The sequence below is a fragment of the Microcella humidisoli genome, assembly GCF_024362325.1.
GTDB lineage: Bacteria > Actinomycetota > Actinomycetes > Actinomycetales > Microbacteriaceae > Microcella > Microcella humidisoli.
In genome coordinates this window covers 338,564-451,649 of the sequence record NZ_CP101497.1, presented here as the reverse complement: position 1 = coordinate 451,649, position 113,086 = coordinate 338,564, and the positions used below count along the sequence as shown (strand labels likewise).

Annotated in this window: 111 protein-coding genes, 2 tRNA genes and 2 riboswitches (2 of these 115 cut by a window edge); of the genes, 78 read left to right on the top strand and 35 right to left on the bottom strand. The window is 70.7% G+C overall.

Annotated elements, in window-relative coordinates:
• The 4 genes in view from NNL39_RS02150 to NNL39_RS02135 are tightly spaced (at most 53 nt apart) and all read left to right on the top strand, a layout consistent with a single transcriptional unit that may run on beyond the window.
• Positions 1-392 carry the final stretch of a carbohydrate ABC transporter permease gene (locus tag NNL39_RS02150; RefSeq protein ID WP_255160065.1) on the top strand. 532 nt of this gene lie to the left of the window's left edge, so only the last 392 of its 924 coding nucleotides appear in the window; its start codon lies off the left edge, out of view; it ends in the stop codon at positions 390-392.
• Complete coding sequence (locus NNL39_RS02145) at positions 389-1,213, top strand: carbohydrate ABC transporter permease (RefSeq protein WP_255160064.1); 825 nt, start codon at positions 389-391, stop codon at positions 1,211-1,213. Before NNL39_RS02150 ends, NNL39_RS02145 begins: the two co-directional genes overlap by 4 nt.
• A gap of 53 nt (positions 1,214-1,266) precedes the next feature.
• On the top strand, positions 1,267-2,259 hold the full coding sequence (locus NNL39_RS02140) for a glycoside hydrolase family protein (protein ID WP_255160063.1): 993 nt from the start codon (positions 1,267-1,269) through the stop codon (positions 2,257-2,259).
• Complete coding sequence (locus NNL39_RS02135; RefSeq protein ID WP_255160062.1) at positions 2,256-3,437, top strand: serine hydrolase domain-containing protein; 1,182 nt, start codon at positions 2,256-2,258, stop codon at positions 3,435-3,437. The genes NNL39_RS02140 and NNL39_RS02135 overlap by 4 nt, the downstream gene beginning before the upstream one ends.
• Here the strand turns inward: NNL39_RS02135 and NNL39_RS02130 are convergent.
• Positions 3,434-4,150, bottom strand: a complete 717-nt coding sequence (locus tag NNL39_RS02130) for a hypothetical protein (RefSeq protein WP_255160061.1) — start codon at positions 4,148-4,150, stop codon at positions 3,434-3,436. The genes NNL39_RS02135 and NNL39_RS02130 overlap by 4 nt on opposite strands.
• Positions 4,048-5,433: a hypothetical protein gene (locus tag NNL39_RS02125; protein WP_255160060.1), complete on the bottom strand. Its 1,386-nt coding sequence runs from the start codon at positions 5,431-5,433 to the stop codon at positions 4,048-4,050. Before NNL39_RS02125 ends, NNL39_RS02130 begins: the two co-directional genes overlap by 103 nt.
• A gap of 88 nt (positions 5,434-5,521) precedes the next feature.
• Here NNL39_RS02125 and NNL39_RS02120 point away from each other — a divergent pair, with 88 nt between their 5' ends.
• Positions 5,522-6,088 (top strand): LemA family protein, encoded by a 567-nt coding sequence (locus NNL39_RS02120; protein ID WP_255160059.1) that lies wholly within the window; start codon positions 5,522-5,524, stop codon positions 6,086-6,088.
• A 35-nt stretch (positions 6,089-6,123) separates the two neighbouring features.
• Positions 6,124-7,002, top strand: a complete 879-nt coding sequence (locus NNL39_RS02115) for a M48 family metallopeptidase (RefSeq protein WP_255160058.1) — start codon at positions 6,124-6,126, stop codon at positions 7,000-7,002.
• Between the two features lie 109 nt (positions 7,003-7,111).
• Here the strand turns inward: NNL39_RS02115 and NNL39_RS02110 are convergent, their stop codons facing one another.
• Positions 7,112-8,332: a winged helix-turn-helix domain-containing protein gene (locus NNL39_RS02110; protein ID WP_255160057.1), complete on the bottom strand. Its 1,221-nt coding sequence runs from the start codon at positions 8,330-8,332 to the stop codon at positions 7,112-7,114.
• Positions 8,333-8,520: 188 nt separating this feature from the next.
• Between NNL39_RS02110 and NNL39_RS02105 the strand changes: the two genes are divergently transcribed.
• From NNL39_RS02105 to ilvA, 6 genes are read left to right on the top strand one after another with little or no spacing between them, the layout of a single operon-like run.
• Positions 8,521-9,645, top strand: a complete 1,125-nt coding sequence (locus NNL39_RS02105) for an ABC transporter substrate-binding protein (protein WP_255160056.1) — start codon at positions 8,521-8,523, stop codon at positions 9,643-9,645.
• A 10-nt stretch (positions 9,646-9,655) separates the two neighbouring features.
• On the top strand, positions 9,656-10,558 hold the full coding sequence (locus tag NNL39_RS02100) for an ABC transporter permease (RefSeq protein WP_407665137.1): 903 nt from the start codon (positions 9,656-9,658) through the stop codon (positions 10,556-10,558).
• 5 nt (positions 10,559-10,563) lie between these two features.
• Complete coding sequence (locus tag NNL39_RS02095) at positions 10,564-11,379, top strand: ABC transporter permease (protein WP_255160055.1); 816 nt, start codon at positions 10,564-10,566, stop codon at positions 11,377-11,379.
• A complete protein-coding gene (locus NNL39_RS02090) occupies positions 11,376-12,449 on the top strand; it encodes an ABC transporter ATP-binding protein (RefSeq protein WP_255160054.1) in 1,074 nt (357 codons plus the stop codon). The genes NNL39_RS02095 and NNL39_RS02090 overlap by 4 nt, the downstream gene beginning before the upstream one ends.
• Before the next feature lie 35 nt (positions 12,450-12,484).
• A complete protein-coding gene (locus tag NNL39_RS02085; RefSeq protein WP_255160053.1) occupies positions 12,485-13,642 on the top strand; it encodes an AI-2E family transporter in 1,158 nt (385 codons plus the stop codon).
• The gene (ilvA, locus tag NNL39_RS02080) at positions 13,639-14,883 is read left to right on the top strand and encodes a threonine ammonia-lyase (RefSeq protein WP_255160052.1); all 1,245 of its coding nucleotides are present in this window, start codon (positions 13,639-13,641) and stop codon (positions 14,881-14,883) included. Before NNL39_RS02085 ends, ilvA begins: the two co-directional genes overlap by 4 nt.
• Here the strand turns inward: ilvA and greA are convergent.
• Positions 14,880-15,377, bottom strand: a complete 498-nt coding sequence (greA, locus tag NNL39_RS02075) for a transcription elongation factor GreA (RefSeq protein WP_255160051.1) — start codon at positions 15,375-15,377, stop codon at positions 14,880-14,882. The two genes, ilvA and greA, sit on opposite strands and share 4 nt — an antisense overlap.
• 66 nt (positions 15,378-15,443) lie before the next feature.
• On the bottom strand, positions 15,444-15,848 hold the full coding sequence (locus NNL39_RS02070; RefSeq protein ID WP_255160050.1) for a DUF4307 domain-containing protein: 405 nt from the start codon (positions 15,846-15,848) through the stop codon (positions 15,444-15,446).
• An 86-nt stretch (positions 15,849-15,934) separates the two neighbouring features.
• On the opposite strand from NNL39_RS02070, the gene NNL39_RS02065 reads away from it, so the two are divergent.
• Positions 15,935-16,279, top strand: coding sequence for a hypothetical protein (locus NNL39_RS02065; RefSeq protein WP_407665136.1), 345 nt, complete (start codon positions 15,935-15,937; stop codon positions 16,277-16,279).
• A gap of 6 nt (positions 16,280-16,285) precedes the next feature.
• Here NNL39_RS02065 and trhA read toward each other — a convergent pair whose 3' ends face one another.
• Positions 16,286-17,050, bottom strand: coding sequence for a PAQR family membrane homeostasis protein TrhA (gene trhA, locus NNL39_RS02060; RefSeq protein ID WP_255160049.1), 765 nt, complete (start codon positions 17,048-17,050; stop codon positions 16,286-16,288).
• A 136-nt stretch (positions 17,051-17,186) separates the two neighbouring features.
• Between trhA and NNL39_RS02055 the strand changes: the two genes are divergently transcribed.
• From NNL39_RS02055 to NNL39_RS02045, 3 genes are all read left to right on the top strand, one after another.
• Positions 17,187-17,921, top strand: coding sequence for an isoprenyl transferase (locus tag NNL39_RS02055; protein WP_255160866.1), 735 nt, complete (start codon positions 17,187-17,189; stop codon positions 17,919-17,921).
• Positions 17,918-19,042, top strand: a complete 1,125-nt coding sequence (locus tag NNL39_RS02050) for an aminotransferase class V-fold PLP-dependent enzyme (protein ID WP_255160048.1) — start codon at positions 17,918-17,920, stop codon at positions 19,040-19,042. The genes NNL39_RS02055 and NNL39_RS02050 overlap by 4 nt, the downstream gene beginning before the upstream one ends.
• A gap of 227 nt (positions 19,043-19,269) precedes the next feature.
• Positions 19,270-20,586, top strand: coding sequence for a PhoH family protein (locus NNL39_RS02045; RefSeq protein WP_255160865.1), 1,317 nt, complete (start codon positions 19,270-19,272; stop codon positions 20,584-20,586).
• A 49-nt stretch (positions 20,587-20,635) separates the two neighbouring features.
• On the opposite strand, the gene NNL39_RS02040 is transcribed toward NNL39_RS02045, so the two are convergent.
• Positions 20,636-20,953 carry a helix-turn-helix transcriptional regulator gene (locus NNL39_RS02040; RefSeq protein ID WP_255160047.1) on the bottom strand — a complete coding sequence of 106 codons (318 nt, stop codon included), beginning with the start codon at positions 20,951-20,953 and terminating at the stop codon, positions 20,636-20,638.
• A gap of 107 nt (positions 20,954-21,060) precedes the next feature.
• On the opposite strand from NNL39_RS02040, the gene NNL39_RS02035 reads away from it, so the two are divergent.
• Genes NNL39_RS02035 through NNL39_RS02025 form a run of 3 tightly spaced genes read left to right on the top strand, consistent with a single transcriptional unit; the run spans position 21,061 to position 25,120 of the window.
• On the top strand, positions 21,061-22,419 hold the full coding sequence (locus NNL39_RS02035; RefSeq protein WP_255160046.1) for a proton-conducting transporter transmembrane domain-containing protein: 1,359 nt from the start codon (positions 21,061-21,063) through the stop codon (positions 22,417-22,419).
• The gene (locus tag NNL39_RS02030; protein ID WP_255160045.1) at positions 22,416-24,800 is read left to right on the top strand and encodes a putative inorganic carbon transporter subunit DabA; all 2,385 of its coding nucleotides are present in this window, start codon (positions 22,416-22,418) and stop codon (positions 24,798-24,800) included. The genes NNL39_RS02035 and NNL39_RS02030 overlap by 4 nt, the downstream gene beginning before the upstream one ends.
• Before the next feature lie 20 nt (positions 24,801-24,820).
• A complete protein-coding gene (locus NNL39_RS02025) occupies positions 24,821-25,120 on the top strand; it encodes a P-II family nitrogen regulator (protein WP_255160044.1) in 300 nt (99 codons plus the stop codon).
• A gap of 151 nt (positions 25,121-25,271) precedes the next feature.
• Here NNL39_RS02025 and NNL39_RS02020 read toward each other — a convergent pair whose 3' ends face one another.
• The 5 genes from NNL39_RS02020 to xseA form a co-directional block, all read right to left on the bottom strand.
• Positions 25,272-26,669 (bottom strand): class II fumarate hydratase, encoded by a 1,398-nt coding sequence (locus tag NNL39_RS02020; protein WP_255160043.1) that lies wholly within the window; start codon positions 26,667-26,669, stop codon positions 25,272-25,274.
• A gap of 86 nt (positions 26,670-26,755) precedes the next feature.
• Entirely contained in the window at positions 26,756-27,394 is a 639-nt protein-coding gene (locus NNL39_RS02015) for a carbonic anhydrase (protein WP_255160042.1), read from the bottom strand.
• A gap of 59 nt (positions 27,395-27,453) precedes the next feature.
• Positions 27,454-28,074, bottom strand: coding sequence for a DUF4245 family protein (locus NNL39_RS02010; RefSeq protein WP_255160041.1), 621 nt, complete (start codon positions 28,072-28,074; stop codon positions 27,454-27,456).
• 5 nt (positions 28,075-28,079) lie between these two features.
• A complete protein-coding gene (locus NNL39_RS02005) occupies positions 28,080-28,307 on the bottom strand; it encodes an exodeoxyribonuclease VII small subunit (RefSeq protein ID WP_255160040.1) in 228 nt (75 codons plus the stop codon).
• A gap of 1 nt (position 28,308) precedes the next feature.
• A complete protein-coding gene (gene xseA, locus NNL39_RS02000) occupies positions 28,309-29,580 on the bottom strand; it encodes an exodeoxyribonuclease VII large subunit (RefSeq protein ID WP_255160039.1) in 1,272 nt (423 codons plus the stop codon).
• An 85-nt stretch (positions 29,581-29,665) separates the two neighbouring features.
• Between xseA and NNL39_RS01995 the strand changes: the two genes are divergently transcribed.
• The 8 genes from NNL39_RS01995 (at position 29,666) to NNL39_RS01960 (ending at position 38,883) form a co-directional block, all read left to right on the top strand.
• Positions 29,666-30,595 (top strand): ATP-binding cassette domain-containing protein, encoded by a 930-nt coding sequence (locus NNL39_RS01995; RefSeq protein WP_255160038.1) that lies wholly within the window; start codon positions 29,666-29,668, stop codon positions 30,593-30,595.
• Entirely contained in the window at positions 30,592-31,455 is an 864-nt protein-coding gene (locus NNL39_RS01990) for an ABC transporter permease (RefSeq protein ID WP_255160037.1), read from the top strand. The genes NNL39_RS01995 and NNL39_RS01990 overlap by 4 nt, the downstream gene beginning before the upstream one ends.
• 88 nt (positions 31,456-31,543) lie before the next feature.
• Complete coding sequence (locus NNL39_RS01985; protein WP_255160036.1) at positions 31,544-32,344, top strand: hypothetical protein; 801 nt, start codon at positions 31,544-31,546, stop codon at positions 32,342-32,344.
• 679 nt (positions 32,345-33,023) lie between these two features.
• Positions 33,024-34,064 (top strand): 4-hydroxy-3-methylbut-2-enyl diphosphate reductase, encoded by a 1,041-nt coding sequence (locus NNL39_RS01980; protein WP_407665160.1) that lies wholly within the window; start codon positions 33,024-33,026, stop codon positions 34,062-34,064.
• A 13-nt stretch (positions 34,065-34,077) separates the two neighbouring features.
• A complete protein-coding gene (locus tag NNL39_RS01975) occupies positions 34,078-35,304 on the top strand; it encodes a sensor histidine kinase (RefSeq protein ID WP_255160035.1) in 1,227 nt (408 codons plus the stop codon).
• A complete protein-coding gene (locus NNL39_RS01970; protein WP_255160034.1) occupies positions 35,301-36,512 on the top strand; it encodes a hypothetical protein in 1,212 nt (403 codons plus the stop codon). Before NNL39_RS01975 ends, NNL39_RS01970 begins: the two co-directional genes overlap by 4 nt.
• Entirely contained in the window at positions 36,509-37,693 is a 1,185-nt protein-coding gene (locus tag NNL39_RS01965) for a sensor histidine kinase (RefSeq protein ID WP_255160033.1), read from the top strand. The genes NNL39_RS01970 and NNL39_RS01965 overlap by 4 nt, the downstream gene beginning before the upstream one ends.
• Positions 37,690-38,883, top strand: coding sequence for a hypothetical protein (locus NNL39_RS01960; RefSeq protein ID WP_255160032.1), 1,194 nt, complete (start codon positions 37,690-37,692; stop codon positions 38,881-38,883). Before NNL39_RS01965 ends, NNL39_RS01960 begins: the two co-directional genes overlap by 4 nt.
• 49 nt (positions 38,884-38,932) lie before the next feature.
• Here the strand turns inward: NNL39_RS01960 and fbaA are convergent, their stop codons facing one another.
• Positions 38,933-39,961 carry a class II fructose-bisphosphate aldolase gene (fbaA, locus tag NNL39_RS01955; RefSeq protein ID WP_255160031.1) on the bottom strand — a complete coding sequence of 343 codons (1,029 nt, stop codon included), beginning with the start codon at positions 39,959-39,961 and terminating at the stop codon, positions 38,933-38,935.
• A 209-nt stretch (positions 39,962-40,170) separates the two neighbouring features.
• Here fbaA and glpX point away from each other — a divergent pair, with 209 nt between their 5' ends.
• The 3 genes from glpX (at position 40,171) to NNL39_RS01940 (ending at position 44,828) form a co-directional block, all read left to right on the top strand.
• Positions 40,171-41,109 carry a class II fructose-bisphosphatase gene (glpX, locus tag NNL39_RS01950; RefSeq protein WP_255160863.1) on the top strand — a complete coding sequence of 313 codons (939 nt, stop codon included), beginning with the start codon at positions 40,171-40,173 and terminating at the stop codon, positions 41,107-41,109.
• 90 nt (positions 41,110-41,199) lie between these two features.
• Positions 41,200-42,933 carry an ABC transporter ATP-binding protein gene (locus NNL39_RS01945; RefSeq protein ID WP_255160030.1) on the top strand — a complete coding sequence of 578 codons (1,734 nt, stop codon included), beginning with the start codon at positions 41,200-41,202 and terminating at the stop codon, positions 42,931-42,933.
• The gene (locus NNL39_RS01940; RefSeq protein WP_255160029.1) at positions 42,930-44,828 is read left to right on the top strand and encodes an ABC transporter ATP-binding protein; all 1,899 of its coding nucleotides are present in this window, start codon (positions 42,930-42,932) and stop codon (positions 44,826-44,828) included. The genes NNL39_RS01945 and NNL39_RS01940 overlap by 4 nt, the downstream gene beginning before the upstream one ends.
• Before the next feature lie 56 nt (positions 44,829-44,884).
• Here the strand turns inward: NNL39_RS01940 and NNL39_RS01935 are convergent, their stop codons facing one another.
• From NNL39_RS01935 to rmuC, 4 genes are all read right to left on the bottom strand, one after another.
• Complete coding sequence (locus NNL39_RS01935; RefSeq protein WP_255160028.1) at positions 44,885-45,853, bottom strand: bile acid:sodium symporter family protein; 969 nt, start codon at positions 45,851-45,853, stop codon at positions 44,885-44,887.
• A complete protein-coding gene (locus tag NNL39_RS01930; protein WP_255160027.1) occupies positions 45,850-47,592 on the bottom strand; it encodes an AMP-binding protein in 1,743 nt (580 codons plus the stop codon). Before NNL39_RS01930 ends, NNL39_RS01935 begins: the two co-directional genes overlap by 4 nt.
• 123 nt (positions 47,593-47,715) lie before the next feature.
• Positions 47,716-48,105: a VOC family protein gene (locus NNL39_RS01925; protein WP_255160026.1), complete on the bottom strand. Its 390-nt coding sequence runs from the start codon at positions 48,103-48,105 to the stop codon at positions 47,716-47,718.
• A 10-nt stretch (positions 48,106-48,115) separates the two neighbouring features.
• Complete coding sequence (rmuC, locus tag NNL39_RS01920) at positions 48,116-49,459, bottom strand: DNA recombination protein RmuC (RefSeq protein ID WP_255160025.1); 1,344 nt, start codon at positions 49,457-49,459, stop codon at positions 48,116-48,118.
• A gap of 84 nt (positions 49,460-49,543) precedes the next feature.
• On the opposite strand from rmuC, the gene NNL39_RS01915 reads away from it, so the two are divergent.
• From NNL39_RS01915 to NNL39_RS01900, 4 genes are all read left to right on the top strand, one after another.
• Entirely contained in the window at positions 49,544-50,464 is a 921-nt protein-coding gene (locus NNL39_RS01915) for a LysR family transcriptional regulator (protein ID WP_255160024.1), read from the top strand.
• Positions 50,465-50,586: 122 nt separating this feature from the next.
• Positions 50,587-52,074 (top strand): CoA-acylating methylmalonate-semialdehyde dehydrogenase, encoded by a 1,488-nt coding sequence (locus tag NNL39_RS01910; RefSeq protein ID WP_255160023.1) that lies wholly within the window; start codon positions 50,587-50,589, stop codon positions 52,072-52,074.
• Positions 52,075-52,137: 63 nt separating this feature from the next.
• Positions 52,138-53,022 carry a phytanoyl-CoA dioxygenase family protein gene (locus NNL39_RS01905; protein WP_255160022.1) on the top strand — a complete coding sequence of 295 codons (885 nt, stop codon included), beginning with the start codon at positions 52,138-52,140 and terminating at the stop codon, positions 53,020-53,022.
• 112 nt (positions 53,023-53,134) lie between these two features.
• Positions 53,135-53,698 (top strand): OsmC family protein, encoded by a 564-nt coding sequence (locus tag NNL39_RS01900; RefSeq protein WP_255160021.1) that lies wholly within the window; start codon positions 53,135-53,137, stop codon positions 53,696-53,698.
• 6 nt (positions 53,699-53,704) lie between these two features.
• Here NNL39_RS01900 and NNL39_RS01895 read toward each other — a convergent pair whose 3' ends face one another.
• A complete protein-coding gene (locus NNL39_RS01895; protein ID WP_255160020.1) occupies positions 53,705-54,319 on the bottom strand; it encodes an exonuclease domain-containing protein in 615 nt (204 codons plus the stop codon).
• A 39-nt stretch (positions 54,320-54,358) separates the two neighbouring features.
• On the opposite strand from NNL39_RS01895, the gene NNL39_RS01890 reads away from it, so the two are divergent.
• From NNL39_RS01890 to NNL39_RS01880, 3 genes are all read left to right on the top strand, one after another.
• Positions 54,359-54,850 (top strand): hypothetical protein, encoded by a 492-nt coding sequence (locus NNL39_RS01890; protein WP_255160019.1) that lies wholly within the window; start codon positions 54,359-54,361, stop codon positions 54,848-54,850.
• 65 nt (positions 54,851-54,915) lie between these two features.
• Positions 54,916-55,845: a DMT family transporter gene (locus NNL39_RS01885; protein ID WP_255160018.1), complete on the top strand. Its 930-nt coding sequence runs from the start codon at positions 54,916-54,918 to the stop codon at positions 55,843-55,845.
• A 28-nt stretch (positions 55,846-55,873) separates the two neighbouring features.
• On the top strand, positions 55,874-56,911 hold the full coding sequence (locus NNL39_RS01880; protein ID WP_255160017.1) for an LLM class flavin-dependent oxidoreductase: 1,038 nt from the start codon (positions 55,874-55,876) through the stop codon (positions 56,909-56,911).
• Positions 56,912-56,918: 7 nt separating this feature from the next.
• Here NNL39_RS01880 and NNL39_RS01875 read toward each other — a convergent pair whose 3' ends face one another.
• The 3 genes from NNL39_RS01875 to NNL39_RS01865 all read right to left on the bottom strand — a co-directional run bounded on the left by NNL39_RS01875 (position 56,919) and on the right by NNL39_RS01865 (position 61,365).
• Entirely contained in the window at positions 56,919-57,383 is a 465-nt protein-coding gene (locus NNL39_RS01875; protein ID WP_255160016.1) for a hypothetical protein, read from the bottom strand.
• A gap of 203 nt (positions 57,384-57,586) precedes the next feature.
• Positions 57,587-59,413, bottom strand: coding sequence for a glycoside hydrolase family 36 protein (locus NNL39_RS01870; protein WP_255160015.1), 1,827 nt, complete (start codon positions 59,411-59,413; stop codon positions 57,587-57,589).
• A 134-nt stretch (positions 59,414-59,547) separates the two neighbouring features.
• Positions 59,548-61,365, bottom strand: a complete 1,818-nt coding sequence (locus tag NNL39_RS01865) for a gamma-glutamyltransferase family protein (protein WP_255160014.1) — start codon at positions 61,363-61,365, stop codon at positions 59,548-59,550.
• Between the two features lie 90 nt (positions 61,366-61,455).
• Here NNL39_RS01865 and ychF point away from each other — a divergent pair, with 90 nt between their 5' ends.
• The 3 genes from ychF to NNL39_RS01850 all read left to right on the top strand — a co-directional run bounded on the left by ychF (position 61,456) and on the right by NNL39_RS01850 (position 63,485).
• Positions 61,456-62,529 (top strand): redox-regulated ATPase YchF, encoded by a 1,074-nt coding sequence (gene ychF, locus NNL39_RS01860; RefSeq protein WP_255160013.1) that lies wholly within the window; start codon positions 61,456-61,458, stop codon positions 62,527-62,529.
• A 389-nt stretch (positions 62,530-62,918) separates the two neighbouring features.
• A complete protein-coding gene (locus NNL39_RS01855) occupies positions 62,919-63,113 on the top strand; it encodes a type II toxin-antitoxin system VapB family antitoxin (RefSeq protein ID WP_255160012.1) in 195 nt (64 codons plus the stop codon).
• A 6-nt stretch (positions 63,114-63,119) separates the two neighbouring features.
• Complete coding sequence (locus NNL39_RS01850) at positions 63,120-63,485, top strand: type II toxin-antitoxin system VapC family toxin (protein ID WP_255160862.1); 366 nt, start codon at positions 63,120-63,122, stop codon at positions 63,483-63,485.
• Positions 63,486-63,515: 30 nt separating this feature from the next.
• Here NNL39_RS01850 and NNL39_RS01845 read toward each other — a convergent pair whose 3' ends face one another.
• The gene (locus NNL39_RS01845; RefSeq protein ID WP_255160011.1) at positions 63,516-63,734 is read right to left on the bottom strand and encodes an amphi-Trp domain-containing protein; all 219 of its coding nucleotides are present in this window, start codon (positions 63,732-63,734) and stop codon (positions 63,516-63,518) included.
• 144 nt (positions 63,735-63,878) lie between these two features.
• Between NNL39_RS01845 and NNL39_RS01840 the strand changes: the two genes are divergently transcribed.
• Entirely contained in the window at positions 63,879-64,136 is a 258-nt protein-coding gene (locus tag NNL39_RS01840) for a DUF4190 domain-containing protein (RefSeq protein WP_255160010.1), read from the top strand.
• A gap of 43 nt (positions 64,137-64,179) precedes the next feature.
• On the opposite strand, the gene NNL39_RS01835 is transcribed toward NNL39_RS01840, so the two are convergent.
• Together NNL39_RS01835 and NNL39_RS01830 are read right to left on the bottom strand one after the other, a co-directional pair.
• Positions 64,180-64,602, bottom strand: a complete 423-nt coding sequence (locus NNL39_RS01835; RefSeq protein ID WP_255160009.1) for a hypothetical protein — start codon at positions 64,600-64,602, stop codon at positions 64,180-64,182.
• A 13-nt stretch (positions 64,603-64,615) separates the two neighbouring features.
• Positions 64,616-65,191 carry a 1-acyl-sn-glycerol-3-phosphate acyltransferase gene (locus tag NNL39_RS01830; protein ID WP_255160008.1) on the bottom strand — a complete coding sequence of 192 codons (576 nt, stop codon included), beginning with the start codon at positions 65,189-65,191 and terminating at the stop codon, positions 64,616-64,618.
• Positions 65,192-65,267: 76 nt separating this feature from the next.
• On the opposite strand from NNL39_RS01830, the gene NNL39_RS01825 reads away from it, so the two are divergent.
• The gene (locus NNL39_RS01825) at positions 65,268-65,690 is read left to right on the top strand and encodes a DUF1761 domain-containing protein (protein WP_255160007.1); all 423 of its coding nucleotides are present in this window, start codon (positions 65,268-65,270) and stop codon (positions 65,688-65,690) included.
• A 33-nt stretch (positions 65,691-65,723) separates the two neighbouring features.
• On the opposite strand, the gene NNL39_RS01820 is transcribed toward NNL39_RS01825, so the two are convergent.
• The gene (locus NNL39_RS01820; protein ID WP_255160006.1) at positions 65,724-67,040 is read right to left on the bottom strand and encodes a flavin monoamine oxidase family protein; all 1,317 of its coding nucleotides are present in this window, start codon (positions 67,038-67,040) and stop codon (positions 65,724-65,726) included.
• Between the two features lie 15 nt (positions 67,041-67,055).
• On the bottom strand, positions 67,056-69,557 hold the full coding sequence (locus NNL39_RS01815; protein ID WP_255160005.1) for a GcvT family protein: 2,502 nt from the start codon (positions 69,555-69,557) through the stop codon (positions 67,056-67,058).
• A 163-nt stretch (positions 69,558-69,720) separates the two neighbouring features.
• Between NNL39_RS01815 and NNL39_RS01810 the strand changes: the two genes are divergently transcribed.
• Genes NNL39_RS01810 through NNL39_RS01800 form a run of 3 tightly spaced genes read left to right on the top strand, consistent with a single transcriptional unit; the run spans position 69,721 to position 71,473 of the window.
• Complete coding sequence (locus NNL39_RS01810; protein ID WP_255160004.1) at positions 69,721-70,284, top strand: hypothetical protein; 564 nt, start codon at positions 69,721-69,723, stop codon at positions 70,282-70,284.
• Positions 70,281-70,958 carry a DUF2461 domain-containing protein gene (locus NNL39_RS01805; protein ID WP_255160003.1) on the top strand — a complete coding sequence of 226 codons (678 nt, stop codon included), beginning with the start codon at positions 70,281-70,283 and terminating at the stop codon, positions 70,956-70,958. Before NNL39_RS01810 ends, NNL39_RS01805 begins: the two co-directional genes overlap by 4 nt.
• Positions 70,955-71,473, top strand: coding sequence for a nitroreductase/quinone reductase family protein (locus NNL39_RS01800; RefSeq protein WP_255160002.1), 519 nt, complete (start codon positions 70,955-70,957; stop codon positions 71,471-71,473). The genes NNL39_RS01805 and NNL39_RS01800 overlap by 4 nt, the downstream gene beginning before the upstream one ends.
• On the opposite strand, the gene NNL39_RS01795 is transcribed toward NNL39_RS01800, so the two are convergent.
• A complete protein-coding gene (locus NNL39_RS01795; RefSeq protein ID WP_255160001.1) occupies positions 71,436-72,398 on the bottom strand; it encodes a DMT family transporter in 963 nt (320 codons plus the stop codon). The genes NNL39_RS01800 and NNL39_RS01795 overlap by 38 nt on opposite strands.
• Positions 72,399-72,436: 38 nt before the next feature.
• On the opposite strand from NNL39_RS01795, the gene NNL39_RS01790 reads away from it, so the two are divergent.
• Both NNL39_RS01790 and NNL39_RS01785 read left to right on the top strand, forming a co-directional pair.
• Positions 72,437-72,931 carry a MarR family winged helix-turn-helix transcriptional regulator gene (locus tag NNL39_RS01790; RefSeq protein ID WP_255160000.1) on the top strand — a complete coding sequence of 165 codons (495 nt, stop codon included), beginning with the start codon at positions 72,437-72,439 and terminating at the stop codon, positions 72,929-72,931.
• 22 nt (positions 72,932-72,953) lie between these two features.
• Positions 72,954-74,048 (top strand): calcium/sodium antiporter, encoded by a 1,095-nt coding sequence (locus NNL39_RS01785; protein WP_255159999.1) that lies wholly within the window; start codon positions 72,954-72,956, stop codon positions 74,046-74,048.
• On the opposite strand, the gene NNL39_RS01780 is transcribed toward NNL39_RS01785, so the two are convergent.
• On the bottom strand, positions 74,045-74,572 hold the full coding sequence (locus NNL39_RS01780; protein WP_255159998.1) for an SOUL family heme-binding protein: 528 nt from the start codon (positions 74,570-74,572) through the stop codon (positions 74,045-74,047). The genes NNL39_RS01785 and NNL39_RS01780 overlap by 4 nt on opposite strands.
• Before the next feature lie 11 nt (positions 74,573-74,583).
• Positions 74,584-75,411: an SDR family NAD(P)-dependent oxidoreductase gene (locus NNL39_RS01775; RefSeq protein WP_255159997.1), complete on the bottom strand. Its 828-nt coding sequence runs from the start codon at positions 75,409-75,411 to the stop codon at positions 74,584-74,586.
• Between the two features lie 134 nt (positions 75,412-75,545).
• Between NNL39_RS01775 and NNL39_RS01770 the strand changes: the two genes are divergently transcribed.
• From NNL39_RS01770 to gcvP, 5 genes are all read left to right on the top strand, one after another.
• Positions 75,546-76,193, top strand: a complete 648-nt coding sequence (locus tag NNL39_RS01770) for an LON peptidase substrate-binding domain-containing protein (RefSeq protein WP_255159996.1) — start codon at positions 75,546-75,548, stop codon at positions 76,191-76,193.
• Positions 76,194-76,202: 9 nt separating this feature from the next.
• Entirely contained in the window at positions 76,203-76,370 is a 168-nt protein-coding gene (locus NNL39_RS01765) for a hypothetical protein (protein ID WP_255159995.1), read from the top strand.
• 56 nt (positions 76,371-76,426) lie between these two features.
• Positions 76,427-76,522: riboswitch (glycine riboswitch) on the top strand.
• A 1-nt stretch (position 76,523) separates the two neighbouring features.
• A riboswitch (glycine riboswitch) is annotated at positions 76,524-76,653 on the top strand.
• A gap of 32 nt (positions 76,654-76,685) precedes the next feature.
• The gene (gene gcvT, locus NNL39_RS01760) at positions 76,686-77,813 is read left to right on the top strand and encodes a glycine cleavage system aminomethyltransferase GcvT (protein ID WP_255159994.1); all 1,128 of its coding nucleotides are present in this window, start codon (positions 76,686-76,688) and stop codon (positions 77,811-77,813) included.
• Between the two features lie 47 nt (positions 77,814-77,860).
• Positions 77,861-78,235 (top strand): glycine cleavage system protein GcvH, encoded by a 375-nt coding sequence (gene gcvH / locus NNL39_RS01755; protein WP_255159993.1) that lies wholly within the window; start codon positions 77,861-77,863, stop codon positions 78,233-78,235.
• Positions 78,236-78,283: 48 nt separating this feature from the next.
• On the top strand, positions 78,284-81,190 hold the full coding sequence (gene gcvP, locus NNL39_RS01750) for an aminomethyl-transferring glycine dehydrogenase (RefSeq protein WP_255159992.1): 2,907 nt from the start codon (positions 78,284-78,286) through the stop codon (positions 81,188-81,190).
• Here the strand turns inward: gcvP and NNL39_RS01745 are convergent.
• On the bottom strand, positions 81,187-82,017 hold the full coding sequence (locus tag NNL39_RS01745; RefSeq protein WP_407665135.1) for a CPBP family intramembrane glutamic endopeptidase: 831 nt from the start codon (positions 82,015-82,017) through the stop codon (positions 81,187-81,189). The two genes, gcvP and NNL39_RS01745, sit on opposite strands and share 4 nt — an antisense overlap.
• Positions 82,018-82,378: 361 nt before the next feature.
• On the opposite strand from NNL39_RS01745, the gene NNL39_RS01740 reads away from it, so the two are divergent.
• The 3 genes from NNL39_RS01740 to NNL39_RS01730 all read left to right on the top strand — a co-directional run bounded on the left by NNL39_RS01740 (position 82,379) and on the right by NNL39_RS01730 (position 87,009).
• Positions 82,379-84,175 (top strand): ABC transporter family substrate-binding protein, encoded by a 1,797-nt coding sequence (locus tag NNL39_RS01740; RefSeq protein ID WP_255159991.1) that lies wholly within the window; start codon positions 82,379-82,381, stop codon positions 84,173-84,175.
• A gap of 126 nt (positions 84,176-84,301) precedes the next feature.
• Positions 84,302-85,825, top strand: coding sequence for an ABC transporter permease (locus NNL39_RS01735; RefSeq protein ID WP_255159990.1), 1,524 nt, complete (start codon positions 84,302-84,304; stop codon positions 85,823-85,825).
• Positions 85,825-87,009, top strand: coding sequence for an ABC transporter permease (locus tag NNL39_RS01730; RefSeq protein WP_255159989.1), 1,185 nt, complete (start codon positions 85,825-85,827; stop codon positions 87,007-87,009). Before NNL39_RS01735 ends, NNL39_RS01730 begins: the two co-directional genes overlap by 1 nt.
• A 23-nt stretch (positions 87,010-87,032) precedes the next feature.
• On the opposite strand, the gene NNL39_RS01725 is transcribed toward NNL39_RS01730, so the two are convergent.
• Positions 87,033-87,638 (bottom strand): PH domain-containing protein, encoded by a 606-nt coding sequence (locus NNL39_RS01725; RefSeq protein ID WP_255159988.1) that lies wholly within the window; start codon positions 87,636-87,638, stop codon positions 87,033-87,035.
• A 50-nt stretch (positions 87,639-87,688) separates the two neighbouring features.
• Here NNL39_RS01725 and NNL39_RS01720 point away from each other — a divergent pair, with 50 nt between their 5' ends.
• Genes NNL39_RS01720 through gltX form a run of 6 tightly spaced genes read left to right on the top strand, consistent with a single transcriptional unit; the run spans position 87,689 to position 95,486 of the window.
• Entirely contained in the window at positions 87,689-89,362 is a 1,674-nt protein-coding gene (locus NNL39_RS01720; protein ID WP_255159987.1) for a dipeptide ABC transporter ATP-binding protein, read from the top strand.
• Between the two features lie 6 nt (positions 89,363-89,368).
• Positions 89,369-91,276, top strand: coding sequence for a translational GTPase TypA (typA, locus tag NNL39_RS01715; RefSeq protein WP_255159986.1), 1,908 nt, complete (start codon positions 89,369-89,371; stop codon positions 91,274-91,276).
• A 40-nt stretch (positions 91,277-91,316) separates the two neighbouring features.
• Complete coding sequence (locus tag NNL39_RS01710) at positions 91,317-91,823, top strand: hypothetical protein (protein WP_255159985.1); 507 nt, start codon at positions 91,317-91,319, stop codon at positions 91,821-91,823.
• A 58-nt stretch (positions 91,824-91,881) separates the two neighbouring features.
• A complete protein-coding gene (locus NNL39_RS01705) occupies positions 91,882-92,667 on the top strand; it encodes a fumarylacetoacetate hydrolase family protein (protein WP_255159984.1) in 786 nt (261 codons plus the stop codon).
• A gap of 27 nt (positions 92,668-92,694) precedes the next feature.
• Entirely contained in the window at positions 92,695-93,990 is a 1,296-nt protein-coding gene (locus NNL39_RS01700) for an MFS transporter (protein WP_255159983.1), read from the top strand.
• On the top strand, positions 93,987-95,486 hold the full coding sequence (gltX, locus tag NNL39_RS01695) for a glutamate--tRNA ligase (protein ID WP_255159982.1): 1,500 nt from the start codon (positions 93,987-93,989) through the stop codon (positions 95,484-95,486). The genes NNL39_RS01700 and gltX overlap by 4 nt, the downstream gene beginning before the upstream one ends.
• A 78-nt stretch (positions 95,487-95,564) precedes the next feature.
• On the opposite strand, the gene NNL39_RS01690 is transcribed toward gltX, so the two are convergent.
• The gene (locus NNL39_RS01690) at positions 95,565-96,500 is read right to left on the bottom strand and encodes a cytochrome b/b6 domain-containing protein (RefSeq protein ID WP_255159981.1); all 936 of its coding nucleotides are present in this window, start codon (positions 96,498-96,500) and stop codon (positions 95,565-95,567) included.
• 88 nt (positions 96,501-96,588) lie between these two features.
• Here NNL39_RS01690 and NNL39_RS01685 point away from each other — a divergent pair, with 88 nt between their 5' ends.
• Entirely contained in the window at positions 96,589-97,260 is a 672-nt protein-coding gene (locus NNL39_RS01685) for a hypothetical protein (RefSeq protein ID WP_255159980.1), read from the top strand.
• Positions 97,261-97,314: 54 nt separating this feature from the next.
• Positions 97,315-97,386 (top strand) — tRNA-Gln (locus NNL39_RS01680).
• A 4-nt stretch (positions 97,387-97,390) separates the two neighbouring features.
• Here the strand turns inward: NNL39_RS01680 and NNL39_RS01675 are convergent.
• The gene (locus NNL39_RS01675; protein ID WP_255159979.1) at positions 97,391-98,527 is read right to left on the bottom strand and encodes a glycerate kinase; all 1,137 of its coding nucleotides are present in this window, start codon (positions 98,525-98,527) and stop codon (positions 97,391-97,393) included.
• Between the two features lie 70 nt (positions 98,528-98,597).
• On the opposite strand from NNL39_RS01675, the gene NNL39_RS01670 reads away from it, so the two are divergent.
• Both NNL39_RS01670 and NNL39_RS01665 read left to right on the top strand, forming a co-directional pair.
• Positions 98,598-99,278, top strand: coding sequence for a MerR family transcriptional regulator (locus NNL39_RS01670; RefSeq protein WP_255159978.1), 681 nt, complete (start codon positions 98,598-98,600; stop codon positions 99,276-99,278).
• Complete coding sequence (locus NNL39_RS01665) at positions 99,278-100,270, top strand: hypothetical protein (protein WP_255159977.1); 993 nt, start codon at positions 99,278-99,280, stop codon at positions 100,268-100,270. Before NNL39_RS01670 ends, NNL39_RS01665 begins: the two co-directional genes overlap by 1 nt.
• On the opposite strand, the gene NNL39_RS01660 is transcribed toward NNL39_RS01665, so the two are convergent.
• Complete coding sequence (locus tag NNL39_RS01660) at positions 100,267-100,905, bottom strand: MBL fold metallo-hydrolase (protein ID WP_255159976.1); 639 nt, start codon at positions 100,903-100,905, stop codon at positions 100,267-100,269. The genes NNL39_RS01665 and NNL39_RS01660 overlap by 4 nt on opposite strands.
• Positions 100,906-100,975: 70 nt before the next feature.
• Here NNL39_RS01660 and NNL39_RS01655 point away from each other — a divergent pair, with 70 nt between their 5' ends.
• The 13 genes from NNL39_RS01655 (at position 100,976) to NNL39_RS01595 (ending at position 113,021) form a co-directional block, all read left to right on the top strand.
• Complete coding sequence (locus NNL39_RS01655; RefSeq protein ID WP_047566081.1) at positions 100,976-101,257, top strand: metal-sensitive transcriptional regulator; 282 nt, start codon at positions 100,976-100,978, stop codon at positions 101,255-101,257.
• A 40-nt stretch (positions 101,258-101,297) separates the two neighbouring features.
• Entirely contained in the window at positions 101,298-102,200 is a 903-nt protein-coding gene (locus NNL39_RS01650; RefSeq protein ID WP_255159975.1) for a diacylglycerol/lipid kinase family protein, read from the top strand.
• 98 nt (positions 102,201-102,298) lie between these two features.
• Positions 102,299-102,371 (top strand) — tRNA-Glu (locus NNL39_RS01645).
• Positions 102,372-102,456: 85 nt separating this feature from the next.
• On the top strand, positions 102,457-102,843 hold the full coding sequence (locus NNL39_RS01640; RefSeq protein WP_255159974.1) for a hypothetical protein: 387 nt from the start codon (positions 102,457-102,459) through the stop codon (positions 102,841-102,843).
• Positions 102,844-102,909: 66 nt separating this feature from the next.
• Positions 102,910-103,971, top strand: a complete 1,062-nt coding sequence (locus NNL39_RS01635) for a TerC family protein (protein ID WP_255159973.1) — start codon at positions 102,910-102,912, stop codon at positions 103,969-103,971.
• 137 nt (positions 103,972-104,108) lie between these two features.
• Positions 104,109-105,590 carry a 3-isopropylmalate dehydratase large subunit gene (gene leuC, locus NNL39_RS01630; protein ID WP_255159972.1) on the top strand — a complete coding sequence of 494 codons (1,482 nt, stop codon included), beginning with the start codon at positions 104,109-104,111 and terminating at the stop codon, positions 105,588-105,590.
• A 2-nt stretch (positions 105,591-105,592) separates the two neighbouring features.
• Complete coding sequence (gene leuD / locus NNL39_RS01625; protein WP_255159971.1) at positions 105,593-106,189, top strand: 3-isopropylmalate dehydratase small subunit; 597 nt, start codon at positions 105,593-105,595, stop codon at positions 106,187-106,189.
• Between the two features lie 30 nt (positions 106,190-106,219).
• On the top strand, positions 106,220-107,584 hold the full coding sequence (gene murA, locus NNL39_RS01620; protein WP_255159970.1) for a UDP-N-acetylglucosamine 1-carboxyvinyltransferase: 1,365 nt from the start codon (positions 106,220-106,222) through the stop codon (positions 107,582-107,584).
• 37 nt (positions 107,585-107,621) lie between these two features.
• Positions 107,622-108,377 carry a lysophospholipid acyltransferase family protein gene (locus tag NNL39_RS01615; RefSeq protein WP_407665133.1) on the top strand — a complete coding sequence of 252 codons (756 nt, stop codon included), beginning with the start codon at positions 107,622-107,624 and terminating at the stop codon, positions 108,375-108,377.
• 32 nt (positions 108,378-108,409) lie between these two features.
• On the top strand, positions 108,410-109,438 hold the full coding sequence (locus NNL39_RS01610) for an NAD(P)H-dependent glycerol-3-phosphate dehydrogenase (protein ID WP_407665159.1): 1,029 nt from the start codon (positions 108,410-108,412) through the stop codon (positions 109,436-109,438).
• A gap of 22 nt (positions 109,439-109,460) precedes the next feature.
• Complete coding sequence (locus tag NNL39_RS01605; RefSeq protein ID WP_322972922.1) at positions 109,461-110,210, top strand: alpha/beta fold hydrolase; 750 nt, start codon at positions 109,461-109,463, stop codon at positions 110,208-110,210.
• The gene (locus NNL39_RS01600; protein WP_255159969.1) at positions 110,207-111,817 is read left to right on the top strand and encodes a Mur ligase family protein; all 1,611 of its coding nucleotides are present in this window, start codon (positions 110,207-110,209) and stop codon (positions 111,815-111,817) included. The genes NNL39_RS01605 and NNL39_RS01600 overlap by 4 nt, the downstream gene beginning before the upstream one ends.
• 55 nt (positions 111,818-111,872) lie before the next feature.
• Positions 111,873-113,021 (top strand): D-alanine--D-alanine ligase family protein, encoded by a 1,149-nt coding sequence (locus NNL39_RS01595; protein ID WP_255159968.1) that lies wholly within the window; start codon positions 111,873-111,875, stop codon positions 113,019-113,021.
• A 3-nt stretch (positions 113,022-113,024) separates the two neighbouring features.
• On the opposite strand, the gene NNL39_RS01590 is transcribed toward NNL39_RS01595, so the two are convergent.
• Positions 113,025-113,086 carry the 3' portion of a DUF3515 family protein gene (locus NNL39_RS01590; RefSeq protein ID WP_255159967.1) on the bottom strand. 484 nt of this gene lie beyond the right edge of the window, so the window shows 62 of its 546 coding nt (coding positions 485-546); its start codon lies off the right edge, out of view; its stop codon occupies positions 113,025-113,027.

The following is a 113,086-nucleotide window of genomic DNA, read 5'->3' as shown; positions in this document are numbered from 1 at the left end:
TCATCGGCTCGTGGGTACTCACGGGGCTCTGCACCGTGCTGCTGCTCACCGGCATCGGAAAGATCGACACCTCGCTCTACGAGGCGATCCGGCTCGACGGCGCCGGCTGGTTCCGCGAGTTCTTCACGATCACACTGCCCGGCCTGCGGCAAGAGCTCGCGGTGCTCGTGACTCTCACGGTCATCGCCGCGCTGAGCACCTTCGACATCATCTACACGTCCACGCAGGGCGGCCCCGGGCGCGCGACGCTCGTGCCGGGCCTGCTCATCTTCCGCATCGGGTTCACGCAGAGCGACGTCGGCCTCGCGTCGGCGTTCGGCATCGTCATGATGGTGCTGGTGCTCGCCCTCGTGCTCCCCATCCAGCGGCTCTCGAGGATCGGCGACCGATGATCACCTCGCGCACCGAAGTGGTGCTCGGCCGACTGCTGCTGCTCGTCGCGGTCGTGCTCACCCTCATCCCGCTCGTCAACATGCTCTCGGCGGCGTTGCAGCCGGCCGACCGCAACCCGATCGGCCTGTCGTGGCCGACCGACCCGCAGTGGATCAACTTCGTGACGGCGTTCGAGGTCGGCAACGTCTGGCGCCTCATGGGCTCGAGCGCCTTCATCGTGCTGTGCGTCGTGCCCGTCGCCCTCATCATCTCGACGCTCGCGGGCTACGCGCTCGGCGGCCTGCGGGTGCGCGGCGGCCGGGTGATCCTGATCGTCTTCGTGCTGGGGCTGACGATCCCCTTCGAGTCGCTCATCATCCCGCTCTACTACCAGGCGCAGGCGCTCGGCACCCTCAACACCCAGTGGGCCGTCATCTTCCCGCTCATCGGGCTCTTCATGCCGTTCTCGGTGTTCTGGATGCGCGCCCACTTTGTCAACGTGCCCCGCGAGCTCAGCGAGGCCGCGCGCGTGGACGGCGCGACGCTCTGGCAGGAGTTCTTCCGCATCCAACTGCCGCTCGCCCTCCCGTCGCTCAGCGCCCTGACGATCCTGCTGTTCATCTGGACGTGGAACCAGTTCCTGCTGCCGGTCGTGCTCATCGCCGATCCGCTCGATCGCACGGTCGCCGGGGCGCTGACCTTCTTCCAGGGGCAGTACTACCTCAGCATCCCGCTGCTCAATGCGGGGGCGCTCATCATCATCGTGCCCGCCATCACGGTGTTCCTGATCTTCCAGCGCCAGTTCATCCGGGCGCTGCTGCAGGGTGCCGTCAAGGGCTGATGCCCAGCACTCGCGCGACCGACCCTCCTCCACCACTCTCAGATAGGGCCACCATGCCGTTCTCCCTCCGCGACCACTGGGTCTGGGACTTCTGGTTCGCCGACGACGGCGAGCAGTTCCACCTCTTCTACTTGCACGCGCCGCGCTCGCTCGGCGACCCGCACCTGCGGCACCGCAACGCGCGCATCGGCCACGCGGTCTCGACCGACCTGCGCGAGTGGACCGACCTCGGGGTGTGCCTCGAGCCGAGCGGCGGCGATGCGGTCGACGCGCACGCGACGTGGACGGGCAGCGTCGTGCGCGACGCCGAGGGCACCTGGCACATGTTCTACACCGGGTCGCGGTTCCTGCGGCCTGACGCCCACGACAACATCGAGACGGTGGCGGTGGCCACCTCGCGCGACCTGCACACCTGGGTCAAGCATCCCGAGCGATCGCTCTCGGCCGACGCCGCGCTCTACGAGCGGCTCGGCGATTCCGTGTGGCCGGAGGAGGCGTGGCGGGATCCGTGGGTCATGCCCGACCCCGATGGCGGCTGGTGGATGCTCCTCACGGCCCGCGCGCGCACCGGGGCTGACGAGCTCGACCGCGGGGTGGTCGGCGTGGCGACGTCGCCCGATCTGGTCTCGTGGTCGGCCGTCGAGGCCCTCACGGCGCCCGGTGCCGGCTTCCGGCACCTCGAGGTGCCGCAGCTCATCGACATCGACGGCCGGCGCGTGCTGCTGTTCTCGTGCGACACCCCCGCGCTCGCGGGAGCGCGCGAGGCCGACGGTCAGCGCGGCGGCATCTGGGCCGTCGCCGCGGATGACGCTCTCGGTGCGCGCGGAGCCGTGGTGGACGCCGCGGCAGCGCACCTCGTGCACGACGAGTCGCTCTATGCGGCGCGCGCCGTGCAGGACCGTTCGGGCGCCTGGCAGCTGTTCGCCTTCCGCAACCTCGACGAGCATGGCGCGTTCGTGGGCGGCATCGCCGGACCGATGCCGCTCGAGTGGTCGGCCGTTCAGGATGCTCTGCAGATCGCCGTCGAGGCGGTGGCAGGCGCATGACTGCCGTCACGTCGGGAACGGTCGCGGCGGGATTCGAGCCGGTGGGCGAGGCGTTCGAACGCGCCTTCGCGGGTCATGAGCGAATGGGGGCCGCCCTCGCGGTGCGCGTGGGAGGTGTGCCGGTCGTCGATCTGCACGGCGGCGTGCGCGACGTGCGCACGGGCGAGCCGTGGCAGCACGACACGCTCAATGTCGTGTTCTCGTGCACGAAAGGGCTCACCGCCGTGCTCGCCGCCCGCCTCGTGCAGGAGGGGCGCCTCGACTATCACGCGCCCGTCGCCGACTACTGGCCGGAGTTCGCCCAGGCGGGCAAGCAGAAGGTGCTCGTGCGCCACGTGCTCGGGCACCGCTCGGGACTCAACGCTCCCGTGCGCGACTTCTCGACCGACGATCTGCTCGACTGGTCGACCGTGACCACGGCGCTCGCCGAGCAGGCACCGCTCTGGCAGCCCGGCTACGCCTACGCGTATCACGCGATCACGCAGGGCTGGCTCGCAGGAGAGATCATCCGCCGGGTGACCGGCATGAGCCCCGGCGCCTACTTCGCCGAGGCGGTGGCGCGGCCCCTTGGCGTCGAGGCATGGATCGGGCTGCCGGCCGAGCTCGAGCCCCGGGTCTCGCACCTCACGGTGGGGCAGACGCTCCACGCGCTCATCGACACGCAGGCGGCTGCGCGCGTGCCCGGGGTCATCGATTGGCCCGAGCGCGCCATGACGCTCGGCGGCGCGCTGCCCGCTGCGCTCGTGTCGGACGACGGCGGGTTCAACGATCCGCGCCTGCACGCTGCCGAGTTCCCTGCCGCGGGCGGTATCGCCACGGCGCGCGCGCTCGCCACGATCTGGTCGTCGACCGTCGTCTCCGAGGGCGGGGTGCGCCTGCTCGATGACGACACCCTCGACGAGGCGCTGCGCGTGCAGTCCGACGGGCATCCGTTCTTCTCGGCCCCGCCGCCCTGGCCGCGCTGGGGGATGGGCTTCCAGCTCGACTCTGCGGCGCGCCGCTACCTCACGGCGGCGAGCTTCGGGCACGACGGCGCCGGGGGGCAGGTGGCCTTCGCCGACCCCGTGCACGAGGTGGGCTTCGCCTTCGTGACGAACGTCATGGAGGCTGACGACCCTCGCGCGACGAGCATCATCGACGCGCTGCGTCGCTGCGTGCTCGAGCGCGCCGCCGCTTAGCGCCAGGCGGGCGCCACCCACCGCACCCATACGACCGCCGCGGTCAGCACGGCTCCCGTCGCCGCGCCCGCGAGCACGAGCGCCGCGAGCGGGAAGGCGGGACCGGACGCGAGGATCGCTGCGGCCAGGGTCGCCGCGGCGAGTGCCACGACGGCCCACGCGGGCGGCGAGACCGCATACAGTGTGCGGCCCGGCAGCGGGCCGACGGGCAGCAGCAGCATGAGCAGCGAGCCGAGCCCGCCGAGGGCGACCGCGGCCGCCGTCTCGCTCGCGAATGACATCCAGAACCCCGTGCTGGGCGTGAGCACGTCGTGCGCGGCCCAGGCGAGAAGCGCGAGTGCGGCGACGCCGCTCGACTGCGCCACGGCGATGCCCGCCTGCGCGCGGCGGCCTGCGCCGGCGGCAGCGCTCGCCGCGATGAGCACGCCCGCGAGCAGCGGGGGCTGCAGCCCCCCGAATCGCGACAGCAGCGCGGCGGCGAGGGCGACGAGCAGGATTCCGGGCAGCAGCCGCACGACCACCTCGACCCGCGCGACGCGGCCGGCGATGCGCGCGGGCAGCAGCACCGCGACGAGGTTGAGCAGCAGCAGGCCGAGCCCGATCGCGGCCGTCAGGCGCACGTACCGCACCTCGCCGGCCACGCCGCCCGACAGCGCGGCGATGATCGCGGCCCCGCCGAGGGTGCCGATCGCCACGAGGCGCGGCGAGAGCACGGGCGAGACCGGCTCGTCGACGGTGGCGCCCGGTTTCGCCCCGTGAGGGCGAGCCGCGGTCGTCGCAGGCGCGGCCGCACGTGCGTGACGAACGCGCGCAGCGGCAGCGCGACGAGCACGAGGTAGGCGAGGCCCGCGAGCGGTGCCACGAGCCAGCCGCCGCGCTCGAGCACCTCCGACGCCGTCGGCAGCGAGCCGCCGAAGCCTGTCGGGGTTCCCCAGTTGACGCCGAGCGGCGGGGCGGGCGTCGGCGGGCGCGGCTCGTCGGGCTGAATCGGGGTCGGCGTCGGGGTGGCGCTCTGCTCGGGCTCGCGGGGAGCCTCGCTCGCCTGCCCCTCGCGCGGCGGCGCGGCGGGCGGCTCGTAGCGCACCTGCACGCGAGGGCTCGCGGCGCTGAAGTTGCCGGCCCGATCGCGCTGCAGCGCTTGCACGGTGAAGTCGCCCGTCGACGGCCAGCGCACGGGGCACTCCCAGCTGCCCGAACTCGACACGCGCGTCTCGCACGCGAGCGCGCCGTCGATGAAGAGCTGCAGCAGGGCACCCCGCTCTCCTCCGCCGCGCGCCGTCACGGCACCGAGCGGCGTGGTGCCGGGGCGGGGCGAGGTGATGGTCGGTGCGCGCGGCGGCGCCCGGTCGACGACGGCGGCGACGGCGGCCGAGTAGTCCGAGTACTCGGGCCCGATCGGGGGCGACGACTGTCGTGCGCGCACCTGGTACGAGCCGCTCGCGAGGTCGACGGCGCACGACCAGTAGCCCGAGCCGAGCGCGTCGGGGCACGTGTGCATGGTCGTCCCGGCACTGCCGGTCGCCTGCAGCTGGATGCTCGCCCCGGGCTCCGCCGTGCCGCTGAACAGCCCCGTGGTGATGACGGCTGCGCCGCCCCCGTCGATCGCCGGCGCCGCGAGCACGCGCAGGGTCAGCGGCGGCAGCGGGGCGGTGGACGCGTCGGCGAGCATCTCCTCGCCCGTGAACTCGTGCACTCCGTTCGGCACGGCGATGCCCGAGCACTGCCAGGCGAGGGCATCCGGATCGGTGATCGTGCACACGACCTCGCCGTCGCGCCGGATGACGAGCGTGCTGCCGGCGTCTTTCGACCCCGTGAGCGTGACGCTCGAGCCCGCCACGAAGTCGCTCGGCGGAACGTCGAAGGCGGCGGCGGCCGCAGCGGGTGCCGCTGGCGCGAGCGCGAGGGGGAGCGCTGCGGTGGCTGCGATGGCGAGGGCGGCGAGCCCGCGATGGAGGGCCGCGCGGCGGGCGGGGTCGTGCCGCTCGCGCCTGCGCATCCGCTCACCCCCGTCTCGACCTGTCTGCTGGACATTCTCTCAGGAGTCCCCCTGTCGGCGCGGTCAGCCCCGCCCTATGCTGTGCGTCATGGAATTCTTGGTGGTCATCGGCGTTCTCGTCCTGCTCGTCGTCATCGCGGGCATCTACCTCTGGGCGACGTACAACTCGCTCGTCACGCTCAACGTGCGCGTTGACGAGGCGTGGAGCGACATCACGGTGCAGCTCAAGCGGCGCGCCGACCTGCTGCCGAACCTCATCGAGGCGGTCAAGGGTTATGCCGCGCACGAGAAGCAGGTGTTCGAGGCCGTCACGAAGGCCCGCGCTGAGACGCTCGGCGCGCAGGGTCCGGCCGACGCCGCCGTCGCCGAGGGGCACATGCAGCAGGCGCTCAAGAGCATCTTCGCCGTGGCTGAGGCCTACCCGCAGCTGCAGGCGAGCCAGAACTTCTTGCAGCTGCAGGGCGAGCTCGTCGACACGGAGGACAAGATCCAGGCCTCGCGTCGGTTCTACAACGGCGGCGTGCGCGAGCTCAACGTGAAGATCAAGCAGTTCCCGAACACGCTGTTCGTGCGCGGGCTGGGCTTCACTGAGCGCGATTTCTTCGAGGTTGCCGACGCCGCGGCGATCGCCGAGCCGCCGCGCGTGCAGTTCTGATCCACCGCATCCCGACCGCGCGTCTGGAGGTCTAGGTGTATCGCGCCATTGCGGCGAACAAGCGCAACACGGTGTTCATCATCCTGCTGTTCGTCATCATCATCGGGCTGCTCGGGCTCTTCGCCGACTACTACTTCGGCGGTGGCTACTCGATCTTCATCGGCACCCTCATCGGTGCCACGATCTACACGCTCGTGCAGTACTTCGCCGCGGGCTCGCAGGCGCTCGGGCTCGCGGGCGCGCATCCGATCACGAAGGCCGACAACCCGCGGCTGTACCGCATCGTCGAGAACCTCGCCATCACCGAGGGCCTGCCGATGCCGCGCGTCTACGTGATCGACGACCCCGCGCCGAACGCCTTCGCGACGGGCCGCGACCCGAAGCACGCGAGCGTCGCGGCGACGACGGGGCTGCTCGAGCTCATGACCGATCGCGAGCTCGCGGGCGTCATGGCGCACGAGATCGGGCACGTCAAGAACTACGACATCCGCGTCTCGACGATCGTGTTCGGCCTCGTCGTCGCGGTCGGCTTCATCGCCGACATCCTCTTCCGCATGGCGTTCTGGGGCGGCAACCGCAACAACAACGGCAACCCGATCATGCTCGTGCTCGGCCTCGCCGCGATGGTCATCGCGCCGCTCGTCGCCGCAGTCGTGCAGGCCGCCGTCTCGCGGCAGCGCGAGTACCTCGCCGACGCGACGGGCGCCCTCACGACGCGCGACCCCGAGGCGCTCGCGAGCGCGCTGCAGAAGCTCGGCGACTACGCCCGCCCGATGCGCCGCCAGAACTCGACCATGGCCCACCTCTACATCAGCGACCCGATGAAGCCGGGGTTCGTCGACCGCATGTTCCAGACCCACCCGCCGATCGCTGAACGGGTCAAGCGCCTCATCGAGAACTCGACGCGCTTCTAGGCCGACGCTGCCTCGAACTCAGCCGAGCGGTGTAGCCCGAAAGTCTCATTGCAGCGGAAACATTCGGGCGACAATGCGACGTTCGGCCGATAACGGCGAACGCTCGCGGTCACGGCACGCGCGAGAGCGCGTCGCGCACCGCGGCCGCCGCGTCGCCCCAGAGGGGCTCGGTCACGACGACCTCGCCGAGACCCTGCCACGCGGATGCTCGCCGCAGCACCGGCGCCACCCGCGCCGCGAGTTCCGCGGGTGAGCCGCCCGGCTCCACCCACGCCGACTGCACCCGCAGCACGCCGGCCTGCCGGTCGCTCTTGAGGTCGATGCGGCCGAGCAGCCGGTCGTCGACGAGCACGGGCAGCGAGTAGTAGCCGTACTGCCGCTTCGGCGCAGGCGTGTAGATCTCGATGCGGTAGGGGAAGCCGAACATGCGGAGGGCGCGGTCGCGGCTCCACACGACGGGGTCGAAGGGCGAGAGCAGGGCGGTCGCCTCGATGCGGCGGGGGATGCGCGCGCCCGGCATGATGAACGCCGGCAGCGGGCGGCCCGCGCCCGTGGTCCACCCCTCCACCTCGACCTGCTCGATCTCGCCTGCGGCGAGCAGCGCGCGCAGAGCATCCTGGGTCGGTGCGATCTTCAGCCGGTGGTAGTCGGCGATGTCGCCGACGGTGCCGACGCCGAGCGCGCGCACGCTGCGCAGCACGAGTTCGCGCTGCGCCTCGACGCGGGGCACCTCCACCGCGTGCAGCTCGGCGAGGCCGACCTGGTGGGGGAGCGCGTACACCCGCGAGAAGCCGCGGCGCCCGCCGCTGACGACGTCGCCGAAGGCGAAGAGGTATTCGAGCCCCTCCTTGACGTCGCTCCAGCCCCACCACGGGCCGCGCCGTTCGGTGGCGTCGTGCTCGACATCGCTCACGGTCATCGGGCCCTTCGCCGCGAGCTCGAGCAGCAGCCAGTCGAGCATTGCCGTGTTCTCGCGCACCCACGCGCTCTTCAGCGTGAAGCGTTCGCGCAGGGCCTCGCGCTTCCAGTGCCAGAGCGGCCAGTCATCGCGCCGGATGATCGCCGCCTCGTGCGCCCAGTACTCGGTGTACCGGCCGCGGCGGGCGAAGATGAGCGCATCGAGGTCGGCCGGGTCGTAGGCGCCGAGGCGCGCGAAGAGCGGCAGGTAGTGCGAGCGCGCGAAGACGGTCACCGAGTCGAGCTGCAGCACCTGCAGGCGGTCGATCGCCGACGCGAGCTGGCGCGTGCCGACGGCGGCCGGATGCGCGCGGTCGAAACCCTGGGCGGCGAGGGCGAGGCGGCGCGCCTGCGCGGCGGTCAATCGGGGCACCGCACCACGCTAGCGGGGGAGCCCTGCTCGCATGCGCGGCCCCGGTCGCGCATCCGTCGCCGTCACGTTGCCGGCCGTTCACTGGGGGCGACCCGGCGCGTCACCGAGCGTGCTTAGCGTGCGGAGCAGTCGCGGTTCCCCGTGCTCGGAACACAGCCCGAGCCGCCGCGGCCCGACCCGGAGGATCCGTGAACACCACACGCACTCTCGCCGCTGTCGCACTCGCGACGACGGCCGCACTGACGCTCGGCGCCTGCGCCACCACCGAGGCTCCCGCCTCGGAGGTCGACGCGGCCACCGCCACGAGCATCGCCGACTTCGGCACCTTCGCCGACCTCGAGGCCGCCGCGAAGGCCGAGGGCGCGCTCAACGTCATCGCGCTGCCGCGCGACTGGGCCAACTACGGCGAGATCCTCGACCTGTTCATCGAGCGCTACCCCGAGATCACGGTCACCGAGGCGTCGCCCGACGCCTCGAGCGCCGAAGAGATCCAGGCCGCCGAGAACCTTGCCGGCCAGGACACCGCGCCCGACGTCTTCGACCTCGGTCTCGCCGTCGCGCTGCAGAGCACCGACTACTTCGCGCCCTACTTCGTCGAGCGTTGGGACGACATCCCCGCCGAGCTCAAGAACGAGGACGGCCTGTTCTGGGGCGACTACGGCGGGTACATGGCCATCGGCTACGACCCCGACGCGGTGCCGGCCCCCACGAGCCTGCAAGACCTGCTCGGTGAGGACTACCGCGGCAAGGTCGCCATCAACGGCGACCCGACGCAGGCCGGCGCGGCCTTCGCGGCCGTCGGCATGGCGACCGTGCAGAACGGCGGCACCCTCGATGACTTCGATGCCGGCATCGACTTCTTCGAAGAGCTCAACGCGGTCGGCAACTTTGTGAAGATCGACCCGACCCCGGCCACGGTGGCCTCGGGCGAGACCCCCGTCGTCTTCGACTGGGACTACCTGAACAACGGCTACGCCGCTGAGCTCGACGGTCAGCGCAACTGGGAGGTCGTCGTGCTGCCCGGTACCGGATACGCCGGCTACTACAACCAGGCCATCAACAAGGACGCCCCGAACCCGGCGGCCGCGCGCCTCTGGATGGAGTTCCTCTACAGCCCCGAGGTGCAGAACCTCTGGCTGAAGGGTGGCGCCCGCCCCGTGCTCGAGGCCTCGATGGTCGCGAACGGCGAGATCGACGAGGCGCTCTACGCGGCGCTGCCCGAGGCGCCGGCGGACACCGTGGTGCCGACCGCCGCGCAGAGCGAGGCCGCCGCGGCCCTGCTCGGCGAGCGCTGGGCGACCGCTGTCCAGTAGCACGCCCGTCGTGACGACGGTCGACCCCCGGGGCACCGCGCCCCGGGGGTCGACCCGCACGCCCGGCGTTCTCGCCTCCCCGATCTGGGGAGTGGTGCCCTTCGCGCTCTACGTGCTGCTCTTCCTCGGCCTGCCGACCGCCCTCGCGCTCGGCACCGGGTTCGTCGACAGCGAGGGGGCGTTCACGCTCGACAACATCGCAGCGCTCGCCGACCCCTTCGTGGTGAGCGGCGTCATGACCTCGATCGTGCTCTCGGCCGTCACCGCGGTCGTCGGCGCCGTGCTCGGGGCGCTCGTCTGCTACGCCCTCATCGGCACGCGCCCCGAGGGGCCGCTGCGCTCGGGCATCGACGCGGTCAGCGGTGTGCTCGCGCAGTTCGGCGGCGTCATGCTCGCCTTCGCGTTCGTGGCGACCATCGGCATCCAGGGCTTCATCACGGTGCTGCTGCGCGACCGGCTGGGCATCGACATCTTCGCCGACGGGGTGTGGCTCTACGAGGCGCCGGGGCTCGTGCTGCCCTACATCTACTTCCAGGTGCCGCTCATGATCATCATCTTCATGCCCGCCCTCGAGGCGCTCAAGCCGCAGTGGGCCGAGGCGAGCGCAACCCTCGGCGGCACGACGGCCACGTTCTGGTGGCGCATCGGCCTGCCCGTGCTCGCCCCCTCGTTCCTCGGCTCGCTGCTGCTGCTGTTCGCCAACGCGTTCTCGTCGTACGCCACCGCGGCTGCGCTGACGAGCCAAGGCCAGTCGATCGTGCCGCTGCAGATTCGCGCCGCGCTGACGAGCGAGACACTGCTCGGCCGCGAGAACCTCGCGGGGGCGCTCGCGCTCGCCATGATCGTCGTGATGGCGGTCGTCATGGCGCTGTACGCGCTGCTGCAGCGCCGTGCGTCGCGGTGGCAGCGATGAGCGGGATGCGCGCATCCACCAGCACGGGAGTGCCCACGCCCAGCCGCCTCGCCCGCTGGGGCATCCTCGGCACGATCGGCCTGCTGTTCGCCGTGCCGATCGTCGCCATGGTCGAGTTCACGCTGCGGCGCGGGCTCGAGGGCGGCTACAGCCTCGACCGCTGGGTCACCGTGCTCACCTTCGACCTCGGGCCCGAGTACCGCGTGCTCGGGCAGGCGATCGGCAACTCGCTCGTGCTCGCCGCGGCGACCGTCGCGCTCATGCTCGTGCTGCTCGTGCCGACGATGATCGTCGTGCAGCTCAAGCTGCCGCAGCTGCGCCGGGTGCTCGAGTTCGTGTGCCTGCTGCCGATCAGCATCCCGGCGATCGTGCTCGTCGTCGGCCTCGCCCCCGTCTACGGCGTCATCTCGCGGGCTGCCGGCAGCGGCGTGTGGACCCTCGCGCTGGCCTACGGCATCATCGTGCTGCCCTTCGCCTACCGCGCGGTGCAGTCGAACCTCGATGCGATCGATGTCATCACCCTCACCGAGGCGGCGCGCTCGCTCGGGGCGAGCTGGCCGACCGTGATCGCGCGCGTCCTGCTGCCCAACCTGCGCGCCGGCCTGCTCGCCGGAGCGTTCATCTCGGTCGCGGTCGTGCTCGGCGAGTTCACGATCGCCTCGCTGCTCAACCGGCAGAACCTGCAGACGGCGCTCGTGATCGTGCAGAAGGACGATCCGTTCATCGCCGTCATCGTCACCCTGCTCTCACTGCTCGTCGCCGTCGCCCTGCTGCTCGTCATCGGGGCGATCGGGCGCGGCACCACCCGGAGGACCTCATGACCGCACCCACTGCCACCGCCCCTCGCGTGGCCGCCCCCGTCGCCTTCGTCGATGTCGTCAAGCGCTTCCCCGGCGGCACGACCGCGCTCGACGGCATCTCGCTCGCCCTCGAGCCCGGCGAGCTCGTCGCCCTGCTCGGGCCCTCCGGGTGCGGCAAGACCACGGCGCTGCGCGTGCTCGCCGGACTCGAGCGCGCCGACGGCGGCCACATCCTCATCGACGAGGTCGACGTCATCGGCACGCCCACCAATAAGCGCGACATCGGCATGGTGTTCCAGTCGTACTCGTTGTTCCCGCACCTCACCGCGCTGCAGAACGTCGAATTCGGGCTGCGGATGCGCGGCGCCGCGCCGGCCGATCGCCGCCGCCGCGCGGCTGAGGCCCTCGAGCTCGTCGGCCTCGACCACCACGGTGCCCGCTACGCCCACCAGCTCAGCGGCGGGCAGCAGCAGCGTGTCGCGCTCGCGCGCGCCCTCGTCACGCGGCCCCGCGTGCTGCTGCTCGACGAGCCGCTCAGCGCGCTCGACGCCAAGGTGCGCGTGCAGCTGCGCGAGCAGATCCGGGTCATCCAGACCGAGCTCGGCATCACGACCGTGTTCGTGACGCACGACCAGGAGGAGGCGCTCGCCGTCGCCGACCGCGTCGCCGTCATGCGGGCCGGCCGCATCGAGCAGATCGGCACGCCCGAAGAGCTGTACTCCCGCCCGGCGAGCGCCTTCGTCGCCGACTTCGTCGGGCTGAGCAACCGGATGCCCGGCACGGTCGCGCGCGGCACGATCGCCGTGGGCGCCCAGCGGCTGCCGCTCATCGATCCGACCGCGCCGGAGGGTGCGGCGATCGCGCTCGTGCGGCCCGAAGACATCGTGCTCGCCCCGGCCGGTGACCCGGATGCGCGCGCCGCTGTCGTGCTCACGAGCTCGTTCCTCGGCTCGCTGCGCCGCACCCGTGTGCGGCTCGACGACGGCGGGCTCGAGCTGACCGTGCAGCACGAGGTCGGCCAGCATCCCGCGCCGGGAGAGGCCGTGCACGTGCGGCTGATGGGGCGGCCCGTCGCCGTGGCGCCTTCCTGAGCCGCCGCTCGGGCCCAGGCTCGTAGACTGGCGCAATGTTCTGGCGACCGAAGGCCGATCCGCTCCCGCCGGCGGGGGCCGACGCCGTCGCGCCCGCAATGCGCACGGCGGCCGCGTGGTCGTGGCGCATGCTCGTCGTCGCCGGTGCGATCGGCGTGCTGATCTTCCTCATCATCCAGCTGCGGCTCATCGTCATCCCGTTGCTCATCGGGGTGCTGCTCGCGGCCCTGCTCGTGCCGTTCGCCACCTGGCTCAAGCACCGCTTGCGCTTTCCGCACTGGCTCGCGGTGACGACGGCGATGCTCACGCTCGTGAGCGTGGTCACGGCCCTCATCTGGCTCGTCGTCGCGCAGGTGCGCGCCGGGTGGCCCTCGCTGCAAGACCGATCCGTCGACGCGTTCGACGAGTTCCTCGTGTGGCTCAGCACGACCTTCGGCCTGAGCACCGACGAGATCACCGGGTGGATCGACGGCATCGTCTCCGAGCTCGACTTCTCGACGGGGGGCCCGCTCGTCACGGGCGCGCTCTCGGTGAGCGCGACGGCGGTCGAGCTGTTGACCGGAACGGTGCTCGTGCTGTTCTCGCTCCTGTTCTTCCTCATCGACGGGCCCAACATTTGGCGCTTCGTCGTGCGCATCTTCCCGCGCACCGCACGGCCCGCCGTCGATGGCGCCGCCCGCGCGGGCTGGCTCACGCTCACCAACTTCTCGAAGGTGCAGATCTTCGTCGCCTTCGTCGACGGCCTCGGAATCGGGCTCATCGCGTGGGCCCTGGGATTGCCCCTCGCCCTGCCGATCGGCGTGGCCGTCTTCCTCGCGAGCTTCGTGCCGTTCGTCGGCGCGCTCGTGACGGGCGCACTCGCGGTGCTCATCGCGCTCGTCTACAACGGCCCGTTCATCGCCCTGCTCATGCTCGGTGGCGTGCTGCTCGTGCAGCAGATCGAGGGCAACGTGCTGCAGCCCCTCATCATGGGCCCGGCTGTGCGGGTGCACCCTCTGGCCGTCGTGCTCGCGGTGGCGACGGGTGGACTCCTCGCGGGCATCCCGGGCACGCTCTTCGCTGTTCCGATCGCGGCGTTCGTCAACGTCTTCGTGCGCTACATCGCGAGCGGTCGGTGGCGCATCATCCCGCACCCCATGACCCTGAGCGATATCCAGCCACCTCCCGTTGCACCGACCCAGGAGCGCCCATGACCACCGCCCCGCTCACGATCGCTGGCCCGACCCTCGCCGATGTCGAGGCCGCGCGCCTGGTCGTCAGCCGCGTCGCCGAGGTCACGCCCATGGAGACCTCGCGGTACCTCAGCGACGTTCTCGGCGCGCCCGTGCACCTCAAGTGCGAGAACCTGCAGCGCACGGGCTCGTACAAGATCCGCGGTGCGTACAACCGCATGTCGCGGCTCAGCGACGAGGAGAAGGCGCGCGGCGTCGTCGCTGCGAGCGCCGGCAACCACGCCCAGGGGGTCGCCTTCGCGGCGCGCGAGCTCGGCATCGCCGCCACGATCTTCATGCCCATCGGCGTCGCCCTGCCCAAACTGCAGGCGACGCGCCACTACGGCGCCGAGGTCGTGCTGCGCGGCCACACCGTGAGCGAGCCGCTGAAGGCCGCGCAAGAATTCGCCGAGCGCACGGGCGCCGTCTACATCCCGCCCTTCGACCACGCCGACGTCGTGGCCGGGCAGGGCACCTTGGGCCTCGAGCTGCTCGACCAGGTGCCCGAGCTCGAGACCGTCATCGTGCCGATCGGCGGCGGTGGGCTCATCTCGGGTGTCGCGAGCGTGCTCAAGCGGCGCGCGGCCGAGCTCGGGCGCAGCATCCGGGTCATCGGGGTGCAGGCGGCCAATGCGGCCGCGTACCCCGTTTCTCTGGCGGCGGGTGCCGTCACCGAGATCACCATCTCGCCGACGATCGCCGACGGCATCGCCGTGGCCAAGCCCGGCAAGCTCAACTTCGAGATCGTTCGGGATGCGGTGGACGAGGTCGTGACGGTCGACGACGACGACATCGCCCGCGCGATGCTCGTGCTGCTCGAGCGCGCCAAGATGGTGGTCGAGCCGGCCGGCGCGGTCGGAGTCGCCGCGATCATGACGGGCAAGATCACGGCGAGCGGCCCGACCGTCGTCGTGCTCTCGGGCGGCAACATCGATCCGCTCATCATGGAGCGCGTGATCGCCCACGGGCTCGCCGCCTCCGAGCGCTATCTCAAGCTGCGCATCCCGCTGCCCGACCGGCCCGGCCAGCTCGCCCGCACGAGCGAGATCATCGCCGACCAGAACGCCAACGTCGTCGAGGTGCTGCACACGCGGCACGGCTCCGGGCTCGCCATCAGCCAGGTCGAGCTCGAGCTGCACATCGAGACCCGCGGGCCCGAGCACGCCGACCAGGTGATCGGGGCGCTGCGCGACGCGGGTTATGACCCCAGGACGCAGCTCTAGCCGGTGTAGGTGCTCACGTCGACGATCGTGACGGCGATCTCTTTGCCGTTGGGCGCCGTGTAGCTGACCGTGTCGCCGATCTTCGCGCCCAGGATGGCCTGGCCGAGAGGGCTGGCCTCGCTGTACACGTCGATGTCGCTGTCGTCGCCGACGATCTCGCGGTTGCCGAGGAGGAACCGCTCGTCGTCGCCGAGGATCGTCGCCGTCACGACGGTGCCGGGTTCCACCACGCCGTGCGCGGTCGGCGGGACGCCGACGACGGCCGTGCGCAGCAGTTCGGTGAGGGTGCGGATGCGCGCCTCGATCTTGCCCTGCTCGTCTTTGGCGGCGTGGTAGCCGCCGTTCTCCTTGAGGTCGCCCTCGTCACGGGCGGCCTCGATGCGCTTCGCGATCTCGGCGCGCCCCGTCGTCGACAGGTGCTCGAGCTCGGCCGATAGGCGGTCGTGCGCCTCCTGCGTGAGCCACTGCGTGGTGGTGCCCGCGGCGTCGTTCATGACGATTCCCTCCTGACGCAGCAGAACCGGCCCGTGGGCCGGTTCTGACTTGTGGTTCCGGCGATGCTACGGGAGCCAGCACCGGTAGGGCAAACCGGTGACCGGCCGCTCGGCCGTGCGCAGGGTCTCGGTGAGAACCCGCGTTCGCTCGCTCGATGCCGGCAGCTCGACGATGCGCCAGCCCACGATGCCGAAGCTCTCGTTGAGGGCTTGGATGGCGCACGACACCTCGGTTCCCGGTGTCGTCGAGACCTCCCACCGCACGTCGATCGACGTGTCGGTGACGTTCGCATACCCGAGCTCGCGCGTCTCGAGCTCGGCGTTCGTGCCCGAGAGCCCGCCCCAGACGACCCACGCCGTGAAGACGATCGCGAACACGATGCCCGCGATGATCATGCCAGTGCGCGTGCGGCGCTCGGCGCCCGCGGTGCGTCCGTAGCGCTCATCCAGACGCTGCTGCGTGGTGCTCACGGCTGACGGGCCTCCCTCGTGCGGCGCGGCCGTCGTGAGCCGCTCAGGTGCGATCGCTACCCTGGAGGTCAGCGTAGAGCGCGCAGGTGAGGGTTGCCTCAACCGCGGCGCCCGTCGACACCCCCGAGGAGCATCCTGTGATCTGGAACACCCTGGCGGCCCGCGTGATGCCCACGGGCATCGGACCGAACCCGGTGGAGCCGACGACGCCCCCCGGGTTCGACCCGAACACGGTCACGCCGGGCGTCGAGGGCTTCATCGCCATCGCGCTCGTCGCGATCGCGGCCATCTTCCTGCTCATCGACATGACGCGGCGCATCCGACGGGTGCGCTATCGCGGCGAGGTGCGCGAGCGCCTCGAGGCCGAGCAGGAGATGATCGCCGAGGGCGGTCCGGTCGAGCCCGAGCCCGAGCAGCCCGCCGAGCGCTAGCTCCGCTCAGCCGCCGAACGGCGGGTCGAGCGCGACGAGCAGCACGCCCGTCCAGTGGCAGAGGAATGCCACGACCGTGAGGGTGTGGAAGATCTCGTGGAAGCCGAAGACGCCCGGCACGGGGTTGGGCTTCTTCATGCCGTACACGATCGCGCCCGCCGTGTAGGCGAGGCCGCCTACGATGACGAGCACCATCATGGCCGCGTTGGCGGTGAACAGGTCGACGATGTAGAGCACGGCCGCCCAGCCCAGCATCACGTAGAGCGGCACGTAGGCCCAGCGCGGAGCATTGATCCAGAACACGCGGAAGCCGATGCCGAGCAGCGCGCCGCTCCACACCAGCACGAGCAGCAGGTACCCCTTCTCGGGCGGCAGCGCCATGATCGACAGCGGTGTGTAGGTGCCGGCGATGAGCAGGAAGATGTTGGCGTGGTCGAAGCGCTTCAGCAGGATGCGTGTGCGATCGCTCCACGTGAAGCGGTGGTAGGTCGCCGAGATGCCGAAGAGCAGCAGGGACGAGAGCACGAAGACCCCGCTCGACCAGCGCGCCGCCGGGCCGTCCGCCACGATGATGAGCACGATGCCCAGCACGATCGCGAGGGGGAACGTGCCCGCGTGGATCCACCCCCGCCAGGTGGGCTTCTGCTCGAGCGCCGCGTACTCGATCGATTCCTCGAGCAAGGGCACATTCGGGAGGTCGACGCCGGGCTCGTCGGCGCCGGGCTCACGGGCGTCAGCGGTCGGCTTGTCGGCGGGGGCGGGGGAGGTCATGCCGCGATGATACGGGAGCCGCAGTCGCTGAACCCGTCTCTTGGATGCCCGGCACAACGTCGGCCCGGTGGACTACCGTAGGCCTGTGCGATCGTCGAGAACTCCCCGGGGTCGCGGCCTGCTCTACCAGCTCTACATGCGCCGCTTGCGCCGGCAGTTGGCCGACGCGACCCACCCGCGCCACGTCGCCATGATCCTCGACGGCAACCGGCGCTGGGCCCGCCTGCGCGTCGGCGGCACGACCGCGCACGGGCACCGCGCGGGTGCCGAGAAGATCGTCGAGTTCCTGCGCTGGTGCGACGAAGCCGACATCGGCGTCGTCACCCTCTACCTGCTCTCGACCGACAACCTCACAGGGCGCGAGAGCACCGAGCTGCGCGAGCTCATCGGCATCATCGGCGCCCTCGCTGCCGACCTCTCCGAGATCGACGACTGGCGCGTGCAGCACGTCGGCAGCCGGGAGGGTCTGCCCGAGCCGCTGCTCGCCGAGCTCGATGCCGCCGAAGCCCGCGGTGCGGGCAAGGCGGGCCTCCACATCAACCTCGCGGTCGGCTACGGCGGCCGGCGCGAGATCGCCGATGCCGTGCGGGCGATCGTGCACCACCACGCCGAGAGCGGCGGCACGCTCGACGAGCTCGCCGAGCTCGTCACGCCCGAGAAGATCGCCGAGCACCTCTACACGGGTGGCCAGCCCGACCCCGACCTCGTCATCCGCACCTCGGGCGAGCAGCGGCTGAGCGACTTCATGCTGTGGCAGAGCGCGCACAGTGAGTTCTACTTCGTGGAGGCCCTCGGTCCCGACCTGCGCGAGGTCGACTTCCTGCGCGCCTTGCGCGACTTCTCGCGCCGCCAACGGAGGTTCGGGCAGTGAGCGCGAGCATGGACGCCTTCGTCGCCGGGTTCTCCGAAGAGCCCGGCTACCTCAACCACCCGCGCCTGTCACCCATCGGCGAGCACGCCCTCGCCGAAGAGCGAGCGATGGCCGACGTGCTGTCGCACGCGCGCTTCGGCTCGTTCGCCACGCTCGAGGAACAGGACGACCGGGTGCGCACCGCGGTCGCGGCCCTCGTGCGCACGCGCCCCGACCAGGTCGTCTTCCAGCCGAGCACGAGCCAGGCGCTCATGCACGTCATGTTCGGGCTGACGGGCGGCGTCGCGGCGTCGACGGGCGAGTTCCCCGCCGTGGGCTACGCGATGGCCCGAGCCGCGCAGTCGCTCGGCGTGCTCGTGCCGCACGCCATCACCCCCGAGCACGAGCGCGTCACGCCTGGCGTCGTGCGCGACCAGCTCGCCTCCTCGGTCGTCGCCGTCGTCGTCAGTCTCGTCGACTACCGCACGGGCCACCTCGTCGACCTCGAAGGAATCCGCCAGGTCATCGGCGACCGCCTGCTGATCGTCGACGCCATCCAGGGCGCCGGCATCGTGGATGCTCCGTGGGAGCTCGCCGACGTCATCGCCTCGGGCGGCCAGAAGTGGCTGCGCGCCGGTCAGGGCACCGGGTTCCTCGCCCTCAGCGACCGGGCTCGGGAGCAGCTCACGCCCGTGTGGTCGGGGTGGCTCGCCCACGGCGGCCCCGACCTGCTGCACGACGTGGTCGAGCCCGCATCCGACGCCGGCGCCTTTCGCGTGGGCTACGCCGACGCATTCGCACAAGCGCGCCTCGCCGGCGCCGTGGACGCTGTCATGGCCGCGGGAGTGCCGAGCATCCGTGCCGTCGTCGAAGAACGCACCGCCCGCATCATGGAGATCGCCGACGAGGCAGGGATCGAAGTCGCGTCGCCTCGAGAGGATGCCGAGCGCGCGGGCATCGTCGTGCTCGAACCGCATCCTGAGTTCGTGAGCGCGCTCGCCGCGGCCCTGCACAACCACGGCGTCTCAGCCACCGTGCGGGGCGGGCGCGTGCGGCTCGGCGCCCACGTGTCGACCGATGACACGACCCTCGAGATGCTGCGCGCGGCCCTCGGCGAGTTCTCGACGACGACGAGCGCCTGACCGGCCGCGCCGAATGTGACGGCTCGGTGTCCCGCGCGTGTCGCTCCCGGCCAGCGGAGCGGTCGGGCATAGCGTGACGCTCATCGGGCATCGCGCCCGATCGGGGCGGCCGGAACGATCGTCCTGAGACTCCCGGCCGAACCGCACACAACTGGTCCGGGGTCGCCCGCGTCCCCGGGGATGGAGCACCGGTGGCCGCTGCGAAGACCTCCCGTCAGAACCCGTCGATCACGCGCGACGAGAGCGAGGTGGCGCAGCGCACGTACGTTCTCGATACGTCGGTGCTGCTGAGCGATCCGAAAGCCCTCTTCCGCTTCGCCGAACATGCGGTGGTGCTGCCGGTCGTCGTCATCGCCGAGCTCGAGGCCAAGCGCAACGATCCCGAGATCGGCTACTTCGCGCGTCAGGCCCTGCGCAACCTCGACGAGCTGCGCGTGCAGCACGAGCGCCTCGACTTCCCGATCGCCGTGGGGGAGTCGGGCGGGTCGCTGCGCGTCGAGCTCAACCACTCGAACCAGTCGGTGCTGCCGAGCGGACTCCAGCTCGGCGACAACGACTCGCGCATCCTCGCCGTGGCCATGAATCTCTCGAACGACGGGCTCGACGTCGTCGTCGTGTCGAAAGACCTGCCGCTGCGCGTCAAGGCCTCGTCGATCGGCCTTGCTGCCGAGGAGTACCGCGCCGAGCTCGCCGTCGACAGCGGCTGGACGGGCATGGCCGACGTCACGCTCTCGAGCGAGCAGATGGCCCAGCTCTACGACCGCGAGGTGCTGCGCACGCCCGTCGTGCGCGAGCTGCCGGTCAACACCTCGCTCGTGATCCACAGCGACCGCGGCTCGGCGCTCGGCCGGGTCGTCGGCGACGACGAGATCGCCCTCGTGCGCGGCGACCGCGACATCTTCGGCCTGCACGGCCGCTCGGCCGAGCAGCGCCTGGCGATCGATCTGCTCATGGATCCGCAGGTCGGCATCGTCTCGCTCGGCGGCCGCGCCGGAACCGGCAAGTCGGCGCTCGCGCTGTGCGCGGGCCTCGAGGCCGTGCTCGAGCGGCAGCAGCAGCGCAAGATCATGGTCTTCCGGCCCCTCTACGCGGTCGGCGGCCAAGAGCTCGGCTACCTGCCGGGCGATGCGGGCGAGAAGATGAACCCCTGGGCGCAGGCCGTGTTCGACACGCTCGGATCGGTCGTCTCGCAGAACGTGCTCGATGAGGTCATCGATCGCGGGCTGCTCGAGGTGCTGCCGCTCACGCATATTCGCGGGCGCTCGCTGCACGACGCCTTCGTGATCGTCGATGAGGCGCAGTCGCTCGAGCGCAACGTGCTGCTCACGGTGCTCAGCCGCATCGGCCAGAACTCGAAGGTCGTGCTGACGCATGACATCGCGCAGCGCGACAACCTGCGCGTCGGCCGCCACGACGGTGTGGCGAGCGTCATCGAGACGCTCAAGGGCCACGGGCTGTTCGGGCACATCACCCTCACGCGGTCCGAGCGCAGCGCGATCGCCGCGCTCGTGACCGAACTGCTCGAAGGCAACGAGCTGGCCTAGCGATCGAATCGCGGGTGCGGCCCGGCCGGCGGCGACGCTGGTCGGGCCGTTACTCTGTGCGCTCCGCGGGGCTGGTGCCGTCGGCGCGTCCGTCGCGCTCGGCGACGGCGCTCAACAGGTCGCCGATCGAGTGCGAGCGTTCGAGCGGGTGCCGCAGCGGCCGGTCGGTGACGACGCGGTAGCGGTTGCGGCGGCCGTCGCGCTCTTTCTCGAGGTAGCCGCTCGCCGTCAGCTCGGCGACGATGCGCTGGGTGGCGCGCTCGGTGATGCCGACCCGCTCGGCGATGTCGCGGATGCGCAATTCGGGGTCGTCGGCGAGGCACACGAGCACGTGCGAGTGATTGGTCAGGAAGGTCCACTCGGCCACGCGCCCACTGTACGCCGCGCATCCGTGCCCAGCCCGACACGAATCGGCGGAATCGCTTTACACGACACAAAAGACGTGTATTGTGATGCGGGTAAGGAGGTTCACCTATGAGCCCGCTCGATCTCACCTGGCGCCTCGACCCCACGGCGATCCTGCTGCTGGTGCTCGTGGTCGGTGTCGCCGTTGCTGTGCTTCCCTTCGCGCACCGCTCACTGCGTGGTGACCGGCACGGTGCGGGTGTCACGCTCAGCATCGTCGCGATGCTGTCGGCCACCGCGCTGCTCGTGGTCGCGGGCGAACTGTGGATGCTCGCGCTCGCGTGGAGCCTCGCCACCGCCGCGACGCTCGCCGCGCTCGGGCTCGGCGGGGGGCGGCCCGCCCTGCGGCGAGCCGGCCCGTGGCTCATCGTCGGCGACGTCGTGCTGTGGCTCGCCGTCGTGCTCGCCGCCGCGGGCACCGCCGGTGAGGCCCCCGCCGTGCTGCTCGTGATCGCCGCCGCGGTGCGCTGCGCGTTGCCGCCCGCGCACCCCTGGCTCGTCGACTCGCTCTACGCGCCGACTCCGGTGAGCGCTGCGCTGCACGGCGGCATCGTCAATGGCGGCGGAATTCTGGTGATCACCCAGTTCTCGCTCATCGCCTCGAGCCCCGCCGCCATCACCCTGCTCGCCGCGCTGGGCACCGTGGCGATCGTGGCGGGGGTGCTTGCCGCTCTCGTGCGCACCGACATCAAGGGGCGCCTCGTCGCGTCGACGGTTGCGCAGATGGGCTTCATGATGCTCGTCGCGTCGCTCGGCCTGCTCGCCGCCGCCCTGCTGCACCTCGTCGCTCACGGCTTCTACAAGAGCGCCCTGTTCCTCTCCTCCAGCGATGGCATCGATCGGCGCGCCGCAGAGCGCCGTGCCCCGCGGCCGTTCCTGACCTCCGCGACCGAGCGCCGGGTCAGGACGGTCGCGGGGGCGCTCGTGCCCGTCGCGGCCCTCGTCGCGGTGGCGCTCGTCGCCTACCCCGGCGGGCGCGGTCCGGCCGAGCTGCTGCTGCTCGTCACCATCGCGGTGGCGTTCGCCACCGCCGGTGCGCGCGCTGCGGGCCTCGCGCCCTCCCGCGGTCGCGCCGCGGCACTCGTCGCCCTCATTGCGGTCGGCGCGGTCGCCTTCGCGGCCGCGACCTCCGCCCTCACCGGAGCGCTCGGGCTCGCGCGCCCGGCCGAGATCGCGGCACAACCGCTCGCACTCGTCTTCGCTCTGCTGGCCGTCACTGCCCTCGCGGCGCTCGCCGCGGTGCGGCGGTGGGCGCCCGCCGGGCGCTGGGCGCTCATGCTCATCGCGGTTGGGCACGGCCTCGGCGGCCGCGCGGTGCGCATCGACCGCTCCCGTGAGGTCGGGTCTGCGTCTGCACCGGCACGCCGCACCGGTCACCCCCGCACCTCTCCCCGCACCTCCTCGACCCCGATGGGAGCCACGGCATGACCACCACCCCCGCCGCTCACCGCAGCGAGACGGCTCGCGCCCTCCGCGTGCGGGCTCGCGCTGACATCGCCGCCAACGTCGTCGCGCCCTACTACGGGCTCGACGCGGCGATCGCCGTGAACCCCGTGCTGCCCGCGCTCGGTGACGGCTATGCCGCCGCCGTGTCGAGCGCCGCGCCGGCGCTCGGCGGCCGGGGCGTGCTCGGTGAGGACGAGTTCCGCGCTCACCTCGGCGCGGGGCGCATCGCAGCCGCCGAGCTTGCCGCGAGCATCCGTCGCCACCGGCCCGACGCGCTCGGTACCGACGCGCGCCTCCTCGAGCAGTTCCTCGCCGAGCACGAGTCGAGCAGCGCGCCGGCGGCACTCGAGGCGTCCCTCGACCCGATCGATGACCTGGTGTCGGCGTGGTGCCGTGCCGCACTCGCCCCCGAGGCCGCGTCGTGGCCGGTGCCCGTCGACCGGCTCGGCTTCTACGGAGCCTGGCGCGCTGTCGCGCGGCGCGACCCCGCCCTCCCGCGGTCGGCGCGCGGTCGCATCGCCGAACTCCCCGAGGCGGCCGACGTCGCTCTGATGCGGGCCCTCGACCTGCTCGGCATCGAGGACGACGAGCAGCTGCCCGCGATGCGCGCGCACCTCGCCGCACTGCCCGGCTGGACGGCCGCGATCCGCTGGCGTTCGATGACGACGGGCGACGTCGAGGTGCTCGATCTGCTGGCCGTGCGCGTGGCCCTCGTCTGGGCACTCGGCGCGGCGCCCCTGCCGGCATCGAGACCGGCAGGCCCCGCGGGCGCGGCGCTCGAGCGCGCCCTCATCTGGCAGGAGGCTTTCGAGGCCCGTGCGCACTCGGCCGTGCTCGCGCAGCTGACGCCGGGCGCGCAGGCCGTCGTCGCGGCCCCCGCTGCACACCTCGTCTTCTGCATCGACCCGCGCAGCGAAGGGCTGCGCCGACACCTCGAGCGTCAGGGCGCGTACACGACGTCAGGCTTCGCCGGCTTCTTCGGCATCGCTGCGGCGGTCGAGCCGCTCGCTGCTGCCGAGAGCGCGCCCGCCTGCCCGGTACTGCTCACGCCTCGCTACCAGGTCTCAGAACGGCCCACGCCGGGCTCGTGGCGCACCGCGGCGCGCCTCATCGACCGGCTCGGCACCCGTCGCGCGGTGCGGGCGGCAATCAAGGCCCCCGACGCCGTCGCGGGTGCGCCGCTGGGCTGGGCCGAGGTCACGGGCTGGATGCTCGGACCCAGCGCGATCACGCGCAGCGTGCTGGCCGGCCGGGGTGCGCGGGCCGGGCGCCCCGACGAGGCCGCCGCCCCCACCCTCTTCGACATCGACTCGGCCCTCACCCTCGGCGACCAGATCGACACGGCCGAGGTCATTCTGCGCACGATGGGCCTCGTCGAGAACTTCGCGCCCCTGGTCGTGCTCGTCGGGCACGGTACGACCACCACCAACAACGCCTACCGCACGGCGCTGGACTGCGGAGCGTGCGGGGGGCATCGCGGTGCCCCCAACGCGCGCATCGCCGCCGCGCTGCTCACGGCGCCGGCGGTGCGCGCCGGTCTCGCCGAGCGTGGCATCCGCATCCCCGATGGCACGATCGTGATCGCGGGAGAGCACGACACCGCCACCGACTCGCTCACGCTCTTCGACATCGACCGTCTGCGGATCGACCACCGTCAGGCGGTCGAGAAGCTCGGCCGCGACGCCGCCATCGCCGGTCGGGGTCTGGCCGCCGAGCGCGCGGCCGAGCTTCCGGGGGCACCCGTCGGCCAGGGCGCGGCTGCGGCCGTCGCCCGTCGAGCCGGCGACTGGGCACAGGTCTACCCCGAGTGGGGCTTGGCCCGCAACGCCGCGCTCATCATCGGCCCGCGCACCCTGAGTCAGAGCGCTGACCTGGGGCGCCGAGTGTTCTTGCACTCGTACGAGCCGCAGCATGACGCGGAGGGCATCGCGCTCGAGACGATCCTCACGGCGCCGCTCGTCGTCGCCCACTGGATCAACGCGCAGTACTACTTCTCGGCCGTCGACCCCGACGTGTTCGGGGCCGGCTCGAAGACCGTGCACAACCTCGTGGGGGGGACGGGCGTCGTGAGCGGTCCGACGGGCGATCTGCGCCTAGGGCTGCCGTGGCAGTCGATCGGCACGCGCTCGGGGCTGCACCACGAGCCGCTGCGCCTGCTCGTCGTCGTCGACGCCCCGCGAGAGCGCATCGATCGCATCATCGGCAGTGCCGATGTCGTGGCCGACCTCGTGCACGGAGAATGGGTCATCCTGGTGCGCTCTGGCGCGACACCGGGCAGTTGGGAGCGGCGCACCCGCGAGGGGTGGCAGCCGTACACGCACGAGGGCGCGCAGAGCGCCCAGAGAGAGGACGACGCCGCATGAGCCGCGAATCACTGACCCGCATGACCAAGATCGAGGTGGTCGCGCGCACGGTCGACGCCGATGCCGTGCGCCGGCAGGTCGTCGCCGCGGGGGCGACGGGCTACACGAGTCTGCCCGCCGTCACCGGGCTCGGTCACCACGGTGCTCACGAGGGCCGTCAGCTGTTCAATGACCGCGACGCGCTCACGCTCGTGATCACGGTCGTGCCCGACGACCGGGCTGACGACCTGATCGAGGGGCTGCGCTCGCTGCTCGAGCACACGGCCGGCGTGATGTTCGTCTCCGACACCTATGTGAGCCGCCCGCACTACTTCCGCTGACGCGGCCCGGGCACCCGGCTACGCTGGCCCTGCGGCCCGCGGCGGCTGCGCCCGAGTGCTTCTCGAACCGGTGGTGCGGATCAGAGGAATCGGCGCACCGGCGCGGGCCGTCTGCAGGGCGGGGCAGGATGCTCGCGCCGCGCTCGCCGCGCTACAGGCCGGGCGACGTCATGCTGAGCACGTCGAGCGCCGTGTCGAGCTGCTCGAGGGTGACCTCGCCGCGCTCGACGAAGCCGAGGTCGATGACGGCCTCGCGGATCGTGAGCCCCTGGGCGACGGAGTGCTTGGCGATCTTCGCCGCCGCTTCGTAGCCGATGACGCGGTTGAGCGGGGTGACGATCGAGGGCGAGCTCTCGGCGAGGGCGCGGGCGCGCTCGAGGTTGGCCTCGAGGCCGTCGACGGTCTTGTCGGCGAGCACGCGCGTCGAGTTGGCGAGCAGGCGGATCGACTCGAGCAGCGAGGTGCCCATGACGGGGATGGCGACGTTGAGCTCGAACGAGCCGGAGGCCCCCGCCCAGGCGATCGTCGCGTCGTTGCCGATGACGCGCGCGCACACCATGAGCACGGCCTCGGGCACAACGGGGTTGACCTTGCCGGGCATGATCGACGAGCCCGGCTGCAGGTCGGGAATGTGCAGCTCGGCGAGGCCCGTGTTCGGGCCCGAGCCCATCCAGCGGATGTCGTTGCAGATCTTGGTGAGCGACACGGCGAGCACGCGCAGCGCGCCCGAAGCCTCGACGAGCCCGTCGCGCGCGCCCTGCGCCTCGAAGTGGTCGAGCGCCTCGGTGATCGGCAGGCCCGTCGTGCTCGCGAGCTCGGCGATGACCTTCTGCGAGAAGCCGAGCGGGGTGTTGATGCCCGTGCCGGTGGCGGTGCCACCGAGCGGCACTTCGGCGACGCGCTCGATGGTCGCCTGCACGCGCGCGATGCCGAGACGGATCTGGCGCGCGTAGCCGGCGAACTCCTGGCCCAGCGTGACCGGAGTGGCATCCATGAGGTGCGTGCGGCCGGCCTTCACCGCGGTCTTCCACAGCTCGGCCTTGGTCTCGAGCGCGCTCGCGAGGTGCTCGAGCGCGGGGATGAGGTCGCGCAGCAGCGCCGCCGTGACGGCGAGGTGCACCGAGGTCGGGAAGACGTCGTTCGACGACTGCGAGGCGTTGACGTGGTCGTTGGGATGCACCGGCAGGGCATCCGTCGAGGCGAGCGTCGCGAGCACCTCGTTCATGTTCATGTTCGAGGAGGTGCCCGAGCCGGTCTGGTAGGTGTCGACGGGGAACTGGTCGTGGTGCGCCCCGCCGATGATCTGGTCGGCGGCGCCGACGATGGCGTGCGCGAGCGCGGCATCCAGAATGCCCAGCTCGGCGTTCACGATCGCCGCGGCCCGCTTGATCTGGGCGAGGGCGATGATCTGTCCGCTCTCGAGGCCCGAGCCCGAGATGGGGAAGTTCTCGACGGCGCGCTGCGTCTGCGCGCGGTAGAGGGCGTTGCGGGGAACCCGCACCTCGCCCATGGTGTCGTGCTCGATGCGGAAGTCGGTGTCAGTGCTCACGGCGGTGTGTTCCTTCTAATGACGGGAGGGATTCGCAGGGGCGGTCGCGGTGGCAGGCGGTCGGCTCGGGCTGCGGGGATGCCGCGCTAGAGCTGGCCGACGACGACGTCGGGCACGACCCTGCCTTCGCGAAGGCGGTAGTTCGCACCCACGATGGCCAGCGTACCGGCCGCGACCTCGTCGCTGATGAGCTCGCTCGACGCGAGCAGGGCTCCGACGGTGTCGCGCAAGTGCTCGCGGCCCACCTCGAGGGCGTCGACACCGGCGGCGTCGGGCGATCCGGCCGCGAGCCGAACGCGATCGACGGCGGGCATGATCTGGTCGACGAGGCCCTGGATGTGCACGGGCAGCGCGGGCGAGTCGGCGTCGACGGCCGAGATGGCGGCGGCGACGGCGCCGCACTCGTCGTGGCCGAGCACGAGGATCAGCGGCACCTTGAGCACGGCGACGGCGTACTCGAGCGATCCGATGACGCTGTCGCTGATCACCTGGCCCGCGTTGCGCACGACGAACAGGTCGCCCAGACCCTTGTCGAAGATGATCTCGGCGGCGAGCCGCGAGTCGCTGCAGCCGAAGAGGGCGGCGTGCGGGGCCTGGAAGGCGGCGAGCTCGGTGCGCCGGTCGACGTCTTGACGGGGATGCTGGGGCTCACCCGCGACGAACCGCGCGTTGCCCCGCTGCATCTCGCGCCAGACCTGTTCGGGCGTGCGGCGTGTCGTCGACATCATGCTCCTGGGCGGACTCGGGGCGGGCGGTGCGCCTCTCGAGCGTAGTCGCCCCGGCGTCAGGGGGCGGCAGGCAGCTCGGCGGCGACCGCGGTGGCGAGCAGCTCGAGGTCGGCGTCGGAGGCCGTGCCGTAGAGCACGACGGTGCTCTCGGGCGTGCGCGTCACGAGCGCGATCTCGCGCAGGCCGACGCCGTCGACGCCGCGGCGGTCGTAGCGCTGCCACTCGACCCCGGCGATGGTGACGCGCTCGCCGTCGCCCGGGTCGCGCAGGGCATCCTGCAGCCAGCTCTGCTCGTCGGTGAAGCCCTGCAGCACACCGAGGAAGGTGCGCTCGGCCGTGATGAAGCCGATGGCCCACTCGTCGATGCCGCCGCTGCCGGCGAGTTCGGCGCGGTTCGCGCTCCAGCTCGGTGGCACGACGGGGGCGATGACCGCTGTGCCGAGGCTCGCCTCGGCTTCGGCCGCGGCGGCGACGTAGTCGATCGCGAGCGGGACGGGGTCGGGGCGCACGACGACGAGCACGAGGAACAGCACGATGCCGAGCGAGGCGACGAGCGAGCCGATGAGGTTGCGGGTGGTCTGGTTGGCGCGGCGCTTGCGGCGGGCTTCGGCGACGCGGTCGGCCTTCTCCTGCGGCGTCTCGGCACCGGAGTCGGCGGTCGTCGGAGTCTCAGCCACCGGGCTCACCCTTCAGCGGCCGCGCGGGCCGCGTCGAGGCGCTCTTTCGCGCCGATCAGCCACTCTTCGCATCGCCGCGCGAGGGCTTCGCCGCGCTCCCACAGGGCGATCGATTGCTCGAGGGTCGCGCCGCCCTGCTCGAGCTCGCTCACGACGCGCACGAGTTCGTCGCGCGCCTGCTCGTAGCTGAGGCCGGCGATGTCGGCAGGGTCGGAAGCGGTCACGTCACTCATGCTAGGCGGGCCTTCCTTCGGGAGTCGTGGGAGTCGGGGTCGCGCCGTCCGGTCCGGCGAGGGGAGCCTCGGCGCGTGCGGCGAGGCGGCCGTCAGCGAGCGTCAGCACGAGCGCGTCGCCCGAGGCGACGGTGGCCGCCGAGCGGATGACGGCGCCCGTCGCGGTCTGCGCGATGGCGTAGCCCCGGTCGAGCGTGCGCTGCGGCGAGAGCGCGCGCAGTTGGGCGCGGCGTTCGTCGACGTCGACGTGTGCGCGCTCAAGAAGCCGGCTCGTCAGCTCGACGCCGCGTGCGACGCCTCGCGTGAGCTCGTCGGCACGCGTGTCAACGATCCACGCCGACGAGGCGAGCGCGGGGCGCGAGCGGATGGCGGCGATGCGCTCGACCTCGGTCGAGATCGCGCCGGTGACGCGCGTGAGCATGCGCGAACGCACCTGCTGCACGCGCGCGAGCTCGTCGCTCACGTCGGGCACGACGCGCTTGGCGGCGTCGGTGGGCGTCGAGGCGCGCAGGTCGGCGACCTCGTCGAGCAGCGGGCGGTCGTTCTCGTGGCCGATCGCGCTCACGAGCGGGGTCTCGCAGGCCGCGGCCGCGCGCACCAGGCTCTCGTCGCTGAACGGCAGCAGGTTCTGGAAGTCGCCGCCGCCGCGGGCGACGATGATGACGTCGACCTCGGGGTCCGCATCCAATTGCCGGATGCCCGCCGTCACCTCGGCGACCGCCTTGTCGCCCTGCACGGCGGCGTGCACGACGCGGAACCGCACGGAGGGCCAGCGCAGTTGCGCATTGCGGATGACGTCTTTCTCGGCGTCGCTGTCTTTGCCGGTCACGAGCCCGATGCACTGCGGCAGGAAGGGGAGGGGCCGCTTGCGCTCGGGGGAGAAGAGGCCCTCGGCCGCGAGGGTGGCGCGCAACCGCTCGAGGCGCTCGAGCAGGTCGCCGAGGCCGACGCGGCGCATCTGCGACACCTGCATCGTGAGCGTGCCGCCCTTGACCCACCAATTGGCCTTGACGAGGGCGGTCACGCGGTCGCCCTGGCCCAAACCGTCGGGAAGCGTCGCACGCACCGACGACCAGATGACGAACGACACTGTGGCGTCCTGGCTGACGTCTTTGAGCTTGCCGTAGACGTTGCCGCCCGAGACGCCCCACTGGGCGATCTCGCCGTCGACCCAGACCTGGCCGAGCCGGTCGATGTAGTCCTTGAGCTTCGCCGAGAGCTGGCCGACAGGCCAGGGGGCGTCGGCGCTGGACGGGGCGGGCGCGTCCGTCACGGTGTGCCCTCCTTGCGTCGTCCGGTGTGCTTCGCCAGGGTAGTCGAGAGCGCCGACCTCTCGGCCTCGTTCTGCAAGGAGCCGCATGCGCACTCCCACCCCGCTCACCGTCGAGTCGCTGACGAAGGTCTACGGCGAGGTCACCGCCCTGCGCGATGTCAGCTTCACCGCGCAGCCGGGCCGCGTCACGGGCTTCCTCGGCCCGAACGGCGCCGGCAAGACGTCGACCCTGCGCATTCTGCTCGGCCTCAACCGCCCGACGGCGGGCCGCGCGCTCATCGACGACCAGCGCTACCGCGACCTCGACGCACCCCTGCGGCGGGTGGGCGGTTCGCTGTCGAGCGACGTGTTCCACCCCGGTCGCAGCGGCCGAGACCACCTGCTCACCCTCGCGCTCGCCTCGGGCATCGAGCGCGCGCGTGTCGATGCGGTGCTCACGCAGGTGGGCCTCGCCGACGCCGGCCGCCGTCGCGTCGGCGGCTACTCGCTCGGAATGCGGCAGCGCCTCGGACTCGCGGCCGCCCTGCTCGGCGACCCCGACGCGCTCGTGCTCGACGAGCCCATCAACGGCCTCGATCCGGACGGCATTCGCTGGATGCGCGGCCTGCTGCGCGCGCTCGCCGACGAGGGCCGCACCGTGCTGCTCTCGAGCCACGTGCTGAGCGAGGTGCAGCAGACGGTCGACGATGTCGTGGTCATCCGTCACGGGCGCATAGTGTTCGACGGCACCCTCGACGCCCTCGAAGCGGGGACCGCCCGCGTGCGCGTCGACGCGGCTGATCGGGCGGCGCTGCAGGATGCCCTCACGCGCGCCGGCGCGACCGTCGAGCCCGGCCCCTCAGGGCTGACGGTGCTCGGCCTCGACGCCGCGCGCACGGGCGAGGTCGCCCGCGACGCAGGGATCGCGCTCACGCACCTCAGCGACGAGGGCGACGGGCTCGAGTCGGTGTTCCTCGCGCTCACGGCGGATGAAGCGGCGAGCACGGGCGCCGCCGCCGAGGGGAGCGCCGCATGAGCACCCTCACCGCCCTGGGCAGAGCGACGGCCGCCGAATTCGCGAAGGTCTTCTCGCTGAAGTCGTGGTGGTTGCTCGGCCTCATCATGGTCGCCTACGTCGGCATGACGGCCGCGGGCCTCGCGTTCTTCCTCAGCGACGCCGGTGCGCTGCTCGCGGGCGCCGCCGGCGGGGCAGCGCCCGCGCCCGAGCTCGACCCCGTCGTCATCGCCAACCTCGTCTACAGCAGCGTCACGGCAGTCGGCCTCGTGATCCCGCTGCTGTTCGGCGCGCTCATCGTCACGACCGAGTACCGGCACGGCACCCTGACGCCGACGGTGCTCGCGCAACCGCGCCGCGGCATCGTGCTGGCCGCGAAGGCGATCGTCGCCGCGCTCATGGGCACGCTCTACGGCGTGCTCGGCCTCATCGGCTCGGTCGGCCTCGGGGCCCCGGTGCTCGCCGCACTCGGGGAGGAGACCGCGCTCGGCGAGCCCGAGGTCATCGGCGTGCTGCTGCGCACCCTCGTCGCCACCGCACTGTGGTCGCTGCTCGGTCTCGGCCTCGGTGCCCTGCTCACGAGCCAGATCGCGGCGATCGTCATCGTGCTGGCGTTCACCCAGTTCGTCGAGCCGATCCTGCGGCTCGTGGCCAGCGTCTGGGAGTGGTCGGCCTCGCTCGGCCGCTTCCTGCCGGGGTCGGCGACCGACGCCCTGGTCGGGGCGGGCATCCTGAGCTCACTGAACGCGCTCGATCCCTCTGTTCCCGTCGCGTCGGTGGATGCTCTCACCTGGTGGCAGGGAGGCCTCGTGCTCGGCGGCCTCGCCGCGGTGCTGCTCGTGGCCGCAGCCCTGACGACCGGCCGCCGCGACGTGGAGTAGGTGGAGAAGTCTCTCGATCAAGCCAATCTGTTTTCCAGAACCCTTTCCCGGTGACGAGGCCGGAATCGCGCGAGGAGTGTGCTGTGAGATGAAGATCATGAGGCGAATAGCCGCGCAGTCGTCTCCGCAGGTAGCGAGAGAGCTCGGAGAGTTGGGCATTCAGGTTTCGCCCGATGGTCATTTTGGCTTTTGGTTCGACGAATCAGATTCACGCTGGCCGGCCGTCGTCGATTGGCTCGCGAGTCATGGGCGGTCTTTCGAGGATTTGATCAGTACAACCAGGTTCACCAATGGTGAGTTGAAGGCCGCGGAGTGGCACGAGTTTTCAACGGATTGGCATTGGAGCTATCCACAGCCGAACGACGACGTCTTCGGCTACCGAAAGGTCACCTACGACGACTCAGAGTTCTGCCCGCATTGCGGAATAGGGCTGCGACAAGTGGCTCCGTTCCGCATGCGAGGGGAGCCACGGTGGGGGCGTCGGAGTGTGCTTCAGTTGAACTGGGTGTTCGACGAGTTGTTCGTTACACCTGAGCTGTGGGACAGCGTTTTCAAGCCATTGGGTGTTCCTGCGCGGGAAGTCCACAACTCTCGGGGCGAAGCGTTGACGACGGTCGTCCAGCTCGTGGTTGATGACCTCGTGGATCTCGAGATGGGCGCGTATCCGCCCCGGCGCTGCGGTGTGTGCGGGATTGAGAAGTTTGACCCCGTGAGCAGAGGGTTCTTTCCTGCTCCGCGGACGAAGCCAACTGCCGCGATGTGCCGGTCGAATCAGTGGTTCGGGAGCGGTGCGAGAGCATTTCGGGCGATCATGGCTTCCCGTGAGGTCTACGCGCAGCTGCAGGAGGCAATGGCGAAGGGGGCCGTATTCGTTCCGGTGAGGGGTTGACCCCGGAGGTCGAGATCTCGTGCTCCCTGGTCTCGCCGTCGTGCTGCTCGTGGCCGAGGCGTTGACGACGGGCCGCCCGACGTGGAGCAGCGAGCGGTTGATGCTGTCGGTAGTGGCGTGACTCCCAGTCACACGTGCTGAAGGGGTTCGGAAGAGACAGTGACCAGGCAGGACTACCTAAACCACGCTAACGACTTGGTCGTCAGAGACGGGGTTGATCTCTGGATCGCGCTCATGCGTGTCCTACTTCGCAGACTGGAGGAGGTCGGTGCTCCAGCCCAGCTTCGGCCTATTCTGGAAGAGACGCGAAAGCATTGGTACGGGCAGCCAGCCGACTTATCCCGTTTGAAGCAACAAGTCTGGGAGTACGTTGACGCCAGTTGGCCCAAAGGCACCGATCTTGGGAATTCTGAAGGCAGGTTTGCACGGGCGTTGCTGTGCGTGCTCGAAGCCGATGGAGATCCAGAGGACCGTTCGATGACGGTCGAGTGGTTTGTTGCAATGGTGGATGAAGGTTCGATAGACCGGCGCTGATTGGTCGATCACATTCTGGCCGTCAGCCAGAAGCCTCGCGCCGCTCAGTCGTTGCTGGTGTTGCAGGGATGAGCAGGCTCCCCGCAGACACCCCTCGTAGACTGAGCACGTGAGCACGATCTCGAACGGCGCCCTGGGCACGACTCTGACCGCCCCCGTTATCCCGCAGCGGCGCGAGCGGCTGCGGCCGGTCGAGGTCGACCGCCCGAAGCGCGTCCTGCTCGCCGCTCCGCGCGGCTACTGCGCCGGCGTCGACCGCGCGGTGATCGCCGTCGAGAAGGCGCTCGAGCAGTACGGCGCCCCGGTCTACGTGCGCAAGCAGATCGTGCACAACGTGCACGTCGTGAGCGAGCTCGAGAAGCAGGGCGCGATCTTCGTCGATGAGGTCGAAGAGGTTCCGCCGGGCTCGCACATCGTCTTCTCGGCGCACGGTGTGAGCCCCGCCGTCGTGCAGGGCGCCGCCGACCGCGACCTGCTCGCCATCGACGCCACGTGCCCGCTCGTGACGAAGGTGCACCGAGAAGCCGTGCGGTTCGCGAAGCAGGACTACCGCATCCTTCTCATCGGTCACGCGGGTCACGAAGAGGTCGAGGGCACGATGGGCCACGCGCCCGAGCGCATGATCCTCATCGGCACGCCCGAAGAGGCCGACACGATCGAGGTGCCCGAGGCCGACGAGCTCATCTGGCTCTCGCAGACCACGCTGAGCGTCGACGAGACGATGGAGACCGTGCGGCGCCTGCGCGCCCGGTTCCCGCACCTGCAAGACCCGCCGAGCGACGACATCTGCTACGCCACCCAGAACCGCCAGGTCGCGATCAAGAAGGTCGCGCCCGAGACCGATCTCGTCATCGTCGTCGGGTCGGCCAACAGCTCGAACAGTGTTCGCCTCGTCGAGGTCGCGCTCGAGTACGGGGCCAAGGCCGCCTACCGCGTCGACTACGCGAGCGAAATCAAGCAGGAGTGGTTCGAGGGCGTCGCGACCGTCGGCGTGACGAGCGGCGCGAGCGTGCCCGAGGTGCTCGTCGAGCAGGTGCTCGCCGACCTGCGCGATGCCGGCTTCGACGCGGTCTCCGAGGTCAAGACGGCGGAGGAAGACCTGCAGTTCTCGCTGCCGAAAGAGCTGCGGCGCGATGCGCAGGGCAACGTCGACGAGCGCGCGCTCGGCGGGCGCATCCGAGACTGATCGACGCCCCGCCATGAGCGCGACCGCCCCACCCCTGGCGCGGCCTGCGCCGCCGCCGCGGGAGGTCACGGCACGCGCACTCGTGCGCGGTCTGGCGACGGCGCAGCGCGTCATCGGGCCGGTCTCGCTGCTGCTCGCCCTCGCCCTCATGGTCGAGGTGGCGGTGCGGTCGGGGGACACGGCGACGCTCGGCTCGCTCGTTCTCTGGTGGGCCCCGGCGTTCACGGCCGCGGTCGTGCTCGTGCTGCGGCCGAGCGTCGCCACCGCCCTGATGACGGTGGCGGTCGGGCTCGTGGCCGGCTCCGGCTTCGTCGCGACGATGCTGCAGTCGTACACGCCCGAGCAGTCGCGGGGGCTCTTCCTCGTCGAGGCGCTCGCGTGGGCGCTCATGTTCATCGGCGCCGTGCGCCCGCGCGCCGCCGACGGGGCGCTCTGGGTGATCGTGGGCCTTGTCGCGGGCACCGCGGCGCTCGCGGCGGGACATGCCATCGCGGGCAGGCCGCTCGAGCTCTCGCCCGACCGCCTCGTCGACGCGGTCATCATGACGATCGCCTACGCCGTCGTCGCCGTCGGCGGGCGACGTCGCCGCGATCGGGTTCCCGAGCTGCCGGATGCTGCGCTCGTGTCGCGCCGCCAGAACGCCGCGCGGCAACGGGAGCGGGCGGCCGCGGCGCTCGTGCACGACACCGTGCTCGCCTCGCTCACCCTGCTCGAGCGGACCGACTCGCGACTCGACGATCGAGTGCGGCAGGGCATCCGGCGCGACCTCGATGCGGTCGCCGGCGCGAGCGCCACCTCCGTCGGCGTGGTGAGCGCGGCGGCCGCCGAGGGCTCGCTCGCGGCGCGCATGCTGGCGATCGTCGACGATCTGCGCTGGCGCGGCTTGCGGGTCGACCTCAGCGGTGCGGAGGCGCTCACGAGCTCGGCAGGTGTCAGCACTGCTGCCGCTGAGGCCGTGCTCGCGGCCATGACGGCGGCTCTCGAGAACGTGCTGCGGCATGCGGGCATCGACCGGGCCGAGGTCACCGTGGGCCGGACGGCGCAGGCGCTCACGGTGCTCGTGGTCGATGCTGGCCGCGGCTTCGACGTCGCCCAGGTGCCCGACGATCGGCTCGGGGTGCGCGAGTCGATCCACGGCCGGCTTGCCCGCGTCGGCGGCGCGGCCCGCGTGTGGTCGAACGCCACCGGCACGACGGTCATGCTCTCGGTGCCGGTCGCCGCGGGGGAGGAGTCGTCGTGAGCGCCCTGCCCCCGCGCCGCCTCGATGCGCTCAGCTGGTGGCGTCGATCGTCGATCGACATCGACACGCTCAGCTGGCTCACGTCGTCGCTCGTGAGCAGTTGGGTGACCCTCGTGGTCGCGCTCTTCGGGCTCACGGCCGTGGTCGTCGGGGGGCAGGGGGGCTATCGCCCCGCGTTCCAGTTCCTCGCCGTGATCGTGATGACGTTCGCGGCCTACGCGATCCACCGCGGAGCCCTGCCGTCGCGGGGCCGCTTCCGCGCGCGCCGCGCCGCGCTCATCTTCGGACTCGCCTCGCTCGCCGTCATGATGTCGGCGCTCGCCCTCGTCGACCGGCAGGCGGTCTTCCCCCTCGTGGATGCCCTGCTGCCGTCGCCCGCCGACCCCCGGTTCGCCCTCGAACTGTGGTGGGCGCCGGTGTGCGCGGCGCTGGTCGTCATGGCGACGAGCCCTTTCGTGGCCGGCCGCATCTTCGTGCCGGGGGCGCTCGTCGTGGTCGCGGCAACCGCCGCATCGGCCGCTTTCGTCGCGGTGTCGCGCGGCAGTGCGCTGCCCGTCGCCGACATCGTCGTCATCACCTCGACGCCCGTGTTCGCGGTCATCGGCGGCATCGCGCTCAATCGCACGCTCGTGACCGCCGTGCAGGGCTGGCGGCGTGGTGCGGCGGATGACGCACCGGCCGACGACTTCGTGGAACCAGCGGTTGCGGTCATCGATCGCATCACAGGGGGGCGGTTCTCGACGGCCGTCGTGCCGTTCCTCGAGCGCGTCGAGCACGCGGCGACGCTGCACGATCGCGACCGTCGGCTGGCCGCTCGTCTCGCCGAGGGCATGCGGCGGTCGCTCGTGGCACGGGGTGACCAGAGCTGGCTCGCGGCGCACGTGGCGGGGCGACCGGTCTATGTGACCGACCCATACCGGTTGGCTGACACGATCACGGTCGATCAGCGCGCCGCGATCATCGCCCTCGTCGACGGGCTCTTCGACGACCCGGAGGCGGGCGTGTTCGGCGCCCGACTCGATCTGGCACCTGCCGACGATGACGCCGTGGCCGTCGCGGTCACCGTCGGACTCGCCCTGCCGGAAGGGCGCCGCACCGCCGTGCTCGCGCCGTACTATCTGACCGTGAAGTCCGTTGTGCGGCGCATCGAGTGGCGCAGCGGCGAGTCGCTGGTCGTCTCGTTCGACGTCGACAGCGAGCCGTCATGACTGCCGTCGCGCTGCCCCGGTCGGTCGCGGCGCGCATCACCGTGCGCGGGCTCGCGACAGCGCAACGGGTCATCGCGGCGACGGGCGCCTTTCTGGCCGGCGCCGTCGTCGTCGACGTGCTCGCCGCGCGCGGGCTGGTCGCGCAGGCTCCGCTGGTGGTGGCGCCCTACCTGGGCATGGGCCTGCTCGCCCTCCTGCTGCTGTGGCGCCCGGGCCGCCTCACGGCCGTCGGCTACATCGCCGGCGGGGCTGTGCTCGCTGTCGCGGCACCCGTGCTGCTGCTCGCCGCCGATCCTGCGGCGGCTGACGCGGGACCATACCTGCTCAACCGCGTCGCCACGGCTGTGTGCCTCGTCGGTGCGGTCTCGGGCCGCGCGCTGAGCGGAGTGCTGTGGAGCAGCGCCGCGTACATCGTCGCCGAACTCAGCTTGCAGCTCGGCCTCATGCTCGCTGGCAGCTCAGGGCCATCGGGCACGGGTCCGGTGATCATCTTCGCGATCTCGTTCGTCACCTACGCGACGTTGGCGCTCGCGCAACGACAGTCCGATCGGCAGTTCCGGTCGCTCTCGCGCGTCGCCGACGAGGTGCTCGGCGCTGATCGTCGACGCGCTCTCGAGCATCGCGCTGCGGGAATCGTGCACGACACGGTGCTCGCTGATCTCGCGCTCATCTCCCGGTCTCCTGGCCCGCTCACGCCCCGGGCGCGTGAGGTGCTCACCGAGCACCTGCGGATCGTGGCCGACTCGACCGTCGCCGAGCCCTCGACGGCGCCTGCCGCGGGAAGCGTGCTCGGGGATGCCCTGCTCGAGCTCGCCGCCGAGTACCAGTGGAGCGGGTTGCGCGTCGACGTGAGCGGTGCCGAGCTCATCAGCGACGAGGTTCCGGGGGCCACGCGCCACGCCGTGCTCGGAGCGGCACGGGCTGCGCTCGACAACGTCGTGCGACACGCGGGCACCGACCGTGCCGAGCTTGTCGCGGGCGTGCGCGGTGGCGCCCTCACAGTGCTCATCGTCGACGATGGCCACGGTTTCGCACCCACCGAGGTCGCCGAGGACCGCTTGGGCCTGCGCATGTCGATCAACGAGCGCATCGAGCAGGTCGGGGGGTCGGTGCGGGTCTGGTCCGGGCCAGAGGGCACCACGATCATGATGACCGTGCCGGTGCCAGGAGGGGAGTCATGATCACGACGTCGTGGCTCCGCAGCCCGTGGGATGCCGACCCCCTGAGCTGGTTCACGACCCCGAACCTGCCGCTCGCGGCGGCGGCGCTGTCGCTCGTGCACGGCATCATCGTGCTCGGCCCGTCGGGGCAGGCCGGATCGCGGCCCCTTGTTCAGGTCGCGGCGCTCGGGCTCGCAACCGTCGCCCTGCTCTGGGTGCACATCGCGACCCGACCGCGCTTCGGCGGCATGACGATCGCTCGCGCCCTCGTCGCTGTGGTGCTCACGTCGGCGGCGCTCGTCGTCTCGGCAGCGGGGTATCTCGGCGAGGCCTTCGCGATCCAGCTCTGGTGGGCGCCGTTGTCAGCCTCGCTACTGCTGCTGTCGCTCGCGCCCTACACGTCAGCGCTGCGGCTCGTGCTGTTCGGGGCGGTGCTGCTTGGCGTCGGGGCGGTCACGATCGTGCTGCTGGTCGTCCCCGACGAGACGGCGTGGCCGCCGTTCGCCATTGCCGTGATCACGCTGTTCCCCATCGTCGTCGGCGTGGTCGGCGGCGTCGTCATGATCCGCACCATCACGATGTCGCTCACCCGCTGGAGCGAACGGCCGCTCGACGTGCCCGGAACACTGGCACCGACTGATGAGCTCGTCGCCTCGGTCGACCGGGCGACCTCTGAGCGAATCGCCCCTGCGGTGTCCTTCCTCACCGCCGTGCTCGAGCGCGGCAGCGTGACGGCGGGCGACACCGCTCGTGCGGCGGCCATCGCGGAGCGACTGCGGTCGGAGCTGGCTGGCGTCGTCGATCGCACCTGGATCGAGCGCGTCGCCGACGGTCGGGCCGTCACGGTCGACGACCCCGATCGCCTGGCCGAGCGGCTCGACCTTGCTCAGCGCACGGCGATGCGGGCCCTGCTCGACGCGCTGCTCGGCGACATCGAGTCGCCGCTCGGCTCCGCGCGCATCCAGCTGCGTCGCACCGATCACGGAGCCATCGCCGTCGCCCTGCGCATCCTGAGCACGATGGCCGAAGGCCGCCGTGAGACCTTCTTGGCTCCGTACTACGTCAACCTGCAGTCGACGGTCGACAACCTGCGGTGGCGCACCGGCCCGGTGACGGCTGTGGAGTTCGAGGTCGCGGCAGGGTCGCGCGGCGGTTCCCGGGTGCAGCGCACGCCCGAACCGGGAACGCCCGGAGGGCCGGTCGCACGGTAGCGACAGGCCCCCCCGGGCGCGGTGGTTGCGTGGGCGAGCGGCTCGAGGCCTAGCGGCCCGAGTGGCCCGCCGAGCCGAGCTGCTGCGTGGCCTCGACGACGCGCTTCGCCATGGCCGTCTCGGCGGTCTTGCCCCAGGCGCGCGGGTCGTAGACCTTCTTGTTGCCCATTTCGCCGTCGACCTTGAGGAACCCGTCGTAGTTCTTCAGCACCGAGTCGGCGACCGAGCGGCTGAAGGCGTACTGCGTGTCGGTGTCGATGTTCATCTTGATGACGCCGTTCTTCACGGCCGTCGAGATCTCGTCGTCGGTCGAGCCGGAACCACCGTGGAAGACGAGGTCGAGCGGAAGGGCATCCGTGCCGTACTTCGCCTGGATGCCCTGCTGGATCTCGGCCAGCAGCTCGGGGCGAAGCTTGACGTTGCCGGGCTTGTAGACGCCGTGCACGTTGCCGAAGGTGAGGGCGGCCATGTAGCGGCCCTGCTCGCCGAGGCCGAGCGCCTCGACCGCGGCCGTCACGTCACCGAGGGTCGTGTACAGCGCGTCGTTCGAGCCCTCGTGCTGCACGCCGTCCTCCTCGCCGCCGACGACGCCGATCTCGACCTCGAGGATGGCGTGGATGGCCTTCATGCGGGGGAGGAGGTCGCGCGCGATCTCGAGGTTCTCGGCGAGCGGCACGGCCGAGCCGTCCCACATGTGCGACTGGAAGATGGGGTTGCGACCGGCCTTGACCTCGGCCTCGCTCGCGGCGATGAGGGGCATGACGAAGCCGTCGAGCGCGTCCTTCGGGCAGTGATCGGTGTGCAGCGCGACGGTGACGGGGTAGTTCTTCGCCACCTCGGTCGCGAATGCGGCGAAGGCGAGCGCGCCCGAGGCGCGGGCCTTGACGGTCTGCCCGGCGAAGTAGTCGGCACCGCCCGTGGTGACCTGCAGGATGCCGTCGGAGCCGGCCTCGCTCAGGCCCTGCAGCACCGCGTTGATCGTCGACGACGACGACACGTTGATGGCGGGGTAGGCGAAGCCGCCCTTCTTGGCCTTGTCGAGCATCTCGGCGTACTGCTCGGGAGTGGCGATGGGCATGACGGCTCCTTGCGATGTGGTGGGGGTGGGTGCGCCTCGAGTCTAGCGACGCGGCATCTCACCCCGCGGGGCCCGAGGGCTAGGCTGGTCGAGCGCTGACCTACCACCCGGCGCGTCCTGCATTCCGCCCGTCCACCCACGGAAAGGACGCCCTCGTGGTGACCACTGAGACCGGAACCCTGTTCCTCCACCCCGACCGCAACCTCGCGATGGAGCTCGTGCGCGCCACCGAGGCCGCCGCCATCCGCTCGGCGCCGTTCATCGGCAAGGGCGACAAGCTCGCGGCCGATGGGGCGGCGGTGGATGCGATGCGCAAGTTCCTGGGAACCGTCAACTTCAGCGGCCTCGTGGTCATCGGCGAGGGCGAGAAGGACAACGCACCGATGCTCTTCAACGGCGAGGTGGTCGGGAACGGCCAGGGCCCCGCGTGCGACATCGCCGTCGACCCCATCGACGGCACCTCGCTCACGGCGGCCGGCCGAGGCCACGCGATCTCGATGATCGCCGTCGCCGACCGCGGCACGATGCTCGACGCCTCGAGCGTCTTCTACATGGAGAAGCTCGTCGCCGGGCACGAGGGCATCGGCGTGCTCGACATCCGCCAGTCGATCGCCGAGAACATCCGCGCGCTCGCCGCCGTCAAGAAGAAGCCGATCGACGAGATGCGCGTCGCCGTGCTCGACCGGCCGCGCCACGAGGGCCTGATCGCCGAGATCCGCGCGACGGGCGCCGGCACACGGCTCATCCTCGACGGCGACGTCGCCGGCGGCATCAACGCGGCCCGCCACGACTCGCGCATCGACCTGTGCGTGGGCACGGGCGGCAGCCCCGAAGGGGTCGCGACGGCGTGTGCGGTGAAGGCGCTCGGCGGCTTCATCCAGGGCCGCCTCGCGCCGGGCAGCGACGAGGAGCGGGCGCGCGGCGCCGCGGCGGGGCTGAAGTTCGACCACGTCTACGAGGCCGACGAGCTCGTGCGCAGCGACAACACGTTCTTCGTCGCCACGGGCGTGACCGACGGCGAGCTCGTGCGCGGTGTGCGGCGCGAGCGCGGCATCATCACGACCGAGTCGATCGTGCTGCGCTCACGATCGGGCACCATCCGCCGGGTGACGGCCGACCACCTCGAGAACAAGTGGCTCGATAGCTGAGCTCGAGCGCCGCATCCCGCCGCCCCGTTCGCTGAGAGCGGCACGCTCGTGGCGGGCGCACGGCTCGCGCGGGTGAAGAATGGGCAGACCATGCTCGCGACTCTCCTTCGGCGATATCTGCGCCCCTACTGGTCGTTGATTGCCGCGGTGATCGTGTTCCAGCTCGCGCAGGCGATCGCCTCGCTGTTCCTGCCCGCCCTCAACGCGGCCATCATCGACCGTGGCATCGCCACAGGCGATACGGGCTACATCCTCATGGTCGGCGGCGGGATGCTCGCCATCACGCTCGTGCAGATCGCGTGCGCCATCACGGCCGTGTACTTCGGCGCGCGCGTGGCCATGGCGCTGGGGCGCGACCTGCGCGGGGCGGTGTTCGCGCACGTCGGCAGCTTCTCCGAGCGCGAGGTGAGCCGCTTCGGCGCGCCCTCGCTCATCACGCGCACGACCAACGACGTGCAGCAGGTGCAGATGCTCGTGCTCATGACGAGCACGATGCTCGTGAGCGCGCCCATCCTCGCCGTCGGCGGCGTCATCATGGCGCTGCAGCAAGACCTCGAGCTCTCGCTCATCATGGCCGTCGCGATTCCCGTGCTGCTCATTGCCGTGAGCGCGATCATCGTGCGCACCGTGCCGCTGTTCCGCGTGATGCAAGAGCGCATCGACACCGTCAACCGCGTGCTGCGCGAGCAGCTGACCGGCATGCGCGTCGTGCGCGCGTTCGTGCGCGAGCAGCAGGAGGTCGATCGCTTCGCCGACGCCAACGCGGCCGTCACCGATGTCGCGCTGCGCTCGGGGCGGCTGTTCGCGCTCATGTTCCCGATCGTGCTGCTCGTGCTCAACGTCTCGAGCGTGGCCGTGCTGTGGTTCGGCGCGTTCCGCATCGAGTCGGGGCTCATGCAGGTCGGCGCGCTGACGGCCTTCCTCACCTACCTCATCCAGATCTTGATGGCGGTGCTCATGGCCACGTTCATCGCCGTGCTGCTGCCGCGGGCGGCCGTCTCGGCTGACCGCATCGGCGAAGTGCTCGAGACGCCCTCCTCGGTGGTGCTGCCGGCGAACCCCGTCACGCAGCTCGAGGCGAGCGGTCGGGTCGAGCTGCGCGACGCGACGTTCGCGTATCCGGGGGCGGAGCATCCCGTGCTCGACGGGGTGAGCCTCGTGGCGGAGCGCGGACGCATGACGGCCATCATCGGCAGCACCGGCTCGGGCAAGACGACGCTCATCAGCCTGCTGCCCCGGCTGTTCGACGTCACGGGCGGCGCGGTGCTCGTTGACGGCGTCGACGTGCGCGAGCTCGACGCCGACCTGCTGTGGAGCCGCATCGGCCTCGTGCCGCAGCGCCCGTTCCTGTTCTCGGGCACCGTGGCGAGCAACCTGCGCTTCGGCAAGCCCGACGCCACCGACGACGAGTTGTGGACGGCGCTCGAGATCGCCCAGGCCGCCGACTTCGTGCGCGCGATGCCCGACCAGCTCGAGGCCCCCATCGCCCAGGGCGGCACGACCGTCTCGGGCGGCCAGCGGCAGCGTCTCGCGATCGCCCGCGCGCTCGTGAAGCGCCCCGAGATCTACGTCTTCGACGATTCGTTCTCGGCCCTCGACACGGCGACGGATGCCCGGCTACGGGCCGCGCTGCGTCGCGAGGTCGCCGACGCCACCCTCATCGTCGTCGCCCAGCGGGTGGCGACGGTGCAAGACGCCGACCAGATCATCGTGCTCGACCAGGGTCGGGTCGTGGGTCGCGGTACGCACGCCGAGCTGCTCGCGGGCAACGAGACCTACGCCGAGATCGTCAATAGCCAGTTGCGAGCGGAGGCGAGCGCATGAGCACGGCACCCGCACGACCGGTCGGCCCTCCCGGGGGCGTGCGCCGCGGACCGATGGGCGGCCCCATGGGCGGCGGCATCGGCATGCCCGCGGAGAAAGCCATGACCTTCGGCCCCTCGGCGAAGCGGCTCGTCGGCCGGTTGGCGCCCGAGCGCGCGCTCGTGATCGTCGTGATCGCGCTCGGGGTGCTGAGCGTGCTGCTGAGTGTCGTGGGCCCTGCGCTGCTCGGTATGGCGACGAACGTCATTGTCGACGGGGTGTTCGGCAATGGCGACGGCGCAGGCCAGGCGGGTGATGGCGCGGGTATCGACTTTGCCCAGCTGCAGCTGCTGCTCGGCATCGTGCTGCTCGTCTACGTGTTCTCGTCGGTGTTCTCGTGGCTGCAGGGCTACCTGCTCAACGGCGTCACGCAGCGCACGGTCTACCGCCTGCGTGAGGAGGTGCAGGCCAAGCTCAACCGCCTGCCGCTCACCTACTTCGACCGCGTGCAGCGCGGCGAGGTGCTCAGCCGCGTCACGAACGACGTCGACAACATCTCGCAGAGCCTGCAGCAGACCCTGAGCCAGCTGCTGACCTCGCTGCTGACCGTGCTGGGCGTCATCATCATGATGTTCGTGATCTCGCCGATTCTGGCCCTCGTGTCGCTCATCACGGTGCCGCTCACGCTCGTCATCACGGCGGTCATCGCGAAGCGTTCGCAGAAACTGTTCGTGGCGCAGTGGGCGCACACGGGTGAGCTCAACGCGCAAATCGAGGAGACCTTCACGGGCCACGCGCTCGTGAAGGTGTTCGGCCGTCAGCGCGAGGTCGAGCAGCGGTTCCTCGAGAAGAACGAGCAGCTGTTCACGGCGAGCTTCGGGGCGCAGTTCGTGAGCGGCATCATCATGCCGGCCATCATGTTCGTCGGAAACCTCGTCTACGTCGCCATCGCCGTGGTCGGCGGCCTGCTCGTCACGACCGGTTCAATGACGATCGGCGGCGTGCAGGCCTTCATCCAGTACTCGCGCCAGTTCACGCAGCCGCTCAGCCAGCTCGGCTCGATGGCGAACCTGCTGCAGTCGGGTGTCGCGAGCGCCGAGCGCGTCTTCGAACTGATGGATGCGCCCGAGCAGAGCCCCGACCCGTCACCGGCGGCGACCCCCGACGACGCCACCGGCCGCCTGGTGTTCGAGGACGTGTCGTTCCGCTACGACCCCGACGTGCCGCTCATCGACGGCCTGTCGCTCACCGCCGAGCCCGGCCAGACGATCGCGATCGTCGGGCCGACCGGGGCGGGCAAGACCACGCTCGTCAACCTCATGATGCGGTTCTACGAGCTCGACGGCGGGCGCATCACGCTCGACGGCGTCGACATCGCCGCGATGACGCGCGACGACTTGCGCTCCCGGATGGGCATGGTGCTGCAGGACACCTGGCTGTTCGGCGGGACGATCCGCGACAACATCGCGTACGGTCGGCCCGACGCGACCGAGGAGGAGATCCTCGACGCGGCCCGCGCCACCTACGTCGACCGCTTCGTCGGCGCGCTGCCCGAGGGCTACGACACAGTGCTCGACGACGACGGCTCGAACGTGAGTGCGGGCGAGAAACAGTTGCTGACGATCGCGCGCGCCTTCCTCGCGCGACCGAGCGTGCTCATTCTCGACGAGGCGACGAGCTCGGTCGACACGCGCACCGAGGTGCTCGTGCAGCACGCCATGGCGGCCCTCCGCCGTGACCGCACGAGCTTCGTCATCGCGCACCGCCTCTCGACCATCCGCGACGCCGACCTCATCCTCGTCATGGAGGCGGGCCGCATCGTCGAGCAGGGCACGCACGACCAGCTGCTCGCGGCGAACGGCGCCTACGCGCGGCTCTACGAGGCGCAGTTCGCCCAGGCTCTCGACGAGGCGTAGCCGCGAACGACGACGGGGGCAGAGCCTCGCGGCCCTGCCCCCGTCGTCGAGTGTTGCTACAGCAGGTTCGGGATCTTCTGCTCGGCGGCCGTGTTCGCGCGCCGGAACACGAACGTCACGACCGTCGCGAGGAGCACGATGAACAGCGAGTACAGCGCCGGCACGATGAGGATGAGCCCGATGTCGGGGTTGCCGCTGAACGTCAGCAGGATGATCGCGATCGCGAGGGGGCCGTTCTGGATGCCCGTCTCGAGCGCGATCGTGCGCGCGTTCGCGGGGTGCAGCCGGATCGCCCGCGAGATGCCGTAGGCGATCGCGATGCCGAAGAGTCCGAGCCCGATCGCCACGACGTAGGTCTGCCACGCCGTCGACGTGAGCAGCGCCCAGTTGCGCGGCACCCACGTCGCCACGAGGAACACGATGAAGAACAGCCCGAAGAAGCCGCCCATGAGCTCGAGCACGGCGCCGATGTTGGCGCTGTAGCGGCGGATGAGCATGCCGAGCACGACCGGGATGAGCAGCACCGCGAGCGTCACGACGATGTTCGTGATCGGGATCTGGAACTCGGAGTTCTCACCGGCGAAGAGCAGGTTGCCGAAGATCGCGAGCGCGAGCGGCGTCATGATGATGGCCCACAGGGTCGAGTTGGTGGTCATCATGACGCTCAGGGCGAGGTTGCCCTTCGAGAAGTACGTGAACATGTTCGACGTCGTTCCCGCGGGCACGGCGCCCATGAGCAAGGCGCCGATCGACAGCGGCACGGCGACCTCGGGGGCGAGCTGGAACAGGAACACGAGGCACAGCACGTAGGCGAGCACGGGCATGATGCCGAACTGCGTGATGAAGCCGATGATGAGGCCCGACGGCCGCTTGAGCGCGAGCTTGAAGTCGCGCGGCGTGAGGCCGGCACCGAGACCGAACATGATGACGAAGACGAGCCCGACGAGCAGGTTCTGCTCGAAGGGCGTGACGACGTCCTGCTCGTTGACGACCGCCTGCGTGGCGATGATGGCGGGCGTGATCACGACAGCTCCCTTCCCTGGGTCTCGATACTCGCGGTGGCCGAGGTGACGGCTTCGGCCCGCAGCTCGCGCCGCAGGATCTTGCCGATCGGGCTCTTGGGCAGCTCGTCGACGAAGCGCACCGACTTCGGCACCTTGTAGGCGGCGAGGGTCTCGCGGCAGTGTGTGAGCACCTCGGCCTCGGTCGGCGGCGTCGCCGTCGACACGATGTAGGCCCGCACGGACTCGCCCGACTTGTCGTCGGGGATGCCGACGACGCCGACCTCGAGCACGCCCGCCAGCTCGGCGATGCGCTCTTCGATCTCGTTGGGGTACACGTTGAAGCCGCTGACGAGGATCATGTCCTTCTTGCGGTCGACGATCGTGAAGAAGCCGTCGGCATCCATCTCGGCAACATCACCGGTGCGGAACCAGCCGTCGACGATGCTCGCCGCGGTGTCCTCCGGACGCTGCCAGTAGCCGAGCATGACCTGCGGGCCCTTCGCCGCGATCTCGCCCGGCATGCCGGGGGCGACCTCGTTGCCGGCCTCGTCGATGCAGCGCAGCTCGGTCGATGGCACGGGGATGCCGATCGTGCCGTCTTTGGCATTCGGGCCGAAGGGGTTGAAGCTCAGCACGGGTGAGGTCTCGGTGAGGCCGTAGCCCTCGACGATGGGCGTGCCGGTGACCTCGCGCCAGCGCGCGGCGACCGATTCGTGCAGCGCCATGCCGCCGGCAGCGGAGGCGCTCAAGTGCCGGGGCGGGCTGTCGAGGAACCACCGCTCGTTGAGGAGGGCGTTGAACAGGGTGTTGACGCCCGTGACCCACGTGATCTTGTAGTTCTCGAAGGCGCGCTTGAGGTTGCTCGGCGGTCGCGGAGATGGCACGAGGATGTTGCGCGCACCCAGCCGGTAGAAGCCGAGCAGGTTCACCGTGAAGGCGAACACGTGGTACAGCGGCAGGGCCGTGAGCACGGTCTCGAGGCCGGGCCGCATATAGCCGCCGCACATCTGGACCATCTGCAGCGTGTTCGACACGAGGTTGCCGTGCGAGAGCATGGCCCCCTTCGAGACGCCCGTCGTGCCGCCGGTGTACTGCAGCGCGGCGACCGTGTCGGCCCCCACGCCGTCGAGGTAGCCGGTGAGCGCGGCGGCCGACTTCGCGGCCCGACCGGCGCTGAGCGCGGCCTGGAACGCCGTGTGCTCGACCGTGATGGCCGGCAGCGAGCGGCTCCAGAACTTCTGCACCATGCGGATCACGCCCGCGATGACGGGCGGGAAGAACTCGGCGATGCGCACCGTGACGACGGTCTCGATGCTCGTCTTCGGCAGCACCTCCGGCAGCCGGTCGGCGAACATGTCGATCACGACGAGCGCCTTCGCACCCGAGTCAGAGAACTGGTGCACCATCTCGGTGGCCGTGTAGAGCGGGTTGGTGTTGACGAGCACGCAGCCCGCCTTCATGACACCGAACGCCACGACCGGGTAGGCCAGGCAGTTCGGCATCTGCACGGCGACGCGATCGCCCTGCGCGAGTCCGACGACGTCGCGCAGGTACGCGGCGAAGTCGTCGGAGAGCGCATCGACCTGCGCGTAGGTGAGCGAGCCGTTCATGCCGTTGGGCATGCACTGCGTGAACGCGATCGTGCCGGAGTAGGCCGAACCGGAGTGCCGGATCATCGCGGGCAGATGCTCGAACGGCACCGTCTCGAGATCGGGCGCGACGTCGTCGGCGTAGTGGGTGTACCAGGGGCGTTGGGTCATCGTTGATCTTTCGCCGAAGGGTCGACCGTCGGCGGAGCCACCGACGATGGTGAAACGTGCTTCATCATATCGGGGGCTCCGGATGCTCGCGAGGGCCGCGCCGCCCGCGACCTCTCCCGCGGCTCAGTCGGCGTTCTGCAGCACCGAGATGATGTTGCCGGCCGGGTCGGCGAACCACGCGATGTCGGGACCTTGGTTCGCGGCGATGCCGCGGGAGATGCCCCGCGCATCCTGCTCGAAGCCCTCGTACCGCAGCATCTCGACGCCGCTCGCGACGAGCTCGTCGACGGCCGTCTCGATGTCGGCCACCTCGAGGTTGAGCACGGTGTAGGTGGCGGGAACGTGGTCGGGTTTGGGGTAGACGAGCACCCAACCGCCCCCGGGCAGGTCGATCGAGAGCTGCCCCATCATCTCGTCGGTCACGGTGAGGCCGAGGGAGTCGCGGTAGAACGCTCGTGCCGCGTCGATGTCGGGCACGGCGAAGCCGCCGAAGGCGAAGGTGTAGGTCGGCATGCCGGGCAGGCTACTCCGCTGCGGGTTCGCCGTCGAGGGTGCTGAACTCGAGCTCGGGCGCCGCGGGGGCCGTCTCGAGCTCGGCGACGAGCTCCATGGCGGTCAGATCGCGCGGGGCGTCTTCGATTGCGGCGAGGGGCCCGAGCACGGTCGATTCGTCGAGTTTCTGCAGCTTGCGCGCCGTGGGCAGCACCTGCCGCTCGAGCGAGCCGACGAAGCCGTTGTAGTTCTTGATCGTGCTCTCGATGGCACGGCCGAGCTTCTCGACGTGCCCCGCCATGGTCGACAGGCGCGAGTACAGCTCACGGCTGAGGTCGAACAGCACTTGCGCATCGGCGGTGAGCACGTCTTGCTGCCACGAGAACGCGACGGTCTTGAGTACCGACCAGAGGGTGACGGGCGACGCGAGGGCGACGCGCTTCGAGAACGCGTAGTCCATGATCGCGGGGTCGGCCTCCATGGCCGACGACACGAGCGACTCGCTCGGGATGAACGCGATGACCATCTCGGGCGAGGTGCCGAGGCCCGCCCAGTAGGCCTTCGAGCCGAGCGCGTCGATGTGGGCGCGCACGGCCTTGACGTGCTCCTGCAGCAGGCGCTTGCGGCGGTCGCCCTCCTCGCCTGTCGCGGTGATCGCGATCTGGCTCGCGGCGAGGTACGCGTCGAAGGGCACCTTCGCGTCGACGGGGATGTGCTTGCCGCCGGGCAGGTGGATGACCATGTCCGGGCGACCCGCCCCGGCGTCGGAGCTCACCGTCCACTGCACGTCGAAGTCGACCCGCTCGATGAGCCCCGCGGCCTCGACGACCCGCCGCAGCTGGGTCTCGCCCCAGACGCCGCGCGTCGAGTTGCTGCGCAGGGCGCCCGCGAGCGACTCGGCGGTCGCCCGCAGGCGCTCCTCCGCCTCGGTCGCCGACTTGAGCTGCTGGGTCAGCTCCCCGTGCTGCAGGCTGCGCTGCGTCTCGAGCTCGGTGACCTTCGCCTGCATCGAGCGCAGGGTCTCCTGCACGGGGGCGAGCTGCTGCAACACCTTGCTCTCGGCGCGCTCGCGCTCGGCCTGCGCCGCCTGCTCGGTGCGCACGCGCTCGACGAGCTCGCGGTACTGGTCCTGCGCCGAACCGATCTGCTCGCGCAGTCCGGCGGCGGTCGCCTGCAGCGCGGCGAGCTCGGTCGAGAGCTGCGCCCGATGCTGCGCCTCCTCGGCGCGGATCTCGGCGATCGCCGTCTGATGCCGCGCCTCGATGACCGCGGGGTCGTCGCCGGTCGACGAGCGCCGGGCGAGCACGAGCCCGAGCAGGGCGCCGAGCACGGCGCCGATCAGCAGGCCGATCACGAGGGGGAGCACGAAGTCCATGCCCGCCAGTGTGCCAGTCGCCCCCGACGCCAGCCCGACGCCAGCCCGACGCCAGCCGGACGCCCGCCGCCCTACGCTGGGCGCATGAGCACCGGCCCCGACCCGCACGAGGTGAGCGCCGACGACCTGCGCTACCTGCTCGCGGTCGCGCGCGTCGGCCGGCTCGTCTCGGCCGCGGCGCTGCTCGGCGTCGACCACACGACCGTGCGCCGTCGACTCGACCGCCTCGAGGCGGCCCTGGGCGCGCGGCTGCTCGACCGCGGCGCCGACGGCTGGCAACTGACAGCGATCGGGCGCGATGTGGTCGAGCGCGCGGCACCGCTCGAGGGGCTCGTCGAGCAGGTGGTGGCGGCAGCATCCGGTTCTGACGCCGTGCGGGGCACCGTGCGCGTCGCCGCGCCCGAGGGCTTCGGCTCGCTGTTCGCGGCCCCGGCGCTCGCGCGGGTGCGTGTCGAGCATCCGGGTATCGCCCTCGAACTGGTCACCTCGACCCGCCCGCTCAGTCTGCGCGGATCGGGCTTCGACCTCGCCGTCACGGTCGGGTCGCCCGCGGGCTCGCGCGTCACGGCCGAGCTGCTCACCGAGTACGCGCTGCGGCTCTACGCGGCGCCGAGCTACCTGGCCGCGCGGCCCGCCATTCGCACGCCCGCCGACCTCGAAGGGCACGACCTCGTCTTCTACGTGGATGCCCTGCTCACCGTGCGCGAGCTCGACCTCGCCACGCTCGGGCTCGAGGGCATGCGGCTCGGGTTCGGCTCGACGAACGTGTTCGCGCAGCTCGAGGCCACCCGCGCCGGAGCCGGCATCGGCCTGCTGCACGCCTTCATGGGCGAGGGCTCGGCGGGGCTCGAGCCCGTGCTGCCGCGCGCCGTCGACGTGCGCCTGCCGTTCATGCTCTCGCAGCGGCCCGACAGCCCCGCGGTGGATGCCGTCGCGATTGTGCGCGATGCCCTGCGTCGCGAGGTCGCCGACCGGCGGGACGAACTCCTGCCTCCTCCTCGCTGAGCGCGCGCGAGCATCCCGAACCGGCCTGTGCGTTTCTGCACATGACCTGTGCACCGATGGTGCTTGATCGCAGATCATCGGGGGCGCAGACTGGGCACGACTCGTCCAACGAAGGAGCACACATGTCGGTCGTCAAGCACTGGGTGAACGGCGCGGAGTTCGCCGGGGCATCAACCCGCACCGCCCCCGTCTACAACCCCGCCACGGGCGAGGCGCAGCGCCAGGTCGCGCTCGCGACCACCGCTGACGTCGATCACGCCGTGCAGGCCGCGAAGGCCGCGTTCCCCGGCTGGTCGAACACCTCGATCGCCAAGCGGCAGCAGATCATGTTCGCGTTCCGGGAGGGCCTCAACGCGCGCAAGGACGAGCTCGCGGCGATTCTCACCAACGAGCACGGCAAGGTGCTGAGCGACGCGGGCGGCGAGATCGCGCGCGGCCTCGAGGTCGTCGAGCTCGCGTGCAGCATCCCCCAGCTCATGAAGGGCGAGTTCAGCGAGAACGTGTCGACGGGCGTCGACGTGTACTCGATCAAGCAGGCGCTCGGTGTCGTGGGCATCATCAGCCCCTTCAACTTCCCGGCCATGGTGCCGCTGTGGTTCTTCCCCCTCGCGATCGCGGCGGGCAACACCGTCGTGCTCAAGCCCTCGGAGAAAGACCCGTCGGCCGCGATCTGGATGGCGCAGCTGTTCAAGGAGTCGGGACTTCCCGACGGCGTCTTCAACGTCGTCAACGGCGATAAGGAGAGCGTGGATGCTCTGCTCGAGCACCCCGACGTCGCGAGCATCTCGTTCGTGGGTTCGACGCCGATCGCCAAGTACATCTACGAGACGGCCTCGAAGCACGGCAAGCGCGTGCAGGCTCTCGGCGGCGCCAAGAACCACATGCTCGTGCTGCCCGACGCCGACCTCGACCTCGTGGCCGACTCGGCCGTCAACGCGGGCTTCGGCTCGGCCGGCGAGCGCTGCATGGCCATCTCGGTCGTCGTCGCCGTCGAGCCCGTCGCCGATGCGCTCATCGAGAAGATCCAGGCGCGCATGAGCGGACTGAAGGTCGGCGACGGCACGCGCAACTGCGACATGGGCCCGCTCATCACGCGCGAGCACCGCGACAAGGTGGCGAGCTACCTCGAGGTCGCCGAGCAGGATGGCGCATCCATCGTCGTCGACGGCCGCGGCATCGAGGTCGACGGCGACGCCAACGGCTTCTGGCTCGGCCCGACTCTCATCGACAAGGTGCCCACAAGCTCGAAGGTCTACACCGAGGAGATCTTCGGCCCCGTGCTCTCGGTCGTGCGCGTGAAGAGCTACGACGAGGGCCTCGCGCTCATCAACGGCTCGCAGTACGGCAACGGCACGGCGATCTTCACGAACGACGGCGGCGCCGCACGGCGCTTCCAGAACGAGGTGACCGTGGGCATGGTCGGCATCAACGTGCCGATCCCCGTTCCCGTCGGCTACTACTCGTTCGGCGGCTGGAAGAACTCGCTCTTCGGCGACGCCAAGGCCTACGGCACGCAGGCGATCCCGTTCTTCACGCGCGAGAAGGCGATCACCTCGCGCTGGCTCGACCCGAGCCACGGCGGCATCAACCTGGGGTTCCCGCAGAACTAGCGGTTGCCGCTTGGTGCGGGCGCCATCTTTCGGGCGCCCGCACTCAAAGGTATGATCTAAGACATGACCACTGCTGTTCAGACTCTGGTGATGCACGACTCCGTCGACGAGGCCTTCGTCGCCCAGTACGCGCGCGACGGCTTCGCCGTGCTGCGCGGCGCCCTCACCCCGGCCGAGGTGGCTGAGGTCAACTCCGAGGCATTGCGCATCTGCCGGGCAGGCCTCAACCCCTCCGATGAGGCGCTGGATGCTCACCCCGGGCAGAGCGACGCCGACGTGCTGCGGCAGTACCTGTGCATCCACCACCCGCACAAGATCAGCGAGGTCGCCCGGCAGATCATGCGGCACCCTCGGATCGTCGACGGCCTCACGCGCGTGATCGGCCCGAACGTCAAGGCGATGCAGTCGATGCTGTTCATCAAGAGCGAGGGCAAGCCGGGCCAGGCCTGGCATCAAGACGAGCACTTCATCCCCACGCGCGACCGCTCGCTCGCCGGAGTGTGGATCGCCCTCGACGACGCCACGACCGAGAACGGCTGCCTGTGGGTGCTGCCCGGCTCGCACGCGCGCGGTGTGCTCTACCCCGACCGCGAGCAGACCGACGAGCGCTTCGACTGCACCGACGAGGCCTACGGGTTCCCCTACACCGACGACGACGCCGTGCCGGTCGAGGTGCCGGCGGGCGCTGCCCTGTTCTTCAACGGCTACCTGCTGCACCGCTCGCTTGAGAACAGCGGAAAGCACGGCTATCGGCGCGCCCTCGTCAACCACTACATGAGCGCCGAGTCGCTGCTGCCCTGGCAGAACAGCGAGGGCCGCTACTTCGCCGAGTACGACTTCCGTGACATCGTCATGGTCGCGGGGGAGGACCCGTACGCCTACAAGGGCTTGCGCGATCTCAGCGTGCCGGGCTCGCGCGCCGACAAGTCGGGCGGTTGCGACCGCTGAGCACCACCGCGCACATTGCGGATCGTGACGCCGCGCGACGCCCCGTGACGCGCCGCGACGCCGTGTGACGGGCGGGGTCGACGGGGCGGGCATCCGCTCGTACCGTCGGCGCATGACGCTTCTCACCGCACCCTCCGTTTCCCCGTCCGTTCCCGAGGTCAGCGCCGACGAGCGCGCGGCCCGGCTCATCGAAGCCGGCTCCGCGTGGGGCGCGCGCATCGGCGCCGACCCGACCACCGCCCAGCTCACCTACCGCGTCAGCGGCGAAGGCGAGGGCTCGGTCGCCTCGAGCATCCGCGCCGGCAAGCACACCTTCCTTGTCGACGAGCCCGGCGCCCTCGCGGGCGACGACGTCGCGGCCAGCCCCGTCGAGTACGCGCTCGGGGCGCTCATCTCGTGCCAGATCGTCGTCTACCGCCTCTACGCGCAGGGGCTCGGCATCCAGGTCGACGACATCCGCATCGACGCCGAAGCCGATCTGGATGCGCGCCGCCTGTTCGGCATCGACGAGACCGTGCGGGCTGGCTTCAGCGACGTGCGGCTCACGATCACGATCACCGGCTCCGAGAGCGAGGAGCGCTACCAGCAGCTGCGCGACGTCGTCGACGCCCACTGCCCCGTGCTCGACCTGTTCGCCAACCCGACCCCGGTCAGCGCGGTCGTGCGCAGCGCCTGAGGCGACCTAGGCCAGGGCGGCCGGCCGGCGGTCGACCGCTTCGGCTTCTGCAGCCGTGCCAGTGCGCCCGACGCTGGTGCCGCACACGCGCGCGAGCTCGGCGACTTCGGTCACGTCGTGCCGCTTCGCCGCGTGCACGATGATCGCGGCGCACGCCTCAGCATCGGCGAGGGCGTCGTGGTGGGCGAAGTCTTCGAAGCCCGCGGCCATCGCGGCGACGGGCAGCCGGTACGAGTCGAGGTGGTAGGTCTTGCGGGCGACCCGCAGGCTGCACACGTACGACAGGCTCGGCACCTCGAGCGCGCTGGCCCGCTGCGCCGCCGCGAGCACGCCCATGTCGAACCCCGCGTTGTGGGCGGCGAGGGTGTCGCCGTCGACGAACTCGAGAAGAGCATCCACCTGACCGGCCCACAGGGGCGCGTCGACGATGTCGGCGGCGGTGATGCCGTGGATGCGCGTGTTCCACTCGAGCATGTCGTCGAAGCCGAACGGCGGGCGGATGAGCCAGCTCGCGCGGTCGACCACGCGGCCCTCGCGCACCTTCACGAGCCCCACCGAGCAGGCCGAGGCCGCGTGGTTGTTGGCGGTCTCGAAGTCGATCGCGGTGAAGTTCAGGGGCACCCCTCGATGGTGGCACGGGCCGCCGACTACGGTGGGGTCATGACCCGGCGCGCTCGCAGATCGGCCCCGGTCGCGCTCGCCGCGGCCGCCATGATGCTCAGTGGATGCTCGGCCCTGCCCTTCCTGACGCAGCAGCAGGAGTGCGTCAGCTGGGTGACCTTCGACGACCAGCAGGCGCTCGCCGCCTCGGCGCAGCTCATCGTCGTCGGCGAGGTGATGGAGCAGGTCGGCACGGTCGACCTGCTCGGCGGCGACGCGCGGCTCTACCGCTTCGAGGTGCTCGAAGCGAGCGACGACCGCTTCGCGGGGCTCGAGATCGAGATCGCCTCGCGCTCCGACGGCTGCGCGGCCGACCCCTACGGGTTCGGCGACCAGCTCGATACGAGTGCCCGCATCGCCGTCTTCCTCGCCACCGACGAGCAGTGGGGCGGCCTCGCCACGGTGACGCCGTTCGACGGCGTCGTGCCGGCGGGCGACCTCGAGCCCGGGCTCGAGCCGGGGCTGCCCTCGGTTGCGCCGCCCGCGCCCTGATGCACCGCGCGGATGCGCGCCGTCACGCGCACCTGAGCGCCCGGCCGCGGCCCTAGCCTGAGAGCGTGCACCTGCTCCGCCGCTATTCGCCCGCCGTGCTCGCCCAGCTCTTCTGGGCGATGAACTTCGTCGTCGGCGACCGTGTGATCGCCGAGTTCACGCCGCTCGAGCTCACGTTCTTCCGGTGGCTGGGCGCGTTTCCGATCCTGCTCGCCATCACCCTGTGGATCGAGCGCGACCGCCTCGACAAGTGGAAGCTCGCCCGGCAGGAGTGGTGGATCCACATCGTCCAGGCCGTGCTGGGCATGGTCGGGTACACCCTGCTGCTCTACGCCGCGCTCGACACCACGTCGCCGGTCAACGCGAGTGTGATCAGCGCCATCAACCCGGCCGTGATCGCGCTCGCCGCGGTCGTCGTGCTGGGGGAGCGCATCCGTCGCGGGGGTGTGCTCGGCATCGCGATCTCGTTCGTGGGCGTCGTCATCGTCGTGCTGCTCGGCGGCTCGGGCGGCATCTCTGACGTGAGCGTCGCGGTCGGCGACCTGCTCATCCTCGGCGCGATTCTCGCGTGGACGGCGTACGTCATCATCAGCCGGCGCATCCAGACCCCGCCGATCACGGCGACGACCGTGCAGGTCGGCATGAGCGCCGTGATGCTCGCGCCCGTCATGGCTCTCGTGGGCATTCAGGCGCAGCCCTCCGCCGAGGGCTGGTGGGGGCTCGCGATCATCATCGTGTTCCCGAGCGCGCTCGCCTACCTGCTGTGGAACGTCGCCGTCACGCAACTCGGCCCCTCGCGCACGGGCGTGTTCCTCAACCTGCTGCCCGTCTTCACGGCGATCATCGCGGTCGCGCTCGGCGACGCGCTCACCGTGTGGCAGGTGATCGGCGGGCTCATCGTGCTTGCTGGTGTGTACCTGACGACGCGGCCCGGCGCGACGATTCCCGGCCCCGAGAGGCGGATTCGGGATGCTGATCGCATCCCGCAGGAATAGTTCTGCATTCACACGCATTGACCTGAGCATGACGAAGCTCGGGTTCCTGTCGTTCGGCAACTGGATGGGCGTGACCGGCTCGCGCACCCGCACGGGCGGCGAGGCGCTGCTGCAGGGCGTGGAGCTCGCGGTCGCGGCCGAGGAGGTCGGCGTCGACGGCGCCTACTACCGCGTGCACCACTTCGCCCAGAACCACTCGAACCCGTTCCCGATGATGGCCGCCGCGGCTGCGCGCACGAGCCGCATCGAGCTCGGCACCGGCGTCATCGACATGCGCTACGAGAACCCGTGGTCGCTCGCCGAGCAGGCCGGCGCCACGGACCTGATCAGCGGCGGCCGGCTGCAGCTCGGCATCAGCCGGGGATCACCCGAGGCCGTCGTCGACGGCTGGCGCTCCTTCGACCAGATTCCGGCCGAGGGGCAGACGGACGCCGACATGGCCCGCGAGCACACCGACCTCTTCCGTCGCGCGATCGACGGCGAAGGCTTCGCGCCCGGCAACCCGCGCGTCATCGGCACCTCCACGCCGCAGCCGGTGACCCCGCAGTCGCCCGGGCTGTACGACCGCATCTGGTGGGGCGCCGGCACTCGTGCGACCGCCGTGTGGACGGCCGAGCAGGGCATGAACCTCATGAGCTCGACGCTTCTGACCGAAGACACCGGGGTGCCGTTCGACGAGCTGCAGGCCGAGCAGATCGCGATGTTCCGGTCGGCGTGGGCCGCTCGCGGATGGAAGCGCGAGCCCCGCGTGTCGGTGAGCCGCAGCATCCTGCCCATCATCGACGAGGAGACGCAGTACTACTTCGGCGTGCAGGCGCAGGCTGAGCAGACCGATCAGGTCGGCATTCTCGACGGTTCGCGCTCGCGCTTCGGCCGCTCGTACATCGGGGCGCCCGACGTGATCGCCGCCGAGCTCGCGCGCGACGCCGCCGTGCAGGCCGCCGACACGCTGCTCGTCACGGTGCCGAACCAGCTCGGCGTCGAGTTCAACGCGCGCCTGCTCGAGGCGATCGTGCGCGACGTGATGCCGGTGGTCGACGCGGAGGTCGTGCCCTCGCTCGCGTAGCGCGGTTCTACGGAGCGGTTCCTCGAAGGACGGCCAACAGGACGGAGACGCTTCCCCGGTCGAGCCACCCGTTCACGCTCACCTCGGTCACTCCCCGAGTGCCGTCGGGAAGAGGCGCCTCGTGCGTCTCGCCGTCGCACGGAATGGGAATCGAGAGAGAGCTGCCGCCCGACGTGCTGACCACCTGAACCGTGGCGACCGCCTCTCCGCCGCCGAAGCAAATGACGTCGACACCGTCAAGGTCGACCGTCTCGGCGAAGGTGACGGTGATCCCTTTTTCGTCCGGTGCATCCTCGGCTTTTGGCCCGACCGTTCCGGAAGTCGTCGCGAGCACTCCGGGCTGGTCGACCGCGTCCTCGAGAAAGTCGTTCGCCTCCTGCCGGGCGGCACCCAGGTCGGGCGTTTCTGCAGGCACGCAAGCGGAGAGGCCGAGCGGAGTGACCGCCGCAACCGCCAGCGTGATCGCGAGCAATAGTCGACGGTCTCGCATGGGGGTCACAGTAGCACTGGGGGGCTCGACTCGCGCGGGGGTCGTCGCCCCTGCTCGACGGGGGTGAAGAGAGTTGTTCGTCCTGTGTGCCTGCCGCGGCATGTGCCGCGAGAGGCACATTGTTCTGACAGATGCTTCTCCGCAACGCCGAGCGTCAGCACAGCGCCGATCCCGCCGCGAACGGCCTAAGCGGGGCGGATGCTGAGCGCCAGACCGTCGGCGCTTGCGGTGTTGAGCGGGATGCCCGCATCGAGCTCGGCTCGGGCGACGCGCTGCTCGGCGCCGCTCCACTCGTCCCGAACGATCCACACGTCGACATCGGCCGCGCCGCTCGCGTCGAGAACCGGACGCCACCGCACGACCTGCCCGACCCCGGCCTCCGAGACCGCGAAGGTCGCGAGCTGGGCGCCGTGAGCGCGGGGCGAGTGCGCGAGCCCCGTCACGCCGGCCGTCGAGCCCGAGAGCACGGGCGACACGGCGCGAGCATCCATCGCCGCCGTTCGCCACTCGCGGTAGATCGCGATTCCCTGCCGCATCTCGGCGAGCTGCGCGGGCGCCCAGCCCGGCAGGTCGCCCATGAGGATCCATGGGCCGCCGACGAGGTAGGGCGCGAGTTGCGCGCGCAGCGGCAGGTGCGGTTCGTCGCCCATGTACTTGCTGGTCCACGACGACGGCAGGTAGACGCCGAGGCCGAGGGCCGCGAGGCGGTTCTCCTGCGACCGGCACCAGTCGTCGCCGATCGTCGTGTCGTGGTGCGCGATCATCTGGAGGTCGAGGGGCTTGCCGCCGTTCCAGCAGTTCTCGATGAGCAGGTTCGGGTGCGCCTCGCGCAGCGCCGCGAGCACCGAGTACCAGCCGGTCACGCCCGCCGCCTCGCCCGCACCGGGGTCGTGGGTGTGGTGCTCGGCGTCGCAGCGGCTGATCGTCTCGAAGTCGTGCAGCAGCCAGTCGACGCCGTCGCGCACGAGGCGGTCGAGGCACGCGAGCACGTGGTCGCGCGCGGGCTCGTGCCCGAGGCACAGCGAGTGGTTGCGGTGCGAGACCATCTGGTGCCGGCCGTTCCAGGTGGCGAGCCAGTCGGGGTGCGCGGTCGCGACCACCGAATCGGGCGACGCGTTGCCCGCCCCCACCCACAGCCCGAGCTTCATGCCGCGATCGTGCGCGAGCGCGGCGATGCCCGCGACGCCGCCCGCGTAGCCGGACTGCGCGTTCCAGTCGCCGACGTGGTCCTCCCAGCCCTTGTCGACCGTGACGACCTCCACGCCGAGGTCGGCGGCGACGTCGAAGAACGCCGTGACCCGCTCGGGGTCGATGTCGGTACCGAAGCCCCAGGTGTCGGCGATGAGCGGCGGCGGGGCGGTGGATGCTCGGCTCGGCACCGTCGCCGCGAGCAGCTCGCGCAGCCAGGCCTCCGCGGTCTCGTGGTCGCCGTGACCGTGACGCACGAGCAGGCCGGGAAGGGCATCCGGGGCTGGAAGCTCGGCCGGGCGGAAGGTCTGCCACGGCAGGCGCGTCTGCACGGTCAGCCCATGGTCGTCGGCGAGCAGGTCGAGCAGCACCGCTTCGCTGCGGTCGAGCGCCGTGGCGAGGGCGACAGGCCGACCGTCGGCGTCGGCGGCGGCGACCGTGCACCAGCCGGCCGCATCCTGGTAGCGCTCGTCAGCCTCCGGGGAGTGTCCGACCGTGCGGTAGAGCACGCCGTCGTGCATCTCGCCTTCGGGGAAGTCGAAGGGCGTGCGGGTGCCGTGCGCGGCGTCGACGTTGAGTGCGGCTGCGTCGGCGACCGAGTAGGCGCCGCTGACGAGCGTGCGCGGCCGGGCGGGACTCACGGCGAGCTCGTCGATTCGGAAGCCCCGGAACTTCGCATCCCACGTGAAGGGGTGCAGCATGCGCACGCTCACGTCGTGCCAGCCGTCGAGCCGCAGGCGCGCGACGATCGTGTCGCCAGCGCGCTCGGCGGAGTGGTCAGGACGCTCGGGGTGCGCGACGATGCGCTCGAAGCCGTGGGGCATGCGTTAGATCATACCTTTGCGACGCTGCGGCGCGGAGGGGGATTTCGTGCTGAACCTGTGTGCCAGGCGAGGCATGTGCCGTGAGCGGCACACAGCCTCAGCGGCAACTCCCGCGCCTCGCTCGCGCCCGCGGCTCACCGACCCGCGGCGTAGCCCTGGTTGCCGCGCGAATTGGCCGCGGCGAACATCCACCCGCGGTCGCGCTCGATGCCCACGCAGCTGAGGCGACCGAGGCTCCACGGGCCCATGACGGTCACCTCGTGCCCGCGCGCCCGCAGCTCGTCGATCACCGAGGCACCGAGCCGCGACTCGACCGTGAGCGACCCCGGCTGCACCGTGCGCGGCTCGAACGAGGCGACCATCGCGTCGGTGTGGAACATCGGCGCATCGATCGCCTGCTGCGGCTCATACCCGCCGACGATGCGGCGCAGCAGGTAGAGCAGCTGCCACTGGTCCTGCTGGTCGCCACCCGGGGTGCCGAGCGCCTCGACCACGCGCCCCTCGCGCACGAGCATCGTCGGCGAGAGCGTGCTGCGGGGGCGGATGCCCGGCTCAAGCCGCGACGGAGACGCCGAGTCGAGCCACATCATCTGCAGGCGCGTGCCGAGGCAGAAGCCGAGAGCGGGGATCGTCGGCGACGACTGCAGCCAGCCGCCCGAAGGCGTCGCCGAGATCATCGTGCCGTGGCGGTCGATGACGTCGAGATGGCAGGTGTCGCCGCGCTGGCGCCCCGCGCGGTCGAGCGTCGGCTCGCCCGAGCCGGGCAGCGGGGCCGCGGCAGCGCCGGCGGGCCGCACGGGCGGCATCCACGGCTCGCGCCCGCCGGGGCGGCCGGGCCGCACCTCGCGCGAGGCCGTCTCGCCGATGAGGGCAGCGCGCTCGGCCGCGTAGGCGGGGGACAGCAGGTCGGTGAGCAGCGCATCCGGATCATCGATCGCTGCCGGGTCGGCGAACCAGGCGTCGCGGTCGGCGAGCGCGAGCTTGAGCGCCTCGGTGATGGTGTGCACGCCGAGGGCGGTCGAGGGGTCGAGCACGGCGTCGCCGCCCACGGCCGCGGCTGCGTCGAGAATGGCGAGCGACTGCAGCAGCGCGGGCCCCTGCGACCACAGCCCGGCCTTCAGCACCTCAACGCCGCGGAAGGTCAGCGATGCGGTCGCCTCCTCGGCGGGGGAGTACGCCGCGAGGTCGGCGGCGGTCATGACGCCCGGCAGCGCACCGCCGATCGAGTGCTGCACCGGGCTCTGCACGAACTGCTCGGCCGCCTCGCCGACGATCTCGGTCCACAGCGCGATCGCTGCGCGCACGCGCGACTCCCGCGAGCCGGTCGACTCGCCCGCCGCGAGCAGGCGCGCCAGCACCCGGGCCCAGGGCTCGTTGGTGATCAGGTCGCCGGGTTCGGGAATGCGCCCGCCGGGCATCCACTGCGCTGCCGATGTCGGCCAGTGCTGCTCGAACAGCGGCGCGACCGCGCGGATCGTGCGCACCACGTTCTCGTGCACGGGGTGCCCGTCGCGCGCGTAGCCGAGGGCGGGGGCGAGCACGTCGGCGAGCTCCCAGGTGCCGCGCGTCGCGAGCAGGTGCAGCCAGGCGACGACCGAGCCGGGCACGGCGGCGGCGAGCGGCCCCGCGCCGGGGATCTCGTCGAGGCCGAGCCCGCGGTAGTGCTCGATGGTCGCGGCGGCGGGGGCGGATCCCTGTCCGGCGAGCACGAACGGATGCTCTCCCGCGGGCGCCACGATCGCCGTCAGGTCTCCGCCCGGTCCGTTGAGGTGCGGCTCGACGACGTGCAGCACGAAGGCCGCGGCCACGGCGGCGTCGACCGCGGTGCCGCCCCGCTCGAGCACCGACTGCGCCGTCGCGGTCGCGAGCCAGTGCGTGCTCGCCGCCATGCCGAACGTGCCGCGCAGCTCGGGGCGGGTGCGGTCGACGGGCGGGGAGGTGAAGGCGGTCATGCCTTCACGCTAACCCGCGCGACGTAGTGCGGTGCCGAGCGCGGGCTGCGCATCCGGTGCCCGCATCGCCCGCCGGTAGGCTTGACCCCCGTGGCTCTCACTATCGGCATCGTCGGCCTGCCCAACGTCGGCAAGTCCACCCTCTTCAACGCGCTCACCGAGAACGACGTGCTCGCGGCGAACTACCCGTTCGCCACGATCGAGCCCAACGTCGGCGTCGTCGAGCTGCCCGACCCGCGTCTGAAGGTGCTGGCCGAGATCTTCGGCAGCGAGCGCATCCTGCCTGCCGCCGTGTCGTTCGTCGACATCGCGGGCATCGTGAAGGGCGCGAGCGAGGGCGAGGGCCTCGGCAACCAGTTCCTCGCGAACATCCGCGAGTCCGACGCGATCGCGCAGGTCGTGCGCGCCTTCACCGACAGCGACGTCGTGCACGTCGCCGGCGCCGTCGACCCGGCCAGCGACATGGAGACCATCAACACCGAGCTCATGCTCGCCGACCTGCAGACGCTCGAGAAGGCGATCCCGCGCTACGAGAAAGAGGTCAAGGGCAAGAAGGCCGACCCCTCGGTGCTGCAGGCGGCGCTGGATGCTCAGGCCTTGCTCTCCGCCGGCGCGACCCTCTCCTCCGCTGGTTTCGACGCTACGCCGATCCGCGAGCTCGGCCTCCTGAGCGCGAAGCCGTTTATCTACGTGTTCAACGTCGACGAGGGAGTGCTCGGCGACAGCGCCCGCATGGCCGAGCTCGCCGCGCTCGTCGCGCCCGCGAAGGCGGTCTTCCTCGACGCGAAGATCGAGAGCGAACTGATCGGCATGGATGCCGCCGACGCCGCCGAGCTCTTGGCCTCGACCGGTCAGAGCGAGAGCGGACTCGCGCAGTTGGCTCGCATCGGCTTCGACACCCTCGGCCTGCAGACCTACCTGACCGCCGGACCCAAAGAGTCGCGCGCGTGGACCATCGGCAAGGGCTGGAAGGCCCCCCAAGCCGCGGGCGTCATCCACACCGACTTCGAGCGCGGCTTCATCAAGGCCGAGGTCATCGGCTTCGACGACCTCGTCGCCTGCGGCTCGGTCGCCGAGGCCCGCGCCAAGGGCAAGGCCCGAATCGAGGGCAAGGACTACGTCATGCAAGACGGCGACGTGGTCGAGTTCCGCTTCAACGTGTGAGGAGTTCGGGGTGGCAAGAGCGATAAACGTCGGACAGATCGCGGCGGTTCGCACTGCTTTCCGCTTTGCAGGTTACGAGGGACCACTTCGCGTGGTACCTGTAGCGAGTGAAGATGAGCGCCTCTTCGTCCTTCCGTCGGATGTGATTCCCCGGCTAACCGACCTTCGTGGCCTCGAACAACTGCTCCAACAGATTCTCGGCAGGAAAGTTTGGATTCTTGACGTCTCACAAATTCCCGGACCTACAGAAGACTTCGATTGAGTGACCTGGCCCATCTGCGCTAGATATCGAGTTGCGTTTTGCGGTACGGGTTCCCCTGCCGCCAATATCCAGGGTGAGCCTGTGGAAAAGCATCAATAACTTCATCATCTGGTGATACTTTTGATGCATGCGCACGACGGTGAATCTCGACGATGACCTGCTGGCCAAAGCCGCAGAGCTCAGCGGCACGACCGAACGCACGGCCCTGCTGCGCGAGAGTCTGCAGGCCCTCATTGAGCGGGAGAGCGCTCGGCGGCTCAGTCTTCTCGGCGGCACCGACGCCGGTGCGACCGCCGCAGATCGTCACCGCGACGTCGCCTAAGTCGTGATGCTGGTTGACACCTCGGTCTGGATCGACCATCTGCACCGCGGGGAGAGGGAGCTCGTGCGTGCATTGAACACATCGCTGGTCGTCCAGCACCCGATGGTCATCGGAGAGTTGTCCTTGGGGAGACTCCGCGACCGGTCGGTGGTGCTTGAGTTGCTGGGCAACCTTCCGAGCTCACCGATCGCGAGTCACAGCGAAGTCGCCGGTTTCGTCGAGGTTCATGCGCTCTACGGTCAGGGGCTGAGTCTTGTTGACGCGCACCTGCTCGCATCCGTCGTGCTCGCGCCGGGCACGACGCTGTGGACTCGGGACAAGCGCCTGCGCGAAGCGGCCAACCGGCTCGGGGTCGGCGCGAGCCTCCCGTAACCGGGTCTCTACAACTCCAACGGGTCACGCTTACCAGGAGAGGGTGATCTCGAACTCTCGCTCGTCGTGCTCGATCTCGACCTCGACCTCCATGGTGACCTCGTCGGGCAGCTTGACGGTGACCCGCAGGCCGTCGCGCTCCATGAGGATGCCGTTGCCGGAGGCCAGCTCGTCCGCGATGGCGCGGAGCTGGTGAGCGGCCTCTTCCCGGCTCAGAACCTGCTTCTTCTCGATCTTGACGATGTCCATGCGTCGACTTCATCACTGGACTCGAGCATCCGCGACGAACGACGAGTTAACCGATTGCGAATTGTGGCAACTCGGCGAGATCGAGGCGCTTGTTGCCGGCGACGAGGGCACCTGCCGGGCGCCGTGCGCATGCGAAGATGAGTCATGACCACGAACTACCCGCCTCGCACCAACACCCTCGCCCTCGTCGGCTTCATCGCGAGCTTCATGATCCCCGTGGTCGGCATTGTCCTCGGCATCATGGCCGGGCGCCAGATCGCGCTGACGAACGAGGGCGGTCGAGGTTTGGCACGAGCTGCCGTCATCGTCGGAGCGGTCGGTACGACCCTCCAAGTCATCTTCTTCATCGTCTGGCTCTCGCTCTTCTCGTACGGCGTCAGCCAAACGCCGATCTTCCGCTGAGCACCGCGCAGGCGCGGCCTCCGTACCGCCGCGTCCGCTGGGCTCAGGGGCTCAACACCTCGGCCGTCGCGTCTCCTACCTCGAGCGGAAAACGGACCACGAGCTCTCCGCCCGCAGTCGTCACGATGAAGTCGAGCCAGTCGCCGACCGGCCGCTCGAGCGGGCTGGGCGCGATCGACGCGTCGCGCTCCCGGATGCCGAGCACGCGCACGTCGCGCGTGCCGACGATGCCCATCGATGGGCTGAAGTGCAGCATCCCGGGCGAAATCTGAGCGACGCCGACGCTCCACTCGGTGCCGATGTTGAGCACCCGCCCCGTCGCTGCGCGGATGGCGCACCGCACCTCGCCTTCGAGCAGTCGCTTGCGATCGTGCCGGCGTTCGATCTCGTCCGGAATCAGCCACCACAGGAGGTCGGCGAAGAACCCGAAGAACCAGCCGAAGACGAACTCGAGGAGGCTGGACACGCGGCGGCGGTGCTCAGCTCGCGAGCTCTTCGCGCAGTCGTGGCTCGACCCGATGCTCGGGCTTGACACCCGACTTGTCGGCGTAGAAAGCGCGGATGACGTCCATGTCGCGCGACACATCGCCCGTGAGCTCGATCGTCGGGCCGAGCCCGGTGGTCATCGTCGTGCGGTCGACGTAGCCGAGCGTCAGCGGCAGCCCCGCCTCGCGCGCGATGCGGTAGAAGCCCGACTTCCAGTACGTGTGGCCTTTGCGGGTGCCGTCGGGGGTGACGACGAGGCCGAAGATGTCACCGGCCCGGATGCTCTCCAGCACTTCCCCGACCACCGCGGCCGGCGACTCGCGGTCGACGGGTATGCCGCCCCAGGCCCGCATGATGGGCCCGCGCCATCCGCGGAACAGGCTCTTCTTGCCCAGCCAGCGGAAGCGCATGTCGAGCCGCCAGGCGATGGCGAGCATGAAGACGAAATCCCAGTTCGACGTGTGCGGCGCACCGATGAGCACCGTGGGGCGATCGGGTGCGGGCTCCGAGACGAGCTTCCATCGGCTGAACGCCCAGAAGGTGCGGGCCACGACGCGTCGAAAGAGCACTGAACAAGAATACGTCTCAGCCCGCACCAGAGTGCCGCGTAGACGCGCCCCGTGACACGCGAGTAGCGTCTCGCGCATGTTCCTTCTCGAGCTCAACTGGCTGGCGATCCTCGTCGCCTTCGTCGTCGCCTTCCTCGCCGGAGCCCTGTGGTTCGGGCCCAAGACCTTCTTCCCCGTCTGGTGGAAGGCCATGGGCAAGGGCGACGAGACGCCCGGCGGCGACAACATGGCGCTCGTGTTCGGGCTCACGGCGGTCGGCGCGCTTGTGCAGGTGATCGCCGTGGCATCCGTCATCTACTTCGTCGGCCTCGCGGCGGGGCCGGTCGGACCGCTCGGTGGCCTGCTCACCGGTCTGCTGCTGGGCATCGGGTTCGCCGCCGCGAGCTCGCTCAGCCACCGGCTCTTCGCCGGCCACGGCCTCAAGGTGTGGATCATCGAAGTAGGAAGCGACGTGCTGAACTACACGCTCGTCGGCCTCGTCATCGGCCTGTTCGGCTAGCGGCGCCCGGCACAGACACGGCTCAGCGCCGGCTCAGCGCGCGAGCAGCTGCGCGGCCGCGCCCCGACCCGTGCGCACGGCACCCTCCATGTAGCCGCACACCCACTGGTCTGAGCCGACGAGCCAGAACGGCGGCTCGTGCGAGCCGTGCAGCGGCCCGACCGCGGTGAGGTCGCCCGGGCGCCAGGCCGTGATGTAGCCCTGCGTGAACGGGTCGGCGAACCAGTCGCGTACGAACACGGCCTGGGTATCGCGCGCCTCCTCGCCGTAGGCGGCGACGAGCTCGTCGAGCAGGGCTCCCTCGCGGGCCGCGGCGGGCAGCGCCTGGTACGGCCCGAGGCGGTCGACGGGCACGAGCGCCGACAGCGCGCCATCGGTCTGCACCCACGTGCCGCCGAGCAGCGTGTGCTCGAAGTAGCCCGTGCCGTTCTGCCCGTTGGCCTCCCAGAACGAGCTGGCGTGCACAGTGACGAGCTTCGCGGCGGGCGCGTGCTGGCGTCGCGTCGCGGCGGCCAGATACGCCTCGCTGACCCCGCTGATGCACAGGTCGCGCAACGGCCCGGCGGGCAGCGCGCACACGACATCGGCGGTGTGCAGCCGTTCGCCGGTGCGCAGGGTGACGGCGACTCCCGCGTCGGTCACGTCGATCGCGCTCACCGGGCTGCCATATCGGATGCGGTGCCCCAGCTCGTCTGCCATGCGCAGTGCGACCGTGGCCGAGCCCTCGAGCACTTTCGAGCTCTCCCACGCGTCGTAGTCGTAGAACCCCGTCGCGCCGGCGGTGGCCTCTTTGCGCAGGTCGGCGAGCAGCGAGCGGCGCCAGATCGAGGGGTCGGCGAGCGCGAGGGTGCGCAGCTCCATGGCGCGCAGCACGGCGGGCGTCGCGCCCTCCGACCGCAACCACGCTCCGACGCTCAGCCGGTCGAGGGCGACGGCATCGGGATGCGCCCACGGATCCTCGGGGTCGACGCTGGCGGCGAGGGCCGCGAACCGCTGCTCGAGCGCGTCGTAGATCGCGCGGTCAGCGCCGGGCATCCAGGGCATCTCGTCGCCCAGCACGCGTCCTTCGCTCACCAGCCACGTCGACTCGCCGGGAATGCCGGTGAAGCTCGGAACGATCGTCAGCCCGAGCTCGGCGACCAGCTGCCGGTAGGAAACGTGCGAGTCGCCGATGACCTCGCCGCCCAGCTGGATCGGGCGGCCGTCGGGCATGAGGGTCTGCTCGACACGACCGCCGGCGCGGCCGCGCGCCTCGAGCACGATCACGTCGGCGCCGCCGGCCGCGAGGTCGCGCGCGGCGCTCAGGCCGGCGAGTCCGGCGCCGACGACGATCACATCAGTTCTGGTCATGACGGGCTCCCGTGCTCAGCCGCGCAGGCGCTCGCCGCGCGGGTCGTAGAAGGGGCGGCGCGAGACGGTCGCGGGCACGGCGATGCCGCGGCACTCGACGGCGAAGTCCGGGCTCTCGTCGGTCCCGAGGGTGGCGACGTCGACGAGCGCCGGGTCGACAATCGCGATGCCGACCGCGCGGCCGAGCGTGTGCCCGTACGCCCCGCTCGTGAGGCGCCCGACCTCCACCCCGTCACGCAGCAGCGCCTCGTCGTGCACGAGCATCATCTCGGGGTCGTCGAGGGCGACGGAGACAGTGCGGTGCTTCGGGGCGCGCGGGTCGAGAGCGGCAAGCGCGTCGCGGCCGACGAAGCCGCCCGGCTTGTCGAGCGCCACCGTAAAGCCGAGCCCGGCGGCATACGGGTCGTCGCTCGGCCCGATGTCGTGGCCGAGGTGCCGGTAGCCCTTCTCGCTGCGGAGGGTGTCGAGCGCCTGGTAGCCGGCCATCCGCACGCCAAGCTCCTGCCCGGCCTCCCACAGCGCGTCGAGCACGTTCACCGCGAGGTCGGCCGAGGGGTAGAGCTCGTAGCCGAGCTCGCCGACGAAGCTGATGCGCAGGCTGTAGGCGAAGCCGTCGGCCACCTCGACCTCGCGGCCCGACTGGTAGGGCTGCGCGGCGTCAGACCAGTCGTCGGGCGAGACGCGCCGCAGCAGCTCGCGGCTGAGCGGCCCCATGACGCCGATCGTGGCGAACGCCGCGGTGACGTCCGTGACGACCGCCGCCGTGCCGCGGGCGAGGCGCCGCAGCAGCCCGAGGGTCGCGTGGTGGCTGAACGAGGGCGTGACGACGAGGAACCGGTCGGCCGCGAGCCGGGTGACCGTGCCGTCGAGCTCGATGCCGCCGGTGCGATTGAGGAACAGCGTGTAGACGGCCTGCCCCACGGCCACATCGACGTCGCTCGTCACGGCGCGCTGAACGAGGGCGAGAGCATCCGGCCCCGCGATCTCGACCTTGGTGAAGGGGCTGAGGTCGAACAGGCCAACGCCTTCACGCGCGGCTCGGTGCTCGGCGGCGACCTGGTCGAAGCTGCCGGGGCGGCGGTAACTGTAGCTCTCGTCCGGGGTCGGGCCGCCGTACCAGAGGGCCCGCTCGCCGCCGTTGACCTCACCGAAGCGGGCGCCGAGCTCGGCGAGGCGAGCGTGCAGGGGAGTGCGCCGCACGTCGCGCGCGGTCGGCGACTGGTAGCCGGGCCAGTGCATCGCGTAGAGGCGCCCGAGGCTCTCGACCGTGCGGGCGTGCAGGTAGCGGCGGTTGCTCTGGTGGCGCGAGAAGCGCCGCACGTCGACGCCCGCCGAGTCGAACTGGGGCGATCCGGCGACGATCCAGCGGGCGAGCTCGCGGCCGATGCCGGGGCCGTAGATGATGCCCTGCGAGTTGAGGCCCGCGGCGACGAACAGGTTCTCGACCTCGGCCGTCTCGCCCATGAGGAAGGCGGTGTCGGGCGTGAAGCTCTCGGGCGCGGTGAGGAAGCGGTCGTAGCCAGCCGGGCCGAGCGCGGGCACGGCGCGCTCGGCGGCGGTGCGCACCGGGGCAAAGTGATCCCCATCGTCGGGGAACGTCGCGAACCCCTCGGTCGAGATCGTTTCGACACCGCGCGGGATGCCCTGCGGCTCGAATGCGCCCACCAGCAGCCGCCCGGCCTCGGGTCGGATGTAGTAGCTGTGATCGACATCCCGCAGCACCGGCAGAGTCGGCACGGCGCCGTCGATCGGGTTCGAGCGCACGTGCACGTGCTCGGCGGCGTAGAGCGGCAGTGAGGCACCCGCCGTGCGTGCGAGGTCGCGGCTCCACAGGCCGCCGGCGATGATGACGCGGTCGGCGGTGATCGTGCCGTGGTCGGTGACGACGCCGGTGGCGCGCCCGGCGTCGTGGGCGATCGCGGTGACCGCGGCGCCCTCGCGGATCGTTACCCCGGCGCCGTGCGCGAGCTTCGCGATCGCGAGCGCCGCCCAGCCCGGGTTGAGGTAGCCGTCGTTCGGGAAGTGCAGCGCCGCGAGCACTCCCTCGGTCGAGGCGATCGGCCACAGGCGGGCGACCTCGTCGGCGTCGACGAGGTGCGCCGCGATGCCGCTGCGCACAGCGACGTCGCGGGCGTACGCGAGCTCGTCGACGCGCCCCGGTTGGCGGGCGATGCTGAGCGATCCGCTGCGGGTGAGCGACACGTCCAACCCCGACCGCGATTCGAGCTCACCGTAGAAGTCGAGCCCGTACGACGACAGGCCGGTCATCGCCCGCGACCCACGGGCCCCGGCGACGAGTCCGGCGGCGTGCCAGGTGGTACCGCTCGTCAGCACACCGCGCTCGAGCAGCAGCACGTCGTCGACGCCCGCCTCGGCGAGGTGCAGGGCGATGCTCGCGCCGACGATGCCGCCCCCGACGACGATCGTGCCGACGCGCCCCGGCAGACCCTCGCCGCCCCTCGGCAGCTCGGCGGCGAAAACCGATGCGCTCAGCGAGCGGTCGACGAGTCTGTCCACGGCGATGTGCCTCCCGAGTGCAGGCTAATTGCTTATTGGCCCGGTGGACAACACTGCCGTGGAGGGGCGCTGCGCAGCGTGTGTGCCGCTCGCGGCACATGCCGCGGCAGGCACACTCGCCCTCGGCGATGCGGCACCCAGCCGAGTCCGGCACGATAGGGCTGTGGATGCTCTCACCGCGCTCGCCGAGGCCCGCGCCGCGCTCGCCGCGGCCGCTGGGCGCCTCGCCGCGGCGGGCGCCGCCCCCGAGCAGCTCGCCGTCACGGTTCCCGCGCACCGCGCGCTCGGGTTCATTCCGCGCCGCGAGACCTTCCGGCGCACCGGCGAGGGATTCGTGCTCGGCGCGCTGCTCGTCACCGCAAGCGGAGACGTGTTCGCGCCCGGGCGCATCGCGCGCGCGAGCCGGCAAGTGCTGCCAGGCCACCAGTCCGAGAGCGCGCGGGCTCGCCGCGACCTGCGCCAGCGCCTGCTCGACGCCCGCCTGCCCGAGGGCACGACGGTCGTCATCGACTCGCGCCCGGTGCCGCTCGATGACGCGGCCGCGATGGCCGCCGAGCGGGGTCCGCTCGTGCTGTGCGAGCAGGCGGGCGCGACGACGGTGCTCGTGCGCTGGGTGCCGACCGCGGCCGATGACACGCTGCGCCCCCTCGACGCCTACCTCGCCGAACGCCTCGACCTGGCGCTGGGCACCCTGACCGCCGCGCGAGCCGAGAGCGAGCATCCATGACCGAGAACGAGGCCGCAGGGCTCGATGGCGCTGGAATAGACGCCGACGCCTTCGCCTTCTACGCCGAGCTCGCCGACCACCAGACCAAAGAGTGGTGGCTCGCGAACAAGCAGCGCTACGAGACGCGCGTGAAGGCGCCCGTCGAGCGCCTCGTCGACGCGCTCGGCGGCGAGTTCGGGCCGCTCAAGATCTTCCGGCCCTACAAAGACGTGCGGTTCAGCGCCGACAAGCGCCCCTACAAGGATCACCTCGGGCTCGTGACGGCCGACGACTCGAGTGCGACCTACTACCTGCAGCTCTCGCGGCAAGGATTGATGCTCGCGGGCGGGCTCTACCAGCCGGCGCGCGAGCAGCTCGCCCGGTTTCGCGAGATCGTCGACGACAACCGCCTGGTCGGCGACCTCGAGGCGACCCTCGAGGAGGTCGGCGAGAGCGGCTTCGCCATCATGACGACGGATGCCCTCGCCACCGCCCCCCGCGGGTTCCGCGTCGACCACCCGAAGATCGAGCTGCTGCGCCTGAAGCGCCTGGCCATCGCCGCCGAGCACGCGCCCGCCGACTGGATGACCGGGCCCGAGCTCGTCGACCGCGTGCGCGCGGGCTGGCGCACCGTGCGCGTCTGGAACGACTGGATCGCCGAGAACCTGCCCACCGCGGTCGAGGCGACCCGATGAGCGACCTCGTCCCCCTGCCGACCGCCGACCCGATCGTGCGCGGCGTGCGCATCGTCGTGTCGGCTATCACGCGGACGAGCGCCTGGCGGTGGGCGGCGCACCGCGTCATGCCTCCCATCGAGCACGCGCTCGCGAGCGCGACCGGCGGTCGCATGCAGGTCAGCAGCCTGTTCGTGCCCTCGCTCATCCTGACCACGACGGGCGCCAAAAGCGGCCTGCCGCGCGACACGGTGCTCATGTACACGGCCGACGGCCACGGTCGGGCGATCGTCGCGGGCACGAACTGGGCGGCCGCGACGCACCCCGCCTGGACGTACAACCTGCTCGCCCACCCCGAGGCCGAGATCACGGTGCGGGGCCGGCGGTACGCGGTGCGGGCATCCACGATCGAGGGGGATGCCCGCGATCGCGTCTGGCGCCACCTCGAGTCGCAGTGGCCCGAGTACCGGGCCTACGAGCGCGACTCGGGGCGCACGGTCAGACTGTTCCGCCTGCACCTGCTGCGCGCACTCTGAGCTGCGCGGTGTCGGTCGGCACCTCCCGCCGACGCGCTCGTCGTTCGGTGCGTCGGGTCCGCGCTGAGCGCAGCGCGGCGGCGATCGCGGGCTGCCCGAGCACGATGCCGAGCAGCACGATGACCATCCCGATCACCTGCACAGCGGTGAAGGTCTCCTGGGCGACAAGCACGCCGAGTGCGACCCCGGCCACGGGGTTGAGCAGGCCGACGAGGCCGACGGCTCCGGCGGGCAGGTGCTGCAGGGCGGCGAACCACGTCGCAAAGGCGAGAGCGGTGGCAACGAGCGCAAGGTAGGCGGCGCCCGCGAGACCGGCCGCGTCGAGCGCCGGGGGAGCGCCCTCGGCGAGCAGCGCGATGGGCACAAGCGCGAGGCCGCCGAGCGTGAGTTGCCAGGCGGTGACGGAGAGCGCGGGGGTGCCGTCGTTCCAGCGCCGGGCCAGCACGAATCCGACCGATGACATGAGCATCGCGGCGAGCGAGGCGGCAATGCCCCAGCCGTTCAGCGTGCCGGTGGCGCCGGCGAGCAGGACGACGACGCCGGCGAAGCCGATGACGGCGCCGAGCAGCGACAGGGCGGCGGGCTTCTCGCGCGCGATTGGCCAGGCGAGCATCAGGATGACCGCGGGCGAGGTGGCCATGAGCATTGCGGCGACGCCCGAGGGCAGCAGCTGCGCGGCGAGGTAGACGAGCACGAAGAACGCACCGACGTTCAGCACGCCGAGCACGGCCGATCGCCACCACCAGCGCCGCCGCGGCAGGCGGCGGGCGAGAAGCAGCAGTACGAGACCGGCGGGCAGCGCGCGCAGGGTGGCGCCCCAGATCGGGGTGTCGGCCGGCAGCAGCTGCGCGGTGACGACATAGGTAGAGCCCCAGGCGAGGGGCGCGATCGCGGCGACGAGGAGCCAGCGCCAAGTGGATGTCATACCCGGCAGAACCTTTCCATGGAAAGTATTATTCCCGCATGACCGATCGGGTATCCCGCATCCAAGCTGAGTGGCAGCGCGAGCGCCCCGACCTCGATGTCGCGCCGCAAGGGGTCTTCGGCCGGCTCGCCCGTCTCGCCGCCGCGATCGAGGTCGAGCTCGAGGCGGTGTTCCGCCAGCACGGCCTCACGACGGGCGAGTTCGACGTGCTCGCCGCCCTCCGCCGGGCGGGCGCGCCGTACGAGCGCACTCCGACAGCTCTTGCCGACAGCACGATGGTCACAGCGGGCGGTCTCACCAAGCGCGTCGACCGCCTCGAGGACCGGGGGCTCGTCACCCGCCGCATCTCTCCGCTCGATGGTCGGGGGCGGGTGGTGGCGCTGACGGATGCGGGACTCACGCTCGTCGAGCGCGCGTTCGAGGCGCACCTCGCCAACGAGCACCGCCTGCTCGCGCCGCTCGATACTGCCGACCGCGCCGCGCTCGAGCGCCTGCTGCGCATCTGGCTCGACTGGCTGCGGGCTGAGCACTAGGGAGGCACTCTAGGCTGTGGCCGTGCTGCTCGACATTGCGTTCATCGTCGCCGGTCTGGTGCTGCTGGTCGCGGGGGGTGAGGCACTCGTGCGCGGCGCCTCGACGCTCGCGGCGAAGGTGGGCATCTCGCCGCTCGTCATCGGCCTCGTCGTCGTCTCCGCGGCGACCTCGGCGCCCGAGCTCGCGGTCACGCTCGACGCCGTGCTTCAGGGCGAGCCCGACCTCGCGCTCGGCAACGTCGTGGGCAGCAACATCGTCAACGTCCTGTTCATTCTCGGCTTGTCGGCGATTGTCATGCCGCTCGTCATCAAGCGTCAGCTCGTGCGCTTCGACATCCCCGTCATGGTCGGCATCTCGGTGCTGCTCGTCGCGGTGAGCCTCGACGGCGTCATCGGGCTGCTCGACGGCGTGCTGCTTCTCGCCGGCCTCGGCGTGCACACGGTGATGAGCATCGTCATCGGCCGCCGTGAGGGTGCCGCCGCAGAGCCCGTCGAGCCGGCGCTCAACAGCAAGCCGGTTCCGCTGTGGCTCGCCCTGCTGCTGCTCGTCGCGGGTATCGCCTTGCTCGTGCTCGGAGCCCGCCTGCTCGTCGACGGCGCGGTCAGCATCGCGACCGCGCTCGGCATCAGCAGCCTGGTGATCGGGCTCACGGTGGTGGCCGTCGGCACGTCGCTGCCCGAGCTCGCGACCTCGATCATCGCGGTGCGCCGCGGTGAACGCGACATGGCCGTCGGCAACATCGTGGGCAGCAACATTTTCAACATCGGCATGGTGCTCGGTCTGCCGGCGATCCTCTTCGGCCAGGGCATCCCGGTGCCGCCTGCGGCGATCGCGCTCGACCTGCCCCTCATGCTCGCGACCGCGCTCGCGCTGCTGCCGATCGCCTTCACGGGCTTCGTCATCGCGCGATGGGAGGGCGGCCTCTTCGTGGCCCTCTACATCGCCTACACGGTCTATCTCGTGCTCGCCTCGACCCAGCATGCCGCGCTCGCAGGCTTCACGGATGTCATGCTCTGGTTCGTGCTGCCGCTGCTGGCGATGACTCTCGTGGCGGTGACCGCTTTCGAGGTCGGAGTGCGGCGCGGACGTCGGTCGCCGGCACCACCGCCGGACTAGTCGCCTGAGTCGTCGGCGGCGATCTCGATGAGCGCTTCGTTGTGCCGCAGGAACCCGGGCTTCCACGGGGGGTCGAAGCGTGCGTAGTACACGTCACCCACCGGCGTGAGTTCGGCTGCTCGCACGGACGCGACGAGGTGCGCGCCCTGATCGGTGAATCGTGACGTGCGGGCCGAGCCGGTGAATCGTCGCGCCGCGACGAGGCGCGCAGCCACCGCCAGGGTTCGCACCCGTTGGTCGCGTGGGCTCGGGGTGCTCGCCGCATCCATGTCGGCGGGCATGACGAAGCTCACCGTCTGCACGCCTTCTGCACGAGGCTGCTGCAGCACCGGGGCAGTCATGGAGATGCTCCGCCCGCCGGCGTTGCCGCCGCTGATGTACTGGAAGAGGGGGCCGAAACCGGCCCCCGCTCCCGCATCGAGACCGCCCCGAACATCGACTTGCACGAGCATGTGCGCCGGGTACTGGCGCACCTCGAACCCGTCGTGCTGTCGCACGAGCGTGTACGGCTGCTGCTCGGTCACGTCGGGATCGCCTAGTTCATGCTCGAGAGCAGGTCTTTCATCTGCCTGTAGATGAGGCCCGCGGCGTTCTTCGGGTTCAATCGCGAGAGGCGCGACATGATGCGCGCGTCGCCGCCGATGAAGATCTCGTACGAGCCCTTCTCGATCGCCTCGATGATCTGGCGACCGGCTTCGGCGGGCGCCGTCGTCTTGCGCTGCTTGTCGCCCGCAGCCGCGGCCATCTCCTTCGCCTGCTCCTCGGTCATGAGCCCCGAGTTGACGGTGATGTTCGTGCCGATGGCGCCCGGGAACACCCCGGTGACCGCGACGTTCGTCTCCATGAGCTCCGAGTGCAGGGCGCGGCTGAGCTGCGCCACGGCCGCCTTGGTGGCGCCGTATACGCCTTGACCGGGAACCGGGGCGTACGCGCCCATGCTCGCCACGTTCACGAGCGCGGCCTCGGGCCGCGTCACCAGCTCGGGCAGGAACGCCTTGGTGGTGTTGAGCACGCCGTAGAGGTTGACGTCGATGACGCGCTCGATCTGGTCCCAGTCGAGCTGCATGACGGGCACGAACTTCTGGATGATGCCCGCGATGTTGAGCAGACCGTCGACCTGGCCGTGCTGCTTGATGATCGCCGCGGGAAGCTTTTCGACCGCCTTCCGGTCGGTGATGTTCACGACATGCGTCGAGATGCGGTCGCCGTGGTCGCCGGCCAGCCGCACGGTCTCGGCCAGACCCTCCTCGCTGAGGTCGAGAGCTGCGACGCGCGCGCCCTTCGCCACGAGGCCGAGCACGACCTCGCGCCCGATGCCGTTGCCGCCGCCGGTGACGGCGAAGACCTTCCCACTGATCTGCATGATGCTCCTTCGATACCGGATGCGCGTCCTCGCGCACCCCGAGGCTAACCGCTCCCCGACCGATCGGTCAGGGTCGAACGTCCCGGGGCCGCGATGCTGTGCGAACCCGCAGGAATCCGTGGAATCGTGAGCGCATGACGGTCATGCCGATGTTCCCGCTCGGGTCGGTGTTGTTCCCGGCGATGCCGACGGCGCTGCGCGTATTCGAAGAGCGCTACATCGTCATGCTCTCGACGATCCTCGGCGATGAGCCGCCCGAGTTCGGCATCGTGCTCATCGAGCGCGGCAGCGAGGTCGGCGGCGGCGAGCATCGGTTCCCGATCGGCACGGTCGCCCAGATCACCCGCGTCGAGACGAGCGAGGGCTTCATCGGCCTCATCGCCCAGGGCGACCGGCGCATCGAGGTCGTGACGTGGCTCGATGACGACCCGTACCCGCGCGCCGAGGTGCGTCCGGTTCCCGAGCTCGAGTGGAGCGACGAGCACCGGCCTCTGCTGGAGCGGGCCGAGCAGCTCGTGCGACGCACGATCTCTCGCGCGAGCGAGTTCGTCGAGCAGCAGTGGCCCGCCGACATCGAGCTGAGCGACGACCCCGTTCAGGCCTGTTGGCAGCTCGCCGGCATCGCGCCGCTCGGGCCGCTCGACCAGGTCCGCCTGCTGCGGGCGACGACGGTCGTCGAACTGCTGAGCGGCATCATCGAGGCGACCGAGGGTGCCGCCGAGATGCTCTCGATGCCGGGACTCGACGACGACGACTTCTCGGCGCTGCTCGACGGCGAGTAGCCTGCCGCCATGACCGAGGTGATCGCCCTCCCCATTCCCGTCGATGCCGCGACTGCCGCGTGGGCGGGCCCCGTGTTCGTGCTCATGGCGCTCGCCGGATTCACGGTGCTCGTCTGGCAGACCGTTCGCTACTTCCGCGACAATCGCGAAGACAGCGATCAGAGCGACGACCGCTAGCGGTGCCGAGCGGGTAGAGTGAGCCCTAGTAGCACCCTCAACTGAACACCGGCCGTTTCCGCGATGCGGGAGAGCCGTGGGCCCGGCGCCCGCGGCACCGAAGGAGCAAGCCTCCCCGCCAATCTCTCAGGTCTATGTACCGCATCTGCCAGGCCACTCTGAAAAGCAGAGCGCGCATCCGTCGTCGACGATTGCGACGCTCTCGCCCACGGTGAAAGCGTCCCACCGGCTGCCACGAGCAGTCCGGCGGCGCGAAGCTCTCAGGCACCATGACAGAGGGGGAGTTCCACCGGCCGTCAGCGTCAGGAGAACTCCGTGTCCGAGTCCATCGCCCCCCAGCGCCACTCGCCCCTGCACGCCGTGCACGAGGCGCTCGGCGCGGCCTTCACCGACTTCGCCGGGTGGCAGATGCCGGTGCGCTACAGCTCCGACCTCGCTGAGCACCACGCGGTGCGCACCGCAGCGGGCATCTTCGACATCTCGCACATGGCCGAGATCGCGGTCGACGGCCCCGACGCGGCCGCATTCCTGGATGCTGCGCTCGCCGGCCGGCTCTCGGCGATGGCACCCGGCAAGGCCAAGTACTCGCTCGTGCTCGACGAGCACGGTGGCATCGTCGACGACCTCATCGTGTACCGCATGGGCGACACCTCCTACCTCGTCGTCGCGAACGCCTCCAACCGCTTCGCCGTCGTGGATGCCCTGCGCGAGCGCGCCGCCGGTGTCGGCGGCCCGGCCTTCGCCGTCGAGATCGACGACCGCACCGAGCAGATCGCGCTCATCGCCGTGCAGGGTCCGGCCTCGGCCGCGGTGCTCGCCGCGACCGCGGGGCTCACGATCGAGGGTCTCGAGGCGCTGAAGTACTACGCCTGGGGGTCGGGCAGCTTCGCCGGCACCGACCTGATGGTCGCGCGCACGGGCTACACGGGCGAAGACGGCTTCGAGCTGTACGCGCCGGTCGAGCACGCGGCCGCGCTGTGGGCCGCCCTCACCGCCGCGGGCGAGCCGCTCGGGCTCGTGCCCTGCGGGCTCGCCGCCCGCGACACCCTGCGGCTCGAGGCGGGCATGCCGCTCTACGGGCACGAGCTCGGCCTGAGCATCCAGCCGGTGCAGGCCGGCCTCGGCCGCGTGGTCGTCACCGACAAGCCCGCGTTCGTGGGCCGCGACGCGATTCTCGCCGGCCCGCCCGAGGGAGCCCCGGTGCTGGTCGGTCTGCGGGCCGAGGGCCGTCGGGCCGCCCGCGCCGAGTACCCCGTCTTCCACGGCGAGACCCTTGTCGGCGGGGTCACCTCGGGCGCGCTGTCGCCCACGCTGGGGTACCCGATCGCCATGGCGTTCGTGTCGCCCGAGGCCTCCGCGCTCGGCACCGCGCTCGAGCTCGACGTGCGCGGCACCCGCATCCCCGCCACGGTCGTGGCGCTGCCCTTCTACTCCCGTTCCTGATCCGCCCATCCGCCCCTCACCGCACCGCTGATCGAAAGGCCACCCTCATGAGCGCCGTTCCCGCCGACCTGCAGTACACCGCCGAGCACGAGTGGGTGCGCCTCGAGGGCGACGTCGCCACGGTCGGCATCACGCAGTACGCCGCCGATGCGCTCGGCGACGTCGTCTACGTCGATCTGCCCAAGGTCGGGGCGGCGCTCGCCGCCGGGTCGATCGTCGGCGAGGTCGAGTCGACCAAGTCGGTCGGCGAGTTGTACGCGCCGCTCGACGGCGAGGTCGTCGAGGCCAACAGCGCCGTCGTCGACGCCCCCGAGACCATCAACTCCGACCCCTACGGCGAGGGCTGGCTCGTGAAGGTGCGCGTTTCGGGCGCCCCCGCGCTGCTGAGCGCCGACGAGTACCGCGCCCTCATCGGCGAGTAGCACCGCCCGTTCCGCCACCGACCGCACCGGCATAGAGAGAGACCTTCTGTGAGCATCCCCTTCGTCGACCGCCACATCGGCCTCGACGCCGACGCCCGCCAGCTCATGCTCGACGCGCTCGGCTACGCCTCGCTCGACGCGCTCATGGATGCCGCGGTGCCGTCCGCGATCCGGCAGACGGCCCCGCTGCGCAGCCTGCCCGCGCCCGCGACCGAGGCCGAGGCGCTCGCCGAGCTGCGCGCCCTGGCGGCGCACAACCGCGTGAGGCGCAGCATGATCGGGCAGGGGTACTACGGCACGGTGACGCCCGCGGTCATCCAGCGCAACGTGCTCGAGAACCCGAGCTGGTACACGGCGTACACGCCGTACCAGCCCGAGATCTCGCAGGGGCGCCTCGAGGCGCTGCTCAACTTCCAGACCATGGTGAGCGAGCTCGCGGGCCTGCACACCGCGAACGCCTCGATGCTCGACGAGGCGACGGCGGTCGTCGAGGGCATGCTGCTCGCGCGCCGCGCCTCGGGCTCGGCCTCGAACGTCTTCCTCGTCGACAGCGACATCTTCGCCCAGACCCGGGCGGTGCTCGACGGCCGCGCCGAGGCCGTCGGCCTCGAGCTGCAGTACCTGCCGCTCGCCGAGACCGACCCGGCCGACCTGCCCGAGGCCTTCGGCGTCTTCGTGCAGTACCCGGCGGCCTCGGGTCGCATCTGGGATCCGTCGGCCATCATCGCCCGCGTCAAGGAACACGGCGGCCTCGCGATCGTCGCCGCCGACCTGCTCGCCCTCACGCTCGTCACGAGCCCGGGCGAGCTCGGCGCCGACGTCGCCGTCGGCACGACGCAGCGCTTCGGCGTGCCCATGGGCTTCGGCGGACCGCACGCGGGCTACCTCGCCGTACGCGAGGGCCTCGAGCGGCAGATGCCCGGCCGCCTCGTCGGCGTCTCGAAAGACGCCGACGGCCGCCCCGCCTACCGCCTCACGCTGCAGACGCGCGAGCAGCACATCCGCCGCGACAAGGCGACCAGCAACATCTGCACCGCGCAGGTGCTGCTCGCCGTCATGGCCTCGATGTTCGGCGTCTACCACGGGCCCGACGGGCTGCGCCGCATCGCCGAGGGCGTGCACGCCCAGGCCGCCGGCTTCGCCGCCCGCCTGCACGCCGCGGGCATCGAGGTGGCGCACACCGACTTCTTCGACACCCTCGAGGTGCGCGTGCCGGGCCGCGCGGCCGAGCTCGTCGAGACCGCGCGCGAGCGCGACCTGCTGCTCTGGCAGGTCGATGCCGACACCGTGCGCTTCAGCTTCGACGAGGTCACCGCGGCGAGCGGCATCGGGTTCTCCCGAGCCACCGACGGCCTGGCCGCCGACCTCGCCGCCGTGTTCGGCCTGAGCGACGGCTTCGGGGTGAGCCTGACCCCGCACCTGCCCGAGGGGCTTCGCCGCGCATCCGACTACATGACGCACCCGGTGTTCCACATGCACCGCAGCGAGACCGCCATGATGCGCTACCTCAAGCGCCTCGCCGACCGCGACTACGCGCTCGACCGCGGCATGATCCCGCTCGGCTCGTGCACCATGAAGCTCAACGCGGCCACCGAGATGGCCGCCGTGACGTGGCCCGAGTTCAGCGGCCTGCACCCCTTCGCGCCGCTCGACGACGTGCAGGGCTCGCTCGTCATGATCGGGCACCTCGAGACCTGGCTCGCCGAGCTCACGGGCTACGACGCCGTGTCGCTGCAGCCCAACGCCGGCTCGCAGGGCGAGCTCGCGGGTCTGCTCGCCATCCGCGGCTACCACCGCTCGCGCGGCGACGAGCACCGCACCGTCTGCCTCATCCCCTCGAGCGCGCACGGCACCAACGCCGCCTCCGCCGTGCTCGCGGGCATGCGCGTCGTCGTCATCGCGACGACCGAGACGGGCGACGTCGACCTCGCCGACCTGCGCGCGAAGATCGCCGAGCACCGCGACGAGCTCGCGGCGCTCATGATCACCTACCCCTCGACGCACGGCGTGTACGAGCACGAGGTCATGCAGGTCACGGCGGCCGTGCACGAGGCCGGCGGCCAGGTCTACATCGACGGGGCCAACCTCAACGCGCTGCTTGGCTACGCCCGCTACGGCGACATCGGCGGCGACGTCAGCCACCTCAACCTGCACAAGACGTTCTGCATCCCGCACGGTGGCGGCGGTCCGGGGGTCGGACCCGTGGCGGCCAAGGCGCACCTCGCCGAGTTCCTGCCCGGGCATCCGCTCGCCCAGATGCACCAGCACCCGCCGTTTGACCACACGACGGGCCACGCCGGAACCGTCGAGCACCGTGGCGCGCCCGTCTCGGCCGCGCCCTACGGTTCGGCGAGCATCCTGCCCATCTCGTGGGCCTACGCCCGCATGATGGGCGCTCAGGGGCTCACGGATGCCACGGCCAACGCCGTGCTCGCCGCCAACTACGTCGCCCTGCGCCTGCGCGACCACTACCCGGTGCTCTACGCGGGCGAGAACGGGCTCGTCGCGCACGAGTGCATCCTCGACCTGCGGCCGCTCAAGGAGGCGACCGGCATCGGCAACGACGACGTCGCGAAGCGCCTCATGGACTACGGCTTCCACGCGCCGACCATGTCGTTCCCCGTCGCGGGCACGCTCATGATCGAGCCGACCGAGTCGGAAGACCTCGCCGAGCTCGAGCGGTTCATCCAGGCCATGATCGCCATCCGTCTCGAGGCCGACGCCGTCGCGGCAGGGGAGTGGCCAGCCGACGACAACCCGCTCGTCAACGCGCCGCACACGGCCGAGAGCGTCATCGCGGGGGAGTGGCAGCACGCGTACTCGCGCGAGCTCGCCGTCTACCCCTCGGCCGGCGACCGCACGGCGAAGTACTGGCCGCCGGTGCGCCGCGTCGACCAGGCCTACGGCGACCGCAACCTCGTGTGCTCCTGCTTGCCGATCGAGGCGTTCGCCTAAGGGCTCGGGGTCGGCGAGGGGCTCGGCACAGGCATCGGGGCGAGCAGCCCCGGGAACGCCGCGGCGGCCCACGGGTAGCCGATGAAGATCACGGCGTCGATGACGGTGTGGGCGATGACGAGCGGCAGCAGCCGCCCGTAGCGCGTGTAGAGCCAGCCGAACAGCAGGCCCATCGCGAAGTTGCCGACGAAGGCCCCGAAGCCCTGGTACAGGTGGTAGGTCGCCCGCAGCAGCGCGCTCGTGAGGATGATCGTCCACGGCCCCCAGCGCAGGTCGCGCAGGCGCGCGAACAGGTAGCCGACGACGATGACCTCCTCGGTCACGCCGGCCCGCAACGCCGAGAGCAGCAGTACGGGCACCGTCCACCAGTGCTCGTCAAGCGCCGTCGGCACGACGGTCACGGTGATGCCGAGCGCGCGCCCGACGAGGTACAGCGCGAGGCCGGGGATGCCGATGACGAGCGCAAGCCCGACGCCGTCGCGGGTATCGCGCCACGGTCGCGTGCCGTCGATGCCGAGGCGGCCGAGATGCGGGCGCGCGGTGCTCCACAGCAGGAAGGCCACGAGGGCGACCGGCACGAGGTCGAAGAACACGCCGAGCAGGTTGTAGATGAGGTCGAAGATCTCGCGCTGATCGCGCGGGGGGTTGAGCGTGGCCGTCTGATCGCCGAGCGGAATGTCCCGCGTCAGCCGGTTCGCAATGGCGACGATCGAGTAGACGGCGCTCGCGCCGAGCGACAGCCCGAGCACGAGCAGGATCTCGACGCGCAGCCGCCGATCGCCGGGCAGCGCGCCGGGCGAGGGCTCGGCATCCGGTCGCATCGTCATCGCTCCATTCTCTCTGGGCTCACCGGGCGTTGTGCAGAACCCGCAATCACCGCCCCGGATGCCCGCTGCTCTTTGGAGCACCCCGACAGCCGCCTCCCGCTCGTCGGTGGCCGCGCGCGCCGCGGTTTCAGCGTTGACGGTGAACTCTCTTCAGCAGAACGCACGATTCGTGCGATGCGCCCGGGCCTCATGCAATATTCATGCGAAACCTCGCCGGAACCTGCGCGAGCGTTACCGGTGTGTAACGAATCGGCCTACAGTTTGGCGGGGGTATCTCTGGGTCTCTAGGGTCGTACCCAACAGGCGTGACGGCGCGCTCGGAAAACGTGCCGCCACGCATCCATCTTGCACAGGAGGAAAATTGCGTATCAGCAGATTCGCGGCCGCCACGGCCACGATCGCGGCGAGCGCTCTCGTTCTCTCGGCTTGCGCAGCGCCGCAGTCCGAGGTCGTCGAGGGAAGCTCCATCACGGTCGCGTGGAACCAGCCGTTCTACTCGTACAACAGCAACACGTCGTTCGGTAACGCCACGGCCAACGCCAACATCGTGTACCTGACCAGCGGTGGTTTCAACTACTACAACAACGTTCCCGAGCTGGTGAAGGACGAGTCCTTCGGCACCTACGAGCTCGTCTCGGAAGACCCGCTGACGGTCAAGTACACCGTTGCGGACGACGTGCAGTGGTCTGACGGCACGGCCGTCGACGGCGCCGACCTCCTGCTCGCGTGGGCCGCGAACTCGGGCGTGCTGAACACCCCCGACTTCGACCCGGGCGAGTTCACCGACCCCGAGACCGGTGAGTTCACCGACGAGTACCCGACCGACGTCGTCTACTTCGACGGCGCCATCGGTGCGGGTCTGCAGCTCGTCACCGAGACGCCCGTCATCGACGGCCGCTCGATCACCCTCGTCTACGACGAGTTCTTCGTCGACTGGGAGCTCGTCTTCGGCGTGGGCCTGCCGGCGCACGTCGTCGCGCAGCGCGCGCTCGACATCGAGGACGCGGCCGAGGCCAAGACGGCGCTCATCGAGGCTATCCAGAACAACGACGCGGCCGCCCTGGCGCCGATCTCGAGCACCTGGAACTCGGACTGGAACTTCACCGAGCTGCCGGCGGAGGAGGACGCGAACCTCCTCGTCGTCAACGGCCCGTACCAGATCACCGACTTCGTGGCCGACCAGTCGATCACCCTGACGGCGAACCCGAACTACCGCGGTGACAACCTCCCGAACATCGAGGAGATCACCATCCGCTTCATCACCGACCCGCTTGCCGCCGTGCAGGCGCTCGCCAACGGTGAGGTCGACATCATCAGCCCCCAGGCCACGGCCGACGTCGCGGACGCGCTCGCCGCGCTCGACGGTGTCACCGTGCTGTCGGGTGAAGAGGCCGTCTACGAGCACATCGACCTGCAGTTCGCCGAGTCGAAGAACGGCACGTTCGACGACCCGCTCGTGCGTGAGGCCTTCCTCAAGACGATCCCGCGTCAGCAGATCGTCGACACGCTCATCAAGCCGCTCAACCCCGAGGCCGAGGTCCGCAACTCGCAGATCTTCATCCCCGGTGCCGACGGCTACGACGAGACCGTCGCCAACAACGGCATGGACGCGTTCACCGAGGTCGACATCGAGGGCGCCAAGGCGCTGCTCGCCGAGGCCGGCGTGACCGCTCCTGACGTCTGCATCCTCTACGCATCGAACAACCCGCGTCGTGTCAACGAGTTCGCCCTCATCCAGGCTTCGGCCGCTGAGGCCGGCTTCGTGGTCGAGGACTGCGGCAGCCCCGAGTGGGGTGGCCTGCTCGGCACCCCCGGTGCGTACGACGCGGTGTTCTTCGGCTGGCAGTCGACGAGCCTTGGTGTGACCAACAGCTCGCCGACCTTCCGCACGGGCGGCATCAACAACCTCAACTACTACAGCAACCCCGAGGTTGACGCGCTGCTCGACGAGCTGGACGTCACCCTTGACGTCGAGCGCCAGATCGAGATCCAGGTCGAGATCGACAAGCTGCTGATGGACGACTTCTACGGTCTGACCATCTTCCAGTTCCCCGCCGTCACCGCGTTCTCCGACCGCGTGACGAACGTGGAGCCGGGACCGCTGTCGCCGACCATCTTCTGGAACGCGTGGGACTGGGAGCCGACCGAGAGCAACTAGTCGATAGCCCAGCTATCGGCTGACTCAGGTCAGTCCTTCTCAGCACAGGGGCGCTGGGGCCGCACTGCGGTCCCAGCGCCCCCCGCTGAGAGCCCCCCGTTCACAGATAGGTAGGGTGCCATTCCCATGGCAGCATTCGTCATCCGGCGGCTCATCGCCTCCGTCTTCGTTCTTCTCGCGGCCACGTTCCTCATGTACAACCTGGTCGCACTCTCGGGCGATCCGCTCGAAGACCTGCGGGCGAGCAACGCCCCCAACAAAGAGCAGCTGATCGAGTCGCGCATCAAGCTCCTGCGCCTCGACGTCATCCCGCCGCTGCGGTACTTCCTCTGGCTCGGCGGCCTCTTCCAGGGCGACTTCGGTGTCACCGTCCAGGGGCGCAGCGTCAACGCCCTGCTCGAGCAGGCCCTCGGTTCAACGCTGCAGCTCGTCACGATCGCCACCGTCGTCGCGATCATCCTCGGCCTCATCGTCGGCATCACGACCGCGCTGCGCCAGTACTCGGGCTACGACTACACCGTCACCTTCATCTCGTTCCTCTTCTTCTCGCTGCCGATCTTCTGGGTGGCCGTGCTGCTCAAGCAGTTCGTGGCCATCGGGTTCAACGACTTCCTCGAGGACAACCCGCAGCTGCCGGCGTGGCTGATCGTCATCGCCACGATCCTCGCGGGCCTGCTGTGGGCCTCGATCATCCCGGGAACTCTTCGCCGCAAGGCGCTGACCTTCGCGATCGCGGCGGGTGCGACGGCGAGCATGCTCGTCATCATGAACCTCGTCAACTGGTTCACCTACCCGGGCCTCAGCATCGCAGGTGTCGCCATCGTCGGCCTCGGGTCTGCGGTCGGCCTCACGGCCCTCATCACGGGTCTCAAGAACCGCCGAGCGCTGTATGCGGCTCTCACCGTCGCGGGCCTCGGGCTCGCGCTCTACTTCCCGTTCCAGTTCGGCATCTCGTACTCGATCACCGAGTGGTGGATGCTCGCGGCGCTCGCGGTGCTCTCCGTCGTCGTGAGCGTCGGCATCGGATGGTTCATGGGCGGGGTCGACCGCGGCCCCGTCATGCGCGTCGCCGGCTTCACGGGCTTCCTCACGGCGGGCGCGATCGCGCTCGACCGCTTCATGATGGTGTGGGACGACTACGCGTCGTCAGGCCGCATCCGCGGCCGCCCGATCGCCACGATCGGCTCGTCGACCCCGAACCTCGAGGGCTCTCTCTGGGTTCAAGGCGTCGACATCTACACGCACTTGCTGCTGCCGACCATCGCGCTCATCCTCATCTCGTTCGCCACCTACACGCGCTATTCGCGGGCGAGCCTGCTCGAGGTCATGAACCAGGACTACATCCGCACGGCCCGCGCCAAGGGCCTCGCCGAGCGCACGGTCGTCGTGCGGCACGCATTCCGTAACGCCCTCATCCCGATCGCGACGATCGTGGCCTTCGACATCGGCGGCATCGTCGGCGGCGCCGTCATCACCGAGCGCGTGTTCGGCTGGACGGGAATGGGGGCGCTCTTCCAGAACGGCCTCGATGGCACCGATCCGAACCCCGTCATGGCCTTCTTCCTCGTCGTCGGCGGCCTCGCGATCCTGTTCAACCTGATCGCCGACCTCGTATACGCCGCACTCGACCCACGAATCCGAGTCAACTGATGAGCAACCTCTCCGCACCCGTCCCCTCCGGCGGCGTCACCGACGCCGAGAACAACCTCGAGAACAAAGAGGTCGAGGGCCTCTCGCAGGGCCAGATCGTGCGTCGGCGGTTCTTCCGCCACCGCGGAGCGGTCGCCTCGATGATCACGCTCGCGTTCATCATCGTGCTCGCCTTCTCGGCGGTCGGACTCGACTTCTCGGTCTTCGGCTTCCAGGTCAAGACCCCCGGCTGGTGGCAGTGGACCTGGACCGAGATCCCCACGCCGCAGAACGGCGGCCGCCCGACGCTCAGCCTCGTGCCGGAGTGGCTCGGTGGCGAGGGCGTGCGCTTCGGCGACCACCCCTTCGGGCAAGATGACATCGGCCGCGACATCTTCGCGATCGTCATGCGCGGCACCCAGCAGTCCATCGTGATCATGCTCATCGTGGGCCTCATCGCCACGACCATCGGCACCGTCATCGGCGCCGTCGCCGGCTACTACCGCGGCTGGGTCGACTCGGTGCTCATGCGCTTCACCGACATCATCATCACGATCCCGCTCATCGTGATCGGCGCCGTGCTCGGTCTCGCCTTCGGCAAGCTCGGCGCGTTCTTCCTCGCCATCATCATCGGCCTGTTCACGTGGACGGGTCTCGCCCGCCTCGTGCGCGCCGAGGTGCTGAGCCTGCGCGAGCGCGAGTTCGTCGATGCGGCCCGCGTGGCCGGCGCGAGCGATCGCCGCATCATCTTCAAGCACATCCTGCCGAACGCGATCGGCGTGATCATCGTCAACACGACGCTGCTCATGGCCGCGGCGATCCTGCTCGAGACGGCCCTGAGCTTCCTCGGCTACGGTGTGCAGTCGCCCGACACCTCGCTCGGCAAGATCATCAGCGACAACCAGGCAGCGTTCGGCACCCGGCCGTGGTTGTTCTGGTGGCCGGGCGTGTTCATCATCGCCATCGCCCTGTGCATCAACTTCATCGGCGACGGTCTGCGCGACGCGTTCGACCCGCGCCAGAAGCGCCTGCCGAACGCGCGCGCCCTCGCGAAGGGACGCAGCGGCGGTCTCGACCGCGCGTCGGTCGTCGTGACCGGTCGCGGAGCAGGCATGCAGGGCGGTTCGGGCAGTGCTGGCATGCGGGGCTTCGACGCGGATGCGCCGGACGCCCGTGACACCGACCGCGGTGGGCCCACGCCGTGACCACCGCGGTGATGGGTCGAGCGCTACAGGAGGAGTCCCAGCACGCTCAGCACGAGCAGCACGCCCAGCAGCACGATCGTGCGCGTGTGCGGCGTGCGCCGCAGGGTGCCGGGCTCGAGCGGGCCGTCGAGCAGGCCGTCGTCGCGGAGCTGCTCCCAGTGCCGACGGATCTGGTTCGCCGCCGCCCCACTCTCGCTCGAGAGCGTGTCGCCGGGGCGGATCGAGCCGGCCAGTCGAGCGGTCTCGCTCACGCGCGTGTCCTCCGGGCCGAGCGTGAAGACCGTGTAGCGCCCCGACGCGGGCGCCGCCCAGGCTTCGACCTTTCCGCGCGGCGTGTACAGGGTGAGTGCCCACTTGGTGTCGATGCGCTGGATGGCGGGCCACGGCACGTGCCAGGTGCTCAGCGGGTTGCGGATGGTCACCTCGTGCTCGAGCACCTCGACCGCGGGCATCCAGTACAGGGCCCAGGTGAGCGCCGCCAGCAGCAGCAGCCACCAGCCGTACCGCAGCAGGCCGGCGACATCGCCCGCCACCACGAAGCCGATGAGCGCTCCGACAGCGATCAGCGCCATGGTGATCGTCAGAACTCGACCGAAGGCGGGGCGGAAGCTCGCGGGCTGGAATCGCATGCGCCCAGCTTCTCAGACCCCCGCATCATGACCGCACGGAAGGACCACCCGTGAGCAGCACCACCTCTACCGCCGTCGAGACCGTACTCGAGGTCTCCGGCCTCGGCGTCGACTTCTGGGTCGACGGCGAGTTCTACCCGGCCGCCGTCGATCTCGACTACACCGTCAAGCGCGGCGAGGTGCTCGCGATCGTGGGCGAGTCGGGCTCGGGCAAGTCGTCGAGCTCGATGGCCCTGCTCGGACTGCTGCCGCCGACGGCGCGCGTGAGCGGATCGATCAAGCTGCTCGGCCGCGAGATCTCGCAGCTCGACAAGCGCGAACTGCGCGCGGTGCGCGGCCAGCAGATCGCGGTGATCTTCCAGGAGCCGATGACGGCCCTCAACCCCGTCTACACGGTCGGCTTCCAGATCGTCGAGACGCTGCGCACCCACTTCGACATGACTCCGGCTCAGGCCAAAGAGCGCGCGATCGAGCTGCTCACGAAGGTCGAGATGCCCGACCCGGCGACGGCCTTCAACAAGTTCCCGCACCAGCTCTCGGGCGGCCAGCGGCAGCGCGCCATGATCGCGCAGGCGATCTCGTGCGACCCCGTGCTGCTCATCGCCGACGAGCCGACCACGGCGCTCGACGTCACGGTGCAGGCCGAGATCCTCGAGCTGCTGCGTAGCCTGCGCACGCGTCTTGACAGCGCGATCGTGCTCATCACGCACGACATGGGCGTCGTCGCCGACCTGGCCGACAAGATCATGGTGATGAAAGACGGCCTCGCCGTCGAGCAGGGCACGGCTCTGGAGATCTTCCAGTCGCCGAAGCACCCGTACACGCAGTCGCTGCTCGCGGCCGTGCCGCACCTCGGCATCGACATGACCGACGCCGGCTCGCGCTCGGCCGACCGCACGGGCGTCGAGCCCGTGCTGTCGTTCCAGGATGTGTCGATCGAGTACCCCAAGCGCGGTCGCGTGCCGGCCTTCCTCGCCGCCGACGACATCACGCTCGACGTCTTCCCGGGGGAGATCGTGGGCCTCGTCGGCGAGTCCGGATCGGGCAAAACGACGCTCGGCCGCGCCGCGGTCGGCCTCCTGCCGATCAAGCAGGGCCGCCTCGTGTCGGCGGGCATCGACATCTCGAACGCCTCGCTCAAAGAGCTGCGCCCGCTGCGGCGCAAGGCCGGCATCGTGTTCCAAGACCCGGGCTCGAGCCTCAACCCGCGCATGCCCATCGGCGAGAGCATCGGCGAGCCGCTGCTGCTCGCGGGCGAGGCGAGCGGCAAAGACCTCGACAAGCGCGTGGAGGAGCTGCTGAGCCAGGTCGAGCTCCCGTCGAGCTACCGCAACCGCTACCCGCACGAGCTCAGCGGCGGTCAGCGCCAGCGCGTGGGCATCGCCCGCGCCCTCGCGCTCACCCCGCAGCTGCTCGTGGCGGATGAGCCGACGAGCGCCCTCGACGTCTCGGTGCAGGCCCGATTCCTCGATCTGCTGCAGGAACTGCAGCAGCGTCTGCAGTTCGCCTGCCTGTTCATCAGCCACGACCTCGCGGTCGTCGATATCCTCGCGCACCGGATCGCGGTGATGCACCGGGGTAGACTGGTCGAGCAGGGTTCGCGCGATCAGATTCTGCGCAACCCCCAAGACCCTTACACTCAGCGCCTCATCGCCGCTGTTCCCCTGCCCGATCCTGTGGCGCAGCGGGAGCGTCGAGAGCAGCGCGCAGCCTCCAAGGACTGATTCACCATGGCACTCGCCACCCGCACCGACCTGCGCAACGTGGCGATTGTCGCCCACGTCGACCACGGCAAGACCACCCTCGTCGACGCCATGCTGCGTCAAACCGACTCGTTCGCCGCCCACTCCCACATGGAGGACCGGGCGATGGACTCGAACGACCTCGAGCGTGAGAAGGGCATCACGATCCTCGCCAAGAACACGGCGGTGACGTACAAGGGCAAGCACTCCGGTGGCCAGGACATCACGATCAACGTGATCGACACCCCCGGCCACGCCGACTTCGGCGGCGAGGTCGAGCGCGGCCTGAGCATGGTCGACGGCGTCGTGCTTCTCGTCGACGCGAGCGAGGGCCCGCTGCCCCAGACCCGGTTCGTGCTGCGCAAGGCGCTCGCGGCCAAGCTGCCGGTCATCCTGCTCGTGAACAAGACCGACCGTCCGGATGCTCGGATCGAGGCCGTCGAGGAGGAGACACACGATCTGCTGCTGGGCCTCGCGAGCGACCTGCAGGACGAGGTGCCCGACCTCGACGTCGACGCGATCCTCGACCTCCCGGTGATCTACGCCTCGGGCCGTGCCGGTGCCGCGAGCCGCACCCGGCCCGCCGATGGCAGCCTGCCCGACAACGACGACCTCGAGCCGCTGTTCGAGGCGATCCTGCAGCACATCCCGGCGCCGAGCTACGACGACGAGCACCCGCTGCAGGCGCACGTCACCAACCTCGACGCGAGCCCGTTCCTCGGCCGCATCGCGCTGCTGCGCATCTTCAACGGCACCCTCAAGAAGGGCCAGCAGGTCGCCTGGGTGCGCCACGACGGCACGCACAGCTCGATGCGCATCACCGAGCTGCTCAAGACGCGCGCTCTCGAGCGCTACCCGGCCGAGTCGGCCATGGCCGGCGACATCGTCGCGATCGCGGGCATCGAAGACATCACGATCGGCGAGACGATCGCCGACCTCGACGACATCCGCCCGCTGCCGGCCATCACCGTCGACGAGCCCGCGATCTCGATGACCATCGGCACCAACACCTCGCCGCTCGTCGGCAAGGTCAAGGGCCACAAGCTCACGGCCCGCATGGTGAAAGACCGCCTCGACCGCGAGCTCATCGGCAACGTGTCGATCCGCGTCGTCGACATCGGGCGCCCCGATGCGTGGGAGGTGCAGGGGCGCGGCGAGCTCGCGCTCGCCATCCTCGTCGAGAACATGCGCCGCGAGGGCTTCGAGCTCACGGTCGGCAAGCCGCAGGTGGTCACCAAGACGATCGACGGCAAGCTGCACGAGCCCTTCGAGCACCTCACGATCGATGCGCCGGAGGAGTACCTCGGCGCGATCACCCAGCTGCTCGCGGCCCGCCGCGGCCGCATGGAGGGCATGACGAACCACGGCACCGGCTGGGTTCGCATGGAGTTCATCGTGCCGAGCCGCGGCCTCATCGGGTTCCGCACCGAGTTCCTCACCACCACGCGCGGCACCGGCATCGCCAACGCCATCGCGCACGGCTACGAGCCGTGGGCCGGCTCGATCGTGTCGCGCAACAACGGCTCGATCGTGGCCGACCGCTCGGGTGTCGTGACGAGCAACGCCATGATGGCGCTGCAGGAGCGCATGTCGTTCTTCGTGAAGCCGACCGACGAGGTCTACGAGGGCATGGTCGTGGGCGAGAACTCGCGCGCCGACGACATGGACGTCAACATCACGAAAGAGAAGAAGCTCAACAACATCCGCTCGTCGACGGCGGAGGAGCTCGAGCGCCTCACGCCGCCGCGCCAGCTGACGCTCGAAGAGTGCCTCGAGTTCGCCCGCGAGGACGAGTGCGTCGAGGTGACGCCCGAGATTGTGCGCATCCGCAAGGTCGAGCTCGACCAGACGCTGCGCGCGCGGGCGACGTCGCGGTTGAAGAAGCAGAACGCCTAGGGCCATCGCGCGCCCCGGGCCCGACCCGTCTGGAGCATCCATGACTCGTCCGCACCTCCGCCAAAGCGTCGCTGCGGCGGCGATCGTGATCGCCCTGGCGACCGGCACCTCCGCGTGCAGCACCGGCACCCCGATCGACAACATCGTCGAGGGGCTCGTGCAGCAGGGTGTCGATCAGCTCGTGGGCGGCATCGACGAGCAGATCCGGGGCCTCGTCGACGACGTGCTCGGCGGCGTCGAGCTCACGGGCGATGGCGAGGTGCCGGCGAGCTTCCCCGCCGAGGTGCCGCTCACGGGAGCCGTGCTCGGTGGCGGTGCCGGCCCGGAGGGATCGGGATGGGTGGTGCGCACGCAGCTCGATGGCGGGCTGGGCTTCGCCGACGCCGCGGCGGCGCTCGAGCAAGCCGGCTTCACGGCCTCCGGCGTGTCGAGCGACGCCACGAGCGGCTACGGGGCCTACTCCGGTGCGGCCTACCGCGTCGACCTGTCGGTCGCGACCGACGGCGAGGGTGTTGTCACGGCGACGTATGTGGTCACCCCGCGCTGAGGCGGTACCGACGGGCTCGCGCGGTTCAGAGCAGGGTCAGTGCAGTTAGGCTGAACGGGTGAAGATCGCACGCTTCAGCACCGGGGGCGACCCCCAGTTCGGCATCCTCGACGACGACGAGCTCGTCGTGCTTGTCGGCGACCCGATGTTCCACGGGTACGAGACCACGGGCGACCGCGTGAAGCTCAGTGACGCGCGCCTGCTCGCGCCGGTCATCCCGCGATCGAAGGTCGTGTGCATCGGCATGAACTACGCGGCGCACGTCGCGACCATGCAGTACGAGGTGCCCGAGAACCCGCTCATCTTCCTCAAGCCCAACACCGCCGTGATCGGGCCCGACGAGCCCATCATCATCCCGCCTGTCGAGGGCCGCATCACCCACGAGGGCGAGCTCGTGATCGTCATCGGCAAGATCGCGAAGCGCGTGAAGAAGGAAGACTGGCGCGATGTCGTGTTCGGCTACACGATCGGCAACGATGTGTCGGCCCGCGACGTCATGTTCGCCGACGGCCAGTGGGCGCGCGCCAAGGGCTACGACACCTTCGCGCCCATCGGTCCCTACATCGAGACCGAGCTCGACCCCACCGAGCTCGAGATCACGACGTTCGTCGACGGCGAGCCGCGGCGCAGCGGCAACACGCGCGACATGATCCACGGCGTTCCCGAGATCATCGAGTTCGTCAGCGACGCGTGGACCCTCCTTCCGGGCGACATCATCATGACGGGCACGCCCGACGGCCTCGGCGGCTTCCACGACGGCCAGCTGGTCGAGATCCGCATCGAGGGTCTCGGGGTGCTGCGCAACCCCGCGAAGAACCGCGACGATCGCGTCGACCCCTCCTGACGACCGCGACGGGTGGATGATGGAGCCATGAGCTCGGCCTCCACTCTCGCCCCCGCCCTCACCGCTGAGACCGTCGCGGCCGTGCAGCGGCGCACGCGCGGTGTGCTCATGGCCGGGCAGGTGCTCGCGGGGCTCGGCATGGGCGCCACGCTGTCGATCGGGGCGATCCTCGCCGCCGAGATCTCCGGCTCGCCCGCGTTCAGCGGCATGGCCGCCACGGCGGTGACGCTCGGCGCCGCGCTCGCGGCGATCCCGCTCGCCCGACTCGCGCGCCGCACCGGCCGCGCGCCGGCCCTCGCGACGGGAGCGCTGACGGCCGCCGTCGGGGCCATCGTGTCGATGACGGCGGCCGGCCTGCAGAGCTTCCCGCTGCTGCTGCTCGGCATCCTGCTCATCGGCAGCGGCACCGCCGTCAACCTGCAGTCGCGCTTCGCCGCCGTCGACCTCGCGGCCCCCGCGACCCGCGGTCGCGATCTGTCGCTCGTGGTCTGGGCGACGACCGTCGGCGCCGTCTCGGGCCCGAATCTCATCGGGCCGGGTGAGTCGCTCGGCGCGTACCTGGGGCTTCCCGATCTCAGCGGACCCTTCCTGTTCACCGTGATCGCGCAGTCGCTCGCGGCCGTGCTGTACCTCGTCGGCCTGCGTCCCGACCCATTACGGATCGCTGAAGCCTGGCGCGACGAGCAGGCGCGCGCCGCGCGTGCGGAAGAGGAGCGCTCGGGGGTGGCGGCGCCCGTCGTGGTCGACGCGGTCGACGATCGGCCGGGCATCCGCCTCGCGATGCTCTCGATCGCCCTGAGCCACGCGACGATGGTCGCCGTCATGGCGATGACCCCCGTGCACCTGACCGCGCACGGCGCGAGCCTCGTGATCGTCGGCTTCACCATCAGCCTCCACATCGCGGGCATGTACGCGCTGTCACCGGTCTTCGGCATCCTCGCCGACCGGGTCGGTCGCCGGGCGACGGTGCTGATGGGGCAGGGGATGCTCGCCGCGAGCCTGCTCATGACGGGTCTCGGCTCCGAGAGCGAGGGCTGGGTCGTGGCTGGCCTGATCTTCCTGGGGCTCGGGTGGAGCGCGAGCACGGTCGCCGGGTCGGCGCTGCTCACCGAGTCGGCCGCCCCCGATCGCCGCACGATCGTGCAGGGACGCAGCGACCTCGTCATGAGCGGCAGCGGCGCGGTCGGCGGGGCGCTCGCGGGCGTCGTGCTCGCCATGCTCGGGTACAACGGTCTGTCGTTCGTGACGATGGCGCTCGTCGCCACGGTGGTCGTCGCGCTCGCGATCACGCCCCGCCGTGCCGCCGTAGACTCGAGCGTGTGACCAGCCCCGCCTTCTCCACCGCGACCGGCGCCGATGTGCGCGTGCGCTTCTGCCCCTCGCCGACCGGCACCCCGCACGTCGGGCTCATCCGCACGGCCCTGTTCAACTGGGCCTATGCGAAGCACACGGGCGGCACGATGGTGTTCCGCATCGAGGACACCGATCAGGCGCGTGACAGCGAAGAGAGCTACCACCAGTTGCTCGACGCCCTACGCTGGCTCGGCATCACGTGGGACGAAGGCGTCGAGACGGGCGGGCCGAACGAGCCGTACCGCCAGTCGCAGCGTGGCGAGATCTACGCCGGTGTGATCGAGCGGCTGCGCGAGAGCGGGCACCTCTACGAGAGCTTCCTGACGGCGGAGGAGATCGAGGCGAAGAACCTCGAGCTCGGCCGCGACCCCAAGCAGGGTTACGACAACTGGGACCGCGAGCTCACCGACGCTCAGAAGGCCGCCTACCGCGCCGAGGGCCGCGAGCCCGCGCTGCGCCTGCGCGTGCCCGACAGCGACCTGAGCTTCACCGACCTCGTGCGTGGCGAGATCACCTTCCCGGCCGGCAGCTTCGTCGACTTCGTTGTCGTGCGCCCGAACGGCCAGCCGCTGTACACCTTCGTCAACCCCGTCGACGACGCCCTCATGGGCATCACGCACGTGCTGCGCGGGGAGGATCTGCTGTCGTCGACCCCGCGGCAGATCGCGCTCTACCACGCGCTCATCGAGATCGGCGTGGCCACGGCGATCCCGCAGTTCGGCCACCTGCCCTACGTCATGGGCGAGGGCAACAAGAAGCTCAGCAAGCGCGACCCCGAGTCGAACCTCTTCCACCACCGCGACCGCGGCTTCATCCCCGAGGGGCTGCTGAACTACCTCTCGCTGCTCGGCTGGTCGCTCGCGCCCGACCGCGACGTCTTCACGATGGACGAGATGACGGCCGCGTTCGATGTCGCGAACGTCAACCCCAATCCCGCGCGCTTCGACGTGAAGAAGGCCGAGTCGATCAACGGCGACCACGTGCGGCGGCTCTCGCTCGACGAGTTCGTCGAGCGCAGCATCCCGTACTGCTCGGGTGCCGGTCTGTTCAACGACGTGCCCCGCCCGGCCGAGCGCGCGCTGCTCGCGGCCGCCGCGCCGCTCGTGCACGAGCGCGTGACGCTGCTCGGCGAGGTGCCCGGCCTGGTCGCCTTCCTCTTCACCGCCGATAACGACCTCGAGATCGAGGCGGATGCTCGCAGCTCGCTCGGCGACGACGCGGCTGCCGTGCTCGACGCGGGCCTCGCCGCGCTCGAGCCGCTCGCCGAGTTCGAGCCCGCCGCGATCGAGGAGGCCCTGCGCCTCGCCCTCGTCGACGGGCTCGGCCTCAAGCCCCGCGTCGCCTTCGGCGCGTTGCGCGTCGCGGTGTCGGGGCGCCGGGTCAGCCCGCCGCTCTTCGAGTCGATGCAGCTGCTCGGCCGCGACTCGACGCTCGCGCGCCTGCGGGCCCTGCGCGCGACCCTCTAGCGCCTTTTCTCCCCAGATCTGGGGCACAAGGGCGGTCGAGCACCGCGGTTCGGTCGTTGTGGGGTGAATCTGGCGCCGTCAGCGCGGCGCGGTCGGCATGCGCCGCACATCCGCGACGCGCTCGGCGATCGCGATTTGCGCGGGCGGCCGGAGCAGCACCCAGGCCACGGCCATGACGACCACCGATGCGGCGAACACGGCCGCGCCGAGCCAGCTCTCGCCGTCATCGATACCGAGGTACATCGCGTTGAGGTTGCGCCGCGCCCCCGTGAGCAGCACGAGCCCCACGTGCACGACCGTGAAGGCCAGGTAGAACCAGAGCACGAGCGAGTGGATCTGCCGCGCCCAGGCGTCGGAAAGAGGACCGCGGGTGCGCATCCACCGCTGCGGCCACACGGGGGAGAGGCGCAGCCCGGTGGCGAGCGCGAGCGGCGCGGCCACGAACACGGTGGCGCCGTAGAACAGCACCTGCAGGGCGTTGTAGTACGCCCAGCTCGTGTGCTCGGGCCAGTCGAGCGAGAGGTACTGCAGGCCGGCCGAGATCGCATTCGGGATGACCGACCACTCGGTCGGCACGATGCGCGCCCAGTGCCCGCTCACGAACAGCAGCACCACATACACGAGGCCCGTCGCGATCCACAGCGTCACGACCACGAGGTGCCACCAGGTGTGCAGCCCGAGGCGCTTCGGTGCGCCCGCGGTGCGCGGCCATCGGTTGCGGCGCGTCACGAAGGCGGGAGGCCGGGTGCCCGCGCGCAGGTGCAGCGCCGAGCTCACGATGAAGAGCAGGAAAAAGGCGTTGAGCGCGTGCGTCCAGCTGAGCCAGGCGGGGAAGCCCGTGGGGGTGCCGGGCGGGGGAGCGACGGCGCCGGGGTACTGGGCGATGAAGGCGGCACCAGCAGGGTCGTCCCGCCACCACCGGGCGAGCAGCACGCTCACGGCGAGGGCGAGCACGGCAGCGGTGACGGCGAGCACGAGGGCGCGGGGAGGTCGGCGGGGGCTCGCGGCGTGCACCCCTCTACGGTAGTCGGCGGGGGCTGGATGCCCGGGCAGGGCGCGGGGGCATCCGACGCCTCGTCGTCAGACCTGGGAGGATGAAGCCGTGATCGACGAATTCTCGCGGCGTCCGGAGTGGGTTCGCTGGATTCCCGCGGTCCTGCTCGCGGTGATCATCGTCGTCGCGGTGGTCTTCTCGCTCGTCGGCGCCCCGCGTCTGACGGCCGAGCCCGGGCCGGGCACGACCGAGCAGGTGACCGACCTCAACTGGTCGGTGTTCACCGACGAGGGGGTCGCCTACATCGACGCCGCGCGCACGCCGCGCATCGACCTCAGCTCGCCGCCGGTCGACGCGGTCTCGCTGGGTCTGCCCGCCGATGGGGCGTTCACGGTCGGCCCGCACCCCACCGATCTCGACTACCGCCTCGTGCTCATCGCCACCGCCGAGCAGCCGAACGGGGCCCTGCTCGTCACCCCGCAGTTCACGGTCAGCACGAGCGGCGGCCGGCTGCAGTCGGTGCGGGTCGAAGAGCGCGGGGCCTACGACTTTCGCGAGACCTACCTGCTCATGGCCGAGCGCTCGGCCGACCTGGGCTACACGACTCCGCCGTCGACGCGTCTCGCGGCGGCCGTCTCCGAGGCGCGCGAGTCGGGTGAGCCCGCCGTCGTGCGCTCGAATCGCGGCCTCAGCACGGGCATGGGCGTGACGGCGGAGGCCACGTGCTTCGGCGCCGGCTTCTGCCAGGTGTCGTACATCGTCACCCCGGCCGTAGGGTAATATTGCCACTCGGCCCGCTCGCGGGTCGCCTCAGCCCGGCCCCGGCCGCGCTGATGGGGTGTGGTGTAATTGGCAACACGGCTGATTCTGGTTCAGTTGTTCTTGGTTCGAGTCCAGGCACCCCAGCTCTTCACGGCTTCTGCTCGCGTGCGAGCGCCGCTCCGGCGGCGCGCAGCCAGCGCTCCGGCTCATGCACGGCGGCCTCGGGCGACCCGGCCAGCCCGATGAGCGTGAGCACGCGCCCGAGGCCCCCGGCCTCGGCATCCCGGGCGCTCTCGACGTCGGCCTGACCGGCGACGATCGCGACGGGCACGCCGGTGACGGATGCGCGCTCGACGACCCCTCCCACCACTTTGCCCGCGCGGCTCGTCGCGTCGAACCGGCCCTCGCCCGTGATGACGAGGTCGGCGCCCTCGAGCGCGGCATCGAGGCCGGTCAGGGCGGCGATCGCCTCCGCCCCCGACCGGATGCTCGCGCCCCAGTACCGCGCGAACCCCCACGCTGTGCCGCCCGCGGCCCCCGACCCCGGCCGGAGGTGCTCGTCGCCGCCGGCGATCGCGGCTGCGCGCGCGAGACCGGATTCGAGGCGTTCGACCTGCTCGGCCCTCGCGCCTTTCTGCGGCCCGAACACCGCGGCGGCGCCGCGCGGGCCGACGAGCTCGGCGGTCGTGTCGGTGAGCAGCGTCATGCCTCCGGGCGGCGCAGCCCGCAGCAGCACAGGGTTGAGGGCGGCGAGCCGTTCGAGTGCGCCGCCGCCGTCGGGCAGCGCCCGGCTCTCGGCGTCGAGCAGCCTCAGCCCGAGGGCGCTGAGCGCACCGAGCCCGCCGTCGGTCGAGGCCGAGCCGCCGAGCGCGAGGGTGATGCGCTGCGCGCCGGTTTCGAGCGCCGAGACGACGGCCTCGCCGACGCCGCGGCTCGAGGCCGTGAGGGGGGCGAGGGCGGGCGCTCCGTCGTCGCCCTTCGGCAGCAGGGTGATGCCGCAGCACTCGGCGAGCTCGATCACGGCGTGCTGCTCGGGCAGCAACAGCCAGCGCGCGTCGTGCGGTTCGCCCGTCGGGCCCGCGACTCGGGTGCTGCGCCACTGCGCGTCGGGCACCGCCTGCGCGATCGCGTCGAGCGTGCCCTCGCCGCCGTCGGCCTGCGGCACGAGCAGCAGCGCGTCGTCGGGACGCTCGGCCTGCCAGCCGGCCGCGAGCGCGCGCGCGGCATCCCGTGCGGAGAGCGTGCCCTTGAACGAGTCGGGGGCGATGACGATGCGGCGGCGCATGCCTCGATGATCGCAGGGCGCTTCCGAGAAATATAGACACCATCACTATCGATAGTGCTACTATCTGTACATGAGGATGTCCGAACTGAGCTCGACGACCGGCGTCGCGGTGCCCACGCTCAAGTTCTACCTGCGCGAGCAGCTGCTGCACGCGGGGGAGCGCACGAGCCCCAACCAGGCCCAGTACGACGACAGCCACGTCGCGCGAGTGCGCCTCGTGCGGGCGCTGCTCGAGGTGGGCGGGCTCAGCGTGGCCCGAGCACGCGAGGTCGTCGGCGCGGTCGACGCCGGCTCCCTGCCGCTCAGCTCGGTGTTCGGCGTCGCCCAGCGCGCCGTCACCGTGCCGGCGCCGCTCGCCGACGACGCACCCGCGCCCACCGAGGGCGACCGACTCGTCGCCGAACTGTGCGCGGCCCGCGGGTGGACCGTCTACCCCAACAACCCCGGCCTCGCCCTCGCCGCCCGCGTGCTCGACACCTACGCCGCGCTCGGCCAGCAGCGCCTCCACGCCGTGCTCGAGCCCTATGCCGAAGCGGCCGACCTCGTCGCCGGCGCCGACCTCGCGGCGGTCGCCGCCGCACCCGATGAGACCGAGATGACCAACGTGGTCGTCGTCGGCACCGTGCTCGGCGACGCCCTCCTCGCGGGCCTGCGCCGCATCGCCCAAGAAGCGGAGTCCTTCCGCCGCTTCCCCCTGCCCGAGGGCGTTCCGGCCCCGGGCTCCGCCACCACGACCGACGAGGACTGCTGATGACCACCACGACCGCGCCCGCACCCGCCGCCGACTGGCGCCTCGACCTGCCGCCGAGCAGGTGGCACCGCCCGCTGCTCGTGCTCGGCATCCTGCTCGCCGCATTGACCGTGGTGACGCTCGTCGGCTACCTCGTCGACGACCGCGAACTGCTCGGCGTGAATCTGTGGGAGAAACCGCTGAAGTTCGCGATCTCGGGCGTGCTCTACGCGGTCACGTGGGCGTGGCTCATCGGGCACTTCACGCGCTGGCAGCGCGCGGCGTGGTGGGCGGGCACGGTCATCGCCGTGACCCTCGCTATCGAGCTCATCATCATCGTGGGCGCGGCGGCCGCGGGCATCACGAGCCACTTCAACGTCTCGACGCCGCTCGCCACGACCCTGTGGTCGATCATGGCCGCCGCCATCACGACGCTTTGGGTGGCCACGTTCGTCGCGGCGGTGGCGCTGTGGCGCAACCCCGGCGCCGACCCGGCGCGCCAGGCCGCCATCCGCACGGGCGTCGCGATCTCCCTGCTCGGCATGGGCCTCGCGTTCCTCATGACGGGTCCGACCGCCGACCAGCTCAACGACTTCCAGGGCATCGCGGGCGCCCACGCGGTCGGCACGGCCGACGGCGGCCCCGGCCTGCCCCTGCTCGGCTGGAGCACGATCGCCGGCGACCTGCGCATCCCCCACTTCATCGGCATGCACGCCCTGCAGGCCCTGCCGCTGCTCGCCCTGCTGCTCGAGCTCGGCGCTCGCCGCGGACTCGTGCCGCTGCGCGATGCCTTCGTGCGCCGCGGGCTCGTGCTCACCGGCGCGGGCGCGTACCTCGCGGTCGTCGGGCTCGTGACGATGCAGGCGCTGCGCGGCCAGTCGATCGTGGCTCCGGATGCCCTCACGCTGTCGATCGGCATCGCCATCGCCGCGGCCTCCCTCGCCGCCGCGCTCGCGGTCGTCGCCGCGGGAGCGCGGCGATCGCACCTCGCGGCGTCGGCGTCGGCGGGCTAGTCGATCTCGAGCGCCTCGCCGGGCTGCAGCACGGTCACCCGGCCGCCGTGCGCCTCGACGACCGTGGTGATGCGAGCGTTCGCCATGGCGTTGCCGGCGTCGGAGTTGACCCGCTCATGGGTCGGGAAGGCCCGGCGCGGCCGCACGGTGTCGAGGTAGTCCATGACCTCGCCGATCTTGAGCCACGGGGCGCTCGCCGGCACGGCGAGCACCTCCACGGTTCCGGGCGGCACCGTGAACGAATCGCCCGGGTAGTAGAGGGTCTCGTTGACGAAGACGCCGACGTTGTCGACGATCGGGATCGAGCGGTGGATGGTCGCGTGGTGCCCGCCCGAGAACGCGAGGGCGAAGGGGCCGGCGGCGCGGACGTCGCCGCCATCGACGATCTGCCAGTGGTAATCGGGATGCGCGGCGGCGACCCCGGCGGGGGCGAACAGCTCGACCGGGCCGGGCGCGGCGGCGAGCAGCCGGTCGAGGTGCTCGCGGGTCACGTGGTCGCCGTGCTCGTGGGTGACGACGATCGCGGCGAGGTTCTCGACGGCGAACGGCGCGGTGAAGCTGCCCGGATCGATGACGAGCGTCGACCCCGAGTGCTCGACGACGAGGCAGGCGTGCTCGCGCTTCGTGATGATCATGGGCACACTGTACTCAGCGCCCCTGCGGGAGGATCTTGACGAAAATACCCCCGGGGGGTATTTTCGAGACATGATCGACGACATCAAGAAACGGGCGCTGCACCGCTCGCGCATCCTGCAGGGCCAGCTGCGCGGTATCGAGAAGATGATCGAGAACGACGAGTACTGCGTCGACATCATCACGCAGTCGCTCGCCGTGCAGAAGAGCCTGCGCAGCCTCAACAAGCTGCTCGTCGAGAACCATCTCCGCACCCACGTGAGCGACATGTTCGAGGCCGGCGGAGACGAGCGAGAGAAGGCGATGGCCGAGCTGCTCGCCGTCTACGAGCTGCAGCAGAACCGCGGCAGCTGACGCGGACGACAGTGCCCCCGCGGGGCGCAATAATCAGCGCATGACATCGTCGTCGAAGCGCATCGTCGTGGCCATCAACCCCACCGCCTCGTTCGGCCGTGGGCGAGAGGTCGGCCCGGCCGTCGTCACGACCCTGCGCGGTCTCGGCCACGAGGTGACGAGCCTCACCGAACCCGACTTCGCGCAGCTGCTCGACGCCGCGCGCGCCGCGGTGCGCGAGAAGCCCGACGCCCTCGTCGTCGTCGGCGGCGACGGCATGGTCAATCTCGGGGTGCTCGCACTGGAGGGCTCGCGCGTGCCCCTGGGCCTCGTGCCGAGCGGCACCGGCAATGACATGGCCCGCGGCCTCGGCATCCCTGTCGGCGATACCGAGGCGGCGATCGAGCACCTCGCGGCGGCGCTGCAGCGGCCGGCGCGGGTCATCGACGCCGGGACGATCGGGTTCGCGGGCGGCCGCTCTCGCTTCGCGTGCATCCTGTCAGCCGGATTCGACGCCCTCGTCAACGAGCGCGCGAACCGCATGACGCGCCCGCGCGGGCGCAGCCGGTACACGATCGCCCTGCTCGTCGAGCTCGCCAAGCTGCGGCCCATCGACTACACGCTCACGCTCGACGGCGTCGTGCATCACGAACGCGCCCTGCTCGTCGCGGTCGCCAACAACCTCTCGTTCGGCGGGGGCATGAAGGTCGCGCCCGACGCGAGTCTCGACGACGGCCTCTTCGACGTCGTGCTCGTGCGCCCGCTCGGCCGTCTCGCCTTCCTGCGCATCTACCCGCGCGTCTTCGCGGGCACCCACATCACCGATCCGCGCGTCGTCGTGCACCGCGCTGCGGCGGTGCGCGTAGAGGCCGCGGGGGTCGTCGCCTACGCCGACGGTGAGCGCATCGCGCCGCTGCCGGTCGACATCGACATGGATGCGGGAGGCCTTCGCGTGCTCGCCTGAGCCGGCCGCGGCGGCCTCTCGAGGCGGCCCGGCCGCGCACCCGGCCCCGGTTTTGCCGGGGTGTGCCCGCTGTGGCATACTCGTGTGGTTGCGAACGCGGCCCCATCGTATAGCGGCCTAGTACGCCGCCCTCTCACGGCGGTAACGCGGGTTCGAATCCCGCTGGGGTCACAACCGAAACCGCCCGGATCATTCCGGGCGGTTTCGTTGGTTAACGCGCGACGCAGGGGACGAGCGCCGACGCTACGCTGTGCGCATGACCCGACTGCGCATCCTCGCCACCGCCGCCCTCGCCGTCGCCCTCCTCGCGGGCACGACCGCCTGCGCTCAGGTCTCCGAGGTGCTCAACCCCTCCACGGGTGAGGAGCTCGTCGGAACGACCTGGTCGGGCACCGATTCCGACGGCGACGAGTGGGGCATCGAGTTTCAGCAGGGCGGTGGCGTCGGTCTGACCTTCAACGATGGCGTGTACGACGATGACAGCGACGTCTGGAAGGTCGAGAACGGCACGATCGTCATCGGCATCGCCTTCGACACCGGCATCGCGACCCTCACCGGCCCCTACACGCGCGACGCGACGACGATCGAGCTCGAGGGCGAGCAGGACGAGTTCACCTGGACGTTGACCCTCGAGAAGGACTGACGCCGAGCTCGGAGCCGCGCGGCGGGAGGTAAGCTGGCCAGCTGAACCCTCGACCGAAAGGCTCTTGTGAGCGACTTCGTCATCCCCGCCTGGTTCGAGATCACCTCGCTCATCGTCCTGAGCCTGATCCTGATCTTCGACCTGCTGCTGGTCGTTCGGCGCCCGCACGTGCCGAGCCCGAAAGAGTCGGCGCTGTGGGTGGGCTTCTACGTGACCCTCGCCCTCATCTTCGCGGGCCTCATGTTCGCGGTCGCCGGCCCGGACGCGGGCGGCGAGTTCGTCGCGGGCTGGCTGACCGAGTACAGCCTCTCGATCGACAACCTCTTCGTGTTCGTCATCATCATGGCCCAGTTCGCGGTGCCCAAGAAGATGCAGCAGGAGGTGCTGATGATCGGCATCATCCTGGCCCTGCTGTTCCGCGGCGTCTTCATCCTGCTCGGCGCGACGCTCATCGAGAACTTCAGCTGGATCTTCTACATCTTCGGTCTCTTCCTGCTCATCACGGCCGCGCAGCAGGCCTTCTCGGGCCGCGAGGACGACGAGGCGCGCGAGAACGCGCTCATCCGGTTCCTGCGCAAGCGCATCGCCATCACCGACGACTACCACGGCATGAAGATGCGCACGGTGGTCGACGGCAAGAAGGTCTGGACCCCGCTGCTGATCGTGCTCATCGCCATCGGCACGACCGACCTGATCTTCGCCCTCGACTCGATCCCGGCGATCTTCGGCATCACCCAGAGCCCGTTCATCGTGTTCACGGCCAACGTCTTCGCCCTCATGGGTCTGCGCCAGCTGTACTTCCTGCTCGGCCACCTCGTCGACAAGCTCGAGTACCTGAAGTTCGGCATCGCCTTCATCCTCGCGTTCATCGGCGTCAAGCTCGTCTTCCACGCGATGCACGAGAACGAGCTGCCGTTCATCAACGGCGGCCAGCCGATCGAGTGGGTTCCCGACATCGACACCTGGACCTCGCTCGGAGTCATCATCGGGGCCATGGCGCTCGCGGTCGCCGCGAGCCTCATCAAGCTGCGCATCGAGCACCGCTACCTGCCGACGGCGCTCGCCATCCCGACCAACGACGACGAGGACGAGAACGCGGTGGCTTCCGAGCCCCCTGCCGCCCGGTGATAGCCTGAACCCCGTGCGGCACACAACGCGGCTCCTTCTTCGTCGCCGCGACGAGTCCTGATCACCCCAGGTCGCATCCTCGTCGCGGAGTTCTGGCGCGGCCGCTTCGCAATCCTTGCTAGAAGGGTGATTTCCCCATGACGAACCAATCTGCTGAGCACCGCCCCCGCACCCTGGCCGAGAAGGTCTGGGATGCGCATCTCGTCGCCAAGGGCGAGAACGGCGAGCCCGATCTGCTCTACATCGACCTGCACCTCGTGCACGAGGTGACGAGCCCGCAGGCCTTCGACGGGCTGCGGATGGCGGGCCGGCCCGTGCGCCGCCCCGACCTCACGATCGCAACCGAAGACCACAACACGCCGACCCTCGTGATCGACAAGCCCATCGCCGAACCGACGAGCCGCAAGCAGATCGAGACGCTGCGCGCCAACGCGAAAGAGTTCGGAATCCGCCTGCACTCGCTCGGCGACATCGAACAGGGCATCGTGCACGTCGTCGGCCCGCAGCTCGGCCTCACCCAGCCCGGCATCACGGTCGTGTGCGGCGACTCGCACACGAGCACGCATGGTGCGTTCGGGGCCATGGCCTTCGGCATCGGCACGAGCGAGGTCGAGCATGTGCTCGCCACCCAGACGCTGCCGCTGCAGCCCTTCAAGACCATGGCCATCACGGTCGAGGGCGAGCTCAAGCCGGGCGTCACCGCGAAAGACATCATCCTCGCCGTCATCGCGAAGATCGGCACGGGCGGGGGCCAGGGCTACGTGCTCGAGTACCGCGGCTCGGCCATCCGGGCGCTGTCGATGGATGGCCGCATGACGATCTGCAACATGTCGATCGAGGCGGGCGCGCGGGCCGGCATGGTCGCCCCCGACGAGACGACCTACGCCTACCTGCAGGGCCGGCCGCACGCACCCCAGGGTGCCGACTGGGATGCCGCGGTCGCCTACTGGAACACCCTCGCGACCGACGACGACGCCGTCTTCGACGCCGAGGTCTTCCTCGACGCCAACGAGCTCGAGCCCTTCGTCACGTGGGGCACGAACCCCGGCCAGGGCATCTCGCTCAGCCAGTCGGTGCCCGACCCGTCGACCATCATCGACGCGAACGAGCGGGCCGCCGCCGAGCGCGCGCTCGAGTACATGGACCTGACCCCCGGCACGCCGATGAAGCAGATCCCCGTCGACGTCGTCTTCATGGGCTCGTGCACGAACAGCCGCCTCGACGACCTGCGCGCCTTCGCCTCGATCATCAAGGGGCAGAAGAAGGCCGACGGGGTCGACGTCATCGTCGTGCCCGGGTCGGCACGCGTGCGCCTCGAGGCCGAGGCCGAGGGCATCGATAAGATCGTCGAGGCCTTCGGGGCCGAATGGCGATTCGCGGGATGCTCGATGTGCTTGGGCATGAACCCCGACCAGCTCGAGCCCGGCCAGCGCTGCGCCTCGACGAGCAACCGCAACTTCGAGGGCCGCCAGGGCAAGGGCGGGCGCACGCACCTCGTGTCGCCGCTCGTCGCGGCCTCCACGGCCATCCGCGGCACGCTCTCGAGCGTGAGCGACCTGATTGCTGACGGCGTTGCCGTCGACCCGCGCTTCGCGACGATCGAAGGGGCACAGGTCTAGCGATGGAAAAGGTCAGCACAATCACGGGCGTCGCGGTGCCGTTCCGCCGCAGCAACGTCGACACCGACCAGATCATCCCCGCGGTCTACCTCAAGCGGGTGACGAAGACGGGGTACGACGACGCGCTGTTCTCGGCGTGGCGGCAAGACCCCGAGTTCATCCTCAACCGTCCGGAGTACGCGCACCCGCGCATCCTCATCGCCGGCCCCGACTTCGGCACGGGCTCGAGTCGAGAGCACGCCGTCTGGGCGCTGCGCGACTTCGGCTTCGCCGCGGTCATCAGCCCCAAGTTCGCCGACATCTTCCGCGGCAACGCGGGCAAGCAGGGCCTGCTCGTCGGGGTCGTCGACGAGCCGACCGTCGAGCGGCTCTGGGCCGAGCTCGAGGCGAGCCCCGGCATGGAGGCCACGGTCGACCTCGTCGAGCGCACCGTCACGGTGGGGAATATCACCGTGCCGTTCGAGATTGACGACTACACGCGCTGGCGCCTGCTCGAGGGGCTCGATGACATCGGTCTGACCCTGCGCGACGAGCAGGCCATCACCGACTTCGAGGCCCGCCGGGAGTCCTGGCGCCCCACCACCCTTCCCGCCCGCTGAGGGCAGACCGACACCACCACCTGAGGTCGCATGAACTCGCTTTCGAAAGACTCGCAGAAGGCCGCCGCTCGCGTCGGCCTCACCTCCGACACCATCGTCATCCACGGCGGCAAGCCGCTGCACGGGCGGATCGAGGTGCGCGGGGCGAAGAACCTCGTGACGAAAGCGATGGTCGCCGCGCTTCTCGCCGACACCCCGAGCGTGCTCAAGGGCGTTCCCGAGATCAGCGACGTGCACGTCGTCACCGGCCTGCTGCGTGCCCACGGCGTCGAGATCACGAGCGAGGGCGAGGGCGTGCTGCGTCTCGACCCCAGCAACGTCGTCAGCGCGCACTTCGCCGAGATCGACGCGCACGCCGGGTCGAGCCGCATCCCGATCCTGTTCTGCGGCCCCCTGCTGCACCAGCTCGGCGAGGCCTTCATTCCCGACCTCGGCGGCTGCCGCATCGGTGATCGGCCTATCGACTTCCACCTCAACGCGCTGCGCGCCTTCGGGGCGATCGTCGAGAAGCGTCACGAGGGCATCCACCTCACGGCGCCCCAGAAGCTCAGGGGCGCGCTCATCGAGCTGCCGTTCCCGAGCGTCGGAGCCACCGAGCAGGTGCTGCTCACGGCCGTGCGGGCCGAGGGCACCACCGAGCTCAAGAACGCCGCGATCGAGCCCGAGATCATGGATCTCATCGCGATCCTGCAGAAGATGGGCGCGATCATCTCGGTCGAGCCCAACCGCGTCATCGTCATCGAGGGCGTCGAGACGCTGCGCGGCTACCAGCACACCGCGATCTTCGACCGCAATGAGGTGGCCAGCTGGGCGGCTGCGGCGCTCGCCACGAAGGGCGACATCACCGTGGGCGGGGCCGAGCAGCAAGAGCTCATGACCTTCCTCAACATCTACCGCAAGGTCGGCGGCGAGTTCGACGTGCTCGACGACGGCATCCGCTTCTGGCACCCCGGCACGCCGCTCAAGCCCGTCATGATCGAGACCGACGTGCACCCGGGCTTCATGACCGACTGGCAGCAGCCGCTCATCGTCGCCCTCACGCAGGCCGAGGGCGAATCGGTCGTGCACGAGACGGTGTACGAGAACCGCTTCGGCTTCACCGAGGCGCTCAACGAGATGGGCGCGAACATTGTCGTGCACCAGTCGGGGCTCGCCTCGATCACGCGCCGCGTGCCGCGCCGCCCGCTCGAGCAAGCCGCCGTCATCACGGGGCCCACGCCGCTGCACGGCGCATCCGTTCGCGTGCCCGACCTGCGCGGCGGCTTCAGCCACCTCATCGCGGGCCTCGCCGCGACGGGCACGTCGACGATCAGCAACGTCGGCATCATCAGCCGCGGCTACGAGCTGTTCATCGACAAGCTCACGGCGCTCGGCGCTGACTTCGAACTGGTCTAGGCCGTCGGGGTTCGACCCACGCACTACCCTGGAGGGCGTGCACGAACCTGCGAAGAAGCCGAAGCGCCGCCGCGAGAAGACCCTGCTGTGGCACGCCATCGCGGCCCTCTGCCTGCCGCTGCTGACCCTCATGGCGCGCTACCCCGTGATCGACGGGGAGAAGCTGCCGAAGACCGGCGCGTTCATCCTCGCCCCCAACCACTACAGCGAGATCGACCCCGTCATCATGGGCCGCTTCATGTGGAAGCTCGGTCGGGTGCCGCGGTTCCTCGCCAAGGCGAGCGTGTTCCGCGTGCCGGTGCTCGGTGCGGTGCTGCGCTGGTCGGGGCAGATCCCGGTCGAGCGCGAGGGGCGGGGGCGGTCGGATGCTCCGCTCAAGGCGGCGCAGCAGCTCGTCGACCAAGAGCTCGCGGTCATCATCTACCCCGAGGGCAGCCTCACGCGCGACCCCGACCTCTGGCCCATGCGCGGCAAGAGCGGAGCCGTGCGCATGGCTCTGCAGGCCGGCGTGCCCATCATCCCCGCCGCGCACTGGGGCACGCAGCACATCATGGCGCGCTACTCGAAGAAGATCAGCTTCTTCCCGCGCAAGACCATCACCTGCAAGATCGGCGACCCCGTCGACCTGAGCGACCTCGCCGGTCGGCCGCTCGACCAGGCGACCCTCAATGAGGGAACCGAGCGGGTCATGGCGGCGATCGCGGCGCTGCTCGGCGATCTGCGCGGCGAGACGCCGCCCGCCGAGCGCTGGGACCCGGTGAAGCACGGCCAGAGCGAGACCGGGCGACTGTGAGCGAGCATCCGCCGCTCACCGAAGCGGTGCGCCTGCCGTCGAGCGCCGTCGAGCACGGAGCCGCGCGCGTCGCCGTGCTCGGTGCCGGATCGTGGGGCACGACGTTCGCCAAGGTGCTCGCCGACGGCGGCGCCGACGTGCTCATCTGGGCTCGACGGCGCGAGGTCGCGCATGAGATCACCGAGACGCATCGCAATTCGGGGTACCTGCCCGGCATCAATCTGCCGCCCAACCTGCGCGGACACGACTCGCTCGAGCACGTGCTCGCGGGTGCCGAGCAGGTGTACCTCTCGGTGCCGAGCCAGAGCCTGCGCAGCAACCTCGCGTCGATCCGCGACATCCTGCCGCCCGAGGTGCCCGTCGTGAGCCTCATGAAGGGCGTCGAGCGCGGCACGGGGCTGCGCATGAGCGAAGTCATCGAGCAGGAGCTCGGCATCGACCGCGACCGCATCGCCGCGGTCAGCGGCCCCAACCTCGCCCTCGAGATCGCCAAGCGCGAGCCGACCGCGGCGGTCGTCGCGAGCGCGAGTCACGAGACCGCCGTCGCGGTGGCGACGGTCGCGTCGAACGACTACTTCCGTTCGTTCGTCAACACCGACGTCATCGGCACCGAGTTCGGCGGCGTGCTCAAGAACCTCATCGCCGTGGCCGTCGGCATCGCCGACGGCGTCGGCTACGGCGAGAACACCAAGGCGTCGATCATCACGCGCGGCCTCGTCGAGCTCAGCGCCTTCGCCGTCGCCTTCGGCGCGCGCCCCGAGACGATGATCGGCCTCGCGGGCCTCGGCGACCTCATCGCCACGTGCGAGTCGCCGCTGTCGCGCAACAACACGGCTGGGCGGCTGCTGGGTCAGGGCTACGGCTTCGAGCAGGTCATCGCGCAGATGAACCAGACGGCCGAGGGGCTCGCCTCGGTCGGGCCCATCCTCGAGCTCGCCGCGACGCGCGGCGTCTCGATGCCGATCGTGGCGCAAGTGGCGCGCGTGCTCGAGGGCACGCTCGACCCGCGCGAGCTCGCGCCGCACCTCGCGACCGACAGCGATGAGCCCCAGCCCGAGTGACGGCCCTCGATAGGCTGGTGCTGTGATCACCTCCCTCGCCGGCGGCCGCGTGCTGGCCGAGAAGCACGGCGCCACGCCTCCGCGGGTCGTCGCCCTGCACGGCTGGGGCCGCGACGGCACCGACTTTGCAACGGTGCTGAGCGGACTCGATGCGGTGAGCATCCACCTGCCCGGCCACGGGCCGGCGCCCGCACCCGACGAGGTCTGGGGCAGCGAGCAGTACGCCGAGCTCGTCGCCGAGGCGATCGCGGCCTTCGCGCCCGTCGTGATCGTCGCGCACTCTTTCGGCGGTCGCGTCGCGGTGCGCCTCGCGGCCGCGCGCCCCGAGCTCGTGCGCGGCCTCGTGCTCACGGGTGTGCCGCTCGTGCGCCTCACGGCCGCGGCGGCGCCGCCGCTCGGCTACCGTCTCGCCCGCTGGGCCAACCGCCGCGGTCTGCTGAGCGACGCGCGCATGGATGCCCTGCGCGACCAGCGCGGATCCTCCGACTACCGCGCAGCCCAGGGCGTCATGCGCGGCGTGCTCGTGCGTCTCGTGAACGAGACCTATGACGACGAGCTCGCGGCGCTTGCGGCGAGCACGCTGCCCATGAGTTTCGTGTGGGGTGAGCACGACACCGCCGCGCCGACCGACGCGGGTCGCGTTGCGGCCGAGCGTGCGGGTGCCCCCTTCCGCGTCGTGCCCGGCGAGCGTCACCTGCTCGAGGGCGACCTACAGCTCGCCGTGCGTGAAGAGCTGCTGGCCATGATCGCCACGACCGAGGAGCCCGTGTGATCGACCTGCTGCTGTACCCCGCGACGCTCGTATCGGTGCTCGTCGGCCTCGTGGCCGCCGTGCCGATCGCGGCCCGCTGGCTGCGCGTGGCGCAGCGCGAGCACTACGTTCCGGCCGCCGTCACCCGCATGGCGTGGCTCTGGGTCGCGCGCGAGCCGTTGACTGCCGTGCTGCTCGTGCTCGCTCTCGGCGCGACCTTCGCCGCCGTGCTCAGCGGCGTGCCGCCCCTCGGGCCGTACTGGGCGCTCGTCGCCATCGTCCTGCTGGCCGCGGTGCCGCTCGGCCTCCCCGTTCGCGGTCGCACGGCCCGCTTCGCGATCACGGGTCGGGTGAAGCGGCTCATGGTGTGCTGGATCGCCCTGCACGTCGGCGTGCTGCTCGTGTTCGTGTGGCTGCTCGACTTCGGTGCCGCGGCTGCCCCCGCGATCGTGCTGCTGCTGAGCGCCCCGCTCACCGACCTCGCGCTCGCGATCATGGCCCCGATCGAGAAGGCCGCTTCGCAGCGCTTCGTGACGCAGGCGCAGCAGCGTCTGACGCAGACGGGCGCGCGCGTCGTCGCGATCACGGGGTCGTACGGCAAGACGAGCACGAAGAACTACGTGGCCCACCTGCTGAGCGCGGCGTTCACGACCGTCGCGAGCCCCGCATCCTTCAACAACCGCTTGGGGCTCTCGCGGGCTGTCAACGACAAGCTCGTGCCCGGCACCGAGCTCTTCGTGGCCGAGATGGGCATGGCGGCGCCCGGCCAGATCGCCGAGCTCTGCCGGCAGTTCCCGCCGTCGATCGCCGCGATCACGGTCGTCGGTGAGGGGCACCTGCAGCGCATGCGCACGACCGACGCGATCCTGCGCGAGAAGTCGAGCATCACCGATCTCGCGCCTGTCGTCGTGCTGCCCATCGACGACCCGCGGCTCGCCGAGCTCGCCGACCGCTGCCGCGCCGCCGGCAAGACCGTGATCACCACCACGTGCCGCGCCGAGACGGACGCCGACGTCGCGCTCGTGCCGCCGAGCGACGCGGCGACGGATGCGGAGCACTGGTCGATCCGCCTCGGCACCGGTGCCGAGCCGGTGCCTGTGAGCATCGGCGGCGTGGAACATGCCGTGAATGTCGCAGTCGCCGCGGGTATTGCGCTCGCGGCCGGGGTGCCCGTGGCGGCGATCGCGGCCAGGCTGGGCGACCTGCCCGGCTCGCAGCACCGCGCCGAAGTGCAGCACGCTCCGAGTGGAGCGCTCGTGATCGACGACACCTACAACGCCAACCCCGTGGGCTCGCTGCGCGCCCTCGAGGGCGCGGCATCCCTCGCCGCCGAGCGCGGCGGGCCGCTCGTGGTCGTCACGCCCGGCATGGTCGAGCTCGGCCCCGTGCAGACCGAGCGCAACCGCGCGTTCGGGGCGGCGATCGGCGCGGCCAACGGCCTGCTCTTCGCGGTGGCCCGCACCAACCGTGCCGCGCTACTGGCCGGCTACGCGAGCACGGCCACGAGCGAGGCGCCGGGGGCGATCGCCGTCGACCGCCGCGAGGCCGCCGTGGCGCGCGCGGTCGAGGCGGCGGGCGACCGGGGCGTTATCCTCTACGAGAACGATCTGCCCGACCACTACCCCTGATCGGCCGCGTGGGCAGAAGCCTGACTTCCGCGGCCCACGAGCAACTGAGGTGACCATGGCGGGTACCGCCCCCTGGGCCGTCGTCTTCGGCGGACCGAGCCCCGAGCACGAGATCTCGATCCTGACGGGCCTGCAGGCCGAGCGGGTGCTGACGGCCGCCGGCCACAGCGTCGTGCCGATCTACTGGTCGCCGACGGGGGAGTGGTTCCGCGTTCCCGACGCCACAGAGGCGAAGGACTACCTCGAGGGTGCGCCGCGCGACTCGGTCGTGCTCGAGGCCCGTGTGTCGGGCGAGCCCGGCCTGTACCGCCGCAAGAAGTTCGGGGCCGAGCGCCTCGAGATCCAGGCGGCTCTGCTCTGCCTCCACGGCGGCGTCGGCGAGGGCGGCGGTGCGGCCGCGGTGTTCTCGCTGCTGGGCATCCCCGCCACCGGGTCGACGCTCTTCGCCGGCGCGGTGGGCATGGACAAGCTCGCGTTCGGCGGCCTCATGCACGCCGCAGGCATCCCGAGCCTGCCGCGCGAAGCGGTGTCGACGATCGTCGAGCCGAGCTTCGCGGGCCCGTACATCGTCAAGCCGCGCTTCGGCGGCTCGTCGATCGGCATCGAGATCGCCGACGACATCGACGCGGCGCGCGCGCTCGCCGCCACGAGCGTGCACCTGCGCACGGGCGCCGTGCTCGAGCCGTACCGCCCCGAGCTCGTCGACCTCAACATCGCCTTCCGCACGCACCCGAGCCTCGAGATCACGCAGCTCGAGAAGCCGCTGCGCGGCGAGGCCGGCAGCGCGCTCTACTCCTACGCCGAGAAGTACCTGGCTGGTGGGGCGGGGTCGGATGCGGGGCTCACGAGCGCCCCCCGCGAGTTCCCGGCCCTCGTGCCCGAGGCCGTGCACGCGCAGGCCCGCGCGCTCGCCGAGCGCGTCGCCGAGGTCACGCGCCTCACGAGCATCGTGCGCGTCGACCTGCTGCTCGACGAGGCGACCGGTGAGCTCTTCGTCAACGAGGTCAATTCGATCCCCGGCGCGCTCTCGCTCTACCTGTGGGCTCCGCAGCGGCCGGCCGCGACCGTGCTGCTCGACGCGCTCACCGAGGCGCGCGACCGCCGCGTCGTGTTCCCGCAGGCCGGGTTCGGGGGCGGAGCCGCGCTGCGGGCCGCGGGCGGCATCGCCGGCAAGCTCGTCGGGCTCGACGGCCCGCGCGCCTAGGCGCTACGGCGTCGGCGTCGGGGTGGGCTCGGCCGTGGGGCTCACCGACCCGCCGCCGAAGACGT

Coding starts and splice junctions, on each gene's coding strand:
- NNL39_RS02035 (WP_255160046.1), top strand. CDS start 21,061: ATGAGCCCGCTCGATCTCACCTGGCGCCTCGACCCCACGGCGATCCTG.
- NNL39_RS01710 (WP_255159985.1), top strand. CDS start 91,317: ATGACTCGTCCGCACCTCCGCCAAAGCGTCGCTGCGGCGGCGATCGTG.
- NNL39_RS01675 (WP_255159979.1), bottom strand. CDS start 98,527: ATGCGCCGCCGCATCGTCATCGCCCCCGACTCGTTCAAGGGCACGCTC.
- NNL39_RS01840 (WP_255160010.1), top strand. CDS start 63,879: ATGACCACGAACTACCCGCCTCGCACCAACACCCTCGCCCTCGTCGGC.
- NNL39_RS01855 (WP_255160012.1), top strand. CDS start 62,919: ATGCGCACGACGGTGAATCTCGACGATGACCTGCTGGCCAAAGCCGCA.
- NNL39_RS01870 (WP_255160015.1), bottom strand. CDS start 59,413: ATGCCCCACGGCTTCGAGCGCATCGTCGCGCACCCCGAGCGTCCTGAC.
- NNL39_RS01765 (WP_255159995.1), top strand. CDS start 76,203: ATGACCGAGGTGATCGCCCTCCCCATTCCCGTCGATGCCGCGACTGCC.
- greA (WP_255160051.1), bottom strand. CDS start 15,377: ATGAACGACGCCGCGGGCACCACCACGCAGTGGCTCACGCAGGAGGCG.
- NNL39_RS01890 (WP_255160019.1), top strand. CDS start 54,359: ATGACCCGGCGCGCTCGCAGATCGGCCCCGGTCGCGCTCGCCGCGGCC.
- NNL39_RS01795 (WP_255160001.1), bottom strand. CDS start 72,398: ATGACATCCACTTGGCGCTGGCTCCTCGTCGCCGCGATCGCGCCCCTC.
- NNL39_RS01655 (WP_047566081.1), top strand. CDS start 100,976: ATGATCGACGACATCAAGAAACGGGCGCTGCACCGCTCGCGCATCCTG.
- NNL39_RS02120 (WP_255160059.1), top strand. CDS start 5,522: ATGGAATTCTTGGTGGTCATCGGCGTTCTCGTCCTGCTCGTCGTCATC.
- NNL39_RS01825 (WP_255160007.1), top strand. CDS start 65,268: ATGTTCCTTCTCGAGCTCAACTGGCTGGCGATCCTCGTCGCCTTCGTC.
- NNL39_RS01700 (WP_255159983.1), top strand. CDS start 92,695: ATGAGCTCGGCCTCCACTCTCGCCCCCGCCCTCACCGCTGAGACCGTC.
- glpX (WP_255160863.1), top strand. CDS start 40,171: ATGGAGCTCGTGCGCGCCACCGAGGCCGCCGCCATCCGCTCGGCGCCG.
- NNL39_RS01990 (WP_255160037.1), top strand. CDS start 30,592: ATGAGCACCCTCACCGCCCTGGGCAGAGCGACGGCCGCCGAATTCGCG.
- NNL39_RS01725 (WP_255159988.1), bottom strand. CDS start 87,638: ATGCGATTCCAGCCCGCGAGCTTCCGCCCCGCCTTCGGTCGAGTTCTG.
- leuC (WP_255159972.1), top strand. CDS start 104,109: ATGACGAACCAATCTGCTGAGCACCGCCCCCGCACCCTGGCCGAGAAG.
- NNL39_RS02005 (WP_255160040.1), bottom strand. CDS start 28,307: ATGAGTGACGTGACCGCTTCCGACCCTGCCGACATCGCCGGCCTCAGC.
- NNL39_RS01880 (WP_255160017.1), top strand. CDS start 55,874: ATGACGAAGCTCGGGTTCCTGTCGTTCGGCAACTGGATGGGCGTGACC.
- NNL39_RS01960 (WP_255160032.1), top strand. CDS start 37,690: ATGATCACGACGTCGTGGCTCCGCAGCCCGTGGGATGCCGACCCCCTG.
- NNL39_RS01845 (WP_255160011.1), bottom strand. CDS start 63,734: ATGGACATCGTCAAGATCGAGAAGAAGCAGGTTCTGAGCCGGGAAGAG.
- NNL39_RS01925 (WP_255160026.1), bottom strand. CDS start 48,105: ATGCCGACCTACACCTTCGCCTTCGGCGGCTTCGCCGTGCCCGACATC.
- NNL39_RS02090 (WP_255160054.1), top strand. CDS start 11,376: ATGACCGCACCCACTGCCACCGCCCCTCGCGTGGCCGCCCCCGTCGCC.
- NNL39_RS01800 (WP_255160002.1), top strand. CDS start 70,955: ATGAGCGACCTCGTCCCCCTGCCGACCGCCGACCCGATCGTGCGCGGC.
- NNL39_RS01965 (WP_255160033.1), top strand. CDS start 36,509: ATGACTGCCGTCGCGCTGCCCCGGTCGGTCGCGGCGCGCATCACCGTG.
- fbaA (WP_255160031.1), bottom strand. CDS start 39,961: ATGCCCATCGCCACTCCCGAGCAGTACGCCGAGATGCTCGACAAGGCC.
- NNL39_RS02140 (WP_255160063.1), top strand. CDS start 1,267: ATGCCGTTCTCCCTCCGCGACCACTGGGTCTGGGACTTCTGGTTCGCC.
- NNL39_RS01940 (WP_255160029.1), top strand. CDS start 42,930: ATGAGCACGGCACCCGCACGACCGGTCGGCCCTCCCGGGGGCGTGCGC.
- NNL39_RS02145 (WP_255160064.1), top strand. CDS start 389: ATGATCACCTCGCGCACCGAAGTGGTGCTCGGCCGACTGCTGCTGCTC.
- NNL39_RS02095 (WP_255160055.1), top strand. CDS start 10,564: ATGCGCGCATCCACCAGCACGGGAGTGCCCACGCCCAGCCGCCTCGCC.
- NNL39_RS01770 (WP_255159996.1), top strand. CDS start 75,546: ATGACGGTCATGCCGATGTTCCCGCTCGGGTCGGTGTTGTTCCCGGCG.
- typA (WP_255159986.1), top strand. CDS start 89,369: ATGGCACTCGCCACCCGCACCGACCTGCGCAACGTGGCGATTGTCGCC.
- NNL39_RS02125 (WP_255160060.1), bottom strand. CDS start 5,433: ATGCGCAGGCGCGAGCGGCACGACCCCGCCCGCCGCGCGGCCCTCCAT.
- NNL39_RS01775 (WP_255159997.1), bottom strand. CDS start 75,411: ATGCAGATCAGTGGGAAGGTCTTCGCCGTCACCGGCGGCGGCAACGGC.
- NNL39_RS01670 (WP_255159978.1), top strand. CDS start 98,598: ATGAGGATGTCCGAACTGAGCTCGACGACCGGCGTCGCGGTGCCCACG.
- leuD (WP_255159971.1), top strand. CDS start 105,593: ATGGAAAAGGTCAGCACAATCACGGGCGTCGCGGTGCCGTTCCGCCGC.
- trhA (WP_255160049.1), bottom strand. CDS start 17,050: ATGACCTCCCCCGCCCCCGCCGACAAGCCGACCGCTGACGCCCGTGAG.
- NNL39_RS01900 (WP_255160021.1), top strand. CDS start 53,135: ATGACGCTTCTCACCGCACCCTCCGTTTCCCCGTCCGTTCCCGAGGTC.
- gcvH (WP_255159993.1), top strand. CDS start 77,861: ATGAGCGCCGTTCCCGCCGACCTGCAGTACACCGCCGAGCACGAGTGG.
- NNL39_RS01905 (WP_255160022.1), top strand. CDS start 52,138: ATGACCACTGCTGTTCAGACTCTGGTGATGCACGACTCCGTCGACGAG.
- NNL39_RS01995 (WP_255160038.1), top strand. CDS start 29,666: ATGCGCACTCCCACCCCGCTCACCGTCGAGTCGCTGACGAAGGTCTAC.
- NNL39_RS01865 (WP_255160014.1), bottom strand. CDS start 61,365: ATGACCGCCTTCACCTCCCCGCCCGTCGACCGCACCCGCCCCGAGCTG.
- NNL39_RS02015 (WP_255160042.1), bottom strand. CDS start 27,394: ATGTCGACGACACGCCGCACGCCCGAACAGGTCTGGCGCGAGATGCAG.
- NNL39_RS01790 (WP_255160000.1), top strand. CDS start 72,437: ATGACCGATCGGGTATCCCGCATCCAAGCTGAGTGGCAGCGCGAGCGC.
- NNL39_RS01805 (WP_255160003.1), top strand. CDS start 70,281: ATGACCGAGAACGAGGCCGCAGGGCTCGATGGCGCTGGAATAGACGCC.
- NNL39_RS01915 (WP_255160024.1), top strand. CDS start 49,544: ATGAGCACCGGCCCCGACCCGCACGAGGTGAGCGCCGACGACCTGCGC.
- NNL39_RS02055 (WP_255160866.1), top strand. CDS start 17,187: ATGCGCCGCTTGCGCCGGCAGTTGGCCGACGCGACCCACCCGCGCCAC.
- NNL39_RS02030 (WP_255160045.1), top strand. CDS start 22,416: ATGACCACCACCCCCGCCGCTCACCGCAGCGAGACGGCTCGCGCCCTC.
- NNL39_RS02085 (WP_255160053.1), top strand. CDS start 12,485: ATGTTCTGGCGACCGAAGGCCGATCCGCTCCCGCCGGCGGGGGCCGAC.
- NNL39_RS01910 (WP_255160023.1), top strand. CDS start 50,587: ATGTCGGTCGTCAAGCACTGGGTGAACGGCGCGGAGTTCGCCGGGGCA.
- NNL39_RS01820 (WP_255160006.1), bottom strand. CDS start 67,040: ATGACCAGAACTGATGTGATCGTCGTCGGCGCCGGACTCGCCGGCCTG.
- NNL39_RS01735 (WP_255159990.1), top strand. CDS start 84,302: ATGGCAGCATTCGTCATCCGGCGGCTCATCGCCTCCGTCTTCGTTCTT.
- NNL39_RS01745 (WP_407665135.1), bottom strand. CDS start 82,017: ATGACGATGCGACCGGATGCCGAGCCCTCGCCCGGCGCGCTGCCCGGC.
- NNL39_RS02135 (WP_255160062.1), top strand. CDS start 2,256: ATGACTGCCGTCACGTCGGGAACGGTCGCGGCGGGATTCGAGCCGGTG.
- NNL39_RS01930 (WP_255160027.1), bottom strand. CDS start 47,592: ATGACCCAACGCCCCTGGTACACCCACTACGCCGACGACGTCGCGCCC.
- NNL39_RS02025 (WP_255160044.1), top strand. CDS start 24,821: ATGACCAAGATCGAGGTGGTCGCGCGCACGGTCGACGCCGATGCCGTG.
- NNL39_RS01650 (WP_255159975.1), top strand. CDS start 101,298: ATGACATCGTCGTCGAAGCGCATCGTCGTGGCCATCAACCCCACCGCC.
- NNL39_RS01975 (WP_255160035.1), top strand. CDS start 34,078: ATGAGCGCGACCGCCCCACCCCTGGCGCGGCCTGCGCCGCCGCCGCGG.
- NNL39_RS01850 (WP_255160862.1), top strand. CDS start 63,120: ATGCTGGTTGACACCTCGGTCTGGATCGACCATCTGCACCGCGGGGAG.
- murA (WP_255159970.1), top strand. CDS start 106,220: ATGAACTCGCTTTCGAAAGACTCGCAGAAGGCCGCCGCTCGCGTCGGC.
- NNL39_RS01985 (WP_255160036.1), top strand. CDS start 31,544: ATGAAGATCATGAGGCGAATAGCCGCGCAGTCGTCTCCGCAGGTAGCG.
- NNL39_RS01660 (WP_255159976.1), bottom strand. CDS start 100,905: ATGATCATCACGAAGCGCGAGCACGCCTGCCTCGTCGTCGAGCACTCG.
- ilvA (WP_255160052.1), top strand. CDS start 13,639: ATGACCACCGCCCCGCTCACGATCGCTGGCCCGACCCTCGCCGATGTC.
- rmuC (WP_255160025.1), bottom strand. CDS start 49,459: ATGGACTTCGTGCTCCCCCTCGTGATCGGCCTGCTGATCGGCGCCGTG.
- NNL39_RS01640 (WP_255159974.1), top strand. CDS start 102,457: ATGACCCGACTGCGCATCCTCGCCACCGCCGCCCTCGCCGTCGCCCTC.
- NNL39_RS01730 (WP_255159989.1), top strand. CDS start 85,825: ATGAGCAACCTCTCCGCACCCGTCCCCTCCGGCGGCGTCACCGACGCC.
- NNL39_RS01665 (WP_255159977.1), top strand. CDS start 99,278: ATGACCACCACGACCGCGCCCGCACCCGCCGCCGACTGGCGCCTCGAC.
- NNL39_RS01595 (WP_255159968.1), top strand. CDS start 111,873: ATGGCGGGTACCGCCCCCTGGGCCGTCGTCTTCGGCGGACCGAGCCCC.
- NNL39_RS01945 (WP_255160030.1), top strand. CDS start 41,200: ATGCTCGCGACTCTCCTTCGGCGATATCTGCGCCCCTACTGGTCGTTG.